The organism is Burkholderia sp. NFPP32, assembly GCF_900119325.1.
GTDB classification, from domain to species: domain Bacteria; phylum Pseudomonadota; class Gammaproteobacteria; order Burkholderiales; family Burkholderiaceae; genus Burkholderia; species Burkholderia pyrrocinia_C.
The window spans coordinates 1-104,114 of the sequence record NZ_FPJP01000023.1; the positions used below are offsets into that span (position 1 = coordinate 1).

General features: G+C 67.4%; 92 protein-coding genes, 1 tRNA gene, 1 pseudogene and 1 riboswitch. Of the genes and pseudogenes, 53 read left to right on the top strand and 41 right to left on the bottom strand.

The annotated features are described in order from the left end of the window. A pseudogene (locus tag BT264_RS29935) lies at positions 1-270 on the top strand (IS5/IS1182 family transposase); the annotation flags it as partial. A gap of 276 nt (positions 271-546) precedes the next feature. Here the strand turns inward: BT264_RS29935 and queF are convergent. Both queF and ilvA read right to left on the bottom strand, forming a co-directional pair. Beyond that, positions 547-1,371, bottom strand: coding sequence for an NADPH-dependent 7-cyano-7-deazaguanine reductase QueF (gene queF, locus BT264_RS29940; protein ID WP_072443516.1), 825 nt, complete (start codon positions 1,369-1,371; stop codon positions 547-549). A gap of 12 nt (positions 1,372-1,383) precedes the next feature. After that, positions 1,384-2,907 (bottom strand): threonine ammonia-lyase, biosynthetic, encoded by a 1,524-nt coding sequence (gene ilvA, locus BT264_RS29945; RefSeq protein ID WP_072443514.1) that lies wholly within the window; start codon positions 2,905-2,907, stop codon positions 1,384-1,386. 578 nt (positions 2,908-3,485) lie between these two features. Here ilvA and BT264_RS29955 point away from each other — a divergent pair. From BT264_RS29955 to BT264_RS30065, 23 genes are all read left to right on the top strand, one after another. Continuing rightward, positions 3,486-7,511 (top strand): DUF3683 domain-containing protein, encoded by a 4,026-nt coding sequence (locus tag BT264_RS29955; RefSeq protein WP_072443511.1) that lies wholly within the window; start codon positions 3,486-3,488, stop codon positions 7,509-7,511. An 87-nt stretch (positions 7,512-7,598) separates the two neighbouring features. Continuing rightward, on the top strand, positions 7,599-8,042 hold the full coding sequence (locus BT264_RS29960; protein ID WP_034179010.1) for an HIT family protein: 444 nt from the start codon (positions 7,599-7,601) through the stop codon (positions 8,040-8,042). Next, positions 8,039-8,452: a gamma-butyrobetaine hydroxylase family protein gene (locus BT264_RS29965; protein WP_034179009.1), complete on the top strand. Its 414-nt coding sequence runs from the start codon at positions 8,039-8,041 to the stop codon at positions 8,450-8,452. Before BT264_RS29960 ends, BT264_RS29965 begins: the two co-directional genes overlap by 4 nt. Before the next feature lie 52 nt (positions 8,453-8,504). Further along, complete coding sequence (gene ubiE, locus BT264_RS29970; RefSeq protein WP_072443509.1) at positions 8,505-9,236, top strand: bifunctional demethylmenaquinone methyltransferase/2-methoxy-6-polyprenyl-1,4-benzoquinol methylase UbiE; 732 nt, start codon at positions 8,505-8,507, stop codon at positions 9,234-9,236. Between the two features lie 41 nt (positions 9,237-9,277). Next, a complete protein-coding gene (locus BT264_RS29975; protein WP_034179007.1) occupies positions 9,278-10,318 on the top strand; it encodes a Tim44 domain-containing protein in 1,041 nt (346 codons plus the stop codon). 164 nt (positions 10,319-10,482) lie between these two features. Next, positions 10,483-11,109 carry a ubiquinone biosynthesis accessory factor UbiJ gene (locus BT264_RS29980; protein ID WP_072443507.1) on the top strand — a complete coding sequence of 209 codons (627 nt, stop codon included), beginning with the start codon at positions 10,483-10,485 and terminating at the stop codon, positions 11,107-11,109. 12 nt (positions 11,110-11,121) lie between these two features. Then, entirely contained in the window at positions 11,122-12,699 is a 1,578-nt protein-coding gene (gene ubiB / locus BT264_RS29985; protein ID WP_072443505.1) for a ubiquinone biosynthesis regulatory protein kinase UbiB, read from the top strand. A gap of 17 nt (positions 12,700-12,716) precedes the next feature. Further along, on the top strand, positions 12,717-13,343 hold the full coding sequence (locus BT264_RS29990; RefSeq protein WP_072443503.1) for a class I SAM-dependent methyltransferase: 627 nt from the start codon (positions 12,717-12,719) through the stop codon (positions 13,341-13,343). Between the two features lie 95 nt (positions 13,344-13,438). Then, positions 13,439-13,789 carry an FmdB family zinc ribbon protein gene (locus BT264_RS29995; protein WP_047898999.1) on the top strand — a complete coding sequence of 117 codons (351 nt, stop codon included), beginning with the start codon at positions 13,439-13,441 and terminating at the stop codon, positions 13,787-13,789. Between the two features lie 61 nt (positions 13,790-13,850). Next, a complete protein-coding gene (locus BT264_RS30000) occupies positions 13,851-14,501 on the top strand; it encodes a DUF502 domain-containing protein (protein WP_072443501.1) in 651 nt (216 codons plus the stop codon). Between the two features lie 67 nt (positions 14,502-14,568). Continuing rightward, positions 14,569-16,371, top strand: a complete 1,803-nt coding sequence (aspS, locus tag BT264_RS30005) for an aspartate--tRNA ligase (protein ID WP_034179002.1) — start codon at positions 14,569-14,571, stop codon at positions 16,369-16,371. A 160-nt stretch (positions 16,372-16,531) separates the two neighbouring features. Beyond that, positions 16,532-17,026 (top strand): dihydroneopterin triphosphate diphosphatase, encoded by a 495-nt coding sequence (nudB, locus tag BT264_RS30010; protein WP_034179429.1) that lies wholly within the window; start codon positions 16,532-16,534, stop codon positions 17,024-17,026. Next, on the top strand, positions 17,023-18,297 hold the full coding sequence (clsB, locus tag BT264_RS30015; protein WP_072443498.1) for a cardiolipin synthase ClsB: 1,275 nt from the start codon (positions 17,023-17,025) through the stop codon (positions 18,295-18,297). The genes nudB and clsB overlap by 4 nt, the downstream gene beginning before the upstream one ends. A 199-nt stretch (positions 18,298-18,496) precedes the next feature. Further along, positions 18,497-19,096 (top strand): TetR/AcrR family transcriptional regulator, encoded by a 600-nt coding sequence (locus BT264_RS30020; RefSeq protein WP_034179000.1) that lies wholly within the window; start codon positions 18,497-18,499, stop codon positions 19,094-19,096. A 58-nt stretch (positions 19,097-19,154) separates the two neighbouring features. Continuing rightward, entirely contained in the window at positions 19,155-20,942 is a 1,788-nt protein-coding gene (locus BT264_RS30025; protein WP_072443496.1) for an acyl-CoA dehydrogenase C-terminal domain-containing protein, read from the top strand. Between the two features lie 111 nt (positions 20,943-21,053). Next, positions 21,054-23,489 (top strand): 3-hydroxyacyl-CoA dehydrogenase/enoyl-CoA hydratase family protein, encoded by a 2,436-nt coding sequence (locus tag BT264_RS30030; protein WP_072443494.1) that lies wholly within the window; start codon positions 21,054-21,056, stop codon positions 23,487-23,489. Positions 23,490-23,520: 31 nt separating this feature from the next. Beyond that, a complete protein-coding gene (locus tag BT264_RS30035) occupies positions 23,521-24,720 on the top strand; it encodes an acetyl-CoA C-acyltransferase (RefSeq protein WP_034178997.1) in 1,200 nt (399 codons plus the stop codon). A 92-nt stretch (positions 24,721-24,812) separates the two neighbouring features. Then, positions 24,813-25,580, top strand: coding sequence for an enoyl-CoA hydratase (locus tag BT264_RS30040; RefSeq protein ID WP_034178996.1), 768 nt, complete (start codon positions 24,813-24,815; stop codon positions 25,578-25,580). 561 nt (positions 25,581-26,141) lie between these two features. Then, the gene (cyoA, locus tag BT264_RS30045; protein WP_072443492.1) at positions 26,142-27,032 is read left to right on the top strand and encodes a ubiquinol oxidase subunit II; all 891 of its coding nucleotides are present in this window, start codon (positions 26,142-26,144) and stop codon (positions 27,030-27,032) included. A 3-nt stretch (positions 27,033-27,035) separates the two neighbouring features. Next, the gene (gene cyoB, locus BT264_RS30050; protein WP_072443490.1) at positions 27,036-29,048 is read left to right on the top strand and encodes a cytochrome o ubiquinol oxidase subunit I; all 2,013 of its coding nucleotides are present in this window, start codon (positions 27,036-27,038) and stop codon (positions 29,046-29,048) included. Beyond that, the gene (gene cyoC / locus BT264_RS30055) at positions 29,048-29,659 is read left to right on the top strand and encodes a cytochrome o ubiquinol oxidase subunit III (RefSeq protein WP_072443488.1); all 612 of its coding nucleotides are present in this window, start codon (positions 29,048-29,050) and stop codon (positions 29,657-29,659) included. Before cyoB ends, cyoC begins: the two co-directional genes overlap by 1 nt. Further along, the gene (gene cyoD, locus BT264_RS30060) at positions 29,660-29,992 is read left to right on the top strand and encodes a cytochrome o ubiquinol oxidase subunit IV (RefSeq protein ID WP_072443486.1); all 333 of its coding nucleotides are present in this window, start codon (positions 29,660-29,662) and stop codon (positions 29,990-29,992) included. It abuts the gene before it with no gap. A 95-nt stretch (positions 29,993-30,087) separates the two neighbouring features. Beyond that, entirely contained in the window at positions 30,088-31,263 is a 1,176-nt protein-coding gene (locus BT264_RS30065; RefSeq protein ID WP_072443484.1) for a fatty acid desaturase, read from the top strand. Here BT264_RS30065 and fdhD read toward each other — a convergent pair. Next, entirely contained in the window at positions 31,248-32,102 is an 855-nt protein-coding gene (fdhD, locus tag BT264_RS30070; protein ID WP_072443482.1) for a formate dehydrogenase accessory sulfurtransferase FdhD, read from the bottom strand. The genes BT264_RS30065 and fdhD overlap by 16 nt on opposite strands. A 120-nt stretch (positions 32,103-32,222) precedes the next feature. Between fdhD and BT264_RS30075 the strand changes: the two genes are divergently transcribed. Then, positions 32,223-32,705, top strand: coding sequence for a nitrate reductase associated protein (locus BT264_RS30075; RefSeq protein ID WP_072443481.1), 483 nt, complete (start codon positions 32,223-32,225; stop codon positions 32,703-32,705). A 37-nt stretch (positions 32,706-32,742) separates the two neighbouring features. On the opposite strand, the gene BT264_RS30080 is transcribed toward BT264_RS30075, so the two are convergent. Beyond that, positions 32,743-33,138: an acyl-CoA thioesterase gene (locus tag BT264_RS30080; RefSeq protein ID WP_027789162.1), complete on the bottom strand. Its 396-nt coding sequence runs from the start codon at positions 33,136-33,138 to the stop codon at positions 32,743-32,745. Between the two features lie 174 nt (positions 33,139-33,312). Between BT264_RS30080 and BT264_RS30090 the strand changes: the two genes are divergently transcribed. After that, entirely contained in the window at positions 33,313-35,184 is a 1,872-nt protein-coding gene (locus BT264_RS30090; protein WP_072443480.1) for an ABCB family ABC transporter ATP-binding protein/permease, read from the top strand. Between the two features lie 107 nt (positions 35,185-35,291). Here the strand turns inward: BT264_RS30090 and murU are convergent, their stop codons facing one another. Beyond that, positions 35,292-36,011: an N-acetylmuramate alpha-1-phosphate uridylyltransferase MurU gene (gene murU, locus BT264_RS30095; protein ID WP_072443479.1), complete on the bottom strand. Its 720-nt coding sequence runs from the start codon at positions 36,009-36,011 to the stop codon at positions 35,292-35,294. Between the two features lie 31 nt (positions 36,012-36,042). After that, the gene (locus BT264_RS30100; RefSeq protein ID WP_072443478.1) at positions 36,043-37,092 is read right to left on the bottom strand and encodes an aminoglycoside phosphotransferase family protein; all 1,050 of its coding nucleotides are present in this window, start codon (positions 37,090-37,092) and stop codon (positions 36,043-36,045) included. Between the two features lie 222 nt (positions 37,093-37,314). On the opposite strand from BT264_RS30100, the gene BT264_RS30105 reads away from it, so the two are divergent. The 5 genes from BT264_RS30105 (at position 37,315) to gloA (ending at position 43,498) form a co-directional block, all read left to right on the top strand. Further along, the gene (locus BT264_RS30105) at positions 37,315-39,675 is read left to right on the top strand and encodes an LPS-assembly protein LptD (RefSeq protein WP_072443477.1); all 2,361 of its coding nucleotides are present in this window, start codon (positions 37,315-37,317) and stop codon (positions 39,673-39,675) included. Positions 39,676-39,726: 51 nt separating this feature from the next. Next, on the top strand, positions 39,727-41,085 hold the full coding sequence (locus BT264_RS30110; RefSeq protein ID WP_072443476.1) for a peptidylprolyl isomerase: 1,359 nt from the start codon (positions 39,727-39,729) through the stop codon (positions 41,083-41,085). 11 nt (positions 41,086-41,096) lie between these two features. After that, the gene (pdxA, locus tag BT264_RS30115; RefSeq protein ID WP_072443475.1) at positions 41,097-42,083 is read left to right on the top strand and encodes a 4-hydroxythreonine-4-phosphate dehydrogenase PdxA; all 987 of its coding nucleotides are present in this window, start codon (positions 41,097-41,099) and stop codon (positions 42,081-42,083) included. Positions 42,084-42,132: 49 nt separating this feature from the next. Then, entirely contained in the window at positions 42,133-42,960 is an 828-nt protein-coding gene (gene rsmA / locus BT264_RS30120) for a 16S rRNA (adenine(1518)-N(6)/adenine(1519)-N(6))-dimethyltransferase RsmA (RefSeq protein WP_072443474.1), read from the top strand. Between the two features lie 148 nt (positions 42,961-43,108). Then, positions 43,109-43,498 carry a lactoylglutathione lyase gene (gloA, locus tag BT264_RS30125; protein ID WP_072443473.1) on the top strand — a complete coding sequence of 130 codons (390 nt, stop codon included), beginning with the start codon at positions 43,109-43,111 and terminating at the stop codon, positions 43,496-43,498. A gap of 108 nt (positions 43,499-43,606) precedes the next feature. Here the strand turns inward: gloA and BT264_RS30130 are convergent, their stop codons facing one another. The 5 genes from BT264_RS30130 to glyQ are packed head-to-tail and all read right to left on the bottom strand — an operon-like array spanning position 43,607 to position 49,049. After that, on the bottom strand, positions 43,607-44,494 hold the full coding sequence (locus tag BT264_RS30130; protein ID WP_072443472.1) for a M48 family metallopeptidase: 888 nt from the start codon (positions 44,492-44,494) through the stop codon (positions 43,607-43,609). Positions 44,495-44,540: 46 nt separating this feature from the next. Continuing rightward, positions 44,541-45,305: a lysophospholipid acyltransferase family protein gene (locus BT264_RS30135; protein ID WP_072443470.1), complete on the bottom strand. Its 765-nt coding sequence runs from the start codon at positions 45,303-45,305 to the stop codon at positions 44,541-44,543. A gap of 43 nt (positions 45,306-45,348) precedes the next feature. Continuing rightward, positions 45,349-45,912 carry a D-glycero-beta-D-manno-heptose 1,7-bisphosphate 7-phosphatase gene (gene gmhB / locus BT264_RS30140; RefSeq protein ID WP_034178978.1) on the bottom strand — a complete coding sequence of 188 codons (564 nt, stop codon included), beginning with the start codon at positions 45,910-45,912 and terminating at the stop codon, positions 45,349-45,351. Between the two features lie 10 nt (positions 45,913-45,922). Beyond that, the gene (gene glyS / locus BT264_RS30145) at positions 45,923-48,022 is read right to left on the bottom strand and encodes a glycine--tRNA ligase subunit beta (RefSeq protein WP_072443468.1); all 2,100 of its coding nucleotides are present in this window, start codon (positions 48,020-48,022) and stop codon (positions 45,923-45,925) included. Between the two features lie 22 nt (positions 48,023-48,044). After that, positions 48,045-49,049 carry a glycine--tRNA ligase subunit alpha gene (glyQ, locus tag BT264_RS30150; protein ID WP_072443466.1) on the bottom strand — a complete coding sequence of 335 codons (1,005 nt, stop codon included), beginning with the start codon at positions 49,047-49,049 and terminating at the stop codon, positions 48,045-48,047. Between the two features lie 321 nt (positions 49,050-49,370). Between glyQ and BT264_RS30155 the strand changes: the two genes are divergently transcribed. Further along, entirely contained in the window at positions 49,371-51,026 is a 1,656-nt protein-coding gene (locus BT264_RS30155; RefSeq protein WP_072443465.1) for a hypothetical protein, read from the top strand. A gap of 78 nt (positions 51,027-51,104) precedes the next feature. Here the strand turns inward: BT264_RS30155 and lnt are convergent, their stop codons facing one another. From lnt to BT264_RS30190, 8 genes are all read right to left on the bottom strand, one after another. Continuing rightward, complete coding sequence (gene lnt / locus BT264_RS30160; protein WP_072443464.1) at positions 51,105-52,796, bottom strand: apolipoprotein N-acyltransferase; 1,692 nt, start codon at positions 52,794-52,796, stop codon at positions 51,105-51,107. A 52-nt stretch (positions 52,797-52,848) separates the two neighbouring features. Continuing rightward, positions 52,849-53,736, bottom strand: coding sequence for an HlyC/CorC family transporter (locus tag BT264_RS30165; RefSeq protein WP_072443463.1), 888 nt, complete (start codon positions 53,734-53,736; stop codon positions 52,849-52,851). 306 nt (positions 53,737-54,042) lie between these two features. Then, entirely contained in the window at positions 54,043-54,192 is a 150-nt protein-coding gene (locus BT264_RS39375) for a hypothetical protein (RefSeq protein WP_177318422.1), read from the bottom strand. A 70-nt stretch (positions 54,193-54,262) separates the two neighbouring features. Continuing rightward, positions 54,263-54,895 carry a gamma-glutamylcyclotransferase gene (locus BT264_RS30170; protein WP_072443462.1) on the bottom strand — a complete coding sequence of 211 codons (633 nt, stop codon included), beginning with the start codon at positions 54,893-54,895 and terminating at the stop codon, positions 54,263-54,265. A gap of 12 nt (positions 54,896-54,907) precedes the next feature. After that, on the bottom strand, positions 54,908-55,684 hold the full coding sequence (ybeY, locus tag BT264_RS30175; RefSeq protein ID WP_072443461.1) for an rRNA maturation RNase YbeY: 777 nt from the start codon (positions 55,682-55,684) through the stop codon (positions 54,908-54,910). 142 nt (positions 55,685-55,826) lie between these two features. Beyond that, positions 55,827-56,870 carry a PhoH family protein gene (locus BT264_RS30180; RefSeq protein ID WP_034178971.1) on the bottom strand — a complete coding sequence of 348 codons (1,044 nt, stop codon included), beginning with the start codon at positions 56,868-56,870 and terminating at the stop codon, positions 55,827-55,829. Between the two features lie 29 nt (positions 56,871-56,899). Continuing rightward, entirely contained in the window at positions 56,900-58,273 is a 1,374-nt protein-coding gene (miaB, locus tag BT264_RS30185) for a tRNA (N6-isopentenyl adenosine(37)-C2)-methylthiotransferase MiaB (RefSeq protein WP_034178970.1), read from the bottom strand. Positions 58,274-58,487: 214 nt separating this feature from the next. Beyond that, a complete protein-coding gene (locus BT264_RS30190; protein WP_072443460.1) occupies positions 58,488-59,420 on the bottom strand; it encodes a LysR family transcriptional regulator in 933 nt (310 codons plus the stop codon). A 146-nt stretch (positions 59,421-59,566) separates the two neighbouring features. On the opposite strand from BT264_RS30190, the gene BT264_RS30195 reads away from it, so the two are divergent. The 3 genes from BT264_RS30195 to ribB all read left to right on the top strand — a co-directional run bounded on the left by BT264_RS30195 (position 59,567) and on the right by ribB (position 62,805). Next, positions 59,567-60,742 (top strand): MFS transporter, encoded by a 1,176-nt coding sequence (locus tag BT264_RS30195; protein WP_072443459.1) that lies wholly within the window; start codon positions 59,567-59,569, stop codon positions 60,740-60,742. 217 nt (positions 60,743-60,959) lie between these two features. After that, positions 60,960-61,643: a helix-turn-helix domain-containing protein gene (locus BT264_RS30200; RefSeq protein WP_072443458.1), complete on the top strand. Its 684-nt coding sequence runs from the start codon at positions 60,960-60,962 to the stop codon at positions 61,641-61,643. A 184-nt stretch (positions 61,644-61,827) separates the two neighbouring features. After that, a riboswitch (FMN riboswitch) is annotated at positions 61,828-61,976 on the top strand. Positions 61,977-62,094: 118 nt separating this feature from the next. Beyond that, the gene (gene ribB, locus BT264_RS30205) at positions 62,095-62,805 is read left to right on the top strand and encodes a 3,4-dihydroxy-2-butanone-4-phosphate synthase (protein WP_072443457.1); all 711 of its coding nucleotides are present in this window, start codon (positions 62,095-62,097) and stop codon (positions 62,803-62,805) included. Positions 62,806-62,886: 81 nt separating this feature from the next. On the opposite strand, the gene BT264_RS30210 is transcribed toward ribB, so the two are convergent. From BT264_RS30210 to BT264_RS30230, 5 genes are all read right to left on the bottom strand, one after another. Continuing rightward, entirely contained in the window at positions 62,887-63,573 is a 687-nt protein-coding gene (locus BT264_RS30210) for an HAD family hydrolase (RefSeq protein ID WP_072443527.1), read from the bottom strand. 185 nt (positions 63,574-63,758) lie between these two features. Next, positions 63,759-64,745 carry an inositol 2-dehydrogenase gene (gene iolG, locus BT264_RS30215; RefSeq protein ID WP_072443524.1) on the bottom strand — a complete coding sequence of 329 codons (987 nt, stop codon included), beginning with the start codon at positions 64,743-64,745 and terminating at the stop codon, positions 63,759-63,761. 111 nt (positions 64,746-64,856) lie between these two features. Beyond that, on the bottom strand, positions 64,857-65,684 hold the full coding sequence (locus tag BT264_RS30220; RefSeq protein ID WP_072443456.1) for a TIM barrel protein: 828 nt from the start codon (positions 65,682-65,684) through the stop codon (positions 64,857-64,859). Positions 65,685-65,721: 37 nt separating this feature from the next. Next, positions 65,722-66,756, bottom strand: a complete 1,035-nt coding sequence (locus BT264_RS30225; protein ID WP_072443454.1) for a xylose isomerase — start codon at positions 66,754-66,756, stop codon at positions 65,722-65,724. 145 nt (positions 66,757-66,901) lie between these two features. After that, positions 66,902-67,966, bottom strand: a complete 1,065-nt coding sequence (locus BT264_RS30230) for a LacI family DNA-binding transcriptional regulator (protein ID WP_072443522.1) — start codon at positions 67,964-67,966, stop codon at positions 66,902-66,904. A 239-nt stretch (positions 67,967-68,205) separates the two neighbouring features. On the opposite strand from BT264_RS30230, the gene BT264_RS30235 reads away from it, so the two are divergent. From BT264_RS30235 to BT264_RS30245, 3 genes are read left to right on the top strand one after another with little or no spacing between them, the layout of a single operon-like run. Next, a complete protein-coding gene (locus BT264_RS30235) occupies positions 68,206-69,228 on the top strand; it encodes a fatty acid desaturase family protein (RefSeq protein ID WP_371287122.1) in 1,023 nt (340 codons plus the stop codon). A gap of 36 nt (positions 69,229-69,264) precedes the next feature. After that, the gene (locus BT264_RS30240) at positions 69,265-69,573 is read left to right on the top strand and encodes a non-heme iron oxygenase ferredoxin subunit (RefSeq protein ID WP_072443450.1); all 309 of its coding nucleotides are present in this window, start codon (positions 69,265-69,267) and stop codon (positions 69,571-69,573) included. Positions 69,574-69,577: 4 nt separating this feature from the next. After that, positions 69,578-70,828 (top strand): NAD(P)/FAD-dependent oxidoreductase, encoded by a 1,251-nt coding sequence (locus tag BT264_RS30245; RefSeq protein ID WP_072443448.1) that lies wholly within the window; start codon positions 69,578-69,580, stop codon positions 70,826-70,828. Positions 70,829-70,905: 77 nt separating this feature from the next. Here the strand turns inward: BT264_RS30245 and BT264_RS30250 are convergent, their stop codons facing one another. The 3 genes from BT264_RS30250 to glpD all read right to left on the bottom strand — a co-directional run bounded on the left by BT264_RS30250 (position 70,906) and on the right by glpD (position 74,835). Then, on the bottom strand, positions 70,906-71,622 hold the full coding sequence (locus tag BT264_RS30250) for an MIP/aquaporin family protein (protein WP_034178959.1): 717 nt from the start codon (positions 71,620-71,622) through the stop codon (positions 70,906-70,908). Between the two features lie 81 nt (positions 71,623-71,703). Continuing rightward, a complete protein-coding gene (gene glpK, locus BT264_RS30255; RefSeq protein WP_034178958.1) occupies positions 71,704-73,206 on the bottom strand; it encodes a glycerol kinase GlpK in 1,503 nt (500 codons plus the stop codon). Between the two features lie 105 nt (positions 73,207-73,311). Beyond that, positions 73,312-74,835, bottom strand: coding sequence for a glycerol-3-phosphate dehydrogenase (gene glpD / locus BT264_RS30260; RefSeq protein WP_072443446.1), 1,524 nt, complete (start codon positions 74,833-74,835; stop codon positions 73,312-73,314). Positions 74,836-74,997: 162 nt separating this feature from the next. Here glpD and BT264_RS30265 point away from each other — a divergent pair, with 162 nt between their 5' ends. Continuing rightward, complete coding sequence (locus BT264_RS30265) at positions 74,998-75,366, top strand: hypothetical protein (protein ID WP_072443444.1); 369 nt, start codon at positions 74,998-75,000, stop codon at positions 75,364-75,366. 102 nt (positions 75,367-75,468) lie between these two features. Here BT264_RS30265 and BT264_RS30270 read toward each other — a convergent pair whose 3' ends face one another. Together BT264_RS30270 and BT264_RS30275 are read right to left on the bottom strand one after the other, a co-directional pair. Next, on the bottom strand, positions 75,469-75,666 hold the full coding sequence (locus tag BT264_RS30270) for a hypothetical protein (protein ID WP_034179421.1): 198 nt from the start codon (positions 75,664-75,666) through the stop codon (positions 75,469-75,471). A 317-nt stretch (positions 75,667-75,983) separates the two neighbouring features. Beyond that, a complete protein-coding gene (locus tag BT264_RS30275; RefSeq protein WP_006493999.1) occupies positions 75,984-76,763 on the bottom strand; it encodes a DeoR/GlpR family DNA-binding transcription regulator in 780 nt (259 codons plus the stop codon). 222 nt (positions 76,764-76,985) lie between these two features. Here BT264_RS30275 and BT264_RS30280 point away from each other — a divergent pair, with 222 nt between their 5' ends. The 3 genes from BT264_RS30280 to BT264_RS30290 all read left to right on the top strand — a co-directional run bounded on the left by BT264_RS30280 (position 76,986) and on the right by BT264_RS30290 (position 80,349). Beyond that, positions 76,986-78,626, top strand: a complete 1,641-nt coding sequence (locus BT264_RS30280; RefSeq protein ID WP_072443442.1) for a gamma-glutamyltransferase family protein — start codon at positions 76,986-76,988, stop codon at positions 78,624-78,626. Positions 78,627-78,938: 312 nt separating this feature from the next. Continuing rightward, on the top strand, positions 78,939-79,766 hold the full coding sequence (locus BT264_RS30285; protein WP_034178954.1) for a ferritin-like domain-containing protein: 828 nt from the start codon (positions 78,939-78,941) through the stop codon (positions 79,764-79,766). A gap of 76 nt (positions 79,767-79,842) precedes the next feature. Continuing rightward, positions 79,843-80,349 carry a hypothetical protein gene (locus BT264_RS30290; protein WP_072443440.1) on the top strand — a complete coding sequence of 169 codons (507 nt, stop codon included), beginning with the start codon at positions 79,843-79,845 and terminating at the stop codon, positions 80,347-80,349. Here BT264_RS30290 and BT264_RS30295 read toward each other — a convergent pair. The 3 genes from BT264_RS30295 to BT264_RS30305 all read right to left on the bottom strand — a co-directional run bounded on the left by BT264_RS30295 (position 80,343) and on the right by BT264_RS30305 (position 83,999). Beyond that, entirely contained in the window at positions 80,343-81,788 is a 1,446-nt protein-coding gene (locus BT264_RS30295; RefSeq protein WP_072443438.1) for a DEAD/DEAH box helicase, read from the bottom strand. The two genes, BT264_RS30290 and BT264_RS30295, sit on opposite strands and share 7 nt — an antisense overlap. Before the next feature lie 128 nt (positions 81,789-81,916). Beyond that, complete coding sequence (locus tag BT264_RS30300; protein WP_034178951.1) at positions 81,917-83,215, bottom strand: c-type cytochrome; 1,299 nt, start codon at positions 83,213-83,215, stop codon at positions 81,917-81,919. Between the two features lie 19 nt (positions 83,216-83,234). Further along, complete coding sequence (locus tag BT264_RS30305; RefSeq protein ID WP_072443436.1) at positions 83,235-83,999, bottom strand: c-type cytochrome; 765 nt, start codon at positions 83,997-83,999, stop codon at positions 83,235-83,237. 378 nt (positions 84,000-84,377) lie between these two features. Between BT264_RS30305 and BT264_RS30310 the strand changes: the two genes are divergently transcribed. Next, a complete protein-coding gene (locus BT264_RS30310) occupies positions 84,378-85,310 on the top strand; it encodes a CopD family protein (protein WP_072443434.1) in 933 nt (310 codons plus the stop codon). A 156-nt stretch (positions 85,311-85,466) separates the two neighbouring features. Here the strand turns inward: BT264_RS30310 and dgoD are convergent, their stop codons facing one another. Next, entirely contained in the window at positions 85,467-86,615 is a 1,149-nt protein-coding gene (dgoD, locus tag BT264_RS30315) for a galactonate dehydratase (protein WP_072443519.1), read from the bottom strand. A 155-nt stretch (positions 86,616-86,770) separates the two neighbouring features. Between dgoD and BT264_RS30320 the strand changes: the two genes are divergently transcribed. Continuing rightward, complete coding sequence (locus BT264_RS30320; protein WP_072443432.1) at positions 86,771-87,454, top strand: FadR/GntR family transcriptional regulator; 684 nt, start codon at positions 86,771-86,773, stop codon at positions 87,452-87,454. Positions 87,455-87,481: 27 nt separating this feature from the next. On the opposite strand, the gene BT264_RS30325 is transcribed toward BT264_RS30320, so the two are convergent. Continuing rightward, positions 87,482-87,730, bottom strand: coding sequence for a DUF1272 domain-containing protein (locus BT264_RS30325; protein WP_072443430.1), 249 nt, complete (start codon positions 87,728-87,730; stop codon positions 87,482-87,484). A gap of 152 nt (positions 87,731-87,882) precedes the next feature. On the opposite strand from BT264_RS30325, the gene BT264_RS30330 reads away from it, so the two are divergent. Further along, entirely contained in the window at positions 87,883-88,230 is a 348-nt protein-coding gene (locus BT264_RS30330; protein WP_072443428.1) for a GFA family protein, read from the top strand. 34 nt (positions 88,231-88,264) lie between these two features. On the opposite strand, the gene BT264_RS30335 is transcribed toward BT264_RS30330, so the two are convergent. Further along, a complete protein-coding gene (locus BT264_RS30335; protein WP_072443426.1) occupies positions 88,265-91,372 on the bottom strand; it encodes a transglycosylase domain-containing protein in 3,108 nt (1,035 codons plus the stop codon). Positions 91,373-91,794: 422 nt separating this feature from the next. Between BT264_RS30335 and BT264_RS30340 the strand changes: the two genes are divergently transcribed. Together BT264_RS30340 and BT264_RS30345 are read left to right on the top strand one after the other, a co-directional pair. Continuing rightward, positions 91,795-92,199, top strand: coding sequence for an MAPEG family protein (locus BT264_RS30340; RefSeq protein ID WP_072443518.1), 405 nt, complete (start codon positions 91,795-91,797; stop codon positions 92,197-92,199). A 233-nt stretch (positions 92,200-92,432) separates the two neighbouring features. Then, positions 92,433-92,717, top strand: a complete 285-nt coding sequence (locus tag BT264_RS30345; RefSeq protein WP_034179418.1) for a PAAR domain-containing protein — start codon at positions 92,433-92,435, stop codon at positions 92,715-92,717. A gap of 36 nt (positions 92,718-92,753) precedes the next feature. Here BT264_RS30345 and BT264_RS30350 read toward each other — a convergent pair whose 3' ends face one another. Together BT264_RS30350 and BT264_RS30355 are read right to left on the bottom strand one after the other, a co-directional pair. Next, complete coding sequence (locus BT264_RS30350) at positions 92,754-93,065, bottom strand: cupin domain-containing protein (RefSeq protein WP_072443423.1); 312 nt, start codon at positions 93,063-93,065, stop codon at positions 92,754-92,756. A gap of 59 nt (positions 93,066-93,124) precedes the next feature. Further along, entirely contained in the window at positions 93,125-93,808 is a 684-nt protein-coding gene (locus BT264_RS30355; protein ID WP_072443421.1) for a DJ-1/PfpI family protein, read from the bottom strand. Positions 93,809-93,925: 117 nt separating this feature from the next. On the opposite strand from BT264_RS30355, the gene BT264_RS30360 reads away from it, so the two are divergent. Further along, positions 93,926-94,897 (top strand): GlxA family transcriptional regulator, encoded by a 972-nt coding sequence (locus BT264_RS30360; protein ID WP_072443419.1) that lies wholly within the window; start codon positions 93,926-93,928, stop codon positions 94,895-94,897. Between the two features lie 174 nt (positions 94,898-95,071). Next, positions 95,072-96,046, top strand: coding sequence for a LysR family transcriptional regulator (locus BT264_RS30365; RefSeq protein ID WP_072443417.1), 975 nt, complete (start codon positions 95,072-95,074; stop codon positions 96,044-96,046). Positions 96,047-96,217: 171 nt separating this feature from the next. On the opposite strand, the gene BT264_RS30370 is transcribed toward BT264_RS30365, so the two are convergent. From BT264_RS30370 to BT264_RS30385, 4 genes are all read right to left on the bottom strand, one after another. Beyond that, positions 96,218-96,294 (bottom strand) — tRNA-Met (locus tag BT264_RS30370). A gap of 148 nt (positions 96,295-96,442) precedes the next feature. Further along, positions 96,443-98,101: an MFS transporter gene (locus BT264_RS30375; RefSeq protein ID WP_072443415.1), complete on the bottom strand. Its 1,659-nt coding sequence runs from the start codon at positions 98,099-98,101 to the stop codon at positions 96,443-96,445. Positions 98,102-98,327: 226 nt separating this feature from the next. Beyond that, positions 98,328-99,875, bottom strand: coding sequence for a sensor histidine kinase (locus BT264_RS30380; RefSeq protein ID WP_072443413.1), 1,548 nt, complete (start codon positions 99,873-99,875; stop codon positions 98,328-98,330). A 17-nt stretch (positions 99,876-99,892) separates the two neighbouring features. Beyond that, complete coding sequence (locus BT264_RS30385) at positions 99,893-100,621, bottom strand: response regulator transcription factor (protein WP_072443411.1); 729 nt, start codon at positions 100,619-100,621, stop codon at positions 99,893-99,895. A gap of 188 nt (positions 100,622-100,809) precedes the next feature. On the opposite strand from BT264_RS30385, the gene recA reads away from it, so the two are divergent. The 4 genes from recA to BT264_RS30405 all read left to right on the top strand — a co-directional run. Further along, positions 100,810-101,880, top strand: coding sequence for a recombinase RecA (recA, locus tag BT264_RS30390; protein ID WP_072443410.1), 1,071 nt, complete (start codon positions 100,810-100,812; stop codon positions 101,878-101,880). Continuing rightward, a complete protein-coding gene (recX, locus tag BT264_RS30395; protein WP_072443408.1) occupies positions 101,880-102,749 on the top strand; it encodes a recombination regulator RecX in 870 nt (289 codons plus the stop codon). Before recA ends, recX begins: the two co-directional genes overlap by 1 nt. Before the next feature lie 146 nt (positions 102,750-102,895). Beyond that, complete coding sequence (locus BT264_RS30400) at positions 102,896-103,504, top strand: DUF2889 domain-containing protein (protein WP_034178935.1); 609 nt, start codon at positions 102,896-102,898, stop codon at positions 103,502-103,504. 68 nt (positions 103,505-103,572) lie between these two features. Beyond that, positions 103,573-104,114, top strand: a 542-nt coding sequence (locus BT264_RS30405) for an ATP-grasp domain-containing protein (RefSeq protein ID WP_177318997.1), incomplete at its 3' end; no start/stop codon positions are given.

Below are 104,114 nucleotides of genomic sequence, written 5' to 3' on the forward strand. Positions count from 1 at the left end.
TACCACCCGGGATTGCGGCGCGGTATCACGCGAGGGCTGCGCGCGATGATTCGCAGGCGAAGCGCGATCGAGCCTGCCATCGGTCACATGAAGGCGGACGGCAAACTTGATCGGAACTGGCTCAAAGGCGCGCTCGGCGATGCGATGCACGCGGTGCTGTGCGGCGCCGGCCACAACCTGAGAATGATCCTCAGGAAGCTGAGGCTTTTTTACGCCCTTGTTCTGATCGCTTTGCTCAACCGCTCGACGGCTACCGTCGTCGCGACATAACAGCCAGCGTCGCACAAAACGAATTATTCAGGCCCGACTAAGTAACTGGCATTCTTGATGTTGATCATTGGCGTCGCTACGGCGTCACTCGCTGATGCCGAAGGATTAGGCCGCCTCCAATCTGAAGTGCAGCACCTTGCCATCCGGTAAGGTGCGGTGAAGGACAAGAACGAAGTAACCGACAACTACAACCCGAAGAGCGTATGCGCATCGAAGTTTGGAGGGCAGAGAACGTCAGCCCGCGGCCATTTGAGTGACGCTCGCCACCTGCCGCCCTCACTGCCGCGCCGTCCGCGCGTTGTCCGGCATCGGCTGGTTGTAGTTCGTGCGGAACGGGTTGATGTCGAGCCCGCCGCGGCGCGTGTAACGCGCGTACACCGCGAGCTTCACCGGTTTGCACGCATGCAGGATGTCGAGGAAGATTCGCTCGACGCACTGCTCGTGAAAGCCCGTGTGATTGCGGAACGAGATGATGTAGCGCAGCAGGCCGGCATGATCGATCTGCGGCCCGACGTAGTGGATCTGCACGCTGCCCCAGTCGGGCTGACCGGTGACCGGGCAGTTCGAGCGAAGCAGGTCCGACACGAGCGTCTCCTCGACCGGCGCTTCGTTCTCGGCGGCCGACAGCAGCGACGGATCGGGTTCGTACACGTCGGTGTCGAGATCGAGCCGGTCGAGCGACAGCCCGTCGAGCTCTTCCATCTCGAGCTTGCCGAAATCGTGCGGCGACACGAGCTGCACCGACACGCTCGCGCCGCACGCGGCCGACACGTCGCGCTTGAGCACGTCGCGCACCGCGTCGACCGAGTCGAACTTAGATTGTGCGAACGAACCGAGATACAGCTTGAACGACTTCGATTCGACGATGTTCGGCGATTCGGCCGGCACGAAGAACGTCGCGACCGCGACCTGCGGCTTGCCGCGCGCGTTGAGCCACGACAGCTCGTACGCATTCCAGATGTCGGTGCCGAAGAACGGCAGCGCCGACGCGATGCCGAGCTGCTCGCGCGCGCCCGCGCGCGGGATCGGGAACAGCAGCGACGCATCGTACCGGGCTGCGTAGACGGTGGCCTTGCCGAGCGGGGAATGTTCGGGATTCATTGCGTGACGCCTTTACGACAGGAAGAGGCGGTAAGCCGGGTTGGCGCTCTCTTCGACATACGGATAGCCGAGTGCCGCGAGGAAGCCCTCGAACTCGGCGCGATCGGCCTGCGGCACCTGCAGCCCGACGAGGATCGAGCTGTAGTCCGCGCCCTGGTTGCGGTAGTGGAACAGGCTGATGTTCCAGTCCGGCGCCATCGACGACAGGAACTTCATCAGCGCGCCCGGCCGCTCCGGGAATTCGAAGCGGAACAGGCGCTCGTCGAGCGCGAGCGGCGAGCGGCCGCCGACCATGTAGCGGATATGTTCCTTCGACAGCTCGTCGTGGGTCAGGTCGACGGTCTTGAAGCCGTGCGACTCGAAGTTCGCGGCGATCTCCGCCGATTCGCCGCGCCGGCGGATCTGCACGCCGACGAAGATGTGCGCGGACTGCGCATCGGCGATCCGGTAGTTGAACTCGGTGACGTTGCGGTCGCCGACGAGCGAGCAGAAGCGCTTGAAGCTGCCGCGCTCCTCGGGGATCGTGACCGCGAACACGGCTTCGCGCGCCTCGCCGACCTCCGCGCGCTCGGCGACGAAGCGCATCCGGTCGAAATTCATGTTCGCGCCGGACGTGACCGCGACGAGCGCCTGGTTCTCGATCCCCTCGCGTTCCGCGTACAGCTTCGCGCCCGCGACCGCGAGCGCGCCGGACGGCTCGAGTACGCTGCGGGTATCCTGGAACACGTCCTTGATCGCCGCGCACAGTGCGTCGGTGTCGACGGTCACGACGCCGTCCAGGTATTCGCGGCACAGCCGGAAGGTTTCCTCGCCGACGAGCTTCACCGCGGTGCCGTCCGCGAACAGGCCGACCTCGGTCAGCTCGACGCGTTCACCGGCCTTCAGCGACTGCGCCATCGCGCACGAATCCTCGGCCTGCACGCCGATCACCTTGATCTCCGGGCGCACGGCCTTCACGTATGCGGCGACGCCGGACGCGAGGCCGCCGCCGCCGATCGGCACGAAGATCGCGTGGATCGGGCCCTGGTGCTGGCGCAGGATCTCCATCGCGATGGTGCCCTGGCCGGCGATCACGTAAGGATCGTCGAACGGGTGGACGAACGTGAGGCCGCGCTCTTCCTGCACCTTGACCGCATGCGCGTACGCGTCGCTGTACGACTCGCCGGCCTGGATCACCTCGACGCCCGGGCCGCCGTGCGCGCGCACCGCGTCCACTTTCACCTGCGGCGTCGTGACGGGTACGACGATCACCGCCTTGACGCCCATCCGGGCCGCCGAGAACGCGACGCCCTGCGCGTGATTGCCCGCCGACGCGGTAATCACGCCGCGCGCAAGCGCGTCGGCTGGAATGTGCGCCATCTTGTTGTACGCGCCGCGCAGCTTGAACGAGAACACCGGCTGGTTGTCCTCGCGCTTCAGGTAGACGGCATTGCGCAGCCGGGCCGACAGGTTGCGGGCGGGTTCGAGTTCCGTCTCGATCGCGACGTCGTAGACGCGCGCGGTGAGGATTTTCTTCAGGTAATCGTGGGATGCCATGGGCGCTCGCGTGCAGTGCGGAAGCAGACGGTAAAATGTCAATGATAGCGCCAAGGGTCCGCCCGCACGCAAGCGGCATGCCGGGCGAGCGGTCGCGGGGCGGCGCGGGCGGCGCATTCGCGACGCCGGGCGTCCCGTTTTTACCGGTTTAACCGCGCGGTTACCGACCGGACGGGCGGCGAATGATCGCACGAATCCGCGCCGAACCAGGCCTGGCGCGGCTTGCGGGGATAGCCCCACGACCTGTCCGGCGTGTCACGCATGGCCCGATCATGGGTTAGAATTCCGTTTTGAATCAAGGATCGGAAGATGCAGAGGCACCCTCGGATCGCCCCGTTGAAGCCGACGCCGCGCGCAGCCAGCCCCGCGGCGGAACGGCACGCGCGCCGCGCGCGATCGTGCTGATGGTTCCGAGTGCCGCCAGGCCCTGTCGCCGGCCAGGAGGGGCGAATCAACGCCCGCTCCGGCCCCATGAAGGACAGCCGCGCGCCTGGTAACAGAACAGATTTCCCCAAGATTGCGCCCACGCGCTTGCCGACGCCCGTGCACGGGGTATCGGCCCTCCGAGTCGTCCGAACATGAACGCACCACAAGTTTTCGATCCGAATGGCGCGGCCGCCGCCGTCGCCGCCGACCCCGCGCCCCGGTTGCGCGAGATCCCCTACAACTACACGTCCTTCTCGGATCGCGAGATCGTGATCCGCCTGCTCGGCGAAGAGGCGTGGTCGGTGCTCGACGAACTGCGCGCCGAACGCCGTACGGGTCGCTCGGCACGGATGCTGTATGAAGTGCTCGGCGATATCTGGGTCGTGCGCCGCAATCCGTATCTGCAGGACGACCTGCTCGACAACCCGAAGCGCCGCGCGCTGCTGATCGAGGCGCTGAACCACCGCCTGACCGAGATCGGCAAGCGCCGCAGCGCGGATCTCACCGCGCACCGCGACGACGCGGGCCGCGAGCGCGCGGTGCGCGTCGAGATGCTCGAAGCCGCCGCGCAGCGTGCGGTCAACGAGTTCGCCGACGAATTCGAGAAAATGGCCGACCTGCGCCGCCGCGCGACCAAGGCGCTCGGCCGCTGCACGCAGAAGGACAACATCCGCTTCGACGGGCTGTCGCGCGTGTCGCACGTCACCGACGCGACCGACTGGCGCGTCGAATACCCGTTCGTCGTGCTGACGCCCGATACCGAAGCCGAGATCGCGGGCCTGATCAAGGCCTGCTTCGAGCTCGGCCTGACGGTAATCCCGCGCGGCGGCGGCACCGGCTACACGGGCGGCGCGGTGCCGCTCACGCCGTTCTCCGCGGTGATCAACACCGAGAAGCTGGAACAGCTCGGCGCGGTCGAGCTGACCGAGCTGCCGGGCGTCGCGCACAAGGTGCCGACGATCTTCTCCGGCGCGGGCGTCGTCACGCGCCGCGTGACCGAGGCGGCCGAGGCGGCCGGCTACGTGTTCGCGGTCGATCCGACTTCGCTCGACGCGTCGTGCATCGGCGGCAACGTCGCGATGAACGCGGGCGGCAAGAAGGCCGTGCTGTGGGGCACCGCGCTCGACAACCTGGCCTGGTGGCGGATGGTCGACCCGGACGGCAACTGGCTCGAAGTCACGCGCCACGAGCACAACCAGGGCAAGATCCACGACATCGCGGTCGCGCGTTTCGAGCTGAAGTGGTTCGACGGCGCGTACGCGCCTGGCGAGAAGCTGCTGCGCAGCGAGATGCTCGAGATCGAAGGCCGCCGGTTCCGCAAGGAAGGGCTCGGCAAGGACGTGACCGACAAGTTCCTCGCCGGCCTGCCGGGCGTGCAGAAGGAAGGCTGCGACGGGCTCATCACGTCCGCGCGCTGGGTGCTGCACAAGATGCCCGCGCACACGCGCACCGTCTGCCTCGAATTCTTCGGCCAGGCGCGCGAGGCGATCCCGAGCATCGTCGAAATCAAGGACTACCTGTTCGAAACGTCGAAGCAGGGCGGCGCGATCCTCGCGGGCCTCGAGCACCTCGACGAGCGCTACCTGCGCGCGGTCGGCTACGCGACCAAGAGCAAGCGCAATTCGTTCCCGAAGATGGTGCTGATCGGCGACATCGTCGGCGACGATGCGGATGCAGTGGCGCATGCGACGTCCGAAGTGATCCGGATGGCGAACGGCAAGAGCGGCGAGGGCTTCGTCGCGGTCAGCGCGGAGGCGCGCAAGCGTTTCTGGCTCGACCGCAGCCGCACGGCCGCGATCGCGAAGCACACGAACGCGTTCAAGATCAACGAGGACGTCGTCATCCCGCTGAACCGGATGGGCGAGTACACCGACGGCATCGAGCGGATCAACATCGAGCTGTCGCTGAAGAACAAGCTGCAGCTCGTCGATGCGCTGGAAGCGTTCTTCCGCGGCGGCAACCTGCCGCTCGGCAAGACCGACGACGCGAACGAGATTCCGAGCGCCGAGTTGCTCGAGGATCGTGTCCAGCAGGCGCTGGAACTGCTCAAGCGCGTGCGCGCGCGCTGGGAATTCGTGCGCGACCGGCTCGACCAGCCGCTGCGCGAGGCGCAGCACTACCTCGTGCAGCTCGGCTATGAAGCGCTGGCCGAGAAGTTCGCGGATCGCGCGGACGAGCAGCCGGGCGCGACCGTGTTCCACATCACGCAGGACCGCACGGTCCGCATCTCGTGGAAGCAGGAGATCCGCGCTGAGCTGCGCGCGATCTTCAACGGCGGCGCGTTCAAGCAGATCCTCGACGAAGCGCAGGCGATCCACAAGCAGGTGCTGCGCGGCCGCGTGTTCGTCGCGCTGCACATGCACGCGGGCGACGGCAACGTCCATACGAACATCCCGGTCAACTCCGACAACTACGAGATGCTGCAGGACGCGCACGCGTCGGTTGCGCGCATCATGAAGCTCGCGCGCTCGCTTGACGGCGTGATCTCCGGCGAGCACGGGATCGGCATCACGAAGCTCGAGTTCCTGACCGACGACGAGATCGCCGAATTCCGCGCGTACAAGCAGCGCGTCGACCCGAACGGCCGCTTCAACAAGGGCAAGCTGCTCGACGGCGCCGATCTGCGCAACGCGTACACGCCGAGCTTCGGGCTGATGGGCTACGAGTCGCTGATCATGCAGCAGTCCGACATCGGCGCGATCGCCGATTCGGTGAAGGACTGCCTGCGCTGCGGCAAGTGCAAGCCGGTATGCGCGACCCACGTGCCGCGCGCGAACCTGCTGTACAGCCCGCGCAACAAGATCCTCGCGACGTCGCTGCTGGTCGAGGCGTTCCTGTACGAGGAACAGACGCGCCGCGGCGTGTCGATCAAGCACTGGGACGAGTTCAACGACGTGGCCGACCACTGCACGGTGTGCCACAAGTGCGCGACGCCGTGCCCGGTGAAGATCGATTTCGGCGACGTGACGATGAACATGCGCAACCTGTTGCGCAAGATGGGCAAGAAGAAATTCAACGCCGGCAATGCGGCGGGCATGTTCTTCCTGAACGCGACCAATCCGCAGACGATCAACGCCGCGCGCAGCGTAATGATGGGCGTCGGCTACAAGGTGCAGCGCTTCGCGAACGACATGCTGAAGAACGTCGTGAAGAAGCAGACGCAGCACCCGCCGGCGACCGTCGGCAAGCCGCCCGTCGTCCAGCAGGTGATCCACTTCGTCAACAAGAAGATGCCGGGCAACCTGCCGAAGAAGACGGCGCGCGCGCTGCTCGACATCGAGGACAACAAGATCGTACCGATCATCCGCAACCCGAAGTCGACGACCGTCGATTCGGAGGCGGTGTTCTACTTCCCGGGCTGCGGTTCCGAGCGGCTGTTCTCGCAGGTCGGCCTGGCGACGCAGGCGATGCTGTGGGAGGCCGGTGTGCAGACGGTGCTGCCGCCGGGCTACCTGTGCTGCGGCTATCCGCAGCGCGGCTCGGGCCAGTACGACAAGGCCGAGAAGATCGTCACGGACAACCGCGTGCTGTTCCACCGCGTGGCGAACACGCTGAACTACCTCGACATCAAGACGGTGGTCGTGTCGTGCGGCACGTGTTACGACCAGCTCGCAGGCTACGAATTCGACAAGATCTTCCCCGGCTGCCGGATCATCGACATCCACGAGTTCCTGCTCGAGAAGGGGATGAAGCTCGACGGCGTGACGGGCACGCGCTACATGTATCACGACCCGTGCCATACGCCGATCAAGACGATGGACCCGGTCAAGCTCGTCAACGAGCTGATGGGCACGGAGAAGGACGGCTACAAGATCGAGAAGAACGACCGTTGCTGCGGCGAATCGGGCACGCTCGCGGTCACGCGCCCGGACGTGTCGACGCAGGTCCGCTTCCGCAAGGAAGAGGAAATCCGCAAGGGCGCGGCGAAGCTGCGCAGCATCCCGGTCGTCGCCGGCGATGCCCCGGCGACGACCGCAGCGGCCGCGAACGGCCCGGACGTGAAGATCCTGACGAGCTGCCCGTCGTGCCTGCAGGGCCTGTCGCGCTACAACGAGGATGCGAACATCGAGGCCGACTACATCGTGGTCGAGATCGCGCGCCAGGTGCTCGGTGAAAACTGGATGGCCGATTATGTCGCACGTGCGAACCATGGCGGGATCGAGCGCGTGCTGGTCTAATGCGGGCATGACGACCGCCCGACCGGGCTTGGGATGAGAGCGGGCGCCGGCGCCGATGCGCGGGCGCCCGCCCACATGGGAGCGACGATGGAATGCGTGTTTTGCCGTGAAGACGGCGGCGAGCTGCTCTGGCGGGACGATGCGCTGCGCGTCGTGCTGGCGACGGGCGAGCACGACTACCCGGGCTTCTGCCGGGTGATCTGGGGTGCGCACGTGGCCGAGTTTTCCGATCTCGGCGAGCCCGAGCGGGCACACCTGATGCGCGTGGTCTACGCGGTCGAGCGGGCCGTGCGCCGCGTGATGCAGCCGAACAAGGTGAATCTCGCGAGCCTCGGCAACATGGTGCCGCACGTGCACTGGCACGTGATCCCGCGCTTCTCGAACGACGCCCATTTCCCGCAGCCCGTATGGGCGCCGCGCCAGCGCGGCGTGTCCGAGGCGCTGCTGCGCACGCGCGCCGCGCAGGCCTCGCTGCTGCACAATGCGGTGCGCGAGGAAATTCAACGAACGACCGATTCGAGGCAGCCATGAGCGGTTTGACTTCCACGACGCCGATTCCGTCCGGCGTCGTCGTGCACGCGGTATCGCGCGTGCTCGAATTGCAGTACCCGAACGGCGACAGCTACCGGATTCCGTTCGAGCTGATGCGCGTCTATTCGCCGTCGGCCGAGGTGCGCGGCCACGGGCCCGGCCAGGAGACGCTGCAGACGGGCAAGCGCGAGGTGACGATCACCGCGCTCGAAGGCGTCGGCAACTATGCGCTGCAGCCGACGTTCTCCGACGGCCATTCGACCGGCATCTACTCGTGGGACCTGCTGTACGAACTGGCGACGCAGCAGGACGCGCTGTGGCGCGACTATTTCGACAAACTGAAGGCGGCGGGCGCCGATCGCGACGCCCCGATGCAGGCGGCCGCGGCGCCGCACGGCCACTGCCACTGAAATCGACGGCGCCCGCTCGGCGCCGTCTTGCCATTTACTGAGGATCAACGCGATGAGCAAAACCCACTTCGGCTTCGAAAGCGTCGAGGAAAACGAAAAAGCGAAGAAAGTGGCGGGTGTGTTCCATTCGGTCGCGAGCAACTACGATCTGATGAACGACCTGATGTCGGCGGGCATGCACCGCGCGTGGAAGGCGTTCACGATCGCGCAGGCGAACGTGCGTCCCGGCTTCAAGGTGCTCGATATCGCGGCCGGCACCGGCGACCTGACCAAGTCGTTCGCGAAGGCGGCCGGGCCGACGGGCGAGGTCTGGCACACGGACATCAACGAATCGATGCTGCGCGTCGGCCGCGACCGGCTGCTCGACAAGGGCATCGTGACGCCGTCGCTGCTGTGCGACGCGGAGAAAACTCCCTTTCCGGACAACTACTTCGACGTCGTCACGGTCGCGTTCGGGCTGCGCAACATGACGCACAAGGACGCCGCGCTGGCGGAAATGCGCCGCGTGACGAAGCCCGGCGGCCGCGTGATGGTGCTGGAATTCTCGAAAGTCTGGGATCCGCTGAAAAAAGCGTACGATCTGTATTCTTTCAAAGTATTACCGTGGCTTGGCGACAAGTTCGCGAAAGATGCTGAAAGTTACCGGTATCTTGCTGAATCTATCCGGATGCACCCCGATCAGGACACGCTGAAGACGATGATGGAACAAGCGGGCCTCGATGCCGTCAAATATTACAATTTGTCAGGTGGCGTGGTAGCTTTACACATGGGAACCAAGTACTAAGGGGTTCTTTCCATACATTCGCCTTACATCTGGAGAAAGTGATGTCCGAATCGCGTTCGTTGTTCAACCGTAGCAAGCCGTCGAAGCCGTGGGCTCGACGGGTCGGCACGCTGCTGATGGTCGGCCTGCTCACGGCCGGCACGTTCGCGTCGCTCGACGCCGAAGCCAGGCGCATGGGGGGCGGGCGCAGCATCGGCCGCCAGAATTCCACCGTCACGCAGCGCCAGGCCACGCCGCCCGCGCAGCAGCCGATGCAGCAGGCCGCGCCGTCGCAGGCGCAGCGTGCCAACCCGGCCGCGCCCGCGCCGGCCGCGCAGCCTAACCGCTCGCGCTGGCTCGGGCCGATCGCCGGCCTCGCGGCCGGTCTCGGCATCGCGGCGCTGCTGTCGCACTTCGGTCTCGGCGAAGCGTTTGCCGGCATGATGTCGAACATCATCGTGATCGCGCTGCTCGCGATGATCGGCATCTGGCTGGTGCGCAAGTTCATGAACCGCCGTCGCTCGCAGGAGCCGGCGTATTCGGTCGGCGGTTCGGCATCGTCGTCGGGTGGCTACTCGCAAAGCCCGTCGTTCCAGCAGGGCAATACCGGCAGCAACCAGGCGGGCAGCGGCAGCAGCTACGCGAACGAAGCGCAAGGCGTGTTCGGCGGCGGTGCCGCGGCTGCCGGCGCGGCAGCGGGTGCGATGGCCTCGGCCGCACCGCTCCAGGTGCCGGCCGGCTTCGACACCGAAGCGTTCCTGCGCAGCGCGAAGGTCTATTTCGTGCGCCTGCAGGCTGCGTGGGACCAGGGCAACCTGGCCGACATCCGCGAGTTCACGACGCCCGAAATGTTCGCCGAGATCAAGATCGACCTCGATTCGCGCGGCAACGAGTCGAACCAGACCGACGTCGTGCAGCTCGACGCGGAACTGGTCGCGATCGAGGATCGCGGCATCGAGCAGTCGGCGAGCGTGCGCTTCCACGGCCTGATCCGCGAATCGGCGAATGCGTCGGCCGCGCCGTTCGACGAAGTGTGGAACCTGTCGAAGTCGGGCAGTCAGGGCTGGCTGCTCGCGGGCATCCAGCAGCTCAACACGCACTGAGCGTGACCGGCGGCCCGCGCCGCCGGATGCCCGGGCGAGCGCCGCCGCACTGCGACCGCTTGCCGCCCGGGTGTACGGTCGGGCACGGTCTGCCGACGATCCGACGTTACAATAGAAACCCGCGTGGGCGCCCGGCCTGCGCGGGTTTTTTCTTTCCCAGCCCGATGACCTTTGCCGCCAAGCCTTTTGCTGCTGCTGTCAATCACCTGCTCGCGCGCGAATCGTGGGCGCGCGACCGCCTGATTCCGTATGCGGGCAAGACTGCCCGGATCGACGTGCCCCCCGTCACGCTCACGCTGCTGGTGCAGCCCGACGGCTACCTGTCGGCTGTCGACGCGCACGATGCGCAACAGGTCGACGTGTCGATCGCACTCGCGGGCGACACGGTCGCCGCGTTCCTGCAGGGCGGCCAGGCGGCCGTGATGAAGCACGTGAAGATCGACGGCGATGCGGAGTTCGCGACGCAGATCGCGAAGCTGGCCGAGCACCTGCGCTGGGAACCGGAAGAAGATCTCGCGAAGCTGGTCGGCGACGCGGCGGCACACCGGATCGCGACGGTCGTGCGCGATGCCGGCGCGCGCGCGCGACGTACCGGCCGCAACGTGCTCGATTCCGTCGCCGAGTACTGGCTCGACGAGAATCCGCAAGTCGTCCGGCGCACGGCGCTCGGCGGCTTCGACGCTGAACTGGCGCGCGCACGCGATGCGCTCGCGCGGGTCGAAAAGCGGGTCGAGCGACTCGAACAAAAAATCGGCGCGCGCACGGGTTCAGGCCCGCGCGGCGCGCACTGAGGGCCGCAGGGCATGCGCATTTTCCGTTTCATCAAGATTGTCTACACCGTCATCCGCTTTGGCCTCGACGAAGTGATGCTGTCCCGGATCGACGACCGGCGCGTGAAGCTGCTGCTGCGGATCACGACGATCGGCCGCCGCTACTCCGATCCGCCCGCCGTGCGGCTGCGTCACGCGCTCGAAAGCCTCGGCCCGATCTTCGTGAAGTTCGGCCAGGTGCTGTCGACGCGCCGCGACCTGCTGTCGGTCGATTTCGCGAACGAACTCGCGAAGCTGCAGGACCAGGTGCCGCCGTTCGATTCGGCGGTCGCGATCGCGATCATCGAGAAGTCGCTCGGTGCGCCGGTCGACGAGCTGTTCGACGAATTCGAGCGCGAGCCGATCGCGAGCGCGTCGATCGCGCAGGTGCATTTCGCGAAACTCAAGCAGGGCTTGCACGCGGGCAAGGCCGTCGCCGTGAAGGTGCTGCGCCCGAACATGCTGTCCGTGATCGATTCGGATCTCGCGCTGATGCGCGACATCGCCATCTGGACCGAGCGCATGTGGGCCGATGGCCGGCGCCTGAAGCCGCGCGAGGTCGTCGCCGAATTCGACAAGTACCTGCACGACGAGCTCGACCTGATGCGCGAGGCCGCGAACGGCAGCCAGTTGCGCCGCAATTTCGCGGGCCTCGACCTGCTGCTCGTGCCCGAGATGTTCTGGGATTTCTCGACGTCGCAGGTGCTCGTGATGGAGCGCATGACCGGCGTGCCGATCAGCCAGGTCGAGACGCTGCGATCGGCCGGCGTCGACATCAAGAAGCTCGCGCGCGAAGGCGTCGAGATCTTCTTCACGCAGGTGTTCCGCGACGGCTTCTTCCATGCGGACATGCACCCCGGCAACATCCAGGTGAGCCTCGACCCGAACACGTTCGGCCGCTACATCGCGCTCGATTTCGGGATCGTCGGCGCGCTGTCCGATTTCGACAAGAATTACCTCGCGCAGAACTTCCTCGCGTTCTTCAAGCGCGACTATCACCGCGTCGCGACGCTCCACCTCGAATCGGGCTGGGTGCCGCCCGAGACGCGCGTCGAGGAGCTCGAAAGCGCGATTCGCGCGGTGTGCGAGCCGTATTTCGACCGTGCGCTGAAGGACATCTCGCTCGGCCAGGTGCTGATGCGCCTGTTCTCGACGTCGCGCCGCTTCAACGTCGAGATCCAGCCGCAGCTCGTGCTGCTGCAGAAGACCATGCTGAACGTCGAAGGGCTCGGCCGCTCGCTCGACCCCGAACTCGACCTGTGGAAGACCGCGAAGCCTTACCTCGAGCGCTGGATGACCGAGCAGATCGGCCTGCGCGGCTGGTACGAGCGTTTCAAGGTCGAGGCGCCGCAGTGGAGCAAGACGCTGCCGCAACTGCCGCGCCTGATCCATCACGCGATGGCGGCGCGCCATGACGCGCCGCGTGCCGCGAGCGAGGACCTGATGCGCCAGGTCCTCGTCGAGCAGAAGCGTACCAACCGGCTGCTGCAGGCGCTGCTGATCTTCGGCCTCGCCGTCGGCGTCGGGGCGCTCGTCGCGCGCGTGCTGCTCGCGCTCGCGTACGGCGCATGACCGAAAGGAGCAGGGCGATGTCCGATCCGAAGCAACCGGCCGCACCGGCGGCCGCCGATTTCGCGACGCGCGACCCCGGCAACGCGTCGTTCTGGGACGAGCGTTTCGAGCGCGGCGTGACGCCGTGGGAATTCGGCGGCGTTCCGGACGGCTTTCGCGTGTTCGCGCACCGGCTCGAGCCGTGCGCGGTGCTGATTCCCGGTTGCGGCAGTGCGCAGGAGGCCGGGTGGCTCGCGCAGGCCGGCTGGCCCGTGCGTGCGATCGATTTCGCCGCGCAGGCGGTGGCTGCCGCGAAGGCGCGGCTCGGCGCGCATGCGGACGTCGTCGAGCAGGCCGATTTCTTCACGTACCGGCCGCCGTTCGACGTGCAGTGGGTGTACGAGCGCGCGTTCCTGTGCGCGCTGCCGCCGGGCCTGCGCGCCGACTATGCGGCACGCATGGCCGAGCTGCTGCCGGCAGGCGGATTGCTGGCCGGCTATTTCTTTCTGACGGCGAAACCGAAGGGGCCGCCGTTCGGGATCGAGCGTGCCGAACTCGACGCGCTGCTCGCGCCGCACTTCGAACTGATCGAGGATTTGCCCGTGATCGATTCGCTGCCGGTGTTCGAAGGGCACGAGCGCTGGCTCACGTGGCGCCGCCGCTGATGTCCGGGCGTCACGGCCGTTGCCGGAGCGCGCCGAGGTTTCGGCTATAATTCAAGGTTTTGCAAGCCGTTTCCAGTTTCCGCGGGAAAAATATCATGCCGATCTACGCCTATCGATGCGAAGCGTGTGGTTTCGCGAAGGACGTGCTCCAGAAGATGAGCGACGCGCCGCTGTCGCAGTGCCCGGAATGCGGGAAGGATGCGTTTCGCAAGCAGGTCACCGCCGCGGGCTTCCAGCTGAAGGGTTCGGGTTGGTATGTCACCGATTTCCGCGGCGGCTCCGGCGGCGCCAGCGCACCGGCGACGGCGTCGGGCGACGCGGCGCCGGCAGCCGCTGCGGCGGCCACGCCCGCAGCGGACGCACCGGCTGCATCGAGCAGTTCCGAAAGCACGACGACGAGTGCCGCGCCGGCCCCGGCCGCAGCGCCCGCCGCCGCCAGCAGTTGACCGTCGCGGCCCGGCCGGGCCGCGACCACCCCGCGCCGCCGGCGCGGTTCATTGACGGCAGATGATGAAAAAGACGACCCTGAAATCGGTGTTTCTGACCGGCCTGCTGGTTCTCGTCCCGCTCGCGATCACGCTGTGGGTGCTCGGTCTCATCATCGGCACGATGGACCAGACGCTGCTCCTGCTGCCCGAATCGTGGCAGCCCGAGCGGATGCTCGGCTTCCACCTGCCGGGGATCGGCGCGGTGCTGACGCTCGCGTTCATCTTCGTCGTCGGGCTGGCCACGCGGAATTTCATCGGCCAGAAGCTCGTCACCTGGTGGAATGCGGTCGTGCGCCACATCCCGGTCGTCGGGCCGATCTACACGAGCGTCAAACAGGTGTCGGACACGCTGCTGTCGAGCAGCGGCAACGCGTTCCGCAAGGCGCTGCTGATCGAATACCCGCGCCGCGGCTCGTATACGATCGCGTTTCTGACCGGCACGCCCGGCGGCGACGTGCTCAATCATCTGACGGAAGAATACGTGAGCGTATACATCCCGACGACGCCGAACCCGACGTCGGGCTTCTTCCTGATGCTGCCGAAGAGCGAAGTCATCGAACTCGACATGTCGGTCGATGCCGCGCTGAAGTACATCGTCTCGATGGGCGTCGTGGCGCCCCTGGCGCCGGCTCCGGCGCCCGCCCGCCGCCCCGTCGAGCCGCCGCTGTAAGTAAAGAATCATCGCCCGGGCCGCGCGTTGCGGCGCCCGTTGATCAAACCGAACGAAAGCAAACATCATGTCGATGCGTACTGAATACTGCGGTCTCGTGACCGAACACCTGCTGGGCCAAACCGTGTCGCTGTGCGGCTGGGTGCAGCGCCGCCGCGATCACGGCGGTGTGATCTTCATCGACCTGCGCGATCGTGAAGGCCTTGTGCAGGTGGTGTGCGACCCGGATCGCGCGGAGATGTTCGCGACCGCCGAAGGCGTGCGCAACGAGTTCTGCGTGCAGATCAAGGGCCTCGTGCGCAACCGTCCGGACGGCACGGTCAACGCCGGCCTGAAGAGCGGCAAGATCGAAGTGCTGTGCCACGAACTGAACGTGCTGAACGCGTCGGTCACGCCGCCGTTCCAGCTCGACGACGACAACCTGTCGGAAACGACGCGTCTCACGCACCGCGTGCTCGACCTGCGCCGTCCGCAGATGCAGCACAACCTGCGCCTGCGCTACCGCGTCGCGATCGAGGCGCGCAAGTACCTCGACGAGCAGGGCTTCATCGACATCGAAACGCCGATGCTGACGAAGAGCACGCCGGAAGGCGCGCGCGACTACCTCGTGCCGTCGCGCGTGAACGCGGGCCAGTTCTTCGCGCTGCCGCAGTCGCCGCAGCTGTTCAAGCAGCTGCTGATGGTCGCGAACTTCGACCGTTACTACCAGATCACCAAGTGCTTCCGCGACGAAGATCTCCGTGCCGACCGTCAGCCGGAATTCACGCAGATCGACTGCGAGACGTCGTTCCTCGGCGAGCAGGAAATCCGTGACCTGTTCGAAGACATGATCCGTCACATCTTCAAGACGACGATCGACGTCGAGCTCGACGCGACCTTCCCGGTGATGCCGTACTCGGAAGCGATGGCGCGTTTCGGTTCGGACAAGCCGGACCTGCGCGTGCAGCTCGAATTCACCGAGCTGACCGACGCGATGAAGGACGTCGACTTCAAGGTGTTCAGCACGCCGGCCAACGCGAAGGACGGCCGGGTCGCGGCGCTGCGCGTGCCGAAGGGCGGCGAGCTGTCGCGCGGCGACATCGACGGCTACACGGAATTCGTGCGTATCTACGGCGCAAAGGGCCTCGCGTGGATCAAGGTCAACGAGAAGGCGAAGGGCCGCGACGGCCTGCAGAGCCCGATCGTCAAGAACCTGCACGACGCGTCGATCGCGGCGATCCTCGAGCGCACCGGCGCTGAAGACGGCGACATCATCTTCTTCGCGGCCGACCGCGCGAAGGTCGTCAACGACAGCCTCGGCGCGCTGCGCTTGAAGATCGGCCATTCGGAATTCGGCAAGGCGAACGGCCTCGTCCAGGCCGGCTGGAAGCCGCTGTGGGTCGTCGATTTCCCGATGTTCGAATACGACGACGAAGATGCGCGCTACGTCGCTGCGCACCACCCGTTCACGAGCCCGAAGGACGAGCACCTCGAGTACCTCGAGACCGACCCGGGCCGCTGCCTCGCGAAGGCATACGACATGGTGCTGAACGGCTGGGAAATCGGCGGCGGCTCGGTGCGTATCCACCGCGAGGAAGTGCAGAGCAAGGTGTTCCGCGCGCTGAAGATCGGCGCGGAAGAGGCTCAGCTGAAGTTCGGCTTCCTGCTGGACGCGCTGCAGTACGGCGCGCCGCCGCACGGCGGTATCGCATTCGGGCTCGACCGCATCGTCACGATGATGGCCGGCGCCGACTCGATCCGTGACGTGATCGCGTTCCCGAAGACGCAGCGTGCGCAGGATCTGCTCACGCAGGCACCGAGCCCGGTCGACGAGCGTCAGCTGCGCGAACTGCACATCCGTCTGCGTCAGCCGGAACAGCCGAAGGCTTAACACTCCTTCGCACGCGGTCGTGTGTGCGGCGACGCGCACACGACGCACATGAAAAAGGCGCCGCGATGCGCCTTTTTCATTTTTTGCGGTACAGTCGCAGCACTTGCCGCACGTTCGGAGCACATGCCCGGCGCGCGGCCCCGTGCTGCATGAAACCAAGATGACGAAGCCGCCGAAAATCCCCGAATCCGTTCTCGTCGTGATCTACACGCCCGACCTCGATGTGCTGGTGATCAAGCGTGCCGACCAGCCCGATTTCTGGCAATCGGTGACCGGATCGAAGGACGCGCTCGACGAGCCGCTCGCGGTCACGGCCGCGCGCGAAGTGGCCGAGGAAACCGGCATCTCGGTCGGCACGCCGGACGTGCCGGCCACCGCGCTGGTCGACTGGCGCCACCGGATCGAATACACGATCTATCCGCAATACCTGCACCGCTACGCACCGGGCGTCACGCGCAACACCGAACACTGGTTCGGCCTGTGCGTGCCGCGTCGCGTCGACGTGACGCTGTCGCCGCGCGAGCATGTGGATCACGCATGGCTGCCGTTCCGCGAGGCGGCCGCGCGCTGCTTCTCGCCGTCGAACGCGGAGGCGATCCTGCAATTGCCCGTGCGCGTCGCACTCGCGCGCACGCCGCACGGCTCGTCCGCATGACTGCGGAGGCTCGCAAGCGCTTCGCGCAATTGCGGCAGATGTTCCTGCAGGAACGCGGCTCGGCGTCGAGGCTCGCGTTCACGGCGGGCAACACGGTGCGGCTGTGCGAGGGCGGCGGCGAATTCTTCCGGGCGCTGATCGAGCGGATCGATGCCGCGCGCGAGCAGGTGATGCTCGAAACCTATATCTTCTGCGACGATGCGGCCGGCCGGCCGGTATCGGATGCGCTGATCCGCGCGGCGCAGCGCGGCGTGCGCGTGCGCGTGATCACCGACGGCGTCGGCACCGCGCGCCTGCCGCTGTTCGACACGTGGGCAGGGGCCGGCGTCGAGCACTGCATCTACAACCGTTTCCTGTTCGGCCGCTTCGGCTTCTCGCGCACGCACCGCAAGCTCGCGGTGATCGATCACGCGGCCGCGTTCTGCGGCGGCATCAACATCATCGACGACTACGCGCAAAACGGCACGACGCTGCCGTTTCCGCGCTGGGATTTCGCGGTCGAGATGGCGGGGCCGGCAGTGTCCGACGTGCGCGCGGCGTTCGAACTGCAGTGGCACCGGATCCAGTTCGGCCACAAGCCGTATGCACAGTACGCGGCCGGGCTGCATGGCGGCGAAGCGTTCCCCGACATGTTCCGGCGCTGGATACGCAGCCACCGGTGGATCAAGGCCGGCGCGCTGCGGGTCGTGACGGAGCCGAGCGTCGCGTTCGTCGCGCGCGACAACGTCGTGAACCGCCGCGCGATCGAGAAGGCCTATCTCGCGGCGATCGGCCAGGCGCGCCAGCGGATCCTGGTCGCGAATCCGTATTTCATGCCCGGCCGCAAGCTGCGCCGTGCGCTGACGGGCGCCGCGCGACGCGGCGTCGACGTGCGGATCCTGATCGGCCGCAAGGAGTTTGCAGCGCTCGATACGGCCGTGCCGTTCCTCTATCACACGCTGCTGCGCGCGGGCGTGCGCGTCGCCGAATACGACAAGACGATGCTGCACGGCAAGGTGGCCGTGATCGACGACAGCTGGGCGACGGTCGGCTCGTCGAATCTGGACGCGCTGAGCCTGATGCTGAACAATGAAGCGAACGTCGTGCTGGTGCGCTACGATTCGGTCACGAACGAACTGCGCGACGCGATCGCGGCAGCGTTCGCCGATGGCCGGGAGATCGACGCCGCGCGATTCGCCGCGCGCCCGCGCATCGAGCGTATTCTGAACTGGCTCGCCTATACCGTGTATCGCGTCGTGATGAAGGCGCTGACGGTCGGCAGTTACGACTGACGCGGACTAAGCATTCGCTTCAAAAATCTGTCCGCACGTTCGTGCGGAAAAGCCGCTCCGGTCCCGCCGGAATCGCGCAAAATAGCGGCTCGGTTAGACACCGGTTTCTAATAATTTCCTTGTTTCGCGAGCGGCCGCACTCAATAATAGTACGGCCGTTCGATTTTATTCGAACCCCCGAACGGTTACAGAAATAGCTATGCGAAAAGGCGAACAGACGCGTGCCGCGATACTTGAAGCTGCTTTGGACCTCGCCAGCCGTGACGGGCTGGAGGGGCTGACGATCGGCCTGCTGGCCGAGCGCATGCAGATGAGCAAGAGTGGCGTGTTCGCGCACTTCGGATCGCGCGAGGACCTGCAGGTCGAGGTCGTCCGCGAGTATCACCATCGTTTCGAAAACGAGGTGTTCTTTCCGAGCCTGCGCGAAGCGCGCGGTCTGCCGCGTCTGCGGGCGATGCTGGCGCGCTGGATCGAGAAGCGCATCCAGGAGGTGACGACCGGGTGCATCTACATCAGCGGCGCAGTGGAGTACGACGACCGGCCGGACAGCCCCGTGCGCGAGCAGTTGATCGCGAGCGTGACGGCCTGGCGTGCCGCGTTGCTGCGCGCCATTTCGCAGGCGATGGAAGAGGGGCACCTGCGCACGGATACCGATCCGGACCTGATGCTCTTCGAGTTGTACAGCTTCACGCTCGGCCTGCACCACGACGCACGTTTCCTGCATTCGCCGGATGCCGTGCGCCTCACGTGGGCCGCGCTGGAAAAGACGATTGTTTCGTATCAGAGCGAGAGCCGTTAGCGGCGCGTGATCCGCCCGCCAGGAGCTCGAGCCGTTTTGCCCACCTTTGGAGAGAGTCATGGGACAGTACGCCGCGCCGCTGCGCGACATGCAATTCGTGTTGCACGAGCTTCTGAACGTCGAAGCCGAAGTCAAGCAAATGCCCAAGCATGCGGACCTCGACGCCGACACGATCAACCAGGTCCTCGAGGAGGCGGGCAAGTTCTGCTCCGAGGTACTGTTCCCGCTGAACCAGGTCGGCGACCGCGAAGGCTGCACGTATGAAGGCGACGGCGTCGTGAAGACCCCGACCGGCTTCAAGGAAGCCTACCGGCAATACGTCGAGGCCGGCTGGCCGGCACTCGGCTGCGATCCGGACTACGGCGGCCAGGGCCTGCCCGCGTTCGTGAACAACGCGCTCTACGAAATGCTGAACTCGGCGAACCAGGCATGGACGATGTATCCGGGCCTGTCGCACGGCGCGTACGAATGCCTGCACGCGCACGGCGCGCCGGAACTGCAGAAGGCCTACCTGCCGAAGCTCGTGACGGGCGAATGGACCGGCACGATGTGCCTGACCGAGCCGCACTGCGGCACCGACCTCGGCATCCTGCGCACCAAGGCCGAACCGAACGGCGACGGCTCTTACTCGATCAGCGGCACGAAGATCTTCATCTCGAGCGGCGAGCACGACATGGCGGAGAACATCGTCCACCTCGTGCTCGCGCGCCTGCCGGACGCGCCGCAAGGCACGAAGGGAATCTCGCTGTTCATCGTGCCGAAGTTCATCCCCGACGCAGCGGGCGAGCCGGGCGAGCGCAACGGCATCAAGTGCGGCTCGATCGAGCACAAGATGGGTATCCACGGCAACTCGACGTGCGTGATGAACCTCGACAACGCGAAGGGCTGGATGGTCGGCGAGCCGAACAAGGGCCTGAACGCGATGTTCGTGATGATGAACGCCGCGCGTCTCGGCGTCGGCATGCAGGGTCTCGGCCTCACGGAAGTCGCGTACCAGAATTCGCTCACGTATGCGAAGGAGCGCCTGCAGATGCGCTCGCTGACGGGCCCGAAGGCGCCGGACAAGCCGGCCGACCCGATCATCGTGCACCCGGACGTGCGTCGCATGCTGCTCACGCAGAAGGCATACGCGGAAGGCGCGCGCGCGTTCACGTACTGGTCCGCGCTGCAGATCGACAAGGAGCTGTCGCACGCCGACGAAGCGGTGCGCAAGGAAGCGGCCGACCTCGTCGCGCTGCTCACGCCGATCATCAAGGCGTTCCTGACCGACAACGCGTTCGAGTGCACGAACCATGCGATGCAGATCTACGGCGGCCACGGCTTCATCTCCGAGTGGGGCATGGAGCAGTACGTGCGCGACGCGCGGATCAACATGATTTACGAAGGCACGAACTCGATCCAGTCGCTCGACCTGCTGGGCCGCAAGGTGCTCGGAGACATGGGCGCGAAGCTGAAGAAGTTCGGCAAGCTCGTCACGGAATTCGCGGAAGCCGAAGGCGTGAAGCCGGAAATGGCCGAGTTCATCAACCCGCTCGCCGACATCGGCGACAAGGTGCAGAAGCTGACGATGGAAATCGGCATGAAGGCGATGCAGAACCCCGACGAAGTCGGCGCCGCCGCCGTGCCGTACCTGCGCACCGTCGGCCACCTGGTGTTCTCGTACTTCTGGGCGCGGATGGCGCGTCTCGCACTCGACAACGAAGCGTCGGGCGATCCGTTCTACAAGTCGAAGCTCGCGACGGCCCGCTTCTACTTCGCACGCCTGCTGCCCGAAACGGCATCGACGATCCGGGCCGCGCGCGCCGGCTCGAAGACGCTGATGGAAGTCGACGAATCGCTGTTCTGACGCGAGTCCGGGCGGTGCGCTGCGTACCGCCCGAACGCAACGGTTCCTGGTACTCACTTCTCCGTGCAGCCCTCACATCCCGCGCTGCACGACACTATCCGGAGACATCCCGTGAGCAATTTCCTGATTCGCAAGGTCGCCGTGCTGGGCGCCGGCGTGATGGGCGCGCAGATCGCCGCGCACCTCATCAACGCGCGCGTGCCGGTGCTGCTGTTCGACCTGCCGGCCAAGGAAGGCCCGAAAAACGCGATCGCGCTGAAGGCGATCGAGAACCTGAAGAAGCTGTCGCCCGCGCCGTTCGGCGTGAAGGACGACGCGAAGTACCTCGAAGCGGCGAACTACGAAGACGACATCGCGAAGCTGGCCGAATGCGACGTCGTGATCGAGGCGATCGCCGAGCGGATGGACTGGAAGCACGACCTGTACAAGAAGGTCGCGCCGCACCTCGCGCCGAACGCGATCTTCGCGACCAACACGTCGGGCCTGTCGATCACGAAACTGTCCGAAGGCTTCTCGGACGAGCTGAAGGCGCGCTTCTGCGGCGTGCACTTCTTCAACCCGCCGCGCTACATGCACCTCGTCGAGCTGATCCCGACCGCGCATACGCGCCCGGAGATCCTCGACCAGCTCGAGACGTTCCTGACGAGCATCGTCGGCAAGGGCGTCGTGCGCGCGAAGGACACGCCGAACTTCATCGCGAACCGCGTCGGCATCTTCTCGATCCTCGCGGTGATCACCGAGGCCGCGAAGTTCGGCCTGCGCTTCGACGAAGTCGACGACCTGACGGGCAGCCGCCTCGGCCGCGCGAAGTCGGCAACGTTCCGCACCGCGGACGTGGTCGGCCTCGACACGATGGCGCACGTGATCAAGACGATGCAGGACAACCTCGCCGACGATCCGTTCTTCCCGGTCTACCAGACGCCAGCCGTGCTCGCCGAACTGGTGAAGCAGGGCGCGCTCGGCCAGAAGACGGGCGCCGGTTTCTACAAGAAGGAAGGCAAGGCGATCAAGGTGCTCGACGCGAAGACGGGCGCCTACGTCGATTCGGGCGCGAAGGCCGACGAAACCGTCGGTCGGATCCTGAAGCGTCCGCCGGCCGAGCGCCTGAAGCTGCTGCGCGAGACGGACCATCCGCATGCGCAGTTCCTGTGGTCGATCTTCCGCGACGTGTTCCACTACATCGGCGTGCATCTCGAGTCGATCGCCGACAACGCGCGCGACGTCGATCTCGCGATCCGCTGGGGCTTCGGCTGGAACGAAGGCCCGTTCGAAGGCTGGCAGGCTGCCGGCTGGAAGCAGGTCGCCGCGTGGGTGCAGGAAGACATCGCGGCCGGCAAGGCGCTCGCGAACGCGCCGCTGCCGTCGTGGGTGCTCGAAGGGCCGGTTGCCGAGCAGGGCGGCGTGCACACGGCCGAAGGCTCGTGGGCGCCGGCGGCGCAGCGCTTCGTGCCGCGTTCGGACCTCGCGGTCTACGGTAAGCAGGTGTTCCGCGCGCCGCTGCTCGGTGAAGCCGGTGCCGATCCGAAGACCTACGGCAAGACGCTGTTCGAAACCGACGCGGTGCGCGCATGGGTCGACGACCGTGCGGGCGAGGACGACGTCGTGATCGTGTCGTTCAAGTCGAAGATGAACACGATCGGACCGAGCGTGATCGACGGCCTCGTGCAGGCGATCGAACTCGCGGAGAAGGACTACAAGGGCGTGGTGATCTGGCAGCCGACGTCGCTGAAGCTCGGCACGCCGGGCGGCCCGTTCTCGGCCGGCGCGAACCTCGAAGAGGCGATGCCCGCGTTCATGATGGGCGGCGCGAAGGGCATCGAGCCGTTCGTGAAGAAGTTCCAGGAAGGCATGCTGCGCGTGAAGTACGCGAACGTGCCGGTCGTTGCAGCCGTGTCGGGCATCGCGCTCGGCGGCGGGTGCGAGCTCATGCTGCACAGCGCGAAGCGCGTCGTGCACGTCGAGAGCTACATCGGTCTCGTCGAAGTGGGCGTCGGCCTGGTGCCGGCGGGCGGCGGCCTGAAGGAAGCGGCGCTGCGCGCGGCGGATGCCGCAACGGCCGCGAACGCGACCACCGACATCCTGAAGTTCGTCACGAAGTCGTTCGAGAACGCGGCGATGGCGAAGGTGTCGGCGTCCGCGCACGATGCGCGCGCGATGGGCTACCTGAAGCCGTCCGACACGATCATCTTCAACGTGTTCGAACTGCTCGACACCGCGAAGAAGGAAGCGCGCGCGCTGGCCGCAAGCGGCTACCGCGCACCGCTGCGGGCGAAGGACGTGCCGGTCGCGGGCCGCTCGGCGATCGCGACGATCAAGGCGTCGCTCGTCAACATGCGTGACGGCCGCTTCATCAGCGAGCACGACTACCTGATCGCGAGCCGCATTGCCGAAGCGGTGTGCGGCGGCGACGTCGAAGCCGGCAGCCTCGTCGACGAGCAGTGGCTGCTCGCGCTCGAGCGCCGCGCGTTCGTCGAGCTGCTCGGCACGCAGAAGACGCAGGAACGGATCATGGGCATGTTGCAGACCGGCAAGCCGGTGCGTAACTGAGCGAGCGGACAGAGCGGACAAGGAGTCTGAAATGAGCAAACAATTGCAAGACGCATACATCGTCGCCGCCAGCCGCACGCCGATCGGCAAGGCCCCGCGCGGTGTATTCAAGAACACGCGCCCGGACGAGCTGCTGGTCCACGCGATCAGGTCGGCGGTCGCGCAGGTGCCCGGCTTCGACACGAAGCTGATCGAGGACGCGATCATCGGCTGCGCGATTCCGGAAGCCGAGCAGGGCCTGAACGTCGCGCGCATGGGCGCGCTGCTCGCGGGCCTGCCGCAGACGGTCGGCGGCGTGACGGTCAACCGCTTCTGCGCGTCGGGCATCACGGCGCTCGCGATGGCGGCCGACCGCATCCGCGTCGGCGAGTCGGACGCGCTGCTCGCGGGCGGCTGCGAATCGATGAGCATGGTGCCGATGATGGGCAACAAGCCGTCGATGTCGCCGCACATCTTCGATCGCAACGAAGACTTCGGCATCGCGTACGGGATGGGCCTGACGGCCGAGCGTGTCGCCGACCAGTGGAAGGTGAGCCGCGAAGACCAGGACGCGTTCTCGGTCGAGTCGCACCGCAAGGCGCTCGCCGCGCAGCAGGCCGGCGAGTTCAACGACGAGATCGCCGCGTACACGCTCACCGAGCGTTTCCCGAACCTCGCGACCGGCGAAGTCGACGTGAAGACGCGCGAGATCGCGCTCGACGAAGGCCCGCGCGCGGACACGTCGCTCGAAGGCCTCGCGAAGCTGCGCACGGTGTTCGCGAACAAGGGTTCGGTCACGGCCGGCAACAGCTCGCAGACGTCGGACGGCGCGGGCGCGCTGCTCGTCGTGTCGGAGAAGGTGCTCAAGGAGTTCAACCTGACGCCGCTCGCGCGCTTCGTGAGCTTCGCGGTGCGCGGCGTGCCGCCGGAAATCATGGGCATCGGTCCGAAGGAAGCGATTCCGGCCGCGCTGAAGGCCGCGGGCCTGAAGCAGGACGATCTCGACTGGATCGAGCTGAACGAGGCGTTCGCCGCGCAATCGCTGGCGGTGATCCGCGATCTCGGCCTCGACCCGTCGAAGGTCAACCCGCTGGGCGGCGCGATCGCACTCGGCCACCCGCTCGGCGCGACCGGCGCGATCCGCGCGGCGACCGTCGTGCACGGCCTGCGCCGTCGCAACCTGAAGTACGGGATGGTCACGATGTGCGTCGGCACCGGCATGGGTGCCGCGGGCATCATCGAACGCCTGTAAGCGGGACGCGACGAAAAGCGACGACGGTGCGCGGGCCACGAGCTCGCGCACCGTTTTTTCATTCCGATAGAGGAAAGTCAAAGGAGACGGTTGTGGCCGAAATTCAAGTGGAACGCGCCGACGGCGTGATGACGATCACGATCGCGCGCCCGGCGAAGAAGAACGCGCTGACGGCGGCGATGTACCAGACGATGGCCGACGCACTCGCCGAAGCACAGGAAGACAAGGCGGTACGCGTGATCCTGCTGCGCGGCGGCGACGGCAATTTCAGCTCGGGGAACGATCTCGAGGATTTCCTGAAGGCGCCGCCGAAGGACGAGAACGCGCCGGTGTTCCAGTTTCTCGCGCGGATCAGCGGTGCACCGAAGCCGATCGTGGCCGCGGTGCCGGGCATCGCGGTCGGCGTCGGCGTGACGATGCTGCTGCACTGCGACCTCGTGTACGCGGCCGATACCGCGACGTTCTCGCTGCCGTTCGCGCAGCTCGGGCTGTGCCCGGAAGCCGCATCGAGCGTGCTGCTGCCGCGCCTGGCCGGCCATCAGGTCGCCGCCGAGAAGCTGCTGCTTGGCGAGGCGTTCGATGCGCTGGAGGCGCACCGGATCGGCATCGTCAATCGCGTGCTGCCGGCCGCCGAACTCGACGCGTTCGCGGCGAAGCAGGCGGCGAAGCTCGCGGCGCTGCCGGCGTCGTCGCTGCGCGTGACGAAGGCGCTGCTGAAGGATACGGGCGGCGTGGCGACCGCCGCGCGGATGGCCGAAGAGGCGGGCCATTTCTCCGCGATGCTGCGCGCACCCGAAGCGCGCGAGGCGATGACCGCGTTCTTCGAGAAGCGCAAGCCGGATTTCCGTCAGTTCGACTGACACCGGGCACACGTGCTTTGCCGCCTCGGATTCCTTCGCCGTCCGAGGCGGCAACGCCAGCCTCCGCGAGCCGCCGACCGCGCGGCTTTCGTTCGGTCTTCACCGTCGATGCGTCAATCGACGCGTCGGCTCGAACCTGCGCCGCTGCGCGTTCGCGCGGCGTTCCGCGTTCCCCTGCGCCGTTCTGCGGTTGCGCTGCGCTCGCAACGCGCGTCGGTGTCGACGATGGCGTGGCGTGATGCCGCGGCCGGCGTCTCTCGTGTCGCGGTGCGGCGCCGTCGTGATTCCCGTTTCGCCATTGCCGCCCGCTATCCGCGGTGCTTGAGCGGCGGCCCCCTCTCGGTTGTGCCATAGGCCATCGCCGGCAATCGTGCGCGGGTGCCGGTGTCCCGACTCGCCCCGCTCGGGGCGGTTCCGGCTCACCTCGGCAAAGCTTGTCCGCCGTCAAGTTGCACTGCGGCAATTTTCCGTACAGTTCGCGCACAGGTCGCCGCGGCCGTGTGCGTCGCGCGATGGCGGCATACGGCCGGCTCTACTCAACGACAATCAGGCGAACGAACAATGATCGGACGAATCACCGGCGGAGCGCGTGCGGCGCCCGTCATCGGGCTGCTGGCGGCACTCGCCGGATGCAGCGACCTTCACGTGCTCGATCCGAAGGGCGCGGTGGGCGTCGCCGAGAAATCGCTGATTGCGACGGCGACGTGGGCGATGCTGATCGTCGTCGTGCCGGTGATCCTGCTGACGCTTTACTTCGCGTGGCGCTACCGCGCGTCGAACCGCAACGCAACCTACGCGCCGAACTGGTCGCACTCGACCGCGATCGAAGTCGTGATCTGGACGGTGCCGACGCTGATCATCCTGTTCCTCGGCGTGCTCACGTGGAAGACCACGCACGAACTCGACCCGTACAAGCCGCTCGAATCGTCGGTCAAGCCGATCGACGTCGAGGTTGTCGCGCTCGACTGGAAGTGGCTGTTCATCTATCCGGAGCTTGGCATCGCGTCGGTCAACCAGCTCGCGATTCCGGTGGGCACGCCGGTGAATTTCCGCATCACGTCGGACTCGGTGATGAACTCGTTCTTCATCCCGCAGCTCGGCAGCCAGGTCTATGCGATGGCCGGCATGCAGACGCGCCTGCACCTGATCGCCGACGAGGCGGGCAGCTACGCGGGCGTGTCCGCCAACTACAGCGGCCGCGGCTTCTCCGACATGAAGTTCCGCACGCTCGCCGAGTCGCGCGAGCAGTTCGACGCGTGGGTGCGCAAGGTGAAGGCGTCGTCCGACCGGCTCGACATGACCGCATACGGCGCGGTCGCTCAGCCGAGCGAGAAGGCGCCCGTGCGCTACTTCTCGTCGGTGGATCCGAAGCTTTTTCACAACATCATCGCGAAATACAACAACGGCCACGTCCTCGACCCGAAGGACGCCGCCTGCACGACGAAGGGGTAACGCATGTTCGGCAAACTCACACTATCGGCGATCCCGTTCGATCAGCCCATCATCATGGGGGCGAGCGCCTTCATGGGGCTCGTCGTGCTGGGCATCGTCGCCGCGCTGACGGTCACCGGCCGATGGAAATGGCTGTGGAGCGAATGGCTGACGTCCGTCGATCACAAGAAGATCGGCGTGATGTACCTGGTCGTCGCGGTGCTGATGCTGCTGCGCGGCTTCGCGGACGCCGTGATGATGCGCGTGCAGCTCGCGCTCGCGTACAACGGCCCCGGCTACCTGCCGCCGCATCATTACGACCAGGTCTTCACCGCGCACGGCGTGATCATGATCTTCTTCATGGCGATGGCGCTGCTGGTCGCGTTCTTCAACCTGATCGTGCCGCTGCAGATCGGCGCGCGCGACGTCGCGTTCCCGTTCCTGAACTCGCTGAGCTTCTGGATGACGGCGATGGCCGCGATCCTGATGAACATCTCGCTCGTGATCGGCGAATTCGCGCAGACGGGCTGGCTCGCGTATCCGCCGTTGTCGGAGCTGCAGTTCAGCCCGGGCGTCGGCGTCGACTACTACCTGTGGGCGCTGCAGATCTCGGGCGTCGGCACGCTGATCACGGCGATCAACTTTTTCGTGACGATCATCAAGATGCGCGCGCCGGGCATGACGCTGATGAAGATGCCGGTGTTCACGTGGACCGCGCTGTGCTCGAACGTGCTGATCATGGCCACGTTCCCGATCCTGACGGTCGCGCTCGCGCTGCTGGGCCTCGACCGCTACCTCGACATGCACTTCTTCACGAACGATGCCGGCGGCAACGCGATGCTGTACCTGAACCTGATCTGGGCATGGGGGCATCCGGAGGTGTACATCCTCGTGCTGCCCGCGTTCGGCATCTATTCGGAAGTCATCGCCACGTTCGCGAAGAAGCCGTTGTTCGGCTACAGGACGATGGTCTATGCATCGTGCGTGATCATGGTGCTCGCGTTCCTCGTGTGGCTGCACCACTTCTTCACGATGGGCTCGGGTGCGAACGTGAACGCGTTTTTCGGCATCATGACGATGGTCATCGCGATTCCGACCGGCGTGAAGATCTTCAACTGGCTGTTTACGATGTACCGCGGACGCATCGAATTCACGGCGCCCGTGCTGTGGACGATCGGTTTCATGGTCACGTTCACGCTCGGCGGCATGACCGGCGTGATGATGGCGATTCCCGGCGCGGACTTCGTGCTGCACAACAGCCTGTTCCTGATCGCGCACTTCCACAACGCGATCATCGGCGGCGTCGTGTTCGGCTACTTCGCGGGCGTGCATTACTGGTTCCCGAAGGTGTTCGGTTTCCGGCTCGACGAGAAGTTCGGCAAGCGCGCGTTCTGGTGCTGGTTCCTCGGCTTCTACGTGTCGTTCGTGCCGCTGTACGTGCTCGGCTTCATGGGCATGACGCGTCGCCTGAATCACTACGACAACCCGGCCTGGCATCCGTGGCTGGTTGCCGCCGCGCTCGGCGTCGCACTGATCGCGATCGGCGTGCTGTGTCAGGTCGCATCGGTGTGGGTCGGCTGGCGCAATCGCAACCAGCCGCAGTATCGCGATGCGACGGGCGATCCGTGGAACGGCCGCACGCTCGAATGGGCGACGAGTTCGCCGCCCGCCGTCTACAACTTCGCGGTGATCCCGAACGTTCACGAGCTCGACGAGCTCGCGTATCGCAAGGCGAAGGGCCTCGGGCTCGGCCTCGGCAAGAACGTCAGGTACCAGGACATCCACATGCCGTCGAACACGAGTGCGGGTTTCTTCGTCGGCCTCTTCAGCCTGATGCTCGGCTTCGCACTCGTCTGGCACATCTGGTGGCTCGCGATCGCCGCGCTCGTCGGCATCGTCGCGACGGTGGTGCTGTACAGCGCACAGGACAACGACGGCTATTACATTCCGGCGGATACCGTCCGCACGATCGAGGAACGACGCGCGGGCGTGCGGATCGGCACACCGGCGCCGCAAGCCGAACTGGAGGCGAACTGATGTCGTATCAATCTCTCGCGGGCGCCGGCCATCAACCGGCGGCGCACCACCATCCGCCGTCGCATTCCGTGTTCGGCTTCTGGCTGTACCTGATGACCGACTGCGTGATCTTCGCGTCGCTGTTTGCGACGTTCGCGGTGCTCGGCCACCAGTTTGCGGGCGGGCCGACCGCGAAGGACCTGTTCGATATCCCGGGCGTCGCGCTCGAGACCGCCGCGCTGCTGCTGTCCAGCATCACGTACGGCTTCGCGATGCTCGGCGCGCAGCGCCGCCGACGCGGCACCGTGTTCGTCTGGCTTGCGGTGACGTTCGTGCTCGGCGCTGCGTTTCTCGCGATGGAACTGCGCGAGTTCTCGCACCTGATCGCGCAAGGCGCAGGCCCGCAGCGCAGCGCGTTCCTGTCGGCGTTCTTCGCGCTGGTCGGCACGCACGGATTGCACGTGGCTGTGGGCCTGTTGTGGATGGTCGTGCTCGTGGTGCAGATCGCTCGTGGCCCCGGCATGACGGAACGCGACTTCCGGCGCCTCACCTGCCTGAGCCTCTTCTGGCACTTCCTCGACATCGTCTGGATCTGCGTGTTCTCCTTCGTCTATCTCGCGGGCGTGATCTAAATGGCTCATTCGGAACTCATCCACCACGATGAAGCGCACGGCACGGCCGGCGGCTACATCGTCGGTTTCGTGCTGTCGGTGCTGCTGACGGCCGCGTCGTTCGGCCTCGTGACGGGCGGCGTGCTGGCGCCGAGGGCGGCGCTCATCGCGCTCGCGGTGCTCGCGTTCGTGCAGATTCTCGTGCACCTCGTATGCTTCCTGCACATGAACACGTCGTCCAGCCAGCGCTGGAACGTGATGGCGTTCAGCTACACGGTGCTCACCGCGCTGATCCTGATCTTCGGGACGCTGTGGGTGATGCACAACGTCAGCATGAACATGATGTCGCGTTGACCGGCCCGGGCCGCGGTTCGGCCCGCCCTTCCGCGCCGTGCCCGCCGCACGGCTTTTTCCCTTTCGGGCGTGCGGTTCGCGCGCCTTTGCGCATCATGATCAACAACGATTCCCAGACACCCGTTCGTGCCGACGAGCCGATCCCGCATCGCAAGGTCATCCGCGCGTGGCTCGTGCCGTTCGCCACGCGCGAGATCGTGCGCCCGATCGCGCTGCTCGTGCTCGACTACCTGCTGCTGTTCGCGGCGTTCGCCGGCGCGCTGCTGATTCCGTCGATCATCGGCAAGATCGTCTGCGGGATGGCCGCCGGCTTCATCACCGGGCGGCTCTTCATCATCGGGCACGACGCGTGTCACCAGAGCCTGACGCCCGATCGCCGGCTGAACCGCTGGCTCGGCCGCATCGCATTCCTGCCGTCGCTGACGCCATACAGCCTGTGGGAAGTCGGACACAACGTCGTGCACCACGGCTATACGAACCTGAAGGGCTTCGACTTCGTGTGGGCGCCCAATACCCCGGCGGAATACGCCGCGCTGTCGCCGGCGCGCCGCTTGCTGGATCGCGTCTACCGAAGCGGCTGGGCGCCGGGGCTTTACTATCTCGTCGAGATCTGGTGGTTGCGGATGTATTTCCCGACCAGGACCTATATCGGTACGTCGCGGCCCGTGTTCCGGCGCGACTGCCTGCTGGTGACGGGCTTCGCGGCCGTGTGGATCGCCGCCGTCGTCTGGGTGGCGATCGCGACAGGGCAGCCCATCGCGCTGCTGCTCGCAACCGCCGTGCTCGTGCCGTTCCTGTTCTGGTGCTCGATGATCGGCTTCGTCGTATATGTCCACCACACCGATCCGCGCATCGCGTGGCACGCGAACCGCGCGGAGTGGTCGAATGCCGCGCCGTTCGTGTCGACCACGCTGCACCTGACGTTCCCGTTCGGTATCGGCGGCCTGCTGCACCACATCATGGAGCACACGGCGCATCACGTCGACATGAGCGTGCCGCTGTACCGGCTCAAGCCCGCGCAGGCGAAACTGGAGGACATGCTGCCCGGGCGGATCGTCGTGCAGCGCTTCAGCTGGCGCTGGTATTTCGACACGGCGCGCCGCTGCAAGCTCTATGACACCGACCGCAAGCTCTGGACGGACTACCTCGGAAACCGGACGAGCGACGCGGCATGCGAGGCGCTCCCGCCGGCCGCCGCGGACGAACTGCCGGGCGCGGTTCCCGAACCGGCGGGCAAGGCGCCCGCCGCGAGCGCTCACGCGGTGCCGTAATCCACGTGGCCGGTTTCGCGGCAGAAGCTGACGAGCCGCAAACCGGCCGCCTTTGCGATCTCGATCGCGAGCGACGACGGCGCGGAGATGGTTGCGACCATCGGGATGCCGACCCGTGCGGCCTTGCGCACGAGCTCGTAGCTCGCGCGGCTCGACAGGAACACGAAGCCGTCGGTCGCGTCGGCGCGCGACAGCACGAGCGAGCCGATCAGCTTGTCCAGCGCGTTGTGGCGGCCGACGTCCTCGAACGCGATCCGGATCGTGCCTGTTGCGTCGCACCATGCGGCCGCATGCAGGCCGCCCGTGAGCTGCGTGAGCGCCTGGTGGGCCGGCAGCGCATGCGCCGCGCGCGCCAGCGCGTCGGGCGCGAGGCGCGCGAGAAAGCCCGTGTCGGGCACGCGTTCGGGCGCGAGGTCGAGCAGGTCGATGCTTTCGATTCCGCATACGCCGCAGCCGGTGCGCCCCGCGAGCGCGCGGCGCCGGTCCTTCAGCGCGGCGAACGCCTGCTGGACGACTTCCAGATGGACTTCCGCGTGCGGCAACGGCGCGTCGGCGTGCAGGATCACCTCGATGTCCTTGATGTCGCTGCCGCGCGCGACGATCCCTTCCGAGATTGCGAAGCCGACCGCGAACGCTTCGAGGTCGCACGGCGTGCACATCATCACCGCGTGCGAGATGCCGTTGAAGACGAGTGCGACGGGCCATTCCTGGCCCACGTAGTCGTGCGCGGTTTCGACGGCGCCGCCGCGCGTGCGGCGCACGGACAGTTCGATCGCGCCGCGCGGTTCGTCGCGCAGTTCATCGCGCAGTTCGTCGGATTCGATCGGATTCACGAGCACTCCCGTTGATTCGAGGCGCGGCCGGCGGACCAGCAATCGTGTCCGCCGCCCGCGCGCAGAGGTTCTAAAATACCCCAGGCAGGCCGGCCGCGCCGGCAACCGTCACGTCAGGTAACGACCATGGGACTCAGCGACGCTCCGTTGCTATTCAACTTCGAACACGATTCGTCGGAAAATTTCACGTACATCCCGATGATCGTGCGTTTCAACCTCGACCGCTTCGGTTTGCGGATTTCGCTCGAGCAGTGGCAGTTGCTGCCGCTCGAGGACCGCAAGCTGCTTGCGCGTTTTCCGGCCGACGACGACACCGCGATCGAGCCCAACTTCGATCATGCGCTGTTCGAGATGCTGCGCACGCACGCCGATCTGGAACCGTCGTGGTTCCAGCCGGACGAGCAGCCGACCTGGCGCGCCACCGACTCGGTGCCGGAGTCGCTCGTGCAGCAGAGCGCGCTGGCCGGGCTGTCGGCGCCGGCGCTTGCGCAGTGGCAGCGGCTCGCGCCGTTCCAGCGCTACGTGCTGGTGAAGCTGTCGCGCAAACCGAAGCTGAATCACGATTTCCTGCCCGCGATGCGGGAGTTCGGGCTGACGGCCACGCACTGACTCGCTGCGTGCCGCACCGCAGCGCGGCGCTCGCCCGTCAGAGCGGCGGCAGTTGCCGCGGCTTGCGGTCCGGGCCGGTCGCGACGTACGTGAGCGTCGCTTCGGTGACCTTCACGATTTCGCCCATCAGGCGCATGCGCTGTGCATACACCTCGACGTCGACCGTGATCGACGTATTACCGGTGCGCATGATGGTCGCGTAGAAGCTCAGAAGATCGCCGACGAACACCGGCTGCTTGAACACGAACGAGTTGACCGCGACCGTCGCGACGCGGCCATTTGCGCGCTGGCTCGCGGGGATCGAACCGGCAATGTCGACCTGCGACATGATCCAGCCGCCGAACACGTCGCCGTGGACGTTCGCGTCGTGCGGTTGCGGGACGACGCGCAGCGCGGGCTGCTTTTGCGGAAGTTCGAGGGTCGAATCGGTCATGGCGGGGGCTTTCATCCTGTAATAAATTCGCCGCCGCGCGCAGGCTGGCCGGCAAGGCCGCCGGCAGCGGCGCGAAGCGGCTTCTGCGACAATACAACGTTCGCAAATTGTACGAGAAAGCGGGCGAGCCGGCCGCCGATGCACGCGTCCGGCACCGCCGCCGATCCTTCCCCCATGCGCCGATTTCCTGCTTCCGGCGAGCCCGCGCCGGCTTCGACCGGGCCCCGCAACGACTGGCAGACCATCCGGTCGCTGCTGCCGTACCTGACCACCTACAAATGGCGCGTCGCGCTCGCGCTCGCCTGCCTGATCGGTGCGAAGGTCGCGAACCTCGGCGTGCCGGTCGTGATGAAGCGCATCGTCGACCACCTGTCCTACGTGCAGCAGCTCACCGCGCTCGGCCGCGCCGAGCAGTCGGCCGGCATCGTGCTCGCGGGCGGCGTCGGCCTGCTGGTCATCGCGTATGCGTTCGTGCGGCTGTCGACGTCGCTGTTTACCGAGCTGCGCGAGATCCTGTTCTCGAAGGTCACCGAGAGCGCGGTGCGCCAGCTCGCGCTGCAGGTGTTCCGGCACCTGCACGGGCTGTCGCTGCGGTTTCACCTGGAGCGCCAGACGGGCGGCATGTCGCGCGACATCGAGCGCGGCACGCGCGGCATCCAGCAACTGATTTCGTATTCGCTGTACAGCATCCTGCCGACGCTCGTCGAGGTCGGGCTCGTGCTCGGCTTCTTCGTGGTCAAGTACGAGGCCTATTACGCGTACGTGACGTTCGCGGCGCTGGTCACGTACATCGTGTTCACGGTGAAGGTCACCAACTGGCGCACGCACTTCCGCCGCACGATGAACGAACTCGATTCGCGCGCGAACGCGCGGGCGATCGATTCGCTGATCAACTACGAGACGGTGAAGTACTTCGGCAACGAGGAGTGGGAAGCGCAGCGCTACGACGAGAACCTGAAGCGCTACCGCAAGGCCGCGATCCGCTCGCAGAATTCACTGTCGGTACTGAACTTCGGCCAGCAGGCGATCATCGGCACGGGGCTCGTGTTCATCCTGTGGCGTGCGACGCAGGGCGTGCTCGCGGGCAAGCTGACGCTCGGCGATCTCGTGCTGATCAACACGTTCATGCTGCAGCTCTACATTCCGCTGAACTTTCTCGGCGTCGTCTATCGCGAGCTAAAGCAGAGCCTCACCGACATGGACCGGATGTTCGGGCTGCTGTCGGCCGCGAAGGAAGTCGCGGACCTGCCCGATGCACGGCCGCTCGCGGTGGCCGGCGCGCAGGTTCGCTTCGAGCACGTGAACTTCGCGTACGAGCCGGCGCGATCGATCCTGCACGACGTGTCGTTCACGATCGACGCGGGCACGACGACCGCGGTGGTCGGTCACAGCGGCTCCGGGAAGTCGACGCTGTCGCGCCTGCTGTTCCGCTTCTACGATCTCGACCGGCAGGCGGGCGGCGCGATCCGGATCGACGGCCAGGATATCCGCGACGTCACGCAGGATTCGCTGCGCGCATCGATCGGGATCGTGCCGCAGGACACCGTGCTTTTCAACGACTCGATCTACTACAACATCGCGTACGGTCGGCCGACCGCGACCCGCGACGAGGTGGTCGCGGCCGCGCGCGCCGCGCATATCCACGATTTCATCGAAAGCTTGCCGAAGGGCTATGACACGCCGGTCGGCGAGCGCGGGCTGAAGCTGTCGGGCGGCGAGAAGCAGCGCGTCGCGATCGCGCGCACGCTGCTGAAGGATCCGCCGATCCTGCTGTTCGACGAAGCGACGTCGGCGCTCGATTCGCGTTCGGAACGCGCGATCCAGCACGAGCTCGACCAGATCGCGCGGCATCGCACGACGCTCGTGATCGCGCACCGGCTGTCGACGGTCGTGCACGCGCAGCAGATCCTCGTGATGGATCACGGGCGGATCGTCGAGCGCGGCACGCACGACGAACTCGTGCGCGCGGACGGGCTGTATGCGCAGATGTGGGCGCTGCAGCAGCAGCGCGCGGCGGCGGGCGGGGAAGAGGCCGAGGCCGCGTGAGCGGCGATGCTGCGCGTGGTGGCGCGCAGCGGGAAGGCGGCGGTCCGCCGCAAGGGCGCGCGGGCGGCGCAGCGGCACGACGCGGCGCCGTGCCGTCCGTCGTCCGGTCAGCCCGCGGCGCGCAGCCGCGCGTCGAGCTCGCCGAGCTGCGCGGGCGTGCCGACGTTCTCCCAGATGCCTTCGTAAAGTTCGCCGCTCGCACGGCCGGCTTCGATCGTCGCGCGGAAGTACGGCGTCAGTGCGCGTCGCGTGCCGGGCGCGAGATCGCGGAACATCCGCGTGTCGTACAGGCCGATGCTGCCGAACGTGACACGCTCGCCGCCGTCGAGCGACAGGCGCCCGTCGCCACCGAGCACGAAGTCTCCGGACGGATGGAAAGGCGGATTCGGCACCATCACGAGATGCATCGCGGGCGCGTCGAGTGCCGACATGCGCGCGGCGGGGGCGGCGAGCTTCCTGTAATCGAACTTGGCGAACACGTCGCCGGCCACCGCGACGAACACCGTCGACCGCCCGTCGTGTTCCAGCAGCGGCAGCGCCTGAGCGATGCCGCCGGCGGTCTCCAGCGCTTCGCCCTCGGCCGAATACGCGAGCCGTACGCCCCAGCGCGAACCGTCGCCGAGCGCGGCCTCGATCCGTTCGCCGAGCCACGCATGGTTGATCACGATCGTCTCGATGCCCGCGCGTGCGAGCGCTTCGATCTGCCAGACGATCAGCGGCTTGCCGCCCGCTTCGAGCAGCGGCTTCGGGCGGGTGTCGGTCAGCGGGCGCATCCGTTCGCCGCGCCCGGCGGCGAAGATCATCGCCGTGGTCAGGGTGTCGCTCATGTTCGGCTGGGTATCAGGGCAGTCGGGACGGTCAGAACGTGTAACCCACGTCGGCCGGCGCGTTGCCCTCGAGTTCGTCGAGCAGCTTCGCGAACGGCACGAGCGGGCGGTAGCGCAGCGCGACCTTGCGCGCATACGCGAGGAAGCGCGGCAGGTCGTTCAGGTAGTGCGGCTTGCCGTCGCGGTAATTGATGCGCGCGAACAGGCCGAGGATCTTGATATGGCGCTGCAGCCCCATCCATTCGAGCTGGCGGTAGAACTCGCCGAAATCCGGATCGACCGGCAGGCCGGCCTTTTTCGCCTTTTCCCAGTAATACGCGAAGCAGTCGAGCTCGAACTCCTCGTCCCAGCTGATGAACGCGTCGCGCAGCAACGACACGACGTCGTACGTCAGCGGCCCGTGGACGGCGTCCTGGAAGTCGAGCACGCCCGGATTCGGCTCGCAGACCATCAGGTTGCGCGGCATGAAGTCGCGCAGCATGAAACCCTGCGGCTGCGCTTGCGCGCTGGCGACCAGCAGCGCGAAGGTGCGCTCGAGCGTGCCGCGCATCGCGTCGGTGACGGGCTTGCCGAGGTGGCGGCCGACGAACCATTCGGGCAGCAGCTCCATTTCGCGGCGCAGGAACGCTTCGTCGAACGGCGGCAGCACGTCGGGCTTCGACGTGAGCTGGAAGCGGATCAGCGCGTCGAGCGCATCGCGCATCAGCGGCCGCGCGGCGGCCGGGTCGGCTGGATCGAGCACCGAGATGTACGAGGTGCGGCCGAGGTCCGTCACGAGCATGAAGCCCGCGTCGAAATCGTGGGCCAGGATGTCCGGAACGTGATCGCCGGCCGCGGCGAGCAATTGCGCGACCTGGACGAACTCGCGGCACTTCTCGGGCGGCGGCGCGTCGACGGCGATCAGCGTGCCGCCGGCGCTCGTGGCCGACGAGACACGGAAATAACGGCGGAAACTGGCGTCCGACGACGCAGGCGCGAGGGTCGACAGGTCAAGGGCGTAGCGCCCGGCGAGCGGGTGCAGCCACGCGGTGAGCGCGTCGAGGCGGGCGTCGGGCTGGGATGCGGCGGATGGGGGCGTCATGAAACTCGCGGGAGGGGGGAACGTCTTGCCATATAATACCCCACGACTTTTTTGACGCGCCCCGCGTCAGCTTCCGCCGTACAGGCCCACTGCCTGTCGCGCCGTCCGCACGATCGCCTCCCCGGTTTGCGCTCAGCCGCAGTCGCGGTTCGACGGTGCGGCCCGCCGTGCGCGAATGTGCGCGAAGGCGCGGTTGACAAGGGGCGATTCGCCAAACGATAGATGCCGCCCAAACCGCTATTCCCGAATGTTTTCCCCGGTGACGGGGCGCCGCGCAAACGGCGGCTCGCGCTCGCGCTCCTGGCCGTGCCGGGCCTCGTGCCGGCCGTGTCGTACGCGCAGCTGTCGGGCGCGGCTGCGCAGCCGCAGCCGCTCGACTCGCCGTGGGATCTGCGTCTCGCACCCCAGCTCGAGGATCATCCGCTGAAGGACGGCGCGAAGCCGGCCGCCTTCGTGATCGCCGACCACACGAGCGGCACGGCCGAGCAGGATCTGGCCGCGAAGGGCTCGGCCGAACTGCGGCGCGGTGACGCCGTCGTGAAGGCCGACGCGATCCATTACGATCAGGATACCGACATGGCCGATGCGTACGGCCAGGTCAAGGTGGTCAATGGCGGCACGTCGTTCGCGGGGCCCGAGGCGCATCTGAAGATCGAGGCGAACCAGGGCTTCATGACGGCGCCGAAGTACCACTTCAACGTGACGGGCGGGTCGGGCAGCGCGGAGCGCGTCGACATGGTCGACAACGAGCGCTCGGTGTTCGTCAACGGCACGTACACGGCGTGCCAGTGCTCGACGAACCCCGCGTGGTACATCAAGGGCAGCCGCTTCGACTTCGATACGGGCGCCGACGAAGGCACCGCGCGCAACGGCGTGCTGTTCTTCCAGGGCGTGCCGATCTTCGCGAGCCCGTGGCTGACGTTCCCGCTGTCGGGCGAGCGGCGCAGCGGCCTGTTGCCGCCGACGTTCTCGATGAACTCGAACAACGGCTTCGAGCTGTCGCTGCCGTACTACTTCAACATCGCGCCGAACCGCGACCTGACGCTTACGCCGCGCATCATCTCGCGGCGCGGCGTGATGGCCGAAGCGACGTTCCGCTACCTGTCGCCGTCGTATTCGGGCACGCTTACGGCCAATTACCTGCCGGATGACCGGCTCGCACACCGCAACCGCTACGCGATCTACTGGCAGCACCAGCAGAACTTCGGCGGCGGCTTCGGCGGCTACGTCTACTACAACAAGGTCTCCGACAACACCTATCCCGAAGATCTCGGTTCGACGAACCAGTTCATCAACGGGACGCAGACGCTGTACCAGCAGGAAGCCGGTCTCACGTACAACAACGGCCCGTGGTCGGTGCTTGCGCGTTACCAGCACTGGCAGACGCTGCCGCCGTCGATCGCGCCGTACAGCCGCGAGCCGCAGTTGAACGTGAAGTATACGAAGTACAACGTCGGCGGCTTCGACTTCGGCGCGGAAGCCGACTATTCGCGGTTCCGCATCACGACGGCCGATGCGACCGAAGGCGACCGGATCGTCTTCAACCCGTACATCGCATACGGCGTATACGGCCCAGGCTACTTCGTCGTGCCGAAGGTCCAGTACCACTTCGCGTCGTACGACCTGAGCCACCTGTCGTCGGGCACGCCGAACAATCCGAAGCGCTTCACCGAGTCGATCCCGACCGTGACCTTCGACTCGGGCCTGATCTTCGACCGCTCGGTGCGCCTGTTCGGGCAGGACTTCATCCAGACCCTCGAGCCGCGCCTGTACTACGTGTACACGCCGTATCGCGATCAGTCGAACGCGCCGCTGTTCGACACCGCGGAATCGGACTTCGGCCTCGCGGAGATCTACCAGCCGAACACGTTCGTCGGCAACGACCGGATCGCCGATGCGAACCGGATCACGGCCGGCCTCACGTCGCGTTTCATCGATCCGCGCACCGGCGACGAGCGTGCGCGCTTCGTGATCGCGCAGCAGTACTACTTCGCCGATCAGCGCGTCACGCTGAATTCCGGGCAGACCGCGGTGCAGGCGCGCCACTCGGACCTGATCGTCGGCGCCGCGCTGAAGCTCGGCTCGGGCTTCATGTCGGAGACGGCGTTCCAGTACAACCAGAACAACAACCAGCTCGTGAAGTCGAGCATCGGCTTCGGCTACAGCCCGGGCGAGCGCCGCGTGATCAACGTCGGCTACCGCTATACGCGCTCGAACACGACGCTCGACAACCAGCCGATCAACCAGTTCCTGGTGTCCGCGCAGTGGCCGCTCACGCGCCGCCTGTATGCGATCGGCCGCTTCAACTACGATCTCGCCGGCGATCGCGTGGTCGACGGTCTGCTCGGCTTACAATACGACGCGGATTGCTGGGCGCTCGGGGTCGGCGTGCAGCGGGCTGCGAACGGCATAAATTCGTCGGGACAGCAGAACTCGTCGACGCGCTTCATGATGCAACTGACGCTCAAGGGCTTGTCGACGGTCGACAACGGCCTCGTGTCCGCATTCCGCGCCGGGGTGCCGGGCTACACGCCGCTGCCGCCGCCGCCGCCGCCGATGTCCCGTTTCAGCAATTACGAGTAACGCCGGCTTGTCTGCACCGGTCAGCACGATTTCAATGGAGTATCAGTGGCAATGAAGAAAACCCTTCGTTTCGCGGCAGTCGTGTCCAGCCTCGCCGCGTCCGCCGCGCTGCTCGCCGCCGCGCCGGCCGCGGCGCAGGCGCTCGGTTCGCGCGGTGCGCAGCTCGCCGACGAAGTCGTCGCGGTCGTCAACAACGACGTGATCACGGGCCGCGAACTCGACCAGCGCGTCGGCCTGATCGCGCGCCGGCTGCAGCAGCAGAACGCGCCGGTGCCGCCGGCCGACCAGTTGCGTGCGCAGGTGCTGAACCAGATGGTGCTCGAGCGGATCCAGGTGCAGAAGGCCAAGGACGACGGGATCCGCATCGACGACGCGACCGTGCAGTCGACGCTGCAGCGTCTCGCGCAAGCGAACGGGATGACGCTCGAACAGTACCGCGCGCGTCTGGAGTCGCAAGGCGTGCCCTGGAGCATCTTCACGAGCGATGCGCGTACCGAGCTGATGCTGTCGAAACTGCGCGAGCGCGAGGTCGACGGCAAGATCACCGTGTCGGATGCCGAGGTCGCGAACTACATCGCGAGCCAGCGCGGGCCGAACGCGGCACAGCAGCAGGACCTGCGCTTCCAGCACATCTTCATCAAGGCGCCGACCAACGCGCCGCAGGCCGACATCGAAGCCGCGCAGAAGAAGGCCGACGCGCTGCTGCAGCAAGCGAAGTCGGGCGCCGATTTCGAGCGGCTCGCGAAGAACAACTCCGAAGCGAACGACGCGAAGAAGGGCGGCGACCTCGGCTTCAAGGCGCCGAGCGCGCTGCCGGCCGAAGTCGTCGATGCCGCGTCGAAGCTGCGCCCGGGCCAGGTCAACCCGACGCTGATCCGCGTGCCGGACGGCTTCGAGATCGTGCGTCTCGTCGACCGCCGCCAGAGCCAGGGCGCAACCGCTGCGGCACCGAAGATCGTCCAGACGCACGTGCGCCACATCCTGCTGCGCGTGGGCGAAGGCAAGTCGGAAGGGCAGGCGCGCCAGCAACTGGCCGACATCCGCAACCAGGTCGAGGCGGGCGGCGATTTCGCGAAGTTCGCACGCACCTACTCGCAGGACGGTTCGGCGTCGCAGGGCGGCGATCTCGGCTGGATCAGCCCGGGCGAAACCGTGCCGGAATTCGAGCGTGCGATGAACAACCTGCAGGACGGCCAGATCAGCCAGCCGATTCGTACCGAGTACGGCTACCATCTGATCCAGGTGCTGAGCCGCCGCGAGGCGGAAGGCTCGGTGCAGCAGCAGATGGACATCGCGCGTCAGGCGATCGGCCAGCGCAAGGCCGAGCAGGCATATGCCGACTGGCTGCGCGAGCTGCGCGACTCGTCGTACGTGCAGTACAAGATCGGCGGCGCCGGCCCGGCGAACTGAACGAGCCTCCGATGACCACGCCCGCGCTGCAGATCGCGATCACGACCGGCGAACCCGCGGGCGTCGGCCCCGAGCTGACCGTGCAGGCGCTGCGAGATGCCGCGCAGCGCTGGCCCGACGCGCATTTCACCGTGCTCGGCGATGCGGCGCTGCTCGACGCACGCGCGGCGGCGGTCGGCGCGAACCCGGCAACGCTCGCCGGCGGGCAGGTGTCGGTCGCGCATCACGCGCTCGCCGCGCCCGTGCAGGCGGGCAAGCTGGACGCGGCGAACGGCCGGTACGTGCTCGACCTGCTCGACGCGGCGATCGACGGTGCGCTGGCAGGCCGGTACGACGCGATCGTTACCGCGCCGCTGCAGAAGAGCACGATCAACGATGCGGGCGTGCCGTTCACCGGCCATACCGAATACCTGGCCGAGCGCACGCATACGCCGCGTGTCGTGATGATGCTGGCGGGCACCGGCGCCAGGCCGCTGCGCGTCGCGCTCGCGACCACGCACCTGCCGCTGAAGGACGTGTCGGCCGCGCTGACGATCGACGGGCTCGTCGAGACGCTCGCGATCATCGATCGCGACCTGCGGCGCGACTTCGGTCTCGCCGCGCCGCGCATCCTCGTGACGGGCCTGAACCCGCACGCGGGCGAGAACGGTTATCTCGGCCGCGAAGAGATCGACGTGATCTCGCCGGCGCTGGCCCGCGCGAACGCGCAGGGTATCGACGCGCGCGGCCCGTATCCGGCCGACACGCTGTTCCAGCCGCGCCATCTGGCCGATGCCGATTGCGTGCTCGCGATGTTCCATGACCAGGGGTTGCCCGTGCTGAAGTACGCGACGTTCGGCGAGGGCATCAACGTGACGCTCGGGCTGCCGATCATCCGCACGTCGGTCGATCACGGCACCGCGCTCGATCTGGCCGGCACGGGCCGCGCGGATCCGGGCAGCATGGTCGCCGCGCTCGATACGGCCGTCACGATGGCGCGCCATCGCCGCGCCGCCTGACGCGGCCCGACCTCACCCCATTCGTCGTATTTTTCGTTTTACTGAGTCGATGTCGAACAGCAGACAGCACCAAGGCCACTTCGCGCGCAAGCGCTTCGGGCAGAACTTCCTCGTCGATCACGGCGTGATCGATTCGATCGTGTCGACGATCGGTCCCGCGCGCGGCCAACGCATGGTCGAGATCGGCCCCGGGCTCGGCGCGCTGACCGGGCCGCTGATCGAGCGTCTCGCGACGCCCGAGTCGCCGCTGCACGCGGTCGAGCTCGACCGCGACCTGATCGGGCGCCTGCAACAGCGCTTCGGCGCGCTGCTCGAACTGCACGCGGGCGACGCGCTCGCGTTCGACTTCGGTTCGCTCGCGGCGCCCGGCGACAAGCCGTCGCTGCGGATCGTCGGCAACCTGCCATACAACATTTCCAGCCCGCTGCTGTTTCACCTGATGACGTTCGCCGACGTGGTCATCGACCAGCATTTCATGCTGCAGAACGAAGTCGTCGAGCGGATGGTCGCGGAGCCGGGTACGAAGGCGTTTTCGCGGCTGTCGGTGATGCTGCAATACCGCTACGTGATGGAAAAGATGCTCGACGTGCCGCCGGAATCGTTCCAGCCGCCGCCGAAGGTCGATTCGGCGATCGTCCGGATGATTCCGTACGAGCCGCATGAACTGCCGGACGTCGATCCGGTGCTGCTCGGCGAAATCGTCACCGCCGCGTTCTCGCAGCGCCGCAAGATGCTGCGCAATACGCTCGGCGACTATCGCGAGACGATCGATTTCGATGCGCTCGGCTTCGATCTGGCGCGCCGTGCGGAGGACGTGAGCGTGGCCGAATACGTCGGCGTCGCTCAGGCGCTCGCGGCGGTGCGCAAGGCCGGATAACGCGCATGGCGCGGGCCGGGCCAACGAATGTCGCGACGAGGCTGCCCCGCGGGGCAGCTTTTTTATTGCGCTCGTGCCTTTCTTCGCATGTCCGGCTGCCGTCTGGTAGAGTTTCCGGTTCTGGAAAGTCCCCACAGGAGTACACAACATGCGTTTGCTGCATACGATGCTGCGAGTCGGCGATCTCGACCGCTCGATCAAGTTCTACACCGAATTGCTCGGCATGAAGCTGCTACGTCGCGAGGATTATCCGGAAGGCAAGTTCACGCTCGCGTTCGTCGGCTACGAAGACGAAAGCTCGGGCACCGTGATCGAGCTGACCCACAACTGGGACACGCCGTCCTACGATCTCGGCAACGGCTTCGGCCACCTGGCGGTGGCGGTGGAGGATGCCTACGCGGCGTGCGAGAAGATCAAGGCGCAAGGCGGCAAGGTCACGCGCGAAGCGGGGCCGATGAAGCACGGCACGACCGTGATCGCCTTCGTCGAGGATCCGGACGGCTACAAGATCGAGTTCATCCAGAAGAAGGCGCACTGAGCGCCGGATGAACGGGCCGCGGCGCGCGATGCGCGCGGCGGCGGGGCGAACGGGCGGTGCGGGGTGACCCGCATCGCCCGTTTGCGTTTGCAAACAAGACGTTGCGCGTTACAGCGACGGCAGCAGCTCGGGCGGGTGATGCTTGAGCGTGTGCCGCGCTTCGCGGAACTCGGGGAAGATCGATTCGACGGTCTGCCAGAAGGCCGGGCTGTGGTTCATCTCGCGCAGGTGCGACAGTTCGTGCGCGACCACGTAGTCGACGATCGACATCGGGAAATGGATCAGCCGCCAGTTCAGGCGGATCTTGCCGTCGCTCGAGCAGCTGCCCCAGCGCGTCGCGGCCGACGACAGCGCGTACATCGAATACGTGACGCCGAGCTTTTCCGCATAGATCGCGAGGCGTTCGCCGAAGATCCGCTTCGCCTCGCCCTGCAGCCAGCCCTGCACACGATCCTTGATCTGCTGCATGTCGGCCTGCACGGGCAGCGGCAACGAGAGCCGCAGCGCATCGGCGTCGAACCCGACGGCGCCCGCGCCGAGCGCGATCGTCACCGTCTTGCCGAGATACGGAAGCTGCGCGCCGTCGCGCCAGTCGATCTGCGGCAGCGCGCGCTGCTCGGTGCGCGTCTTCCACTCCGCGAGCTTCGCGAAGATCCAGCGTTGTTTCTCGGAGATCGCGGCTTCGATATCGGCGAGCGTGACCCAGCGCGGCGCGGTGATCGACAACCCGCTGCCGTCGATCGTAAAGCCGATCGTGCGGCGCGCCGAGCGCTTCAGGCGGTATTCGAGCACGCGGCTGTCGAGTGCGAACGTGCGCACGCGCGAGCGGTCGGGCGTCGGGCCCGGATCGAGCGGTGCGACGGGCGCTGCCTCAGGCGGCGCCGGCGGCGTGGCAGGCGCCGACGGTGCGGCGGCCGGCCCGTCGAAGAGCGGCAGATCCATCTGGCGATGATCGAGAGCCACGACGGCTGGCCGTGGCCGCGGACGCTGTTTCATCAGTTCGCTTCTTTTTGACGTACGCAACGGCTGCAATCCGCGGGATTCAGACTCGCGCGGCATCGCGCGTGCCGGCATTGCCCGCCTGACGATACGCATCGGGATCGATACGGCGCATTTCCGCTTCGATCCATGCTTCGACCTGCGAGTTCAATGCATCGGGCGTCAGCCCGTCGACGGGAATCGGCTTGCCGATCGACACGGTAACGACGCCCGGGAATTTCATGAACGAGTTGCGCGGCCACACCCGTCCTGCATTGTGCGCGATCGGCACGACGGGCGTGCCGGTTTCGATCGCGAACCGTGCGCCGCCCGTTTTGTACTTGCCCTGCTTGCCGACCGGCGTGCGCGTGCCTTCGGGGAACATGATCATCCATGCGCCTTCCGACAGGCGCTTCTTGCCCTGGCGGATCACCGAGACGAACGCGTTCTTGCCTTCCTTGCGGTTGATGTTGACCATGTGCAGCATCCCGAGCGCCCAGCCGAAGAACGGCACGTAAAGCAGCTCGCGCTTGAACACGTAGCAGAGCGGCTTCGGCATCAGCGCCGGAAACGCGAGCGTCTCCCACGCGGACTGGTGCTTCGACAGCAGCACGGCCGGGCCGTCGGGCAGGTTGTCCATCCCTTCGATCCGGTAGCGGATGCCGTTCAGCCAGCGCACGACCCACAGCGTCGACTTGCACCAGCCGGCCGCCATCCAGTAGCGCGCATCGGGGCGCATGAACGGGAACGCGATGAAGCACGCGGTGGCGTACGGCACCGTGTACAGGATGAAGTAGATCAGCAGCAGCAGGGAGCGGACGAAGCGCATCGGCGTGAGTCTGGCGTTGGGGAGGATGCGCGCGGCAGCCGCATCACTCGTGTTCGTGTGAAAGGAAATCGAGCGCAAATGCGCGCAGGTCGTCGTGGACCTTCGTGCCGGGCGGCAGATTGCCGGCGGCGAGCGTTTTCTTGCCCTTGCCGGTCAGCACGAGGTGCGGCTGGAAGCCGACCGCGACACCGGCCTGCAGGTCGCGCAGCGAATCGCCGACGGCCGGCGTGTGACCGGGATCGATCTCGAAGCGCTCGGCGATCATCTGCATCATGCCGGGCTTCGGTTTGCGGCAGTCGCAGTGATCCTCGGCCGTATGCGGGCAGAAGAACACCGCGTCGATGCGTGCGCCGACCGCGGCCGCCGCGCGATGCATCTTCAGGTGCATCTCGTTGAGCGCGGCCATGTCGAACAGCCCGCGACCGATGCCGGACTGGTTGGTCGCGACGACCACGCGATAGCCCGCGTGGTTGAGCCGGGCTATCGCCTCGAGGCTGCCGGGCAGCGCGATCCATTCGTCGGGCGTCTTGATGAACGCATCCGAATCGACGTTGATCACGCCGTCCCGGTCGAGGACGACGAGCTTTCGGGTGGGGCTGGTCGGCATCGTGCGGCCCTTATGCGGCGAGCTTCGAGATGTCGGCGACGCAGTTCATCTGCTGGTGCAGCGCCGACAGCAGCGCGAGACGGTTCGCTCGCAGCGCGGGATCTTCCGCGTTGACCATCACGTCGTTGAAGAACGTGTCGACCGGCGCGCGCAGCGCGGCGAGCGCCGACAGCGCGCCCGTGTATGCACGCGCCTCGAGCTGCGACTGCACGTGCGGCGTCACGGCCGCGAGCTGTTCGTGCAGCGCCTTCTCGGCGGCTTCGACGAGCAGCGCCGGCTGCACCGCGCCGTTCACGCCGCCTTCCGACTTCTTCAGGATGTTCGAGATCCGCTTGTTCGCGGCCGCGAGCGCTTCGGCTTCCACGAGAAGCGTGAATTCGCGCACCGCGTCGAGGCGTGCGACGAGATCGTCGACGCGCGTCGGGTTCAGGCTCAGTACCGCGTCGACTTCGCCGGCCGAATAGCCGCGCTCGCGCAGCAGGCCGCGCAGGCGATCCATGAAGAACGCGAAGATCGCATCGGTCGCTTCGGCGACGCCCGGCACGCCTTCGAAGCGCGCGTGGGCCGTGCGCAGCAGCGACACGAGATCGAGCGGCAACTGCTTCTCGAGCAGCAGGCGCAGCACGCCGAGCGCATGGCGGCGCAGCGCGAACGGATCCTTCTCGCCGGTCGGCGCGAGGCCGATGCCCCAGATGCCGACGATCGTCTCGAGCTTGTCGGCGAGCGCGACGGCGGTCGATACGGGCGTGGTCGGCAGTGCGTCGCCGGAGAAGCGCGGCTGGTAGTGCTCGGCGCACGCGAGCGCGACGTCGTCGGCTTCGCCGTCGTGGCGCGCGTAGTACGTGCCCATCGTGCCCTGCAGTTCCGGGAATTCGCCGACCATGTCGGTCAGCAGGTCGGCCTTCGCGAGGCGCGCCGCGCGCTTCGCGTGCGCGGCGTCGGCGCCGATCGCGGGCGCGATCTCGCCGGCCAGCGCCTCGAGGCGCTCGACGCGCGCGAGCGCCGAACCGAGCTTGTTGTGATAGACGACGTTCGCGAGCAGCGGCACGCGCTCGGCGAGCGGCTTCTTCTTGTCCTGCTCGAAGAAGAACTTCGCATCGGCGAGGCGCGGGCGCACGACGCGCTCGTTGCCTTCGATGATCTCGTCCGGCGTCTTCGTTTCGATGTTCGACACGATCAGGAAGCGCGAGCGCAGCTTGCCGCCGACGTCGGTCAGCGCGAAATACTTCTGGTTCGTCTGCATCGTGAGGATCAGGCATTCCTGCGGCACCTGCAGGAACTCGTCCTCGAAGCGGCACGGATAGACGACCGGCCATTCGACCAGCGACGTCACTTCGTCGAGCAGCGCTTCGGGCATCACGACCGTGTCGCCGTTCGCGTGCTCGTTCAGTTGCGTGCGGATCGTTTCGCGGCGATCGGCGAAGTGCGCGATCACGCGGCCCTTGTCGCGCAGCGTGTCGGCGTAGGCGCGCGCATGCTGGATCGCGACGAGGCCGTCGGACAGGAAGCGGTGGCCGAGCGTGGTGTCGCCGGCGTCGATGCCGAACGCGGTGACGGGCACGATGCGATCGTCGTGCAGCACCGTCAGGCGATGCACGGGGCGCACGAACTGCACGTCGGAGCCGTCCGGGCGTTGATACGTCATCACCTTCGGGATCGGCAGCTTCGCGAGCGTTTCGTCGAGCGCGGCCTGCAGGCCGTCGGCGAGCGTCGCGCCGGCTGCCGAATAGTTGATGAAGAACGCCTCGGCCTTGCCGTCCTGCGCGCGCTCGAGATCGGCGATCGACAGGTTCGGGTGGCCGAGCGCCGCGAGCTTCTTCGCGAGCGGGGCCGTCGGCTTGCCTTCGGCGTCGAGCGCGACCGATACGGGCAGGACCTTTTCGCGGACCTGCTTGTCAGGTGCGACGGCGCGCACGTTCTGCACGACGACGGCGAGGCGGCGCGGCGTGGCGTAGCGTTCGAACACGAGTTCGCCTTCGACGAGGTCGCGCGCCGCGAGGCGTTGCGCGAGACCTTCGGCGAATGCGTCGCCGAGGCGCGCGAGGGCCTTCGGCGGCAGCTCTTCGGTCAGCAGTTCGACGAGCAGGGGAGCGGGATGATTGTGCGTCATGTTTGGAAGAAATCTCGTCTCGTCAGTCTTGGTCGATCTTGCGTTCGACCTTGAGCGGCGGTGCCCATGCCGGCTGCGCGGCGTCCTGGGCGTCGGTGGTGAGGCCCGGCACGCCCGGCGGGTTGCCGAGCATCGGGAAGCCGAGCTTCTCGCGCGAGTCGTAATAAGCCTGCGCGACGAGACGCGACAGCGCGCGGATGCGGCCGATGTACGCCGCGCGCTCGGTCACCGAGATCGCACCGCGCGCATCGAGCAGATTGAACGTGTGGCCGGCCTTCAGCACGAGCTCGTACGCGGGCAGCGCGAGCTGCGCGTCGATCATCCGCTTCGCTTCCGCCTCGTAGTTGTTGAAGAACGTGAACAGCAGGTCGACGTTCGCGTGCTCGAAGTTGTAGGTCGACTGCTCGACCTCGTTCTGGTGGTAGACGTCGCCATACGACAGGCGGCGCAGCTCGGGGCCGTTCGGCCCATGCTCCTCCCACTCGGTCCACACGAGGTCGTACACGTTCTCGACCTTCTGCAGGTACATCGCGAGACGCTCGAGGCCGTACGTGATCTCGCCGAGCACGGGCTTGCAGTCGAGGCCGCCGACCTGCTGGAAATACGTGAACTGCGTGACTTCCATCCCGTTCAGCCACACTTCCCAGCCGAGCCCCCATGCGCCGAGCGTCGGGTTTTCCCAGTCGTCCTCGACGAAGCGCACGTCGTTCTGCTTCAGGTCGAAGCCGAGCGCTTCGAGCGAGCCGAGGTACAGGTCGAGGATGTTTTCCGGCGCCGGCTTGAGCACGACCTGGTACTGGTAGTAGTGCTGCAGGCGGTTCGGGTTCTCGCCGTAGCGGCCGTCCTTCGGGCGGCGCGACGGCTGCACGTATGCGGCGCGCCACGGCTCGGGGCCGACCGCGCGCAGAAACGTGTGGACGTGCGACGTGCCCGCGCCGACTTCCATGTCGATGGGCTGGAGCAGGGCGCAACCCTGCTTGTCCCAGTAGGACTGCAGCGTCAGGATGATTTGCTGAAACGTAAGCATGAAGAGCCTTCGAGGCGCTGGCGCTCCGTTGCGGGCCGCGCTCCGGGCAGGGCCCCGAGGGTCGGCTCGCGCGGCGGCGCGGCTTGTTAGTGTGCTGAAACGCGTAATTTTACCGGATCGGCGACCGGATGCGGCCGGAACGCTGGCGAGGCCGCTGCCGGCCCGCTTCCCGCGGCCTGCGCAAGCGTGGCCCGTGCGCTCCGCGCGGCCGCATACGGTGCGTCGCGCCGCGCGTGTCGCGCCGCTTCGCGCGGGCGTTAAGATGCGCGTATTGCGGCTCGCGCGACGCGTGCCGCGTCACCGCTTGCAGGCTCCGATCGCATGGACGACCCGACCGACATCCTCATTCCGCTGCTTCCGCCGTTCCTCGCGCTGCTCCGGCACGCCGCCGATGCGCGGGCGCGCGGCGAGCGCGCCGCGCACGATCTGTGGCTCGCCGCAGCCGCCCATCTGCACGCGGTCGACGCCGATGCGCTCGCGCAGCTCACATCGACGCTCGTCGCGCGGCAGCGCCCGGCCGACGCGCTCGCGCTCGCCGAATGCGCGGCGCGCGTGCGGCCGGGCGCGGCCGCGCACTTCAATCATGGCTATACGCTGCAGATCGCCGGCCGTCACGCGGACGCGGTCGCGCCGTACCGTGCGGCGCTGGCGGCCGATGCCGGCTGGCCGTCGCTGCGCAACAACCTCGCGATCGCGCTGCGGCTGTCGGGCGGCGACCGCGCGGAGGAGATCGCGCTGCTCGACGCGGCCGTGAACGCCGATCCGCGCGACGTGCAGGCGTGGATCAACCTCGTCGTCGCGAGGATCGCGACGCACGACCTCGACGGCGCGCTCGCGTGCGCCGCGCGGCTCGCCGACCTCGCGCCCGATAACGCGCTCGCGATGAACAACGTCGCGATGGCGATGAAGGAGGCGCAGCGCTGGGGCGACGCCGAGCGTTACGCGGCGCGTGCGTGCGAGCTGGCGCCCGACGACGCGTCGTTCCGTTTCAACCTCGCGATCATCCAGCTCGTGCGCGGCAACCACGCGGCCGGCTGGCGCGGCCACGAGGCGCGCTGGGACGGCGCGGGCGAACTGCGCGGCCGCCGGCCGGCGCTGCCGGGCCCGCGCTGGCAGGGCGAGCCGCTCGCGGGCAAGACGCTGCTCGTATGGGGCGAGCAGGGGCTCGGCGACGTGCTGCAGTTCTGCCGCTTCGTCACGCCGCTCGCCGAGCGCGTGCATCGCGAGGGCGGCCGGCTCGCGTGGAATACGTTCCCGCAGGTGGGCACGCTGATGCAGCGCAGCCTGGGCGCGCAGGCGGACGCGTTCGGCGCGGGCGGCGGCGTCGACGCGCTGCCCGCATTCGATTACGAAGTGCCGCTGATCGGCCTGCCGCTGATGCTGGGCATGGAAGCGTCGACGCTCGCGTCGTCGGTGCCGTACCTGCGGGCTGATCCCGATGCGCGCGATGCGTGGCGCGCGCGGCTCGCGGGCGAGCGCCGGCTGAAGGTCGGGCTCGTGTGGACGGGGAGTGCGGGCCACCAGCGCAATCCGTTCCGGCGCGTCGGGCTCGAGCGTTATGCCGACGCGTTCCGCGGGATCGACGGCGTCGCGTTTTATTCGCTGCAGCCGGGCGCGGATGCGGATGTCGCGGCGGCGCGTGCAGCCGGCTTCGTGATCGCGGACTTCACGGCGGAACTGAAGAGCTTCGACGATACGGCCGCGTTCATCGGTGCGCTGGATCTCGTGATCACCGTGTGCACGTCGGTTGCGCACCTGTCGGGCGCGCTCGGTGCGCGCACCTGGGTGCTGCTCGACGTGAATCCGCACTGGCCATGGCTGCTCGAGCGCAAGGACAGCCCGTGGTATCCGACCGCGACGCTGTACCGGCAGCGGACGTTCGGCGCGTGGGAACCGGTGATGGAGGAGGTGAGCCGCGATCTGCGGAGCCTGGCCGCGCAGCCGGCTCAATCGGACCGATCGGCCCGGCAGGCCTGAGCGGCCGACCGCGTTGCGGTCGCGGGCCGCGTCGCGCGGCGGCGGCCTCCACGCAGCGCGCGGCGGCCGCCTGTCGCGTCATGCGTGCCGGTCGTCGTCGCGCTTCGGGCCGTTGCGCCGGCGCAGCCCCGGCCCGAACGTGAAGCCGAACGCGAGCAGCACGAACGATACCGCCAGCACGATGTTGTTGCCGCTCGTCACGTACGGCGTGAAGCCGCTCGTGCCTTCGATCCGCACGTCGAGCGAGCCGATCGTGAACGGCTTCAACTGGCCGAGCACGCGACCGTGCGCGTCGATCGCGGCCGTCATCCCGGTATTGGTCGAGCGCAGCATCGGCCGGCCCGTTTCGAGCGAGCGCATCCGCGCGATCTGCAGGTGCTGGTCGAGCGCGATCGTGTCGCCGAACCATGCGAGGTTCGTCACGTTGACGAGCACGCCGGGCGGTTGCGGATTGTCGCGGATCGTTGCGGCGATTTCCTCGCCGAACAAGTCCTCGTAGCAGATGTCGGCCATCACGGGCTGGTTGTGCACGAGGAACGGTTTCTGCACCGGCGCGCCGCGCGCGAAATCGCCGAGCGGCATCTTCATCAGGTCGACGAACCACCGGAAGCCCCACGGAATGAATTCGCCGAAGGGCACGAGGTGGTGCTTGTCGTAGTGATAGATGTCGCGCGAGTTCGGCGTCACGCCGTACAGGCTGTTCGTATAGTCGACGTAGCGGCCGTCCTCGGTCACCGACGCGCCGACCGCGCCGAACAGCACGGCCGAACCGGTCGTGTCGCTGAACTTGCGGATCGCGACGGCGAACGGCTCGGGCAGTTCCTGGATCATCACCGCGATCGCGGTCTCGGGCGTGACGATCAGGTCTGCCGGCTTCTCGACGATCATCTGCTGGTACATCTTGATCGCCGCGTCGATGCCTTCCTGCTCGAACTTGATGTCCTGCTTCACGTTGCCCTGCAGCAGCCGCACGGTGAGCGGCGCGTTCGCGGGCACGGTCCACGTGACCTGCGACAGCCCGAGGCCGGCCGCGACGAGCGCGACGGCGACGCCGGCCGGCGCGGCGATGCGCACGCGCGCGTTGCCGCCGGCGCCGCTTTCACGCGCGGGCGACGGGCGCGCGGCGGCGAGCGCCTGCACGACCAGCGCGGCGAACAGCGCGAGCACCCACGCGATCCCGTAAACGCCGACGATCGGCGCGAAGCCCGCGAACGGGCCGTCGACCTGCGGGTAGCCGCTCGCGAGCCACGGAAAACCGGTGAGCAGCGTGCCGCGCAGCCATTCGCCGAAGGCCCACGCGCTCGCGAACGCGAACGCGCCGTGCCAGGTCGGCGAGAACGGCCGCGGGTCGGGCGCGCGGCGATGCCACGCATGGCCCGCGCAGAACGACCACAGCCCGGCCGAGAACGCCGGGTACAGCGACAGGTACAGCGAGAACAGCACGAGCGCACCGCCCGCGAGCGGCGCGGCCATCTCGCCGTATACGTGCATGCTGATGTAGAGCCACCAGACGCCGCTGATGAAGTTGCCGAAGCCGAACGCGCCGCCCGTGAGCGCGGCGCCGCGCCAGCTCGACGTGCGCGTCAGTTGCGCGAAAAACCAGACAAATACGGCGAGCTGCAGCCAGCCGCCGTGCGGCGTCGGTGCGAAGCTGAGCGTATTGGCCGCGCCGGCGAGCAGCGCGGCCGGGTAGTGCCAGCGCGGCAGCGCGCGGCCGGGTGCCGGCGCGAGAAGGCCGCCAGCCGGGCGGGACGGGATCGGATCGTCCATGTGAAGCGGAAGTGGGCGAGCGGTTGAAGGAGACGCGGCTGGCGCGGGACGGTCAGTCCTCGTGCGAGGTGTCGGCGCGACGGCTGGCGAGTGGGTTGCGGCGTACCAGCAGCACATGAACCTGGCGCGCATCGCCGCGCTGGATCTCGAACACGAGGTTGCCGAGCTGCAGCTTCTCGCCGCGGTGCGGCACGCGTCCGAAATGATGGGTGATCAGGCCGCCGATCGTATCGACTTCGTCGTCGGGGAAATCGGTGCCGAACGCCTCGTTGAACTGTTCGATCTCGGTAAGCGCGCGCACGCGGTAGCGGCCGTCCGGCCCCGCGATGATGTTGCCGGCTTCCTCGTCGAAGTCGTATTCGTCCTCGATGTCGCCGACGATCTGCTCGAGCACGTCCTCGATCGTGATCAGGCCCGCGACGCCGCCGTATTCGTCGACGACGATCGCGAGGTGGTTGCGGTTCACGCGGAAGTCGTGCAGCAGCACGTTCAGGCGCTTCGATTCGGGAATGAACACGGCCGGGCGCAGCATCCCGCGCACGTCGAACTCTTCTTCGGCGTAGAAGCGCAGCAGATCCTTCGCGAGCAGCACGCCGATCACGTTGTCGCGGTTCTCCTCGAACACGGGGTAGCGCGAGTGCGCCTTTTCGAGGACGAACGGGATGAAATCCTCGGGTTTGTCGGCGATGTTGATCGCGTCCATCTGCGCACGCGGCACCATGATGTCGCGCGCGCACAAGTCGGATACCTGGAACACGCCTTCGATCATCGACAGCGAATCGGCGTCGATCAGGTTGCGTTCGTGGGCGTCCTGGAGGATTTCCAGCAGCTCGCCGCGGGATTCGGGCTCGGGCGAGATGAAGTCGGTCAGGCGCTCGAGGAGCGAGCGCTTTTCTTGCGGTTTGTCGGTTGGCTTACGACTGGGATACGAATCGTTCATGGTGGTGCGCCCGGGTCGTGCCGGGGCGCGCTGTCACGGAGTAGGCAAGGATACACCAAGGGCACGACGCGACCGTGTCACCCCGGCCGACCGGCCAGGGTGCGCAGCCCGCGCGGGCCTGCTCGCGGACGGCCGCGCCGGGCGCGGCATCGTCCTCGTGTCCATCCTATCCCAGAAAAGGGCGGCGGCGCAGCAGCGGCAAAAAACGGATGCGGGAAGTGTGGGTGCGACGGGGAAAGGCGACCGGCCGGCCGGTCGGTACCGGGGGCGGCGTTCTGCAGTATGCGATCGCGCCCGGCGCGCGGCTCAGAATCGCATGCCGGTCGAGCAGCCGCCGGCGGCCGCGCCGTTGGTCGCGGCGCCGCCGCAGCCGATTATTCCGCAGCCGGACAGCGCGACACTCGCGGCGACGATCAGCGCGGCGACCTTGCAGCGCGACCAGTGTGACGATTTCATCGGCAGGAACCTCGTTCGAATGCGCAGGGAGCGCGGTTTCGCGCAGCGGCAAGCCGGGCGTCGCGTTGCGTCACCGGCATCGCGCGAGCAGCCCTTCCAGCGCGCGATCGGGGATGCCGCTCGCGCGCAGCGCGTCGACCGTGCGGCTCACGTAGTCGAGCGTCGTGCCGTAGCGGCCGGCCGCGCAGCCGAACACTTCCTTTACGACGGCGTCGGACAGCTTGCCCGTATAGGTCGGCGCGTCGCGGCGCATCACGAACGCGAGCGCGTTCACGCGCTCGCCGTTCTCGAGCGAGCACGGCAGCCACGCGGGCCGGTACGAACCCATCGGCATCTCGCGCTTCCACAGCGTCTCGAGGTGCGGCTGCGCGGTCGGGCCCGCGAGCCGGAACGCGATGCCCGAGCACGAGCCGCCGCGATCGAGCGCGAGCACGAGGCCCGGACGTTCGGGCGTGCCGCGGTTCACGCGCGACCACAGGTAGAGCCCGCGATGGTAGCCGTGCACCTTGCCGCGCACGGCGGCGACGGTCGGCAACCCCGGGTTCCAGATCAGCGAGCCATAACCGAATAGCCAAAGGTCCTGCCGGCCGTCCCAGTCGCGCATCGTGTGCGCGAGCGACGCCGCGAGCTCGTCTTCCGTCAGCAGCCGCCCGTCGCCGATCGACGGCGGGTAGGCGGGCGGGAGCATCGCGGCGTTGCGCATCGTGCGGCCGGCTTACTGGTACGGGTTCGGGAAGCCCAGCTTCGCGAGGATGTCGACTTCGAGCGCTTCCATTTCGGCTGCGTCCTCGTCGCTCGTCTCGTGGTCGTAGCCCTGCGCGTGCAGCGCGCCGTGCACCAGCAGGTGCGCGTAGTGGGCCGTGAGCGGCTTGCCCTGGTCGTGCGCTTCCTTCTCGACGACCGGGCAGCACAGCACGAGGTCGCCGATCACGGTGCCGTCGGGCGCCGCGTCGTACGCGAAGGTCAGCACGTTGGTCGGGTAGTCCTTGTGGCGGTAGCCGGCGTTCAGCGTGCGGCCTTCGTTTTCGCCGACGAAGCGCACGGTGAGCTGCGCGCTGGCGAACAGCGCCGGCTCGATCCATTCGGCGATCAGCTTGCGCTTGGGCAGCGTCTTGCGCACGTCGCTCGTGATTTCGTCGCCGTATTGCACGGACAGGTCGAGTTCCGGCTCGCGCGGCGCGCCTTCGATTTCGTCTTCGCGCGGCGCGGGTTCGGCGCCCACGTGCAGCGTCACGCTATCGTAGTGCTCGGGCTGCAGCGCCAGCTTCGCGCGCATCTCCGGATCGTTGTGCTGCGCGACGATCGCGACGGCCGCGTCCCCCGAGCTGCCCGACAGGTCGAACATCAGGCTGCGGCCGTCCGGGAAGTCGATTCGCAGCCCCAGTGCGTTGACGGTCCGGGCCTTGCCCTTCGCATCGAACAGCGAAAGACGGGGGGATTCGGGCGCGGCGGACTGGGTGCGGCCGGACTTGCGAGAACGGGAGGATTTCATGACACGTGGGGCGATTGGAACGCGTTGAGGATACACCAAACGGCCGATCGCACCCGAATTCGCGCGGGCGAAAAAAGGCCCGGCGCGCCGTCTGGCGGGCCGGGCCGGCAGGCCGGGGCAGCGCGCGGGCGCCGCCGGCCGGTCAGCCGTCCTGGTGCTGCGCGTGGAACTCGTCGTATGCCTCGACGATGCGCGCGACGAGCGGATGGCGCACGACGTCCGCGCTCGTGAAACGAGTGAGCGCGATGCCGCGCACGCCGCTCAGCACCTGCTGCGCCTCGACGAGGCCGCTCTTGTGGCCGCGCGGCAGGTCGACCTGGCTCGTGTCGCCGGTCACGACCGCCTTCGAGCCGAAGCCGATCCGCGTGAGGAACATCTTCATCTGCTCGGGCGTGGTGTTCTGCGCCTCGTCGAGGATGATGAACGCGTGGTTCAGCGTGCGGCCGCGCATGTACGCGAGCGGCGCGATCTCGATCATCTGGCGCTCGAACATCTTCGCGGTCTTGTCGAAGCCGAGCAGGTCGTACAGCGCGTCGTACAGCGGACGCAGGTACGGGTCGACCTTCTGCGCGAGATCGCCCGGCAGGAAGCCGAGCCGCTCGCCGGCCTCGACGGCCGGGCGCGTCAGCACGATCCGCTTGACCTGGTCGCGCTCGAGCGCGTCAACCGCGCACGCGACCGCAAGGTAGGTCTTGCCGGTGCCGGCCGGCCCGATGCCGAGCGTGACGTCGTGCGACAGGATCTGCTTCAGGTATTCGCGCTGCGCGGGCGTGCGGCCGCGCAGGTCGGCGCGCCGCGTGTAGAGCTTCGGCCCCTGCTCTTCGAGCGCCTCGTCGTCGAGCTGCACGACAGGCTCGTCGAACGGATGGTCGGGGTCGCCGCGAAAGCGCACGTCGAGTGTGTTCTCGCGGCCGTTGCCGGCGGTGTGGCGCACTTCGACCAGCGCGAGCTGGATGTCGTCGACCGACAGCGGATCGCGCGCGCGGTTGTAGAAGTTGTCGAGCGCCGCGAGCGCGAGCTTGGCGCCGCGCCCGCGGATCGTGATCCGGTGGCCGCGCCGCGCGAGCGTCACGTCGAGCGCCTGTTCGATCTGCCGCAGGTTTTCGTCGAGCGGGCCGCAGAGATTGGCGAGGCGCGCGTTGTCGTCGCGCGGCGCGATGAATTCCAGGGGGTGGGCGGGCTTCAAAGTGGCGTCGGGCTCCGGTGATGCGTCGGTCAGTGGGTGGCCGCGCTCGCGTCGTCGCTGACGAGCACGAGCTCGCCGCGCAGCGAATGCGGGTACGCATGGTTGATCTTCACGTCGATCATCTGGCCGATCAGGCGCGGGTGCGACGCGAGCGGCGCCGGGAAATTCACGACCCGGTTGTTCTCGGTACGGCCCGCGAGTTCGTTCGGGTCCTTGCGCGACGGGCCTTCGACGAGGATCCGCTCGACCTTCCCGACCATCGACTGGCTGATGCGCGCGACGTTCTCCTCGATGGTCGCCTGCAGATGTTGCAGGCGTTTGAGCTTCACTTCGCGCGGCGTGTCGTCGTGCAGGTTGGCGGCCGGCGTGCCGGGGCGCGGGCTGTAGATGAACGAGAAGCTCGTGTCGTAGCTCATGTCGTGCACGAGCGCCATCATCTTGTCGAAATCCTCCTCGGTCTCGCCGGGGAAGCCGACGATCATGTCGGTCGACAGCGACAGGTCGGGGCGGATCGCGCGCAGCTTGCGGATCACCGACTTGTACTCGAGCACCGTGTAGCCGCGCTTCATCGCCATCAGGATGCGGTCGGAACCGTGCTGCACGGGCAGGTGCAGGTGGCTCACGAGCTTCGGCACCTTCGCGTAGGTGTCGATCAGCCGCTGCGTGAATTCCTTCGGGTGCGACGTCGTGTAGCGGATCCGCTCGATGCCGGGGATGTCGGCGACGTATTCGATCAGCGTCGCGAAATCGGCGATCTCGGATGCGCCGGCCGTCAGCGCGCCGCGATACGCGTTCACGTTCTGGCCGAGCAGCGTGACTTCGCGTACGCCCTGGTCGGCGAGGCCGGCCACTTCGGTCAGCACGTCGTCAAGCGGGCGCGACACTTCGTCGCCGCGCGTGTACGGCACAACGCAGTAGCTGCAGTACTTCGAGCAGCCTTCCATGATCGACACGAACGCGCTCGGCCCCTCGACGCGCGCGGGCGGCAGGTGGTCGAACTTCTCGATCTCGGGGAACGTGATGTCGACCTGCGCGCGGCCGCTCGCGCGGCGCGCGTCGATCATCTGCGGCAGGCGGTGCAGCGTCTGCGGGCCGAACACGAGGTCGACGTACGGCGCGCGCGACACGATCGACGCGCCTTCCTGGCTCGCGACGCAGCCGCCGACGCCGATCAGCAGGCCGGGCTTCGCTTCCTTCAGCTCGCGCACGCGGCCGAGATCGGAGAACACCTTCTCCTGCGCCTTTTCACGCACCGAGCACGTGTTGAACAGGATGACGTCCGCGTCTTCGGGGTTGTCGGTCTTTTCGAGGCCTTCGGCCGCATTGAGCACGTCCACCATCTTGTCCGAGTCGTACTCGTTCATCTGGCAGCCGAAGGTCTTTACGTAAACTTTCTTGGTCATGGGGATTCGCCGTTCGCAGTGGTTGACCTGGGGGCGTCGTCAAGGGTGAATCGGGACGGCCGTGCGCTGCACGCAGGTTGCGCGCGTCGAGCATGAAAGGCCGTCGGGAAAGCTTTCCATTATAGCTTTTCGCGCTGCGCCGGACGGCCGGCGGGTTGCGGCCGCGCGACGTCGGTCGTCAGGTTCCGACCCTTGAGCGGTGGTGCGCCGGCCGTCAGCGGCATGCATTCAGCAGGTCGTCGAGCGCGGCTTCCTCGCGCGCGAAGCGTTCGGCGAGAAAGTCGAGCAGCACGCGCACGCGCGGCGCCATGTAGCGCTTGCTGTGATAGATCGCGTGCAGCGGCGCGTCCTGGTGCCGCCAGTCGGGCAGCAGCACGCGCAGCCGGCCCGCGCGGACGTCGTCGGCGATGTCCCACAGCGATTTCAACGCGATGCCGTGGCCGCGCAGCGTCCATTCGCGCGTGAGGCCGCCGTCGTTGGTCTCGAACGCGGTCGCGACCGGCACCGTGTGGATCTGCACCTCGTCGCCGCGCGTGAAGTGCCAGACGTTCATCGGCCCTGACGCGATCGTGATCACGTTGCACGGAAAGCGGGCCAGATCGCGCGGATCGGCCGGCACGCCGTGGCGCTCGACGAACGACGGCGCCGCGCACAGCACGCGCCGGTTCGTCGCGAGCCGGCGGGCGATCAGCGCGCCGTCGGGCGGCGCGGCGAAGCGGATCGCGAGGTCGATTTCGTCCTGCCACAGGTTCGACGACGAATCGGACGCCGTCAGCGAGAACGTGACGTCCGGATGGCGTGTCGTGAATTCGTCGAGCCAGTCGAGCAACTGGTTGCGGCCGAAATCGGACGTCGACGACAGCCGCACCTTGCCGCCGACGACGTTGCGGCCTTCCTGCAGCATCGCGTCCGCGTCGTCGAGCGCCTGCAGCGCCTGCCGGCAGCAGTTCAGGTACAGCCGGCCCTCGTCGGTGAGCCGCAACTGCCGCGTCGAGCGTTCGAAGAGCCGCGTCGCGGTCTTCGCCTCGAGCTTCGCGAGGCGCGCGCTCGCGGCGGCCGGCGTGAGGTTCAGCTTGCGCCCGGCCGCGGACAGGCTGCCCAGTTCCGCCGCCTCGACGAACAGCCGGATGTCGCCCAGTCGATCCATTCGATTTTCCAGAATTTTTTGAAAATGGTTCAAATGCCACGCCAATTATCAAATATAGGCGTATTCGGGACAATGCGCGCACATCCCGCTTCTTGTGCGGTGCGGCACCGACCGGGCGCCGCTTCCGCCGCCCTCCGGAGAACGTCATGCCCATTCCGTTACTGGCGCTCGCGATCAGCGCCTTCGCCATCGGCACCACCGAATTCATCATCATGGGCCTGCTGCCCGAAGTCGCGCACGATCTCGCCGTATCGCTGCCGTCGGCCGGCCTGCTCGTCACCGGATACGCGCTCGGCGTCGCGGTCGGCGCGCCGCTGCTCGCGGTGCTGACGAGCCGCATGCCGCGCAAGGCCGCGCTGCAGTTGTTGATGGCGATCTTCATCGTCGGCAACGTGCTGTGTGCCACCGCGTCCGGCTACGCGATGCTGATGGTCGCGCGCGTCGTCACGTCGTTCGCGCACGGGTCGTTCTTCGGGATCGGCGCGGTGGTCGCCGCGTCGCTCGTGCCGGCCGACAAGCGGGCGAGCGCGATCGCGCTGATGTTCACGGGGCTCACGCTGTCGAACGTGCTCGGCGTGCCGTTCGGCACGTTTGTCGGCCAGTTGCTCGGCTGGCGCGCGTCGTTCTGGATCGTGGCCGCGCTCGGCGTGCTGGCGCTCGGCGGCGTGGCCGCGCTCGTGCCGAACCGCCACGACAGCGGGCCCGTCGGCCTCGGCCACGAGGTGCGCGTGCTGAAGGAGCCGCAGGTGTGGCTCGCACTGCTGATGACCGTGCTCGGCTTCGGCGGCGTGTTCGTCGTGTTCACGTATATCGCGCCGATTCTCGAGACGGTGTCGGGCTACTCGCCGCGCTCGGTCGCGCTGATCCTCGTGCTGTTCGGCGCGGGGCTGACGATCGGCAATACGATCGGCGGCAAGCTCGCCGACCGCGCGCTGATGCCGTCGCTGATCGCGATCCTCATCGCGCTGATGGCGGTGATGGCCGTGTTCGCGAAGACGAGCCATCTGCCGGTCGCGGCCGCCGTCACCGTGTTCGTGTGGGGGATCGCCGCGTTCGCGACGGTGCCGCCGCTGCAGGCGCGCGTGGTCGAGAAGGCCGCGAGCGCGCCGCATCTCGCGTCGACGCTCAATATCGGCGCGTTCAACGTCGGCAATGCAGGCGGGGCGTGGCTCGGCGGCCTCGCGCTGGAACACGGCTTCGCGCTCGATACGCTGCCGTGGGTCGCCGTCGCGGTGACGTTCGCGGCGCTCGTCGTCACGTGGCTTGCAATGCGGCTCGACGCGCGGGCGCCGGCACGCGGCGCGGCGCCGGCGGCGCAATGAGCGGCGCGATAGCGGCGTGACGGCGACGCCATAGCGGCAGGAAAAGGTTCGCGAGAAACGCATTCCTCCGCGATGCTGATAACGGTGTGAAGATAACTTCGTTTGCCCGCGCAAGGCCGGGTGATAGCGTCTCGATACGCGCCGTTGCAGGCGCAACCCGATTCCGATCCCGGCTTACCCCATACGCAGGGCCGCGCAGCGGCCCGGAGGCAATGCTATGTCTTCACCCCTGGCGCTGGTGCGCGATGTGTCCTCCTTCGAGTCCGGCAACGCCGCCGACGCGCGGGCATCCGCATCGCTCGATGTCCTCGAACAGGTCGTCGGCGTGAACCTCGCGCGCTTGCGCGCCGAGCGGCAGTTGTCGCTCGATGCGCTCGCGCGGCTGTCCGGCGTGTCGCGCGCGATGCTCGCGCAGATCGAGTCGGCGCGCAGCGTGCCGTCGATCAAGGTGCTCTGCAAGATCGCCGCGGCGCTGAAGGTGTCGGTCGCCGCATTCCTGCGCCGCCATGCGGTGAACGGCTTCGAACACCTGGCGGCCGAGCGCGCGTCGCGCGTCGTCAGCTCGAACGGCCGTTTCTCGGCGCGTGCGCTGTACCCGGAAGGCGAGCCGGCCGCGGCCGAATTCCACGAGCTGCGGATCGCGCCGCTGCATACGGAGCCCGGCACGCGCCGCGCGCCCGGCACGACGGTCAATCTCGTCGTCAGCGAAGGCACGCTCGAAGTCAGCGTGCACGACCGCCGCCAGTTGCTCGCGACCGGCGACGCGATCGTGTTCGATGCCGACCAGCCGTACAGCCTGCGCAACCCGGGCGACAGCGAAGCGCGCGCGTTCCGCGTGACGGTGAGCCCTGAGGTGCCGCCGCGCTGGCTCGTGCCCGATGCGGCGCACGCGGCCGGCTGATCGTGCGGGTCGCACGGAACGGGTGCCGTCCCCATATCGGGCGGGATCGCAGCGCGGCAGTCAGCTGTTTGGACGATGCCGTTAGACGGAGTCGTCAGTAAGGTTTTAAGTGCTGTTGGCTGCGCTATGCGCGGCTGTTGTATGCTTGGCCCGCCGGCGATGGGCAGCCCCCATCCGGCAATCAGTGCGTCTTCAGGGCGGGGCGAAATTCCCCACCGGCGGTAGGCTGGCGTAAGCCGGCGAGCCCGCGAGCGCCCGCGCAACCGCGCGGGGTCAGCAGATCTGGTCGAATGCCAGAGCCGACGGTCACAGTCCGGATGAGAGAAGATGTGCAGATAGTCATGTCCGCCAGGGCCGCTTCGCGACGCGTGCGAAGCGGGTTGTCGTTCTGTCTGTTTGCAATGCCCTGAAACGTTTTTCGCCCAAATCGTATTTGCGAGGAGCGTTTCACATGTCCTTGATGTCCGTTTCGTCGGCTCCCGCCGACGCCTTTGCCGATCTCCCGTTGCTGGATTCCGAACCGGTGCCGCCGCGCATCGCCGCTGCGCTCGAAGCGATGCGCGCAGGCCGCGCGGTCGTGCTGCAGGACGACCACGACCGCGAGAACGAGGCCGACCTGATCGTCGCCGCCGAGCGCATCACGCCCGAGACGATGGCGCTGCTGATCCGCGAGTGCAGCGGCATCGTGTGCCTGTGCCTGACCGACGACACGGTGCGCGCGCTCGAGCTGCCGCCGATGGTGCAGACCAACGAGAGCCGCAACGGCACCGCGTTCACCGTTTCGATCGAGGCGCGCGAAGGCGTGCATACGGGCGTATCGGCGGCCGACCGCGTGACGACGATCCGCGCGGCGATCGCCGACGGAGCGAAGCCGCACGACATCGTGCGTCCCGGCCACGTGTTTCCGCTGCGTGCGCAACCGGGCGGCGTGCTTGCGCGCCGCGGTCACACCGAAGGCACGGTCGACCTGTCGATCCTTGCGGGCCTGAAGCCGGCCGGCGTGCTGTGCGAGCTGATGAATCCGGACGGCACGATGACGCGCGGCGACGACGTCGAGCGTTTCGCGCGACAGCACGGGCTGCCGATGCTGACGATCGCGGAACTCGTCGAATTCCGCGAGGCGCTGGCCGCTGCGCGCGAGCGCTGCTGCGAGCCGGCCTGAGCGAGGAGGGAGCGGGCGCGTTCGCGCGCCCGTGGCATGGCGTGCGTGAAGTGGCGCACGCCGGGCCGGCCTGAATGAAAGTCAGGACTGCACGTCGCCGAATTCGCCGCGCAGGCCGGCTTCGACGAGCGCCGGCAGTTCGTCCATCTTGCGCATGATCCGCGTGATGCCCATCGCGCGCAGCGCGTCCGCGTAATTGTCGGGGATGTGGCTCGCGCCGACGAACGCGATCGTCTTCATCCCCGCCGCACGCGCGGCATTCAACCCCGATACGCTGTCCTCGACGACGATGCAGCGCGCCGGCGCCACGCCGAGCGTCTGCGCCGCATGCAGGTAGACGTCGGGGTAGGGTTTCGGCCGCGACACCTGCTCGGAACTGAACACGCGCTCGCCGAAGATCTCGGTGAGCGATGCGCGCTTCAGCGAATTGCGCACGCGCACGAGCCGGCTGTTCGACACGACGGCGGCCGGCAGGCTGACCTTCAGCAATGCGTCGCGCACGCCGGTGATCGGCGCGAGCGATTGCGCCAGCGCGATCTCGATGTTGTGCTCGATGGTCTCGATGAAGTCGGCGGGCATATCGAGCCCGAAGCGGGATTCGAGCCCCGCGAGGAAACGCGACGTCTGCTGGCCGAACGCCGACTTCGCGGCGGCTTCGAAATCGATGTGCGGGAAGGTGGCGGTCAGCGTGTCGAGCAGCACGCGGTCGGCGATGACTTCGCTGTCGACGAGCACGCCGTCGCAGTCGCAGATGAGGTGATCGAGCATGATGGTGAAAAAGCGGGATATCGGCGACGCCGATCGATTCGCCATCATACGTGCTTTCACGCGCATGCCGCGCGACGTTTCGGCAAATCTGCCCGATGCGGCCGTGCCGTCGCAGCATTTCGTACAGGTGTGCTGCCGATGGTGCGACGGCGGCGGCCCGCTTGCACGGGCCGCCATCGCTTGCGTCACATCTCGATCACGCGCCCCGTTTTCCACGACGTCATCGCGGCCTCGGCCAGCTCGAGCGCGGCGAGCCCGTCGTCGATCGTCGTCCTGACCGGCGTGCCGTCGCGCAGCGCGTCGACGAAGTGCGCGATCTCGGCTGCATACGCATGCCGGTAGCGCTCGAGGAAGAACGGCTCCGGCACGTCCGTCGCGATGCCGCCGGCCAGCCACGCGCTCACCTCGGTCGGCCGCACGTTGCCGGCCTGCAGCATCCCGTTGCTGCCGAGCAGCTCGAAGCGCTGATCGTAGCCGTAGGCCGCGCGCCGCGACGTGTTGATCTGGCACAGCAGCCCGCGCCGCGTGCGGATCGTGACGGCGGTCGAATCGAGGTCGCCGGCATCGAGCACGGCCGGGTCGGTCAGGCAGCTGCCGGTCGCGTGCAGCGTCTGCGCTTCGTCGCCGAGGATCCAGCGGAACACGTCGAAATCGTGGATCAGCATGTCCTTGAAGATGCCGCCCGAGCTGCGGATGTAGTCGACGGGCGGTGCGCCCGGGTCGCGGCTCGTGACGACCAGCATTTCCGGTGCGCCGATCTCGCCGCGCTCGACGCGCGCCTTGAGCGCGGCGAACGTCGGGTCGAAGCGGCGCTGGAAGCCGATCATGCAGGTCACGCCGGTGCGCCGCACGATGTCCGCGCATGCGCGCGAGCGCTCGACGCTCAGGTCGACCGGCTTCTCGCAGAACACGGCCTTGCCCGCGTTCGCCGCCGCGACGATCAGGTCCGCATGCGTGTCGGTGCTCGACGCGATCACGACCGCCTGCACGGCTGCGTCGCCGAGCGCGCGATCGATGTCGGCGACCTGCGCGCCGTGTGCGTGTGCGAGCGCTTCGGCCGACGGCGCATGCCGGTCGATCACGTATTTCAGTTTCGCGCCCGGATGGCGCGCGAGATTCGCCGCATGGATCTTGCCGATTCTTCCCGCGCCGAACAAAGCGAATTCGATCATCCTGTTCTCCTGTTCCGTTGAGTCCGTGGTCTTCTTCCTGTCGGGCCCGCGCGTATCGCGCATGGCGTCATGCGTGCCGGTCGCCGCGCCGGCCGCGTACCGCGGCGACGCTCAGCAATCCGCCAGTTCGCGCCGCACGTAGTCGATGCTCGCGCGCAGCCGGTCTTCGATGTCGTCGGCTTCGGCGATTTCGTTCGCGAACGGCTCGAACGAGAACGCGCCGCGGTAGCCGCGCGCGAGCAGTTCGCGCAACTGCCGGATGTTGCCGAGCCGGTCGGCGCCGCCGACCAGCACGCGATGGCCGTCGCGCATCCGGTCGACCGGCAGGCCGTCTTCGTCGACGCCCGAGATGTGCACGAGGCCCGTCAGGTTCGGGAAGAAGATGTCCTCGCCCGACAGGTGATGGTGGAACGTGTCGTGCACGAGCCGGAAGACCTGTTCGCCGGCCGCGGCGTAGATGCCTTTCACCGCATCGGACTTGCGGCGCAGCGCACACTCCTCGAAACCGAGCGGCTCGATGAAGCCGAGCAGGCCGCGCGCTTCGAGGATCGGCTTGAGCGCCTTCAGCGCCTTCACGACATCCGCATGGCGCGCGTCCGCGCCGCGCGTGTCGCCGCGGCTGTTGGTCGGGCACAGCACCAGCGCGCGCGCGCCGCATTGCGCCGCGTAGTCGGCTAGCACGGTCGCTTCGTCGGCGCGCTCGGCGTTCCATTGCTCGAAGCGCTGCAGCGCGTTGATCGTCAGGATCGTCACGCCGCCGGCTTCGGCCGTCGCGCGCACGGCGGCGGCCGGCGTGCCGTCGACGATCTCGACGCCGTCGAGATCGTTGCGGATCTCGATCGCGTCGATGCCGAGGCGCCGGCACAGCGCGACATAGCGGTCGAGCGGCAGGCGCGGCGCGCTCATCCGGTTCAGCGAAAAGTGGAATGCTTGCGTCATCGTTCTGTCCTGTGTGTCGAGTAGGGCGGGGTCCGAATCAGGGGCCCGGGCGGGCGGTGCCGCCGGCCGGCGGGTTTGCCGGCGGCGCTGCGAGCGCGTGCCACGTGTCGCGCAGCCAGTGTGCGCACGCGACGTTGTTGTCGAAGATCGAATAGCGTGCGCCGCCGCCGTAATCGGGAAACGGGATGAACTCGCAACTGATCTGCTCGAGCCGCGCCGGCCGAGCGTGAACCTGCGATTGCAGCAACTGGCGTAGCGCGGCTTTCCACGTGTCGAGCGCCGCCGCGTGCCAATCGCCGTGGTATGCACCCGGTGCCGGCGCGACGAACGGATACTGGATGCCGCGTCCGGGCCGGCCGTCCGCGCGGCGCATCCAGCGATTCTCCGGATTGTTCGGGATCACGCTGCGCGCATGCGCATGCCGGACCCAGCCGCGCGCGATCCAGTCGGCGTAGACGGTCGATGGCGATGCAGGGTCGAGCATGCGGCGCACGCTGTCGGCGGGCTCGCGCAGGCCCGACGCATCGAGTTCGGCGCGATTGCCGATCTTGAACAGCAGGTGCGAATGATCGAGCGTGATCCGGAACGGCGCACCGGCCTGCTCGACATGCCGCGCGACACGCGCGACGCGCGTGAAATCTTCGCTCCACATGTCGACGTGCACTTCGAGGCTCGGCAGGCAGCCGACCGGCTCGCCGCGCTCGTACGTACGCAGGTAGAAATCGGCGACTTCGCGGTCCGACAGCGGATGGCCGTCCGCGTGATGCGCGTAGAGCTGGCAGTTGAGCACCGTGCTGCCGAACCGCGCGCCGGCATCGACGATTTCGGCGACATGCGCTTCGTCATGGCCCGCGCGCCAGATGCCGCCGATCACGCGAATCGGCAGCGCATGGCGTTCGACCAGCGCGAAATACGGCGACAGATCTTCGCCGCGCGCCGGGTTCTTTTCGATGTAGTCGAACACGCCGGCATTGGCGACCATCCGGAAGCGTTCGGCGGGCGCGGGCAGCGGCAGGCCGTCGTGTTCGAGCACGCCGTCGAGGTTCACGCCGATGAGGATCGGTTCAGCCATCGTCTCCTGTCCGTTGTTGTCGTGGGGATGGCTGCTCAATGTACGGATGCGCCGAGCGGGCTGCATGACAAACGTTGACGAAAAATCGCCAATGTGCCGGTCGATTTTTTTCGCCACGCGCATGCATCGCGATGCGCGGCGACATTCAGGGCTGCAAGTAGGCGCTCGTCCTCACGTTCGCCGCACAGAACACGCGGAATTCGACCGGGTCGCCCGGCGGCGGCTGTTCGACGATCCCGCACGCATGCAGCACGTGCTGCAGCGCGGAAATCGCCTGTCCGTCCGGATCCTGGTCGATCGCGAGATCCATTGCGCCGGCGTCGATGAAGGTGCGGTGCTCGTCGAGCATCTCGTGCCCGATCCAGATCACGCGCCCGGTCGCGCCGGCCTTGCGCAGCGCCGCTTCGATGCCGGCCGAGCCGGCGCCGCTGTTGTAGATCGCGACCACGTCGTCGTGTGCCTGCAGTGCCTTCGTCACCGCGCGGTAGCAGCGGTCGTCCTGGTCGAGCGTCTCGACCGGCTCGCCGTCGCAGCGCAGCGCGGCGAACGCGTCGGCAAGCTGGTCGCGGCAGCCGGCCATCCGGTCGGCGTGCGCGCGGTAGCCCATGCGCCCGCCGAGCAGCAGCACGCGGCCGGGGCGTGCCGCCAGGCGGCCGACGTAGTAGCCGGCCGTGCGTCCGGCGCGGTAGTTGTCGATGCCGGCGTAGTGCACGCGATCGATGCCGCCGATGTCGGTGACCATCGTGACGACGGTTTCGCCGCGCGCGATCGCGCCGGCCAGTGCATCGCGCACGCGGGCGGTGTCGCGTGCGGTGACGATCAGCGCCGCGCGCCGGTATGCGGGCCGTTCGATCAGCGCGGCGGCGCGTTCGTCGTCCGCGGCGGGCAGGATCGTCCGGTGTACGACCACGCGCCGGTCGAGCATCTGCAGCGAGCGCTGCAGCGCCTGCTGCAGCCGCCGGAAGAACGGCGCGTCGGTGTCCGGCATCAGCACGTCGACGTGGATCAGCCCGTGCCGCGTGTCGGGCAGTTGCCGCGGCACGCCGAGCTGCCGCGCCGCCGCGACCACGCGCTCGCGCGCCTGCGCCGACACGCTGCCGCGCTCGTTCAGCACGCGGTCGACGGTGGTCGTGCTGACGCCCGCGAGCGCCGCGATCTCGTCGAAGCGCGCGGTGCGCTTGCGCCAGCGCGGCCCGGATTCACCTGCCATGGTCGTCTCCATCGTTGTGGTCGCCATCATCGGGGGCGTGGCGCTGCCAGGAACGCTAAAACGATGGCGAAATTTCGTCAACGTTTCGATTGAGCGGGGGCGGCCGGTCGCCTAATTTTGGTTCCATGGGGGAAGCGCTTGCCGCGCTTCCCGCGCACAAGCAAACCAGGGAGACACGAGTGGTCCATACCGACGACCAGGCGCACGATCGCACGGCGGCGCGCCGTCAGGAATACAGAATGATCGGCGGCGCCGGCGAGCGCGCGCACGCGGCTGGGCTCGTCAACGCCGAGTGGTACCGGTGCGCGGTGCCGCGGCCGCTGATGAAGCAGTTGATGCAGCGCGGCGACGCGCGTGCGATCCGCGACACACTGATCTGGTACGCGGCGATCGCGGCCAGCGGCGCGCTCGCGTGGCTTGCCTGGCGTGCGCATTCGGCGTGGGCGATCCCCGCGTTCTTCGTGTACGGCACGCTCTATTGCAGCCCGGCCGACTCGCGCTGGCACGAATGCGGGCACGGCACCGCGTTTCGCACGCGCTGGATGAACGACGCGCTGTACCAGGTCGCGTCGTTCCAGGTGTTCCGCCGCGCGACGGCGTGGCGCTGGAGCCATGCGCGTCATCACACCGACACGCTGGTCGTCGGGCGCGATCCGGAAATCGCCGCGCCGAAGCCGACCGACTGGCTCGCGCTCGCGCTGAACGTCGTCGCGCTGAAGCATGTGGCCGGCGAACTGCGCAAGATGATCGCGGCCGCGTTCACCGGCCGGCTCGACGACGAGGAGCGCACCTACGTGCCCGAGTCGGAATGGCCGAAGGTCGTGCGCGAGGCGCGCATCCATCTGGCGGTCTATGCGCTCGTGGCCGGTGCGTCGCTGTACTGGCACACGCTCCTGCCGCTGCTCTACATCGGCTTGCCGAGCCTCTACGGCGCGTGGCTGTACCTGTACTTCGGCCTCACGCAGCACGCAGGCATGCCCGAGAACGTGCTCGATCACCGGCGCAATTGCCGCACCGTGATGATGAATCCGGTGTTCCGCTTCCTGTACTGGAACATGAACTACCACGTCGAGCACCACATGTTCCCGATGGTGCCGTTTCACGCGCTGCCGAAGCTGCACGAGGCCGTGAAGGCCGACATGCCGCCGCCATACTGCAGCACGCTCGCCGCGTATGCGGAGATCGTGCCGGCGCTGGTCCGGCAGACGCGCGACCCGTCCCATTACGTCGTGCGGCCGGTGCCGGACACGGCGCGCGCGTGACCGGCATCGAACAACCCAATCAAGGAGACACGCATCATGACGCAATGGATCGACACCGGCGCGCTCGACGACATCGACGATGAAGACGTCGCGCGCTTCGATCACGCGGGCCGCACGTACGCGATCTACCGGATCGACGGCCAGGTTTATGCAAGCGACGGCCTGTGCACGCACGAGAACGTGCATCTCGCGGACGGGCTCGTGATGGGCCATGTGATCGAATGCCCGAAGCACAACGGCCGCTTCGACGTGCGCGACGGCCGGCCGCTGTCAGCGCCCGCATGCGAGAAGCTGCGCACGTACCGCGCGAAGATCGAGGGCGGCCGCATCCTGATCGAGGTGTGATGCGATGACGAACCACCGTGTGATGGCGATCGTCGGCGCGGGCCATGCGGGCGGCCGCGCGGCGCAGGTGCTGCGCGAGTCCGGCTGGCGCGGTCGCATCGTGCTGATCGGCGCGGAGGCGCACCTGCCGTACGAGCGGCCGCCGTTGTCGAAGGGCGTGCTGACGGGCGAGCGCAGCGCGGCGCAGTGCCGGTTGCGCGATCCGGGCGCATGGGCGGCCGACGGCATCGAGCCGGTCGTCGCGACGGTCGAGCGCATCGATTCGCACGCACGCGAAGTGCGCGTGTCCGGCGCTCGGGTGTTCGGCTACGACGCGCTGCTGCTCGCGACCGGCGCTCGCGCGCGCCGCCTCGCGATTCCGGGCGCGGCGCTCGACGGCGTGTTTGCATTGCGAACGCTCGACGACGCGGCGGCACTCGGCGCGCGGCTCGTGTCCGGCGCGCGGATCGTGCTGATCGGCGGCGGCTTCATCGGTCTCGAAGTCGCGGCGTCGGCGCGGCTGCGCGGCTGCCGCGTGACCGTGCTCGACGCCGCGCCGCGTCTGCTTGGGCGCGCGGTGCCGGAAACGATCGCGGCGCGCGTGCAGGCGCTTCACGAGGAGCAGGGCGTGGCGATCCGCGTGAACCGGAAGCCCGTTGCGATCGAGCGGATCTCGGGCGGCGCGCTGGCCGTCGCGCTCGACGACGGCGACACGCTGATCGCCGATACGGTCGTGGCCGGCATCGGCATCGAACCGGCCGACGAACTGGCGCGCGACGCGGGCCTCGCGGTCGATCGCGGCATCGTCGTGAACGCGCGGCTCGAGACGTCGGCGCGCGGCATCTATGCGGCCGGCGACGTCGCAGTGTTTCCGAGTGCGTTGTCGGGGCAACCAGTCCGGCAGGAGACATGGCACGGCGCGGAGACCCAGGCGCGCGCCGCCGCGCGCAACATGCTCGGCGCCGACGAACCGTATCGAGAGATGCCGTGGTTCTGGTCGGATCAGTACGACGCACAGTTGCAGGTGGCCGGAGAGCCGGGGCTCGGCGAACGGTCGGTCGCGCGCAGGCTCGACGGCGACGCCGAAATCCATTTCCATTTCGATGGTGGCGGACGGCTCGTCGCGGCGAGCGGCTTCGGCCGCGCGTCCGGATTCGCCAAGGAGATGAAGCTGGCGAGGACGCTGGTCGAACGCGGCGCCGCGGTGGCGCCCGCGGCGGTCGCCGACGCGAACCTGAAGCTGAAATCGTTGTTGCCGGCGTCGGCCGGCGGGTAGGCGGAACGTGCAATGAAAAACAGCCCGCGGCCTTCCGGCACGCGGGCTGTGTTGCTTCGTCGGTGCGACGGGCCGCGTCAGTGCGGCACGTGCAGTTGCAGATAGAGCACGGCTGCGAGCGAGCCGCCGATCAGCGGGCCGACCACCGGGATCCACGCATAGCGCCAGTCGCTGTCGCGCTTGCCGGGAATCGGCAGCAGCGCATGCATGAGGCGCGGCGCGAGGTCGCGCGCGGGGCTCATCGCATAGCCGGTCGGGCCGCCGAGGGAGATGCCGATGCCGAGCACGAGCAGGCCGACGGGCAGCGCGTCGAGCGCGCCGAGGCCGACCTGCGGCGACGCGAGATACAGCACGCCGAGGATCAGCACGAACGTGCAGATCGCCTCGGTCAGCACGTTGTGCCGGACGCTGCGGATCGCGGGCGCCGTGCAGAACACCGCGAGCTTCAGGTCCGCATCGGCTTCCTTCGCGAAGTGCTGGCGATACGCGAGCCACACGAGCAGCGCGCCCGCCATCCCGCCGAGCATCTGCGCGAGGATGTAGCCGCCGACTTTCGACCACGCGAACTTGCCCGCGAGCGCGAGGCTGATCGTCACGATCGGGTTCAGGTGCGCGCCGCTGAACGACGCGGTCACGTAGACGGCGACGAATACGGCCATCGCCCAACCCCACACGATCACGATCAGGTCCGCGCCCTTGCCCTTGGTCTTCGCAAGCAGCACGTTTGCGACCGCGCCGTTGCCGAGCAGCACGAGGATCGCCGTGCCGATGAATTCTGCAATATAAGGTGACATGGTTGTCTCTCGTATGTCGCGGCGGACTCGCGCGCCGCGCGGTCCGCCGGTGTTGTTGTATTTCGTCTGGATGGCTGACGATTACTGGGTATCGTCGGCCCATGCCTTCGCGGCGCGCACCGCACGCTGCCAGCCGGCCATGCAGCGTTCGACCTGCTCCTTCGGCATCGACGGCGAGAAGCGGCGATCGAGCTGCCACTGGTCTCGCACTTCGTCGAGGTTCTTCCAGTAGCCGATCGCAAGGCCCGCGAGGTAGGCCGCGCCGAGCGCGGTCGTCTCGGTGATCTGCGGACGCACCGCGTCGACGCCGAGCAGGTCGGCCTGGAACTGCATCAGCAGGTCGTTCGCGCTCGCGCCGCCGTCGACGCGCAGCTCGCCGATGCTGATGCCCGAATCGGCTTCCATCGCGGCCAGCACGTCGAGCGACTGGTACGCGATCGAATCGAGCGCCGCACGCGCGAGATGCGCGGCCGTCGTGCCGCGCGTGACGCCGAACACCGAACCGCGCGCCCGCGCGTTCCAGTGCGGCGCGCCGAGGCCGGCGAACGCGGGCACGAGATAGACGCCGTCGGTGTGCGGCACGCTCGCGGCGAGCGCTTCGATTTCAGCGGCCGTCTTGATGATGCCGACGCCGTCGCGCAGCCACTGCACGACCGCGCCCGCGATGAAGATGCTGCCTTCGAGCGCGTACTGCACGTCGTCGCCGATCTGCCATGCGATCGTCGTGACGAGGTTGTTCTTCGACTCGATCGGCTTGTCGCCGGTGTTCATCATCAGGAAGCAGCCGGTGCCGTAGGTGTTCTTCACCATGCCCGACGTCGTGCACATCTGGCCGAACAGCGCCGCGTGCTGGTCGCCGGCGATGCCCGCGAGCGGGATCTTCGACGCGAATACGGTGGTTTTCGTATGGCCGTAGATTTCCGACGACGCCTTCACTTCCGGCAGCATGCTGCGCGGGATGTCGAGCAGTTCGAGCAGCTCGCTGTCCCACTCGCGCGTATGGATGTTGAACAGCATCGTGCGCGACGCGTTCGTCACGTCGGTCACGTGCAGTTCGTGCTTCGTGAAGTTCCACACGAGCCAGCTGTCGACGGTGCCGAACGCGAGTTTGCCCTGGCGTGCCTTGTCGCGTGCGCCCGGCACGTTGTCGAGGATCCAGCGGATCTTCGTCGCGGAGAAGTACGAATCGATCGGCAGGCCGGTTTTCGCGCGCACCTTCGCTTCGAGGCCCTGCTTCTTCAGCGAGTCGCAGAAGTCGGCCGTGCGGCGATCCTGCCAGACGATCGCGTTGTAGACGGGCTGGCCCGTCTCGCGATCCCAGACGATCGTCGTCTCGCGCTGGTTGGTGATGCCGATCGCCGCGATCGACGTGCCGTTCAGGCCCGTGCGCGTGACGGCTTCGGCGGCGACGCCGGCTTGCGTCGACCAGATTTCCTGAGGGTCGTGCTCGACCCAGCCGGGTTGCGGGTAGATCTGCTCGAATTCCTTCTGGGCGATCGACACGATATTGCCCTGGCGATCGAACAGCATCGCGCGGGAACTCGTGGTGCCCTGGTCAAGCGCGAGGATGTACTGGTCCTGCATGTCTCTCATCTCCATCCGTGGATTGGCTTAGTTGTGATGCGCGCCGCATGTGGGGCGGCGCGTCGGTGAGTCAACTTCGGTCAGACAACTGCAACTGCTTTCGGATCAGGCGTGCGGCGCGTGCACGGCGGCGAACCATGCGTCGACCGCGGCCGTCACGGCATCGAGCGTGCCCGGCGCGACGTGCAGGCCGAGCTTCGAGCGGCGCCACAGCACGTCCTGTGCGCAGGTCGCCCATTCGGCATCGCGCAGGTAGCGCAGTTCGGCGTCGTAGATGCCCGGCGCGATTTCGGTGCCGAGATCGGCGAGCGACTTCGCGTCGTCGACCACGCGTTCCGCACGCGTGCCGTAGGCGCGCGCATAACGACGGGCGAGTGCGGCCGGCAGCCACGGATGACGTTTCGCGAACGTGTCGGCGAATACGTCGAACTTCGCGTTCGCGATGTCGCCGCCCGGCAGCGCGACGCCGGCCGTCCAGGTTTTCGCGTCGCGGCCGAGCGCGCGGCACAGCATGTCGCCGGCTTCTTCCGCGAGCTTGCGGAACGTCGTGATCTTGCCGCCGAACACCGACAGTAGCGGCGCGCCCGCGCCGTCGTCCAGCTCGAGGCGGTAGTCGCGCGTGACGGCCGATGCATTCGCCGCGTTCTCGTCTTCCAGCAGCGGGCGCACGCCCGAATAAGTCCAGTGCACGTCGGCCGGCGAGATCTTGCGCTTGAAGTAGCGGTTGATCGAATCGCACAGGTACTGCGTCTCGTCGCGATCGATCGCGACCTTCGCGGGATCGTTCGTGTATTCGACGTCGGTCGTGCCGATCAGCGTGAAGTCGTGTTCGTACGGAATCGCGAAGATGATCCGCTTGTCCGGGTTCTGGAAGATGTACGCGTGATCGTGATCGAACAGGCGGCGCGTGATGATGTGGCTGCCTTTCACGAGCCGCACGCTGTGCTGTGCGCCGCGGCCGAGCGCGCCGTGCAGCACGTCGCCGACCCACGGGCCGGCCGCGTTCGCGATCGCGCGCGCATGCACGACGCGGATCGAGCCGTCGGCGTGCTGCAGCCGCGCTTCCCATTCGTCGCCGCGGCGTTCGGCGGATACCAGCTTCGTGCGCGTCAGGATCTCGGCGCCGCGCTCCTTCGCATCCATCGCGTTCAGCACGACGAGGCGCGCGTCGTCGACCCAGCCGTCCGAATACACGAAACCGCGCTTGATCGAGTCGATCAGCGGCGCGCCGGCCGCATGGCGGCGCATGTCGATGCCGCGCGAGCCGGGCAGCAGTTCGCGTTTCGCGAGGTGATCGTAGAGGAACAGGCCGATGCGGATCAGCCAGGCCGGACGCAGGTTCGGCATGTGCGGCATCACGAAGCGCAGCGGCCACATGATGTGCGGCGCCGCGCGCAGCAGCGTCTCGCGCTCCTGCAGCGCCTTGCGCACGAGCCCGAACTCGTTGTACTCGAGATAGCGCAGGCCGCCGTGAATCAGCTTCGTGCTGGACGACGACGTATGCGACGCGAGATCGTCCTGCTCGCAGAGCATGACCGACAGGCCGCGGCCGGCCGCATCGCGCGCGATCCCCGCGCCGTTGATGCCGCCGCCGACGACGAGCAGATCGTAGCGATTCGGTTGGGTCACCTGCTGTCCTTATCGTCTGATGGAAATGGGCGAACACTAAATGTTCGAATTCGAAATTTAACGAACGAAATCGAAAAAGTAAAGTTCGAAAAAGCGGGGCCAGTAGCGCGCGGCGCGATCCCGGACGATACTGGCGCATTCGACCGTTTCGCGAGGTGAATCATGCGTATTGGGATGTGGGCCGGCGTGTGCGCCGTCCTTCTGGCGGGGTGCAGCGCCGGCACGCCGCCGCTCGCCGGCAACTGGCGGGCGCCGTCGTTCACCGACCTGCAGACGTCGTGCGGCGGCACCGCGCGCGACTGGGGCGCGGACGCGCAGCCGGTCTACTCGACGCTGTACGACGCGTACGTGGCGAAACGATATCGCGGGCTGACCGAAGCGAACTATTGTGCGTTCGTAAACGAACTTTCGACGCACTATGCGGCGCCCGACGCGGCGGCGCGCGCCGGCTGGATCGCGTATTTCAACGGTGCGCGCGCGCAGGCCATCAGCTGGCGGGCGGCGGTCGATCCGACGCTGCGCGGCGGCTGACCCCGGCTGCGGCCGAGTGAGGCGAACCGGCGGAGGAAGCGGAAACGACCGCGCGGCCGGGAGTCGGTCCGGCCGCGCGGTCAGGTCAGGAACAGCGAGGTTTCACGAATAGCGGTACTTGATGGATCGCAGCGCGGCGTCGCCGGTCTCGGTCACGCAGTATTTGCGCCCCGAGCCGAGTCCTTCAAGGCGGACGAGTTGCTGTTCGAGCAGTGTGTCCAGTTCATCCCGATCCATGTCGCGCTGGTCAGGCGCGTCCTTTACAAGCAATAGCGTGGCGAATTCATGCGGACTCAGCATCGTTCTCTCCATGGCAACCGGTCTGCCCGCGCGGCCGGCGCAAACGCCGACGCACGATACCCCGCGGGGTGTATGGCTTGGGGGGGAAAGCTGCATTCGCCGGCCCTGCGATTCGCACCCGCCCTGGCACAGGCGGATCGGGCGAACGGGCCGGGGAACTGGAGTCTAGTCGAGCGCGCGGGCAACGACAAATCGTGCCCCGTTAATTTTCCGTTTGACAGGAGGATGCACCGCAAGCGGTCCGCTCGCGGCGCCAACTTCTTGATTTCACTTGAAGTTTCGGGTGCGGTGCAGCATCGCTGACGCGTTCGCAAGCATCATTCCGCGACGTACACCTGGGTGCCGGCGGCGGCTACCGTGTCAGCCATCTCGGGCGGCAGCGGCTTGTCGGTGAAAAGCGCGTGCACCTGGCTCAGGTGGCCCTGGCGCACCAGCGCCGGGCGGCCGACCTTCGAATGGTCGGTCACGAGGTAGACCGTGCGCGCATGCTGCATGATCGCCTCGGCGACGCGCACCTCGCGCGTGTCGAAGTCGCGCAGCGTGCCGTCGGCCTCGATCGCCGACGTGCCGATGATCGCGTAGTCGACCTTGAACTGGCGGATGAAGTCGATCGCGAGTTCGCCGACGATGCCCTTGTCCCACGGCCGCACGATGCCGCCCGTGATCAGCACCTCGCAGTCGGGGTAGCCGCTCATCATCGACGCGACGTTCAGGTTGTTCGTGATCACGTGCAGCCCGTGGTGGCGGTTCAGCGCGCGCGCGACTTCCTCGGTCGTCGTGCCGAGGTTGATGAACAGCGACGCCTGGTCGGGGATGTGCGAAGCCGCGAGCGCCGCGATGCGCCGCTTCTCGTCGTGGAACATCCGCTGGCGCGCCGTGTACGACACGTTCTCCGAGCTGGTCGGCAGGCTCGCGCCGCCGTGGTAGCGGCGCAGCAGGTTCAGGTCGGCGAGCCAGTTCACGTCGCGGCGGATCGTCTGCGGCGTCACCGCGAAGTGCGCGGCGAGATCGTCGACGGTCACGAAGCCGTCGCGCTGCACCCATTCGAGCAGTTCCTGCTGGCGCGCGTTGAGGGTGAGGCGGGGATCTCGGGTCATGGCTCGGTGGTCGTGTCGTGAGACGGAGCGGGTATTGTAAGGGCGGCAACGCCGTTCGGCCGGCCTGGCCGGCACGGCCGCGTGAAATTCATGCGGGAATTGCATGGATTCATGTGACAAATGAATTTGTGCGATTGCGCTGATCGCGTTGCAATGGCGGACTGCCCGCGCACGCGGGTACGCGTTCAGCGCGTTCATTCAGCTTTCGACGAGGTGGCACCGATGACTGGCTTCAACTGGCACAACCCGTATCCGACGACCCGCATCCCGGTATTCGCGCGCAACGTCGTGTCGACGTCGCATCCGCTCGCCGCGCAGGCCGGGCTGCGGATGCTGTGGAAAGGCGGCAACGCGGTCGACGCGGCGCTGGCCGCCGCGGCCGCGATTACCGTCGTCGAGCCCGTGTCCTGCGGGCTCGGCGGCGACGCGTTCGCGCTCGTGTGGGACGGCGAGCGGCTGTCCGGGCTGAACGCGTCGGGCGTCGCGCCGGCCGCGTGGAACGTCGACTATTTCCGCAAGCGCCACGGCGAGGATGCGCACGGCATCGCGAACAAGCCGATGCGCGGCTGGGATACCGTCACCGTGCCGGGCGTGATCGCGGGCTGGGAGGCGCTGCACGCGAAGTTCGGCTCGCTGCCGTTCGCGGACCTGCTCGAGCCGGCGATCGAGATCGCGGAGCGCGGTTATGCGGTGCCGCCGATCGTCGCGCACAAGTGGGCGGCGGCGGTGCCCGCGCTGCAGGGCCTGCCGGGCTTCGCGGAGACCTTCATGCCGCGCGGCCGTGCGCCGCTCGTCGGCGAACGCGTGTGCCTGCCAGGCCATGCGCAGACGCTGCGCACGCTCGCGAAGGACGGTGCCCGTGCGTTCTATGAAGGCGCGCTCGCCGGGCGCATCGCCGCGTTCGCCCGCGAAGGCGGCGGCGCGCTGACCGAAGCCGACCTGCGCGCATACCGGCCGGAGTGGGTCGAGCCGATCGGCAAGCGCTTCGGCCGTCACACGATTCACGAGATCCCGCCGAACGGGCAGGGCATTGCCGCGCTGATCGCGCTCGGGATCGCCGAGCATGCGGGCGTGACCGATTGGCCGCTCGATTCGGTCGACTCGCAGCACCTGCAGATCGAGGCGATGAAGCTCGCATTCGCGGACGTCTATCGCTACGTGGCCGATCCGCGCGCGATGGAAGTCACGCCCGAGCAGATGCTCGACGATGCGTATCTCGCCGAACGCGCGAAGCAGATCGATCCCGCGCGCGCGACGCACTTCGGCGCCGGCCGGCCGCATTCGGGCGGCACGATCTACCTGTCGGCCGCCGACGAGCGCGGGATGATGGTGAGCTTTATCCAGTCGAACTACATGGGCTTCGGCTCGGGGCTCGTGGTGCCGGGCACCGGCATTGCGCTGCAGAATCGCGGGCACGGCTTCTCGATGGATCCGGCTTCGCCGAACGTCGTCGCGGGCGGCAAGCGGCCGTTCCACACGATCATCCCGGCGTTCGTGACCGAGCAGGTCGACGGCCGCACCGAGGCCGTGATGAGCTTCGGCGTGATGGGCGGCGACATGCAGCCGCAAGGCCATCTGCAGACCATCGTGCGGATGCTCGGCCATGGGCAGCAGCCGCAGGCCGCATGCGATGCGCCGCGCTGGAAGGTCAACCGCGACTTCACGCTCGACGTCGAATCGACGATGAATCGCGCGACGGTCGACGCACTGGCCGCACGCGGCCATACGATCAAGTCGATCGACGATCCTTACATGGATTTCGGTTCGGGGCAGTTCATCTGGCGTCTCGATCGCGACGATCGCGAGCGCGGCTACGTGGCTGCGAGCGACAGCCGGCGCGACGGTCTGGCGGCCGGCTTCTGACGGTTCGCCTCAATTTCATGCGCTCGACGGGCGGCCGAACGGCCGCCCGTTTCGTTTGATGCGACCGTACTGCTGAACGGCTGCAAGCAGTTCGAAGGACTCGTCTAACGAACGGCAACAGACGCCGTGGAACTGCGCCTGTCCGGTATGGTCAGTGCTCTGGAGCACGAACGTCAAAGTCCGGCTAAGATGCCAGGATGGTTCGGCCGGACCAATTCACTAGAAACGCAAGTAATACGCCGCCTGCGGGACGGTCGGCGCCTGTGCCACGGCATGGGCCGGCCCCCGCGCGACGACTGGGAGCGCACCACCATGGACACTAAAACGACGCATGTCATGCCGTGGCGAATCGAGGACATCGACCTGAACCGGATCGACCGTCAGCGTGCCGCCGCGAACGAGGATCTGCTGCTGCTGCTGTGCGCGTCGTCGTTCATCGAAAGCGGCTCGGATCTCTACACGAGCAATCTGAGCGAATTCTTCAACGACGATCCTGAAGTATCCGAGTGGCTCAACAATGCATGGGAGCACGAAGAGTTGCAGCACGGCCGCGCGCTGAAGGCGTACATCGCGCACGTGTGGCCCGAGTTCGACTGGGATACCGCCTTCGCGAATTTCTTCGCCGAGTATTCGAAGACCTGCAAGGTCGAGGCATTCGAGAAGACCCGCGCGCTCGAGATGGTCGCTCGCTGCGTCGTCGAGACGGGCACGGCCACGCTCTATCGTGCGATCAACGAATGCTCGGACGAGCCCGTGCTGAAGGAAATCACCGACAACATCCGCACGGACGAAGTGCGTCACTACAAGCACTTCTTCAAATTCTTCAAGAAGTACAACAAGCTCGAAGGCAATGGCCGGCTCGCGGTGCTCGGCGCGCTGGCGCGTCGCGTGATGGAAATCAAGAACGAGGATTCCGAGATCGCGCTGCGCCACGTGTTCGCGGTTCGTTATCCGGATCGCGTCGGCGACAGCCAGTACAACCGCGAGCGCGCCGCGCGCATCAGTACGCTCGTGCGGCGCAACCTGTCGGCCGACATGTGCGTGAAGATGCTGCTCAAGCCGCTCGACCTGCCCGCGAGGATCCAGCCGGGCGTCCATTATCCGCTCACGAAGATCACGCGGCACGTATTCCTGCGCTGATCGCCGCGGCCCGGCCCGGCTGGCGTATGCTGCCGCATCGTCATCCGATCTTGATCCGCACCGGGGCCACGCCATCATGACCGATACCCATCGCCACGCGCTCGAACAATGGACGTTCGACGCGTGGCCGCCGGCCGTCGTATCGCTGTTCGACGGCACCGCGCTCGAGCGTCATGCCGATATCGCCGCGTCGCTGATCGTCGCGACCGACGACGGCCAGTTGCGCACGACGCTGCTCGGCGTCGGCGAGATCTATGCGCACGATGCGCGCACGCTGCTGCTGGCGCTATGGCCGCAATCGCGTGCGGCGCGCGCGCTCGCGCAACGGCGCGCGGCCGCGTTGACGCTCGTCGCGGACGGCGCATTCTTTCAGGCGCAATTGAGGATCGAGCCGCTCGAAGGCGACTTCGGCGGACTGGCCGGATTCGCTGCGACGATCGCGCACGGCGATGCGCAGCGGGTCGGTTATGCGCGTCTCGCGACAGGCGTCACGTTCACGCTGGAAGGGGAGCGCGCCGCGGTGCTCGCGCGCTGGCAACGCCAGGTCGAGCACCTGCGGCGCGCGGCCGCGCGGCTTCAGTGACCGCGCTGGCCGCTGCGCGACGAACGGTTGCGGTTCGGGTGCGCAGCGTTGCCGCTCGCGGGGCGCGCGCTGTTGCCGCCGCCCGCCGGGCGTCCGCCGCTGCCGCCGGCGCCGCCTTGCGTGCGCGGCTTCGCGGCCTTCTGCTGCGATGCCTTCGGTTGCGCGTTGCCGTCGCGCTTCGCGGCCGGCTGGCCTGAGCCGCCTGCGCGCGGCTGGCGATTGCCGCCGCCACCACCACCACCGCTGCGAGGTTGCTGCTGCCCGCGGCGCTGCTGGATCGGCTCCGGCTTCGCGTTCGGATCGGGTTCGAAGCCCGCGATCACTTCCTGCGGAATCTCGCGCTTGATCAGCCGCTCGATGTCGCGCAGCAGTTGCTTCTCGTCGACGCACACGAGCGACACGGCTTCACCGGTCGCGCCCGCGCGGCCCGTGCGGCCGATCCGGTGCACGTAATCCTCGGGCACGTTCGGCAGGTCGAAGTTGACGACGTGCGGCAACTGGTCGATGTCGATCCCGCGCGCGGCGATATCGGTCGCGACGAGCACCTGCAGCGTGCTGTTCTTGAACTCGGCAAGCGCGCGCGTGCGGGCCGATTGGCTCTTGTTGCCGTGGATCGCCATCGCGCTGATGCCGTCCTTCGTCAACTGTTCGGCGAGCCGGTTCGCGCCATGCTTGGTGCGCGTGAACACGAGCACCTGGAACCAGTTGTGTTCGCGGATCAGGTGCGTGAGCAGCTCGCGCTTGCGGTCGCGGTCGACCGGGTGGATCTTCTGCGCGACGCTCTCGGCGGTCGTGTTGCGGCGCGCGACCTCGATCAGCGCGGGCGAGTCGAGCAGGCTGTCGGCGAGCGCCTTGATCTCGTCGGAGAAGGTCGCCGAGAACAGCAGGTTCTGGCGCTGCGGCGGCAGCTTCGCAAGCACGCGCTTGATGTCGTGGATGAAGCCCATGTCGAGCATCCGGTCGGCTTCGTCGAGCACGAGGATGTCGAGATCCGACAGGTCGATCGTCTTCTGCTGCATGTGGTCGAGCAGGCGCCCCGGCGTCGCGACGACGATGTCGACGCCGCGCTTGAGCGCATCGATCTGCGGATTGATGCTGACGCCGCCGAACATCACGGTCGAGCGCAGCTTCAGGTACTTGCTGTAGGCACGGACGCTTTCCTCGACCTGCGCGGCGAGTTCGCGCGTCGGCGTGAGGATCAGCGCGCGCACCGCGCGCTTCGCGCCGCGATGCTCGGCGTAGAACGTGTGCAGGCGCTGCAGGATCGGCAGCGTGAAGCCGGCGGTCTTGCCGGTGCCTGTTTGTGCGCCGGCGAGCAGGTCGCCGCCGCCGAGCACGGCGGGGATCGCCTGCTGCTGGATCGGAGTCGGCGACGTGTAGCCGAGCTCGTTGACCGCCTTGACAAGCGGTTCGGCCAGGCCGAGAGATTCGAAAGACATAGATACCACTCTTGAGTTTTATGATCGGCGACACCTCGCGCGGCCCGCGCGGGGACTGGCGTCGCAAAAAGCAAAGGGGCGCGGCTGCGGTTTTCCCGCAGCCGCGCCCCGTTTGCGTCACGCGTTATTTAGTCAAGCGGCGCGGAACGCAGGTCGCTCACCTGTTGCGGCGAGATCGGCGTACCGTTGTTGCCCCACGACATCCGGATATACGTTACAACGGCTGCGACTTCCTGGTTCGACAGCGACTGCGCGAACGGCGGCATGCCGTACGGACGCGGATTCTTGAACGTGCTCGGCGGATAGCCACCGTTCAGCACCATGCGGATCGGGTTGACCGCCGATTCCATCATGATCGAGTGGTTGCCCGCGAGCGGCGGATATGCCGGCGGCTTGCCCGCGCCGGTTTCGGCGTGGCAGGTCGCGCAGTTGTCGGCGTAGATCTTCTTGCCCTGGTCGAACAGCGCATTGCCGAACTGCTTCGACGGCTCGTACTGCATGTTCTTCGGCGCTTCAGCCTTCTGCGGGATCGACTTCAGGTACGTCGACATCGCGCGCGTATCTTCGTCGGTCATGTACTGCAGGCTGTTGTGGACCACGTCCGCCATCGGGCCGAACACCGCACCCTTCTGCGACACGCCGGCCTGCAGCAGGTCGGACAGCTCCTGCACGTGCCAGTCGCCGAGGCCGAGTTCCTTGTCGTTCGTCAGCGACGGCGCATACCAGTTCTGCAGCGGGATCAGGCCGCCTGCGAACGCCGACGAGCTCACCGGGCCGCCCATCATGTTGATCGACGTGTGGCACATCGAGCAGTGGCCGAGGCCTTCGACGAGGTAGGCGCCGCGGTTCCATTCGACCGACTTCGTCGGATCCGGCTTGTACTCGCCTTCCTTGAAGAACAGCGTGCGCCAGCCGATCAGCAGGTTGCGGTTGTTGAACGGGAACTTCAGTTCGTGCGGACGGCTCGGCACCGACACCGGCGGGACCGAACGCAGGTACGCGTAGATCGCGTCCGAATCCGAGCGCGTGACCTTCGTATAGCTCGCGAACGGGAAGCCCGGGTAGAGCAGGCTGCCGTCCTTCGAGCGACCCGTGTGCATCGCGCGGTAGAAGTCGTCCGACGTCCACTTGCCGATGCCGTCCTTGTCGTCCGGCGTGATGTTCGGCGTGTACATCGTGCCGAACGGCGTCGCCATCGGCAGGCCGCCCGCGAACGACTTGCCGCCGCGCACGGTGTGGCACGCGATACAGTCGCCGACGCGCGCGAGGTATTCGCCCTTCTTGATCAGCGCGGCCTGGTCGGCCGGCGTGGCCGCGACGGCGGCAGCGCCGTGCAGCGTGTCGTTGCCCGGCCACAGGACCGGCACGAGGGCGGCAGCCGCGACGATCGCGACAGCCGAGAGTGCAAACAGGGACTTGCGTTTCATTGTGTCTGTCTCCCTTGCCTTATTGCGGTTCGCTGCCGCAGGCGAGCGGAGTCTTCATCGAGCGCGCCGGGGCCGGCACGGGGTTGGCGGGCGCCGGTTGCGCGGCGAGCCACGCGGTCACGGCCGTCACGTCTTCGTCGGAAAGCTTCGCTGCGATGTCGTGCATGCAGTCCGGTGCCTTTGCGTGGCGGTTGCCCGAGCGCCATGCGCCGAGCTGTGCGCTCAGGTAATCGGCGTGCAGGCCGACGAGGCCGGGGATCGCCGGCTGCATGCCGGTCAGCCCTGCGCCGTGGCAGGCCACGCAGGCCGGCAGCTTGCGGGACGGGTCGCCCTGCGTGACGAGCTGCTTGCCGCGCGCGAGCGTCGCGGCCGGCAGCGTCGGCTTCGCCGGCGTCGGGTACGGCGGACGTTCGGCCGAGAAGTGCTCGGCGATTTCGCGCAGGTAGTCGTCGTTCAGGTACGTCAGCAGATAGTTCATCGGCGGGTACTTGCGCCGGCCGTCACGGAAGTTGACGAGCTGGTTGTACAGGTACTCGGCCGGCTTGCCGGCAAGACGCGGGAAGTAGTCGTTGTCCGTACCCTGGCCGTGGACGCCGTGGCATGCGGTACAGCCGCGCACGCGCTCGGCCATCGTATCGGGTGCCTTGAGCGGCGCCTGCTGGGCGTGCGCTTGCTCCGTGGGCTTGGTCTGCGCTTGGGCAGCGCTCATAAGGCCCGCTCCGCCGATCAACAGAACGGCGAGCAGCGGACGGAAGAGGCGTCTTGAAGACACACGAGACTCCATGATTATTCGTCGGGGACCTTGTCCGGGCTACGATCGGCTCGGCGCATGGACGGCAGGACAGCCGGGCTGCTGCGACGCGGCATTCTATCATCGATGGGTAATGACGGCTATTTGGCAAAAGGACAGCGGTTCCTGTCTGTTTACGACTTGCGACAATTTGACGCGTATTGCACAGCGGCGAAGTGAACCGGCGTGCGCTTTCGCCATCGAAGACCGTACACTCGCGGGTCGCGCGGCGCCGCCTCCGCCGCAGGTCCAGTCATTTCTCCCGTTTCCGGATTCATCGATGACGTTTTCTACCGTGCCGTTGCCTCGTTCCCGTTGTCTGTCCCGTTGCCGCCGCGCCGCCGGCCGGCCGTTTGCGGGAGGGTGCGCGCAATGAAGTTCGACAGCTTGTGGATCGGGCAGGTCGCGCTCGCGGCGCTAATGGACGCCGCGTTCGCGATGGCGGTCGGCTCGGCGCTGCTCAAGGCCTGGCTCGGCAAGGACGGCGCGCGGCCGGTCGTCTCGCCTTCGCATCCCGCGTGGTTGCGCGCACAACATTCCCTGGTCGCGGCGGCGCTGGCGCTCGTGCTCGCGGATCTCGGCTGGCTGGTCTACGAGGCCGCGACGATGAGCGGCGCGGGGCTCGGCGGCGCGTTGGCCGCGATTCCCGTCGTGCTGATGCAGACGCACGCGGGCTTCGCGTGGAGCGTCGCGTTCGCCGGCGCGGTGGTGCTCGCGATCGTCGCGCTGGCGAAACCGGAGGGCCCGGGCGCGCACGCGGTGCTGTGGCTCGCGGTGATCGTGGTCGCGGCCGGCAAGGCATCGCTCGGCCATGCGGCCGATACGGGCGCGTTGTCCGCGGCGGTCGGCGTGCAGACGCTGCACCTGCTCGCGACGGCCGTGTGGGGCGGCCTCGTGCTCGCGGGCGGGCTCGCGGTGCTGCCGGCGCTCGGTTCGTCGGTCGCACGCGGCGCGCTGATCCGCATCGGCCAGCAACTGTCGCGTACGTCGATCATCGCGGTCGTATTCTTGCTCGCGACGGGCGTGCTCAATGCGCTGCGCGGGCTCGGCGGATCGCTCGCGCCGCTCGACGGCAGCACGTGGGGGCGCGTGTTGCTGCTGAAGCTGCTGCTCGTCGCGCTCGCGCTCGTGCTCGGCGGCCTGAACCGCTTCTCGGCGCTGCCGCGGCTGCGCCGCACCGCGTCGACCGAGGATGCGCACACGTTCCGCAACATCCTGCATCTCGAAGGGATGACGATGATCGGCGTGTTCGTCGCGGCCGCCGTGCTGTCGTTCAGCGTGCCGGGGTTCGCGGCGCTCGGTTGACGGCAGGCTCCGCATGGCGCGAAGCAAGGTCGCCGGCGCGTGCGCGGCACGTGCCGTTCGTCGCGCCGCGCATGCAAAAAATCGGCCGCCTGTCGGGCGGCCGTTCCGAAGTCGATGCGTACCGCGCGGGCCGCAGCCGCGCGATACGCAGCGTGCTCACCACTCGGCGACGCTGCCGTCCGCGTGGCGCCACACCGGGTTGCGCCAGCGGTGGCCCGTCTTCGCCATCTCGCGCACCTTCTCCTCGTTGACGTCGATGCCGAGCCCCGGGCCCTGCGGGATCGCGACGAAGCCGTCCTCGTAGCGGAACACCTCGGGATTGCGCAGGTAGTCGAGCAGGTCGTTGCCCTGGTTGTAGTGGATGCCGAGGCTTTGTTCCTGGATGAATGCGTTGTAGCTGACCGCATCGAGTTGCAGGCATGCGGCGAGCGCGATCGGGCCGAGCGGGCAGTGCAGCGCGAGCGCGACGTCGTAGCTCTCCGCGAGCGTCGCGATCTTGCGGCACTCGGTGATGCCGCCCGCGTGCGACGCGTCGGGCTGGATGATGTCCACGTAGCCGCCCGCGAGGATGTGCTTGAAGTCCCAGCGCGAGTACAGCCGTTCGCCGAGTGCGATCGGCGTGTTGGTCTGGTTGACGATGTCGCGCAGCGCCTCGGCGTTCTCCGACAGCACGGGTTCCTCGATGAACATCAGCTTGTACGGGTCGAGCTCCTTCGCGAGCACCTTCGCCATCGGCTTGTGCACGCGGCCGTGGAAGTCGACGCCGATCCCGACGTGCGGGCCGACCGCGTCGCGCACGGCCGCGACGTTCGCGATCACCTGCTCGACCTTGTCGTAGGTGTCGACGATCTGCAGCTCCTCGGAGCCGTTCATCTTCACGGCCTTGAAGCCGCGCTCGACGACCGCGCGCGCATTGTTCGCGACGTCGCTCGGCCGGTCGCCGCCGATCCACGAATACACCTTGATGCGATCGCGCACCTGGCCGCCGAGCAGCGCGTGCACCGGCACGCCGTGATGCTTGCCCTTGATGTCCCACAGCGCCTGGTCGACGCCCGCGATCGCGCTCATCATGATCGGGCCGCCGCGGTAGAAGCCCGCGCGGTACATCACCTGCCAGTGATCCTCGATCAGCAGCGGGTCGCGGCCGACGAGGTAGTCGGCCAGTTCCTGCACCGCGGCCTCGACCGTGTGCGCGCGGCCCTCGACGATCGGCTCGCCCCAGCCGACGATGCCCTCGTCGGTTTCGATCTTGAGGAACAGCCAGCGCGGCGGGACGACGAAAGTTTCGAGGCGGGTGATTTTCACGATGCGAGTCTCCATGGTTGACCGGCGCGGGCGCACGGGCGCGGCGCGCGGTCGCGTGCTTTCAGGATTATCCTAGCGTAGCCGGATAAAAAATAGTATTAATAGCATTATTGTGCAGATAGTGGGCAGCCGGCACGCGGGCCCAACGGAGAACGATCATTCAACACGACCTGCATGGACAGACGGCTTTCCGGCTTGCGACGGCGATCCTGCGCGGCGACTATCCGCCCGAATCGCTGCTGCCGAGGGAGCCCGACCTGATGGAGATGTACGGCGTGAGCCGCACGGTGATGCGGGAGGCGCTGCGCACACTGACGTCGAAGGGGCTGGTCGAATCGCGGCCGAAGGTCGGCACGCGCGTGCGGCCGCGCCACGCATGGAACCTGCTCGACGCCGACCTGCTCGACTGGTACGCGCGCGTTGCGCCGCCGCTCGCGTTCGCGCTGAAGCTGCAGGAGATGCGCGAGATGATCGAGCCGTACGCGGCCGCGCTTGCCGCGCGCGCGCATACGCCGGAAGCGTTCGACGCGATCGACGACGCGGCGCGCGCGATGGCCGCCGCGCGCAACGTCGACGAATGGGTGCGCGCCGACCTGCGCTTTCACCTGAGCGTGCTCGCGGCCGGCGGCAACGAATTGCTGATGCCGCTCGGCGCGCTGATCGACCGCACGCTCGAGGCGCAACTGCATCTGAATGCGCGTCGCGCGGACGTGTACAACGCGTCGCTTGCCGAGCATACGGCCGTCAGCGATGCGATTCGCATGCGCGACGAGGACGGCGCGCGCCGCGCGATGGCGGCGCTGCTCGCGGTGACGCGCGCGCGGATCGAGATGTCGTGACGGAACGGGGCGGGCGGGGCGGCGCCGTCAGGCGGCGTTTGCGCAGCCGCCCGGCTTGTGGATGCGTTCCGTCGACGCAGGATACTTCGCGAGCAGGCTCGCCGGCCGCCGCGGGCGCACGACCAGGTCGCCGCCGCAGTTCGGGCAGCGGCCTTTCAGCACGTCGTCGGCGCAGGTCGCGCAGAACGTGCACTCAAACGTGCAGATGCGCGCCTCCGCCGAATCGGGCGGCAGGTCCTTGTCGCAGCATTCGCAGCCGGGGCGCAGTTCGAGCATGATGGTTTTCCTTGGTTGGGGAGGGTCAGGACGGGCGCCGCCGGACATTGCGCGCGGCGCATGTGCGCGCTACTGTACCCGCTTGAATCGGCCTGGCCAACGGCGTCCGTCCGGGCGCCGCCGACGCGCACCGGCCGCACCGGGAGACGACCATGCTTTATCGCGGAAGCTGTCACTGTGGAGACGTGAAGTTCGAAGCGGAAGGCGACCTGCAGGGCGTGATGGCGTGCAACTGCTCGATCTGCCAGCGCAAGGGCGCGCTGATGTGGTTCGTGCCGCGCGACCACATGAAGCTCCTCACGCCCGACGAGAATCTCGCGACCTACCTGTTCAACAAGCACGTGATCAGGCATCGCTTCTGCAAGCGCTGCGGGATGCATCCGTTCGCCGAGGGCGTTCATCCGAACGGCACCGCGATGGCCGCGATCAACGTGCGCTGCCTCGAGGATATCGACCTCGACGCGCTGCCCGTCACGCACTACGACGGCCGCTCGCACTGAGCGGCGTGCCATCGCGTGAACTTACGTGCCGCGGTCAGGAAGGTTGCGCCGACGCGGCGCCCGGCGCGGGCATTTCCGCCTGCGGCGCGGGCTCCGCGGCGTGCGTGCCGGTGGCGGCCGGACGTTCGATCAGCGGCGCGAGCGCCGGCGCCATCGATTTCAGCAACTGCACGGCCATCGCGCTCGTGAAGTCGTAGCGCGCCGCGTACGGTTCGTGCGCGGTTGCCGTCAGGACCCCGAAGAACCGGTCGCCGATCACGAACACGAACGTGCCGCTGCGGTTCACCTTGCGCGATTCGATCAGCCGCGCGCCGCGCGCGTAGACGTTGAAGCGCTGGTCGCCCGTCCCCGTCTTGCCGTATACCTCGAGCGTCTTGCCGTCGGGCAGCGTGAAGCCGCCCGCGAGGCGGCGCGCGGTGCCGCTGAGCACGACGTCGCGCAGCAGCGTGTGCGCCACGTTGACGATTTCCGGCGACAGCATCGGCTGCGGCTGCGCGGTCGCGCGCACGAAGCGCGTCTCGTACGGCGTGCCCTTCGCGAAGTCGAGCCGCGTGATCGTCTCGGTCGGCGCTTTCTGGCCGCCGTTCGCGATCAGGCCGATCAGTTTCGCGAGCGCGTCGGGCTGGTCGCCCGATGCGCCGATCGCGGCCGCGTACGACGGCGTGACTTCCGCGAACGGGTAGCCGAGCGCGCGCCACGACTTCGTGATCTCCGCGTACGCGCGCAGCTCGACCATGCGGCGGATGCGGCGGTCCTGGGTCGCGTGGTAGCGCGTCTTGTACAGCCACGAATACGTGTAGAAGCGCGCATCGCGGCTCTCGCGCTGGACCTCGCCGAGCGGCGCACTCGGGTGCGCGCGCAGGTAGTTGAGCGTCCACAGCGCGAGCGGGTGCACGCTCGCGATATAGCCGCGATCGTTGAGGTTGAACCGGTCGATCGCGTATTTCGCGTAGAGCGCGGCGAGATCGTCGTCGGACAGCGTCGCGGCCGGCGTGCCCTTCAGTTGCGCGCGCATCTGCGCATCGAACCACGCGAGCGATTCGTTCGGCGCGACGCTGCGCAGCACCGTCGCGATCTTCGGCGGCGACTTGCGCACGTCCTTCAGCATCAGCGCGAGTGCGTCGTCGGGTGCCTTGCCCGCATAGCGCGTGTAGTAGCGCTTCACGTAGACCTGGCTTTCGCCGTCGACGAACTGCTGCAGGTAATGCCGGCGCTGTTCGGGATCGCCGAGCCACGACGACGACGGGCCGGCCGCCTGCAGCGTCTCGTAGTGGACGATGTCGCGCATCAGCCGCACGAACACGAGGTTGACCGAATGCTCGAACGCAGTGTGCAGCGTCAGGATGCGGCCGTTGTCCGACTTCTCGAAGTTCGAGAACACCTGCGCGCCGCCGCCCGTGTAGAACACGTCGGGGCTCGCCGAGTACTTGCGTTCGACGGCCGCGTCGAGCATTGCCTGCAGCGAGCGGTCGCGCGTATGCGACAGATAGTCGAGCGCCCAGCGCGACAGCCCGTCGACCGGGTCGGGTTTCACGCGCGCAAGCTGCGCGTTCGACAGGTTCGCATAGCGCGCGTGCAGGTCGGAAACGATCTGCAGGTACGTGATCAGCGTGCGCAGTTTCGCGGTCGAGCCGAGGTTGATGCGGCCGCCGCGATTCACGTCGAACGGCTCGTTCACGCTGTCGGTCTGCACGCGCAGCATGTTCGCGCCGTTGCGGCGTTCGTACAGCGTGAAGCTGTACGTGAGATGCGACGGGTCGTCCTTCGGCGCGAGCATCTCGTAGCCATAGAGGCCGGCGGCCTGCGCGCCGTCGCGCGTCGATGCCTTCGCGAGCCGCTCGGCGACGGCTCGCTGCACGCCGTTGTCGAGCGTGCTGGTCGCCTCCAGGTCGAGCAGGTCGAGCTGGTACACGTCGCTGATGCCGAGTGCCGACAGCAGCGACGCACGCGCGGACGACACCGCCTTGCGCGACACGAACGACTGCACCTGCGCGGCGGCAGGCGGCGCGCTGCGTTCGATCTGCGCGGACAGCGCGGCATCGCGCAATGCAGGCGAGATCACGCCGCCGTTCGACAGCAGCCGCAGGTAGCTGTCGGTCAGCCGCTGCAGCGCCGGATAGCCTCGGTTGAGGAAGTACGACGGCGCGCGCTGCGCGATGATCAGCGACAGCACCTCGCGGAACGTCTTGCCCTGTTCGTCGTCGTTGTCGCCGGTCGTCGGCGCGGACAGGATCCGGTTCACGTCGTTGAAGTCGCGGCCGTACCAGGCGGCGAGACCGTCGCCGATGCCGGTGATTTCGCCGATATGCGGCCGCGCGGCGAGCGGCACCGAGTTCAGGTAGTGCACGACGATCGTGCGGCGCGCGAGCATCGTCTGCGGGCCGTTCAGATACGCGCGGACCGACGCCGACGCGATCTGCCGCAGCTTCTCGGGCGGCGTCGCGGTGCGGCCTTCCGGCGAATGGCGGAACTTCTCGATCTGGGTCGCGAGCGTGCTGCCGCCCGGGCGCGCCTGGTGACGGTTGACGACGTGCAGCGCCTGGTCGGCGAGCGCGCGGCTGAAGCGCCCCCAGTCGATCGCCGGGTTGCGGTTCGGTTCGTTCGCGTCGAGCAGGTAGCGATCCTCGATGAACAGCAGCGAATCGACGACCACGCGCGGCACCGTGTCGAAGTCGGCATAGACGCGCTGCGGGAATGCGGTCGCGAACAGCGGCGCGCCGGTCGAATCGAACAGCATCAGGCCTGTCTGGTCTTTTTCTTCGTAAGGGAGGAACAATCCGCGCTCGCCGAGCGACAGCATCCGTTGCGAATCGCGCGCCTGCTTGCCGACGACGAAGCCGCGCGCGAGCAGCCGCTCCTGGAACGACGGAATCATCGCGTAGCCGAGGCGCTGGTCGTAGGGGCCGTTCGCGGGGAAGCGGATGTGATCGCTCGGGCCCGTTTCGACCGTGTAGCCGACATCGCGGGTGAGCTCGGACAGATAGCGCGCCTGCAGCCGGGACGTTTCGATCTCGGTCTGCACGAGTCGCGCGACGATCGCGAGCGCGATCAGCAGCGCGGCCAGCAAGGACCATTTGACCCACGTCCAGACCGATGCGAGACCGGTCACGCGCGGCAGGATACGATTAAGCGGCCGATTCATGGCGGCGTCTCCCTAAGGGCGCAGGCTGTCTGGCCGCACCCCATTAAGGATTAGTGTAGTCCTCAACCGCGGGCTGCCAAGGGCGGTTCACTACCGAGATGCGCCGATGCAACGCGCATGCCTGTGACGCGCGGCGACCGGCGTTGCGATGCGACGGCGCACGCCGTCGCGGCGAAACGTTTGCGCGTGCCGTGCCTAAGCGTCCGCGCGACAACGGTTTCGGCGGGCAGGCCCGGGCGGCCGGGCAGGGGGCGCTGCACCGGTTTCGTGCGGTGCGGCATTGCGGCAAATCGGGCCGGATCCTGTTCGCGAAATCGCGGCCGGCGCATGGCGACGCTGCGGGTTTCCGCGATAGCCGTGCACGCCGGCAGGGCGTAGGATCGCCGGATCTGCGGCGCATTTCCGCTTTCGCCGGGACTCCCATGCCGATCCATCCCGTCGCGCTCGTTTGCACGGCCATCCTCGGGCTGCTGCTGTTCGGGCTCGGACTCGTCGTGTCCGTCACGCGCTTCCGGTGCACCACCGGATCCGGGTGTGCGCCCGATCCGACGAACGGGTTGCACAAGATCGTGCGCGCGCACGGCAACACGGCCGAATACGCGCCGTTTCTCGCGGTGCTGTTTCTCTATTTCGGCGCACACGATCCGTCGCGCGCGATCCTGTCGCTGATCGTCGCGGCGACCGCATGCCGCTGCCTGCTCGTGATCGGATTGCTCGCGTGGCCGACGATGGCCAGGCCGAATCCCGTGCGTTTCATCGGCGCGATCGGCACGTATCTGTGCGGCGCCGCGCTGTGCATCGCGCTGTTCGTCCGAGCGGCGGCGTGACGTATCGCCAGGTCGCGGCAGGACTCGACTGCCTCCTGTCCAAGTGCACCGATGCGTATCTGACCGCCGTCTGCCGGTGCCCGTCCGGCACTGACTCGACGGGGCGGGCGACGGCGGCCGCCGCGAGCGGTGATATCCTCGCGGGACGCCCGCAATCGACGGGCGGTGTCCGATTGCCCGTGCGCGGCCTCGCCGCCGCGCGGCGCGGCGTTTCCGAGGGAAGAACCGACATCATGAGCCGCAAATTCATTCTGAAGGGCGACACGACCGACCACGGCGGCGTGGTGCTCGAAGGGATCGCCAATTCGTCGTTCGACGGACGCGAACTCGCCTATCTCGGCGCGCCCGTGTTCTGCGCCGCGTGCAAGACGACGGGCGTGATCGTGTCGGACGGCGGCGAGCGGACGATGACCGTGATGGGCAAGGTCGTCGCGCTCGAACACGACCTGTGCCAGTGCGTGTGCACGCCGCAACCGAAACTGATCCCGTCGCAGGGCACGGGGACGATCTCGGGGTAAAACCCGCCGCGCGGCACGGCGCACGGCGGCCCGCCGTCAGACGCTGCCTTCCGTCTCGATCACGAGGATGCGCGCTTCGCCGAGCGGATGCGCGACGTGCTCGGTGCCGACCGTCGCGTGGAAGACGTCGCCGGGTTCGAGCACCGTCGCGTGCTCGATGCCTGCTACGCGGTAGCGCATCTCGACGCGGCCGTCGAGCACCGCGAACACTTCGTCGCCATCGTTCACATGCCATCGATACGGCTGGTCGGTCCTGTGCAGGCGGACCGTGATGCCGTTCAGGTTCGCGATGTCGAGCGCGCCCCACGGGCGGTCCGCGGTGAATGCCGCGCTGCGGATGATGTTCATCGATATGTTCTCCGGCGCGAATGCGCGTCGTCTTCCGGTCAATTCCCCGGCATCCGCATTCAGCGCGACATCGCGCGCAGCGCCTGCTCGATTGTCTGCTTGCGTTTGGCAAAGCTGGCCGCCGAACGTTCGGTGACGCGCTTCACGACCGATGCCGGCGCGGTGTCGGGCGAGCCGGCGTCGAACGGCGGCGCAGGCGCGTATTCGAGCTGAAGCTGGATCGCCTGCGCCTCTTCGTCGCCGGCCAGCTCCGCGGCGATCGTCAGCGCGAAGTCGATGCCGGCCGTCACGCCGCCGCCGGTGATCAGGTTGCCGTCGCGCACGACACGCTCGCGCACGGGCACCGCGCCCAGCGGTTCGAGCAGCGCGTGGAACGCCCAGTGCGTCGTCGCACGCCGACCGCGCAGCAGGCCGGCCACGCCGAGCAGCAGCGCGCCCGTGCAGACCGACGTCACGTAGCGCGCGGTGGCCGCGCGCTGCTGCACGAACGCGATCGTTTCGGCGTCGAGCAGCAGGTCGTTGATCCCGATGCCGCCCGGCACGCAGATCACGTCGAGCGGCGGGCAGTCGTCGAACGTGCAGGTCGGCGCGAGCGCGAGGCCGCTGCTCGACGCGACGGCGTCGCGCGACTTCCAGACCAGGTGGACGGCCGCGTCGGGCAGCGACGCGAGCACGTCGTGCGGGCCGGTGAGATCGAGTTGCTGAACGCCGGGAAACACGAGAAGGCCGATATGCAGGGTCATGCGAAGACTCCGGGTGGAAGAGGAGCGCGCCGTTGCCGGCACACGATGGACAGATCGATTCTAGGCGCGTAGTGTTTGGCGAAATTGCCATATCGCCCACGTTTTCAGCCAATCGCCATGCCTGCCGCCCCGCGCTCGATCCTGGTCCTTGCGTTTCCCCGCGCACAATTGCTCGACGTGTCGGGGCCGCTGCAGGTGTTCGCGTCCGTCAACGAACTTGCGCTGGAGCGTGGGCAGCCGGCGCCGTATGCGCCGCGTGTCGTCGCGGCCGACGCCGGGCCCGTCGAGACGTCGTCGGGCCTCGTCGTGATGGCCGAGTCGCTGCGCTCGGCCGCGCGCCGTCCCGATACGGTGATCGTCGCGGGCGGCAAGGGCGTGCACGCGGCATCGCAGGATGCCCGGCTGGTGCGCTGGGTGCGGCAGCAGGCGGAGCGTGCGCGGCGCGTTGCGTCGGTCTGCACCGGCGCGTTCCTGCTCGCCGAGGCCGGCCTGCTCGACGGGCGGCGTGCGGTCACGCACTGGGCGCGCTGCGACGAATTCGCGGCGCGCTACCCGAACGTGCGCGTCGAAGCCGATCCGATCTTCATCCGCGAGGGCGCGCTATGGACGTCGGCCGGCGTGACGGCCGGCATCGATCTCGCGCTCGCGCTGGTCGAGGAGGATCTCGGCCGCGCGACCGCGCTCGATGCCGCGCGCGAACTCGTCGTGTTCCTGAAGCGTCCGGGCGGACAGGCGCAGTTCAGCGCGATGCTGTCGATGCAGCGCACCGACGACCGGTTCGGCGAACTGCATGCATGGATGGCCGAGCACCTGGCGGCCGACCTGTCGGTACCCGCGCTGGCCGAGCGCGTGCGCATGAGCGAGCGCAGCTTCGTGCGCCACTATCGCGCGGGAACCGGCCGTACGCCCGCGCGCGCGGTCGAGCAGATCCGCGTCGAGGCCGCGCAGCGCCTGCTCGGCGAAACGACATGGCCCGTCAAGCGGATCGCCGCGCGGTGCGGATTCGGTTCGGAGGAGACGTTGCGGCGCAGCTTCGTGCGTGTGCTGGGCGTGTCGCCGCAGGCGTATCGGGAGCGGTTCGTGCGGTAACGCGCGGCGCGCGATCGGGGCCGGAGAGGTTGTTGTGTGGAACTGAACGAAAACCGATCATTTTCCAGTGCGAAATGCCGAGACTATTCAGGGCTGGAGAACAATAGGTGGGGGCTTGTGCCGTGCCCGCCGCGCGCTCTATTCTGTCCCGTTGGCGATTCGAAGGGGGGCAGCATGGACCGAATCCAGGCAATGGAAGTTTTTACCCGTGTGGTCGATGCGAACAGCTTTACGCGCGCGGCCGACACGCTCGCGATGCCGCGCGCGTCGGTGACGACCATCATCCAGAATCTCGAGGCGCTGCTCGGCGTGCGCCTGATGCACCGGACGACGCGCCGGCTGTCGTTGACGCCGGAAGGTGCCGCGTACTACGAGCATTGCATGAAGATCATCGCGGAGATCGCGGAAGCCGACGCGAGCTTCCAGACCGGCAACCGCAAGCCGAGCGGCGTGCTGCGCGTCCATATGCCGAGTTCGCTCGGGCGGCGCATCGTGCTGCCGTCGCTGTCGATTTTCCGGCAGCGCTATCCGGACATCACGCTCGAGCTGGGGCTTTCCGACCGCTACGTGGATCCGGTCGAGGAGGGCATCGACTGCATGATCCGGGTCGGGCCGCTCGAGGATTCGTCGATGGTCGCGCGACGGATCGGGATGCTGAAGCGCGTGACCTGTGCATCGCCCGATTACGTCGCGCGTCACGGCGAGCCGCACGAGATTGCCGATCTCGCCGAACATCATGCGGTGAATTTCCGTTCGAGCCACGGCGCGCGTGCGATTCCGTGGGTGTTCATGATCGACGGCAAGCCGGTCGAGGTGCGGATGAGCGGGGAGGTCACGGTCAACGATTCGGATGCCTACGTGACGTGCGGGCTCGAAGGGTTCGGGATGATCCAGCCGACGCTGTTCATGGTGCTGCCGAACCTGCTCGACGGATCGCTGGTCGAGGTGCTGCCGGACTGCAATCCGAAGCCGAAGCCGATTTCGATCGTCTATCCGCACAACCGGCATTTGTCGCAGAAGGTGCGCGTGTTCGCCGACTGGATCGCGGAGGTGTTCGAGTCGACGCCGGCGCTGGAAGGTGGGGAGAACTGGCGCGGGAAGGTGCGCGGGCAGTTGCCGGAGGAGCGGCGCGGGACGGTGGCGGCGTAACGAGCCGGGACGCGGCGGTTTCGGCCGTTGTGTCCGCAAAGCGGGGGCCGTTGGTGCGCCAGGGCACGTGAAATGCCGCATGCCGGCGGGGGCGGCGCGAGAGGATCGCGAATCGGACGACGCCAAATGAAAAAGCCGCTGTTCCTTGCGGAACAGCGGCTTTTTTACAACTGGTGGCGAATCAGGGACTCGAACCCCGGACCTGCGGATTATGATTCCGTCGCTCTAACCGACTGAGCTAATTCGCCGAAGAAATGAATTATGGAGATCGGCCGTCAGGCTGTCAACACCTTTTTTCATCTTCCGTGAAAAAAGTTGCCGATGATCCGTACCGGCCTCGTCGCAGGGCGGTTGCCGGTCACCGGAACGCGCCCGGCAACCGCCCATGCCTCGACATCAATCCTGCGCGTAGATGTTCGAGTCCTTCGTCTCCTTGACGAACAGCAGGCCGATCACGAACGTGGCCAGCGCGATCACGATCGGATACCAGAGCCCCGAATAGATGTTGCCCTTCGCCGCGACGATCGCGAATGCGGTTGCCGGCAGGAAGCCGCCGAACCAGCCGTTGCCGATGTGATACGGCAGCGACATCGACGTATAGCGGATCCGCGTCGGGAACATCTCGACCAGCATCGCGGCGATCGGCCCGTAGACCATCGTCACGTAGATCACGAGGATCGTCAGGATCACGATCGTCATCGGCCAGTTGAGCTGCGCCGGGTCGGCCTTCGCCGGGTAGCCGGCCCCCTTCAGCGTCGATGCGAGCGTCTTGTCGAACGCCGCGCCCTGTGCCTTCGCGTCGGCCGCCTTGCCGTCATACGCCGGGATCACCGTATCGCCGACCTTGATTTCGGCCATCGTGCCGGCCGGTGCCGCGACGTTCTCGTAGTTCAGGCCGGCCTTCGCGAGCGCGCTCTTCGCGATGTCGCACGAGTTCGTGAACTTCGACGTGCCCACCGGGTTGAACTGGAACGAGCAGGTGGCCGGATCGGCGACGACGGTGATCGGTGCCTTCTGCGTGGCGATCTCGAGCTGCGGGTTCGCGTAGTGCGTGAGCGCCTTGAACAGCGGGAAGTAGGTCAGCGCCGCGATCAGGCAGCCCGCGAGGATGATCGGCTTGCGGCCGATCTTGTCCGACAGCGACCCGAAGAACAGGAAGAACGGCGTGCCGATCAGGAGTGCGATCGCGATCAGGATGTTCGCGCTTGCACCGTCGACCTTCAGCGTCTGCGTGAGGAAGAACAGCGCGTAGAACTGGCCCGTGTACCACACGACGGCCTGGCCGGCCGTCAGGCCGACGAGCGCGAGGATCACGATCTTCAGGTTCTTCCACTGGCCGAACGCTTCGGTCAGCGGCGCCTTCGACGTCTTGCCTTCCGACTTGATGCGCAGGAACACCGGCGATTCGTTCAGCTGCAGCCGGATCCACACCGACACCGCGAGCAGCGCGATCGATGCGACGAACGGCACGCGCCAGCCCCAGTTGCCGAACGCTTCCTCGCCGATGAACGTGCGCACGCCGAGGATCACGAGCAGCGACAGGAACAGGCCGAGCGTCGCGGTCGTCTGGATCCACGCGGTGTAGAAGCCGCGCCGGTTCGCCGGCGCATGCTCGGCGACGTAGGTCGCCGCACCGCCGTACTCGCCGCCGAGCGCGAGGCCCTGCAGAAGCCGCATCGCGATGAAGATCACCGGCGCGGCGATGCCGATCGTCGTATAGCCGGGCAGGAAGCCGACCACGAACGTCGAGAGGCCCATGATCACGATCGTCACGAGGAACGTGTGCTTGCGTCCGACCATGTCGCCGAGCCGGCCGAACACGATCGCGCCGAACGGCCGCACCGCGAAGCCGGCCGCAAAGCCGAGCAGCGTGAAGATGAACGCGGCGGTCGGATTGACGCCGGAGAAGAAGCTCTTGCTGATGTAGGCCGCGAGTGAGCCGGCCAGGTAAAAGTCGTACCACTCGAACACGGTCCCGAGCGACGACGCGAAGATCACCTTTTTCTCTTCGCCCGTCATCGGCGCGTGCGAAATTTGCCCGCCTAACGTTGCCATGAATCGTCTCCAAGTCCCTTGATATAGATATGCGGCCGCCTTGGGTGGGCGGGCCTGTCGACGATTATTGGCACGGAAACTTACGGCGCACTGACTCGCGCGCACAAAACGACTGCGCGTTAACCCGTGCCGAATCGGGTGCTTCGCGTGACGATCGTGGTGCGAACGTCCGGCAAAATGCCGGTTTCGGTGCGATCGCGGCGCGTTGCCGCGGTGCGCGTCAGGGTTAATCCGGAGCGGTTTCCGCCAGCGGCAGGCTGACGCGCACGAGCGTGCCGGCGAGGCGCGGCGCCTGCTGGTAGACGTGATCGTCGAGCGTCAGCGTGCCGCCGTGCTGCGTGGCGATCTCGCGCACGATCGCGAGCCCGAGGCCGCTGCCGTCGCCTTCGCGGCCGAGGATCCGGTAGAAGCGCTCGACGACGCGCTCGCGTTCCGCGGCCGGGATGCCGGGCCCTGTGTCCTCGACTTCGAGATGCGCGAGCCGCGCCGCGCGATCGGCGCGCACGCGCACAGTGATGCGGCCGCCTTCCGGCGTGTAGCGGATCGCGTTGTCGATCAGGTTGCCGAGCATCTCGCGCAGCATCACCGGGTTGCCGTCGACGTCGAGCGGCGCGTCGTCCGGCGGCCCTTCGTAGCCGAGATCCATTCGCTTCGCGAGCGCGGCCTGCACCCAGTCGCGCACCGCGCGCCGCGCGAGCGCGGCGATCTCGACCGGCTCGAACGTGAGCCCGCTCGCGCGGTTCTCGGCGCGCGCGAGCGCAAGCAGTTGCGTGACGAGCCGCGCGGCCTGCTCGGAGCTCGTCGCGATCTGCTCGAGCGAGCGCTGCACGTCGGGCGGGACGGGGTGGCGCAGCGCGAATTCGGCCTGCGTGCGCAAGCCCGCGAGCGGCGTCTTCATCTGGTGCGCGGCGTCGGCGATGAAGCGCTTTTGCAGCGCCATGTTCTGTTCGAGACGCGCGAGCAGGTCGTTGAACGACGTGACGAGCGGCTCGATCTCGGGCGGCGCGCGCTGCGCCTCGACGGGCGACAGGTCGTCGGGCCGCCGCGCACGGATGTGCGCCTGCAGCGCATTGAGCGGCGCGAGCCCGCGCGACAGCCCGAACCAGACGAGCAGGATCGCGAGCGGCAGGATCACGAATTGCGGCAGGATCACGCCCTTGATGATGTCGTTCGCGAGCGCGTTGCGCTTGTCGAGCGTCTCGCCGACCTGCACGAGCACGGGCTGCGTGCCGCTCGCCTGCGGCAGCGCGACCGTCGTATACGCGACGCGCACGTCGTTGCCGCGCAGCAGGTCGTCGCGAAACACGACGACGCCCGGCGGCGGGCGGTCCTCGTCGCGCGGCAGCGGCATGTCGGCTTCGCCCGCGACCAGCTCGCCGCGCGCGCCGAGCACCTGGAAGTAGACGCTGTCGACGTTGTCCGCGCGCAGGAAGTCGCGCGTCTGCTCCGGCAGCGTCAGCTCGGCGACGCCGTTCACCGGGTGGATCTGGCGTGCAAGCACGTATGCGTTGGTCTCGAGCGCGCGGTCGAACGGGCCGTTCGCGATCGTCTTCGCGACGAGATAGGTGACGGCGATGCTCATCGGCCACAGCAGCAGCAGCGGCGCGAGCATCCAGTCGAGGATTTCGCCGAACAGCGAGCGCGGGCGCGGCGCCTCGGGCGCGTCGGTTTCGTCGGGCGGCGCGAACGGGTTCTCGTAGCGCGCGTCGCGCGCCTCGTCGGCGGCCGACGACGGCGCGCCGGTCGGGTGGCGGGAATGGGCCGGCGTGGCCATCGCGGCGACGCCCGGCTTCAGCGCAGCGGCGTGCCGGCCGTCGCGGGCTGGGGCGCTGTGGTGTCGGCCGGCGCGGCGGGCGCGACCTTTTCGAGGCAATAGCCGAGGCCGCGCACGGTCGAGATCCGGACGCCGCTCGGTTCGATCTTCTTGCGCAGCCGGTGCACGTAGACTTCGATCGCGTTGTTGCTGACTTCCTCGCCCCATTCGCACAGATGGTCGACGAGCTGCTCCTTCGATACGAGCCGGCCGATCCGCTGCAGCAGCACCTCGAGCAGGCCGAGTTCGCGCGCGGACAGATCGAGCACGTGATCGTTCGCGTACGCGATGCGGCCGACCTGGTCGAACGCGAGCGAGCCGTGCCGCACGACGGTCGGGCCGCCGCCCGCGCCGCGCCGGGTCAGTGCGCGCACGCGCGCTTCGAGTTCGTTGAGTGCGAACGGCTTGGCCATGTAATCGTCCGCGCCGAGATCGAGGCCCTTCACGCGCTCGTCGACGCTGTCGGCGGCGGTCAGGATCAGCACGGGGAGGTTGGAATTGCGGGCGCGCAGGCGCTTGAGCACGTCGAGCCCGGACATTTTCGGCAGCCCGAGATCGAGGATCAGCAGGTCGAATGCCTGCATCGACAGCGCCGTATCGGCATCGACGCCGTTCTTCACGTGGTCGACCGCATAGCCCGATTGGCGGAGTGACCGAGTGAGGCCGTCCGCGAGTATGCTGTCGTCTTCGGCGATGAGAATTCGCATGTTGCTGACCGATGGCCGGCAGGGTGTTCGCGCCGGCGCGGCTGTCTCCGAAGTTATTCGTGTACAACGCCCTGCATTGCGGGCTTGCATAAAACACTGTTTTTTTATACAGTGTCTGCATTCGTGGGCGGCGCTTGAAAGCGGGCGCGCCTTTAACAGACGCTGCTCATCATAGCAAAGGACGATTCATGGAAGAAAGCAAGAAGGGCTCCGGGATGACCGCCGAGAAGAGCAAGGCGCTGGCGGCCGCACTCGCGCAGATCGAGAAGCAGTTCGGCAAGGGGTCGATCATGCGGATGGGCGACGGCGAGGTGGCCGAGGACATCCAGGTCGTCTCCACGGGTTCGCTGGGGCTCGACATCGCGCTCGGCGTCGGCGGCCTGCCGCGCGGCCGGGTGGTCGAGATCTACGGTCCGGAATCGTCCGGTAAAACCACGCTCACGCTGCAGGTGATCGCCGAACTGCAGAAGATCGGCGGCACGGCCGCGTTCATCGACGCCGAGCACGCGCTCGACGTTCAGTACGCGGCGAAGCTCGGCGTGAACGTGCCGGAACTGCTGATCTCGCAGCCGGACACCGGCGAGCAGGCGCTGGAAATCACCGATGCGCTGGTGCGCTCGGGCTCGATCGACATGATCGTCATCGACTCGGTCGCGGCGCTCGTGCCGAAGGCCGAAATCGAAGGCGAGATGGGCGATTCGCTGCCGGGCCTGCAGGCCCGCCTGATGTCGCAGGCGCTGCGCAAGCTGACCGGCACGATCAAGCGCACGAACTGCCTCGTGATCTTCATCAACCAGATTCGTATGAAGATCGGCGTGATGTTCGGCAACCCGGAAACCACGACGGGCGGCAACGCGCTGAAATTCTATGCGTCGGTGCGTCTCGATATCCGCCGGATCGGCTCGATCAAGAAGAACGACGAGGTGATCGGCAACGAAACCCGTGTGAAGGTCGTCAAGAACAAGGTATCGCCGCCGTTCCGCGAAGCGATCTTCGACATCCTGTATGGCGAGGGCATCTCGCGCCAGGGCGAGATCATCGACCTCGGCGTGCAGGCGAAGATCGTTGACAAGGCAGGCGCCTGGTACAGCTACAACGGCGAGAAGATCGGCCAGGGCAAGGACAATGCGCGTGAATTCCTGCGCGAGAATCCGGAAATCGCTCGCGAGATCGAGAACCGCATCCGCGAATCGCTCGGCGTCGTCGCAATGCCCGATGGTGCAGGCAACGAAGTCGAGGCGATGGACGAAGAAGAGTGATGGTGGGGCGCCGAGGTCAGGCTGGCGAGCCGGAGGAGAGCGACGCGCCCGAAACGGCGGGTCGCTCCAGCCGGCGAGCCGGATCCTCGGGCGCCGACCGGCGGGTCGCTGGCAGCAACGCCGCGAACCGCACCGCGACGAGGGCATCTGACGATGCCCTCGTTTCGTTTGAGATTGCCGCGCCGGACGATCCGTTCGATGACGATGAATCGTTCGACGCGCACGACCGGTCCCGCCGTCGTGTGTCCGGCGTCAGCTTCCCGGGCGATCGCGCATCCGATGCGTCGGCACCTGCCAGGGAAGATGTCTATACGCGCAGCAGCCAGCATCCGCGCCGCACGCGCCGTGCGTCCGGCGCTGCTTCAAGCGCTGCCTCCGGCGACGATCCGGGCGCCGGCAAACGCAAGTCGTCGAAGCCGCCGCGTTCGTTGAAGGGCCGCGCGCTCGGCTATCTGTCCAGGCGCGAATACAGCCGCACGGAACTCGCGCGCAAGCTCGCGCCGTATGTCGGCGAAGACGAGTCCGTCGAACCGGTGCTCGATGCGCTGGAAAAGGAAGGCTGGCTGTCCGACGCGCGTTTCGCCGAGAGCCTCGTGCATCGTCGTGCGTCGCGCGTCGGTGTCGCGCGCATCGTCAGCGAGCTGAAGCGTCATGCGGTCGGCGACACGCTCGTCGAGGAAGTGAACGCGCAGCTGCGCGAGACCGAATGGGCGCGCGCGCAGGCGGTCTGGCGCAAGAAATTCGGTGCATTGCCGCAAACGCCGGCCGAGCGTGCGAAGCAGGCGCGCTTTCTCGCCGCGCGCGGCTTCTCGAGCGCGACCATCGTGAAGTTGCTGAAGGTCGGCGACGATTTCCCGATCGACGATTGAGCGCTCCGGTCGCGCGCGTGGCGCGCGATTTTGCTGCAACGCAACCGCTCCCGGACAGGCGGGAATACCCGCCGTCGCGTCAAACTGTCTCAAATACCCAATATGCTAAAATCCGTGGGTTTTCCTCTTCGGCCTCAACCTCCAGCATGCCGCTATCCGAGCCCGTGCCCCGTCAGTTGCGACATCGACGCGCAATCCGAGCGGAAGCTTACGAGCGCGGCGACGGCTTGTGGGACATCGAAGCCTGCCTGACCGACCACAAGCCGCGCGATGTCGCGCTTGCGTCGGGCATCCGGCCCCAGGGCCTGCCGATCCACGAACTCTGGCTGCGCGTGACTATCGATCGTGAACTCAATGTCGTCGACGCTGAAGCGTCTTCGGAATGGGTGCCCTATCCCGGTCAGTGTCAATCCGCCCCTCCCGCCTATCGGGCCCTCATCGGGCTCAATCTCTTCCGCCACTTCCGCCGCGATGCGAACCGACTGCTGTCCGGTGTCGCAGGCTGCTCCCATCTCACCGAACTGTGCGCCGTGCTGCCGACGGCAGCGATCCAGGCGTTCGCCGGTGACGTGTGGAACGTGCGCGAGGAGGGTGGCGAAGGGCCGGATCACGACGGCGTGCGCGACGAACCGCCTTTCCAGCTCGGCCGCTGCCGCGCACTGCGGTTCGACGGCGAGGTCGTGCGGCAGTACTACCCGCGCTGGTATGGCGCGAGCCGGCCGGACGTGCCTGTCGACGGCAGCACGAAGGAATGAACGGAAATCATTCGAAGAAGCGTCTTAAGCGACTTTTCATCCAACTCTCAGACTGAAGGGAATCACGCATGAAGATTCACGAGTACCAGGGTAAGGAAATCCTGCGGAAATTCGGCGTCGCGGTACCGCGCGGCAAGCCGGCGTTCTCGGTTGACGAGGCCGTCAAGGTGGCGGAAGAGCTCGGCGGCCCGGTGTGGGTCGTGAAGGCTCAGATTCACGCGGGCGGCCGCGGCAAGGGCGGCGGCGTGAAGGTGGCGAAGTCGATCGAGCAGGTCCGCGAATACGCGAACCAGATCCTCGGCATGCAGCTCGTCACGCACCAGACCGGTCCGGAAGGCCAGAAGGTCAACCGTCTGATGATCGAAGAAGGCGCCGACATCAAGCAGGAACTGTATGTCAGCCTCGTCGTCGATCGCATCTCGCAAAAGATCGTCCTGATGGGTTCGAGCGAAGGCGGGATGGACATCGAAGAAGTCGCCGAAAAGCACCCGGAACTGATCCACAAGGTCATCGTCGAGCCGTCGACGGGCCTGCTCGACGCCCAGGCCGACGACCTCGCCGCGAAGATCGGCGTGCCGGCTGCGTCGATTCCGCAAGCGCGCGCGATCCT

Excerpts from the sequence above, each read along its gene's own strand:
- queF (WP_072443516.1), bottom strand. The coding sequence starts at position 1,371 with ATGAATCCCGAACATTCCCCGCTCGGCAAGGCCACCGTCTACGCAGCC.
- ilvA (WP_072443514.1), bottom strand. The coding sequence starts at position 2,907 with ATGGCATCCCACGATTACCTGAAGAAAATCCTCACCGCGCGCGTCTAC.
- BT264_RS29955 (WP_072443511.1), top strand. The coding sequence starts at position 3,486 with ATGAACGCACCACAAGTTTTCGATCCGAATGGCGCGGCCGCCGCCGTC.
- BT264_RS29960 (WP_034179010.1), top strand. The coding sequence starts at position 7,599 with ATGGAATGCGTGTTTTGCCGTGAAGACGGCGGCGAGCTGCTCTGGCGG.
- BT264_RS29965 (WP_034179009.1), top strand. The coding sequence starts at position 8,039 with ATGAGCGGTTTGACTTCCACGACGCCGATTCCGTCCGGCGTCGTCGTG.
- ubiE (WP_072443509.1), top strand. The coding sequence starts at position 8,505 with ATGAGCAAAACCCACTTCGGCTTCGAAAGCGTCGAGGAAAACGAAAAA.
- BT264_RS29975 (WP_034179007.1), top strand. The coding sequence starts at position 9,278 with ATGTCCGAATCGCGTTCGTTGTTCAACCGTAGCAAGCCGTCGAAGCCG.
- BT264_RS29980 (WP_072443507.1), top strand. The coding sequence starts at position 10,483 with ATGACCTTTGCCGCCAAGCCTTTTGCTGCTGCTGTCAATCACCTGCTC.
- ubiB (WP_072443505.1), top strand. The coding sequence starts at position 11,122 with ATGCGCATTTTCCGTTTCATCAAGATTGTCTACACCGTCATCCGCTTT.
- BT264_RS29990 (WP_072443503.1), top strand. The coding sequence starts at position 12,717 with ATGTCCGATCCGAAGCAACCGGCCGCACCGGCGGCCGCCGATTTCGCG.
- BT264_RS29995 (WP_047898999.1), top strand. The coding sequence starts at position 13,439 with ATGCCGATCTACGCCTATCGATGCGAAGCGTGTGGTTTCGCGAAGGAC.
- BT264_RS30000 (WP_072443501.1), top strand. The coding sequence starts at position 13,851 with ATGATGAAAAAGACGACCCTGAAATCGGTGTTTCTGACCGGCCTGCTG.
- aspS (WP_034179002.1), top strand. The coding sequence starts at position 14,569 with ATGTCGATGCGTACTGAATACTGCGGTCTCGTGACCGAACACCTGCTG.
- nudB (WP_034179429.1), top strand. The coding sequence starts at position 16,532 with ATGACGAAGCCGCCGAAAATCCCCGAATCCGTTCTCGTCGTGATCTAC.
- clsB (WP_072443498.1), top strand. The coding sequence starts at position 17,023 with ATGACTGCGGAGGCTCGCAAGCGCTTCGCGCAATTGCGGCAGATGTTC.
- BT264_RS30020 (WP_034179000.1), top strand. The coding sequence starts at position 18,497 with ATGCGAAAAGGCGAACAGACGCGTGCCGCGATACTTGAAGCTGCTTTG.
- BT264_RS30025 (WP_072443496.1), top strand. The coding sequence starts at position 19,155 with ATGGGACAGTACGCCGCGCCGCTGCGCGACATGCAATTCGTGTTGCAC.
- BT264_RS30035 (WP_034178997.1), top strand. The coding sequence starts at position 23,521 with ATGAGCAAACAATTGCAAGACGCATACATCGTCGCCGCCAGCCGCACG.
- cyoA (WP_072443492.1), top strand. The coding sequence starts at position 26,142 with ATGATCGGACGAATCACCGGCGGAGCGCGTGCGGCGCCCGTCATCGGG.
- cyoB (WP_072443490.1), top strand. The coding sequence starts at position 27,036 with ATGTTCGGCAAACTCACACTATCGGCGATCCCGTTCGATCAGCCCATC.
- cyoC (WP_072443488.1), top strand. The coding sequence starts at position 29,048 with ATGTCGTATCAATCTCTCGCGGGCGCCGGCCATCAACCGGCGGCGCAC.
- cyoD (WP_072443486.1), top strand. The coding sequence starts at position 29,660 with ATGGCTCATTCGGAACTCATCCACCACGATGAAGCGCACGGCACGGCC.
- BT264_RS30065 (WP_072443484.1), top strand. The coding sequence starts at position 30,088 with ATGATCAACAACGATTCCCAGACACCCGTTCGTGCCGACGAGCCGATC.
- BT264_RS30075 (WP_072443481.1), top strand. The coding sequence starts at position 32,223 with ATGGGACTCAGCGACGCTCCGTTGCTATTCAACTTCGAACACGATTCG.
- BT264_RS30080 (WP_027789162.1), bottom strand. The coding sequence starts at position 33,138 with ATGACCGATTCGACCCTCGAACTTCCGCAAAAGCAGCCCGCGCTGCGC.
- BT264_RS30090 (WP_072443480.1), top strand. The coding sequence starts at position 33,313 with ATGCGCCGATTTCCTGCTTCCGGCGAGCCCGCGCCGGCTTCGACCGGG.
- murU (WP_072443479.1), bottom strand. The coding sequence starts at position 36,011 with ATGAGCGACACCCTGACCACGGCGATGATCTTCGCCGCCGGGCGCGGC.
- BT264_RS30100 (WP_072443478.1), bottom strand. The coding sequence starts at position 37,092 with ATGACGCCCCCATCCGCCGCATCCCAGCCCGACGCCCGCCTCGACGCG.
- BT264_RS30105 (WP_072443477.1), top strand. The coding sequence starts at position 37,315 with ATGCCGCCCAAACCGCTATTCCCGAATGTTTTCCCCGGTGACGGGGCG.
- BT264_RS30110 (WP_072443476.1), top strand. The coding sequence starts at position 39,727 with ATGAAGAAAACCCTTCGTTTCGCGGCAGTCGTGTCCAGCCTCGCCGCG.
- pdxA (WP_072443475.1), top strand. The coding sequence starts at position 41,097 with ATGACCACGCCCGCGCTGCAGATCGCGATCACGACCGGCGAACCCGCG.
- rsmA (WP_072443474.1), top strand. The coding sequence starts at position 42,133 with ATGTCGAACAGCAGACAGCACCAAGGCCACTTCGCGCGCAAGCGCTTC.
- gloA (WP_072443473.1), top strand. The coding sequence starts at position 43,109 with ATGCGTTTGCTGCATACGATGCTGCGAGTCGGCGATCTCGACCGCTCG.
- BT264_RS30130 (WP_072443472.1), bottom strand. The coding sequence starts at position 44,494 with ATGAAACAGCGTCCGCGGCCACGGCCAGCCGTCGTGGCTCTCGATCAT.
- BT264_RS30135 (WP_072443470.1), bottom strand. The coding sequence starts at position 45,305 with ATGCGCTTCGTCCGCTCCCTGCTGCTGCTGATCTACTTCATCCTGTAC.
- gmhB (WP_034178978.1), bottom strand. The coding sequence starts at position 45,912 with ATGCCGACCAGCCCCACCCGAAAGCTCGTCGTCCTCGACCGGGACGGC.
- glyS (WP_072443468.1), bottom strand. The coding sequence starts at position 48,022 with ATGACGCACAATCATCCCGCTCCCCTGCTCGTCGAACTGCTGACCGAA.
- glyQ (WP_072443466.1), bottom strand. The coding sequence starts at position 49,049 with ATGCTTACGTTTCAGCAAATCATCCTGACGCTGCAGTCCTACTGGGAC.
- BT264_RS30155 (WP_072443465.1), top strand. The coding sequence starts at position 49,371 with ATGGACGACCCGACCGACATCCTCATTCCGCTGCTTCCGCCGTTCCTC.
- lnt (WP_072443464.1), bottom strand. The coding sequence starts at position 52,796 with ATGGACGATCCGATCCCGTCCCGCCCGGCTGGCGGCCTTCTCGCGCCG.
- BT264_RS30165 (WP_072443463.1), bottom strand. The coding sequence starts at position 53,736 with ATGAACGATTCGTATCCCAGTCGTAAGCCAACCGACAAACCGCAAGAA.
- BT264_RS39375 (WP_177318422.1), bottom strand. The coding sequence starts at position 54,192 with ATGAAATCGTCACACTGGTCGCGCTGCAAGGTCGCCGCGCTGATCGTC.
- BT264_RS30170 (WP_072443462.1), bottom strand. The coding sequence starts at position 54,895 with ATGCGCAACGCCGCGATGCTCCCGCCCGCCTACCCGCCGTCGATCGGC.
- ybeY (WP_072443461.1), bottom strand. The coding sequence starts at position 55,684 with ATGAAATCCTCCCGTTCTCGCAAGTCCGGCCGCACCCAGTCCGCCGCG.
- miaB (WP_034178970.1), bottom strand. The coding sequence starts at position 58,273 with ATGACCAAGAAAGTTTACGTAAAGACCTTCGGCTGCCAGATGAACGAG.
- BT264_RS30190 (WP_072443460.1), bottom strand. The coding sequence starts at position 59,420 with ATGGATCGACTGGGCGACATCCGGCTGTTCGTCGAGGCGGCGGAACTG.
- BT264_RS30195 (WP_072443459.1), top strand. The coding sequence starts at position 59,567 with ATGCCCATTCCGTTACTGGCGCTCGCGATCAGCGCCTTCGCCATCGGC.
- BT264_RS30200 (WP_072443458.1), top strand. The coding sequence starts at position 60,960 with ATGTCTTCACCCCTGGCGCTGGTGCGCGATGTGTCCTCCTTCGAGTCC.
- ribB (WP_072443457.1), top strand. The coding sequence starts at position 62,095 with ATGTCCTTGATGTCCGTTTCGTCGGCTCCCGCCGACGCCTTTGCCGAT.
- BT264_RS30210 (WP_072443527.1), bottom strand. The coding sequence starts at position 63,573 with ATGCTCGATCACCTCATCTGCGACTGCGACGGCGTGCTCGTCGACAGC.
- iolG (WP_072443524.1), bottom strand. The coding sequence starts at position 64,745 with ATGATCGAATTCGCTTTGTTCGGCGCGGGAAGAATCGGCAAGATCCAT.
- BT264_RS30220 (WP_072443456.1), bottom strand. The coding sequence starts at position 65,684 with ATGACGCAAGCATTCCACTTTTCGCTGAACCGGATGAGCGCGCCGCGC.
- BT264_RS30225 (WP_072443454.1), bottom strand. The coding sequence starts at position 66,756 with ATGGCTGAACCGATCCTCATCGGCGTGAACCTCGACGGCGTGCTCGAA.
- BT264_RS30230 (WP_072443522.1), bottom strand. The coding sequence starts at position 67,966 with ATGGCAGGTGAATCCGGGCCGCGCTGGCGCAAGCGCACCGCGCGCTTC.
- BT264_RS30235 (WP_371287122.1), top strand. The coding sequence starts at position 68,206 with ATGATCGGCGGCGCCGGCGAGCGCGCGCACGCGGCTGGGCTCGTCAAC.
- BT264_RS30240 (WP_072443450.1), top strand. The coding sequence starts at position 69,265 with ATGACGCAATGGATCGACACCGGCGCGCTCGACGACATCGACGATGAA.
- BT264_RS30245 (WP_072443448.1), top strand. The coding sequence starts at position 69,578 with ATGACGAACCACCGTGTGATGGCGATCGTCGGCGCGGGCCATGCGGGC.
- BT264_RS30250 (WP_034178959.1), bottom strand. The coding sequence starts at position 71,622 with ATGTCACCTTATATTGCAGAATTCATCGGCACGGCGATCCTCGTGCTG.
- glpK (WP_034178958.1), bottom strand. The coding sequence starts at position 73,206 with ATGCAGGACCAGTACATCCTCGCGCTTGACCAGGGCACCACGAGTTCC.
- BT264_RS30265 (WP_072443444.1), top strand. The coding sequence starts at position 74,998 with ATGCGTATTGGGATGTGGGCCGGCGTGTGCGCCGTCCTTCTGGCGGGG.
- BT264_RS30270 (WP_034179421.1), bottom strand. The coding sequence starts at position 75,666 with ATGCTGAGTCCGCATGAATTCGCCACGCTATTGCTTGTAAAGGACGCG.
- BT264_RS30275 (WP_006493999.1), bottom strand. The coding sequence starts at position 76,763 with ATGACCCGAGATCCCCGCCTCACCCTCAACGCGCGCCAGCAGGAACTG.
- BT264_RS30280 (WP_072443442.1), top strand. The coding sequence starts at position 76,986 with ATGACTGGCTTCAACTGGCACAACCCGTATCCGACGACCCGCATCCCG.
- BT264_RS30285 (WP_034178954.1), top strand. The coding sequence starts at position 78,939 with ATGGACACTAAAACGACGCATGTCATGCCGTGGCGAATCGAGGACATC.
- BT264_RS30290 (WP_072443440.1), top strand. The coding sequence starts at position 79,843 with ATGACCGATACCCATCGCCACGCGCTCGAACAATGGACGTTCGACGCG.
- BT264_RS30295 (WP_072443438.1), bottom strand. The coding sequence starts at position 81,788 with ATGTCTTTCGAATCTCTCGGCCTGGCCGAACCGCTTGTCAAGGCGGTC.
- BT264_RS30300 (WP_034178951.1), bottom strand. The coding sequence starts at position 83,215 with ATGAAACGCAAGTCCCTGTTTGCACTCTCGGCTGTCGCGATCGTCGCG.
- BT264_RS30305 (WP_072443436.1), bottom strand. The coding sequence starts at position 83,999 with ATGGAGTCTCGTGTGTCTTCAAGACGCCTCTTCCGTCCGCTGCTCGCC.
- BT264_RS30310 (WP_072443434.1), top strand. The coding sequence starts at position 84,378 with ATGAAGTTCGACAGCTTGTGGATCGGGCAGGTCGCGCTCGCGGCGCTA.
- BT264_RS30325 (WP_072443430.1), bottom strand. The coding sequence starts at position 87,730 with ATGCTCGAACTGCGCCCCGGCTGCGAATGCTGCGACAAGGACCTGCCG.
- BT264_RS30330 (WP_072443428.1), top strand. The coding sequence starts at position 87,883 with ATGCTTTATCGCGGAAGCTGTCACTGTGGAGACGTGAAGTTCGAAGCG.
- BT264_RS30335 (WP_072443426.1), bottom strand. The coding sequence starts at position 91,372 with ATGAATCGGCCGCTTAATCGTATCCTGCCGCGCGTGACCGGTCTCGCA.
- BT264_RS30340 (WP_072443518.1), top strand. The coding sequence starts at position 91,795 with ATGCCGATCCATCCCGTCGCGCTCGTTTGCACGGCCATCCTCGGGCTG.
- BT264_RS30345 (WP_034179418.1), top strand. The coding sequence starts at position 92,433 with ATGAGCCGCAAATTCATTCTGAAGGGCGACACGACCGACCACGGCGGC.
- BT264_RS30350 (WP_072443423.1), bottom strand. The coding sequence starts at position 93,065 with ATGAACATCATCCGCAGCGCGGCATTCACCGCGGACCGCCCGTGGGGC.
- BT264_RS30355 (WP_072443421.1), bottom strand. The coding sequence starts at position 93,808 with ATGACCCTGCATATCGGCCTTCTCGTGTTTCCCGGCGTTCAGCAACTC.
- BT264_RS30360 (WP_072443419.1), top strand. The coding sequence starts at position 93,926 with ATGCCTGCCGCCCCGCGCTCGATCCTGGTCCTTGCGTTTCCCCGCGCA.
- BT264_RS30365 (WP_072443417.1), top strand. The coding sequence starts at position 95,072 with ATGGACCGAATCCAGGCAATGGAAGTTTTTACCCGTGTGGTCGATGCG.
- BT264_RS30375 (WP_072443415.1), bottom strand. The coding sequence starts at position 98,101 with ATGGCAACGTTAGGCGGGCAAATTTCGCACGCGCCGATGACGGGCGAA.
- BT264_RS30380 (WP_072443413.1), bottom strand. The coding sequence starts at position 99,875 with ATGGCCACGCCGGCCCATTCCCGCCACCCGACCGGCGCGCCGTCGTCG.
- BT264_RS30385 (WP_072443411.1), bottom strand. The coding sequence starts at position 100,621 with ATGCGAATTCTCATCGCCGAAGACGACAGCATACTCGCGGACGGCCTC.
- recA (WP_072443410.1), top strand. The coding sequence starts at position 100,810 with ATGGAAGAAAGCAAGAAGGGCTCCGGGATGACCGCCGAGAAGAGCAAG.
- recX (WP_072443408.1), top strand. The coding sequence starts at position 101,880 with ATGGTGGGGCGCCGAGGTCAGGCTGGCGAGCCGGAGGAGAGCGACGCG.
- BT264_RS30400 (WP_034178935.1), top strand. The coding sequence starts at position 102,896 with ATGCCGCTATCCGAGCCCGTGCCCCGTCAGTTGCGACATCGACGCGCA.